Raw genomic sequence first — 110735 nt, 5'->3', positions numbered from 1 at the left:
TTGCAGGTGGAACTGGCGGCGCTGGCCTATCAGCGCACCCGGCTGGTCCGGGCCTGGACCCACCTGGAACGCCAGCGCGGCGGGTTGGGCTTCGTCGGCGGCCCCGGCGAGACTCAGATCGAGGCCGACCGCCGCGCCATCGACGAGCAGGTGATCCGCCTGCGCCGGCAGCTCGAGCGGGTGGTCAAGACCCGCGAGCTGCATCGCAAGGCCCGCGCCAAGGTGCCCTATCCGATCGTGGCGCTGGTCGGCTATACCAATGCCGGAAAATCCACGCTGTTCAACAGGCTGACCGGGGCCGAGGTCCTGGCCCAGGACCAGCTTTTCGCCACGCTGGACCCGACCATGCGGCAGAGGGTGCTGCCGGGCGGGCGCCGGGTGATCCTGTCCGACACCGTGGGCTTCATCAGCGACCTGCCGCATGAGCTGGTCGCCGCCTTCCGCGCCACGCTGGAGGAGGTGCTGGCCGCCGACCTGATCCTGCATGTCCGCGACATCAGCCATCCCGAGACCGAGGAGCAGGCGGGCGACGTGGGCGAGATCCTCGATTCGCTGGGGGTCGAGGAGGACGTGCCGCTGATCGAGGTCTGGAACAAGATCGATGCGCTTTCGCCCGAAACCCGCGCGGCGCTGCGGCGCACCGATGCGCGGACCGCGGGGGTTCAGGCGATCTCGGCGCTGTCTGGCGAGGGGCTGGAGGCATTGCTGGCCGCCATCGAGGCGCGGCTGGCCGAGGCGTTGGACGAGCCGCGCCTGGAGGCCGAGCTGGTGCTGCCGCATTCGGACGGCCGGCGCCGGGCCTGGCTGCATGAGCGCGGCGTGGTGGCGGCCGAGGAACTGGCCGAGGACGGCGTGCATCTGCGCCTGCGCTGGACGGAGCGGCAGAAGGCGGCCTTCGAGGCGCTTTGACCGGCACCGTCGCGCGGGGCGGCTTTTGGAAGACGGCAGCGGTCGCAAGAGCCGGGCGCGGCCGGTGCCGATTGAGCGGCTGCGATTTGGGTATTTGGGAAACAGAGAAGCCAAGGCCGGGCCGCAGGGCGCGGCCTCTTCGCTTTCACGGTTTCCCCAATGTCCGAATTCCGTCCTGCCGGTCGGTTTGGGGCAAAGGCGGCTTCTCTGTTTTCTAAATACCCATGACGCGACGGAGCGGCCAGGGCCGAGGCTTCCCGTCTGGGGTCAGGCCGGCAGGGCGGAAAGCTCGTGCGCCCAGGGCGGATTGGCGCCGGGGCGCGAGACGGTGATCGCCGCCGCCCGGGTGCCGAGCGCCAGCGCCTGGGCGACGGCCTCCGGCGTCAGCCGCTCCAGCCCCTCGCGCGTCAGCACGCCCGCGCGGTCGAGCGCGGCCAGCACCCCGGCGTTGAAGGTGTCGCCGGCGCCGATAGTGTCGGCGACCTCGACCCGCAGGGCCTGGGCGGCCAGCGGCTCGCCCGACCAATGCGCCCGCGCTCCCGCCGAGCCGCCGGTCTGGAAGACCACCCGCGGCCCGCGTGCGAGGATCGCGGCGGCGGCCTCCTCGAAGCTTGCGCCCGGCATCAGCCAGTCGAGGTCGTCGCCCGAGAGCTTGACCAGGTCGGCCATGCCGATCAGCCGGTCGAGTCGGGCGCGATAGGCCGTCTCGTCGGCGATGAAGAAGGGGCGGATGTTGGGGTCCAGCATCACCGGGATGCGTTGGCGGACGCGTTCCACCAGCGCCTCGACGGCGGCGCCGCAGGGATCGGGGACCAGGCTGATGCCGCCGATGAACAGTGCCGAGACCGCGTCGGGGATCTCGGGCAGGTCCTCGGGCGCCAGCATCCGGCCGGCCGAGCCCTCGTCGTAGAAGGCATAGCGCGCCTCGCCCCCGGTCAGGGTCACGAAGGCCAGCGTGGTCAGCCGGTCGCTGCGCGGGCAAAGGCCGGTATCCACCCCCGCCTCGGCCAGCGGGCGCAGCAGCATCTCGCCGAAGGTATCGCGCGAGATCGGCCAGAGATAGCCCGTGTCGATGCCCATGCGGCCAAGCGCGATGGCGGTGTTGTAGACCGCGCCCCCGGGCAGGGGCCGGTAATGGGCGCCCTCGGGCACCATGTCGATCAGCGATTCCCCGGCGCAAAGGATCATCGGCTTCCCCTCCCGTTTCTTAGCCGCTTCGGACGGCGGGACCGTCCGCTCCTGTCTCCTGATAGCGGTAACTGCCGCTGATGGAAATATCCGGCGTCAGGTCGGCGGCGCCGAAGCGGATGAAACCGCCGCGCTCGTTCAGCCAAAGCGCCGCCAGAAGCAGCGCCAGCGCCAGCAGCACGGCAAGGGCGATCTTCCAGGCAGACCAGGGCCGCTCGCCCTGCACGCGGCCGGACTGGCCGTTGACCACGAAACGATAGCTCTTGCCGTTGTAGCGATAGGCGGCGGTCCAGACCGGCAGCAGGATATGCTTGAAGGTCTCGTTCGCGAAGCGGGTCTCGATGCCGGTGACGCGCTGTTCGTTGCCGCCGATGGCGCGGCGCACATCCATGGCGATCACCCCGGCCATTTCCTGCCGGGCGATGTCATGACCCGAGCCGAGCGGGATCGTGTAGCCCTCGGCCAGGAAGCCGGCCAGGTATTCGGGCCGGTAGGGCACCAGATGCGACAGGTCCCAGGGCGTCAGCGCATCGGTGATGCGGCGCGGCAGCGCGCTGGAGGCCAGCACCAGCACATCGTCGAAATTCCGTGCCACCTGGCCCGAAACCGGGGTCCAGCGCGTCTTGCGCACCTGCTGCGCCACCCGCTGCTGGCGGCCGTTCACCATCTGCGTGACGTAGACGGTTTCGTAATACCAGTCGCCGCGGGCGCCGCTGTAGCGCGAGGCGGTGTCGGCGTCGAAGGTCCAGAAGGGCGAATAGACCCCGCTCATCTTCTTGCCGCGCCGGGCATAGGCGGTCAGGCCCGAGGGGGCGAACCACAGCCCGCGCAGCCAGTCTTCGAGCGCGGCTTTCGCCTGCGCCTCGGTGATGACGAAGGGCAGCACGCCCTGCGGCTTGATGTGGCGCGTCGTGCCGGTGTCGGTGACGACGGCGGTGGCGCAGAACGGGCAGGCCGAGGCGTGGCGGTAGCTGGTGATCTCGACCTTGGCGCCGCAATTCGGGCAGGAGAGGGTGCGCACCGTCTCGGTCAGGTCGCTGTGCCGGTCCAGCGAAAGCCCGTGCTCCAGCGGCAGTTCCTGCAGCTGCGGCGACTTGTGCCCGCCGTCCCATTGCAGCGCCCGCCCGGTCGCCGGGTCGAGCAGGATGGCGCTTTCGCCCCATGGCCCCTGCTGGCTCTGGCGGGAGGGCGCGCGGGCGGGGCCGGGGCCGATATGGCTTTCATGCCCGCAATAGGGGCAGACCAGGCTTTGCTGGCCGGGCGAGAACTCCAGGCTGGCGCCGCAATTCTCGCAAGGATAGCGGTATTCCGAGGGCGGCGTCGGCATTCCGGCGGCTTACTCCGCCTTCGGGATCGGCGGCGGGGGCGGCGGCGCGACGGTGAAGAGCTGGGCGAGTTCGGCGACCTCCTCGGCCGGTTTCCAGCCGTCCTGGCCGGGCGTCCAGACCAGCGTTTCGCGGGTGAAGCCGCCCTCGCGCACCAGGCGGCCGAGATGGGCGCGGCCATAGGGGCCGTCGGCCTGGCCGTTCACGGCGATATGCCAGACGGTTTCGGGATGCAGCGGCGGCGGGGTCTGCGGCGCCTGCTGCTGGGGCACGGCGCCCCAGGGGCCGCGCTGCGCCATGGCGGCGCCCATGCCCGCGCCAAGCCCGGCGCCGATGCCCGCGCCCATTCCCGCACCCATGCCGCCGGGCTGGTTCGAGGCGTTCAGCATCGCCTCGGATGCGGCATATTGGCCAAAGCGGTTCAGGTCGCCGACGATGCCCATCGATGTGCGCTTGTCGAGCATCCTTTCCACCTCGTCGGGCAGGCTGATGTTCTCGATGTAGAATTCCGGGATGGTCAGGCCATAGGCGGCGACGGTGGGGCCGATCGCCTTGGCGACCATCTGGCCCAGGTCGCCGGTATTCGCCGCCATGTCCAGCACCGGGATGCCCGAGCCGGCGATCATGCGCGAGAATTCCTGCACGATGATGTTGCGCAGCTGGAAGCTGATCTCGTCGCGGGTGAATTCGCCGTCGGTGCCGACGATCTCGGTCATGAAGCGGCCGGGGTCGGTCACGCGCATGGAATAGGTGCCGAAGGCGCGGATGCGCACCGGGCCGAATTCCGGATCCCGCGCGATGACCGGGTTCTTGGTGCCCCATTTCAGGTCGTTGAAGCGGGTGGTGTTGACGAAATAGATCTCGGACTTGAAGGGCGAACGGAAGCCGTGGTCCCAGTGCTGCAACCGGGTCAGGATCGGCAGGTTGTTGGTTTCCAGCATGTAGAGGCCGGGCTGGAACACGTCGGCCAGCTGCCCCTCGTGGATGAAGACGGCGGCCTGGCCCTCGCGCACGGTCAGCTTGGCGCCGTATTTGATCGCCTTGCCGACGGTCGGGTAGCGATAGACCATCGTGTCGCGGGTGTCGTCGGTCCATTCGATGATCTCGATGAACTCGCCGCCGAGGATGTTGAACAGGGACATGGGTCTGCCTTTTTCGTTGCGAGGCCGCGGGCTGCCCTTGAGGATAGTGCCGAGGCAGCCCCGCTCGTCAAGCGAGGAGAGGGTGGCGATGGCGGCGCGGATTCATCTTTTCTTGAGGGAAGGGTGATAGCCAGGCGGAAATGCCGCCCCGCCCCCGATCCCGGAGATGTGCCATGCCGAAGCAGCCGGACCGCCCGCCCGACCGAGTTCTGCGCCTGTTGGCGGGGATTGCGGCCTGGCTGGGCCTGGCGTTCCGGTCGCTGCGGGGCGGGGCCCTGTCACACCTCGGTTCCCAGCAGCTCGCGGGCGATCTGCAGCACGATGGGGCGGGCCTCGGCCTCGGTCATGCCGGGGCGCAGGCGGGGGTCGTAGAGGATCTTCAGCAGCAATTCGTCATGCTGCGTCAGATAGGCGAATTCCTCGTCGTCGTTGAAGATCGAGGGGCGCACGCGCGGGCTGTCATTGGCCAGGCCCATGCCCTGCGCCAGTTCCTCGTGGATGCAGGAGCGGCGCAGGCGCGGCGGCAGCTCGGACCGGATCAGCGCCACGGCCTGGGCATAGGCCGGGGAGTTGCCGTTGGAATAGGCGAAGACTGTGCAATAGTTCTGCGGCGCCAGGTCGCGCAGCGCGGCGATGTCGCCGGCCGGGATGCCGGGCACCAGCGAGGACAGGCGCGGGCCGATGGCGCGGCGCTCGTCCTCGTTCAGGATCAGCACGTTGAAATTGCCCGAGGCGCCGGTCAGCGCGACCGGATGGCCGGTGATGCGCTGGAGCCGCGCGGCATAGCCGGCGATCTCGGCCCGGTCGCGGGCCCGCTGGGCGGGGGCGACCGAGTCGCCGAATTCCAGCCGCACCCGCACCGGCTGCTGCCAGCGCCGCAAAGGGGCGGGCGTCGGGCGCGAGACCAGCTTGCCGCCCTCGCGCACATATTCGTCGTGCAGCGCCACCTCGATGAAATCCTCTGCCAGCTTTTCCGGGGTCAGCGCGATCTCGGTGCCGGGATCGGTGCGCAGCCGGCCGCGGGCGATCAGCGCCTCCTCGACGCCGGCGAGATAGTCGCGCATGTTGCGGCTGGCGGGCGAGGCGGCGGCGGCCTCGGCGCGCGCGGTGGCGGCGCGGGCACTTTCGGCGCGTTCGCGGCGCAGCGCGGCCTGATCGACCGGCGGCGGTTCGGGGCGCTCGGGCGGGGGCGGGGCCTCGACCGGGGGCGGCGGGGCCTCGGCCGGGGGCTCGGGCGCGCAGGCGGCCAGCAGCGCCAGCAGGGCCAGCGCAAGGGTCAGGTGCAGGGAGGGACGGGCAGGCAGGGTCACGATGGCGTCGATGCTGGGTTGGGGGATCGGGCGCTGGCCGAGGCGAGGGTCTTGCGCAGCTCGGCCTCCATCGCCTTGAGGTCCTCTTCGGCGGCGGCGCGGCGGGTGCGGCCCTCGTCGGCGATGCGCAGGCTGTCCTCGATGGTCGAGATCAGCTCGGCATTGGCGGTGCGCACCGCCTCGATGTCGAAGACGCCGCGCTCGACCTGGGTGCGGATCTGGGCATTGGCCTCGCGCAGGTTCTTCGCGTTGGCGGTCAGAAGGTCGTTGGTCAGGTCGTTCGCCTCCTTGACCGCGCGGGCGGCCTCGGCGCTGCGCTGGATGGTCACGGCCTGCGCCAGCTGCGTTTCCCACAGCGGCACGGTGTTGACCAGCGTGGAATTGATCTTTGTGACCAGGGACTTGTCGTTTTCCTGCACCAGCCGGATCGAGGGGAGGGACTGCATGGTCACCTGCCGCGTCAGCTTGAGGTCGTGCACCCGGCGCTCCAGGTCGTCGCGGGCCGAGCGCAGGTCGCGCAGTTCCTGCGCGGCCATGACCTTGTCGTTCTCGGCCGCGGCCTCGACAGCCGCTTCCCTGGCGGGGATCTCGTCGCGGTCGATCTGGGCCAGCTTCTCCTCGCCCGCCGCGATGTAGAGCGCGAGCTCGTCATAGAAGTTCAGCGTGCGGTCATAGAGCAGGTCGAGCGACTTGATGTCCTTCAAGAGCCGGTGCTGGTGCTGATCGAGATCGGCGGTGATGCGGTCGATCTGGCCCTGCACCTGTTCGTAATTGGCGACGAACTTGGCGAAGGGCGCGGCGCGGCCCAGAAGCTTCTCCCACCAGCTGCGCTGGCGGCGCACGTCCAGCTCGCTGACCGAGAAGCCGCGGATGGTGGTCACGATCTCGCGCAGGGATTCGCCGGCCCGGCCCACATCCTTGTTCTTGACGTCGGCCAGCATGGCCTGGCTGATTTCCTGCAGCTCGTTCTGGGCCCGGGCGCCGAAATGCACGATCGAGCCGGAGTCGCGGATGTCCACCTCGGCCATGCGCTTGCGGATCTCTTCGGCGACGGCGGGCTCGGCCTCGGCCAGTTTCGGGGCGGCTGCGGGGGGCTCGGGCAGGACGACCGCGGTCACGGTCTGGATCTCGTCCAGGGCGGCCTGGGCGCTGGCCTGTGTCTGCGTGGTCATCCGGCGTCGTCCTTTCCTATGGGAGCGTCTGCAAGAGAGGGGCTCGGCCGCAGAATAGGCCGATTCCCGATGAGTTCAACGAGCGCCCGCAGGTGCGGTTCCCATTGCTTTCAGGGGTGTTGCCATCCTGCCCGAATGGCGCCGGACCGGTGGGGCGGCGGCTTGCCGGCCCAGGGCCGCTTTGCGTTGCGCGGCGGGCGGCGCGCGTGTAGAACCTGCCCGATTGAGCGTTGCGAAGGGAGCCCGTGCATGCGCAGAGTTGTCGTCACCGGTCTGGGGATGGTCACGCCGCTGGCCTCGGGGGTCGAGGAGACCTGGTCGAGGCTTCTGGCCGGAGAATCCGGCGCCGGACCGATCACCCGGTTCGACACCGCGAATGTGGCGACGAAATATGCCTGCGAGATCCCGTTCGGCGACGGCACGGGCGGCAGCTTCAACCCCGACGACTGGATGGAGCCCAAGGACCGGCGCAAGGTCGACGACTTCATCCTTTACGGCATGGCCGCCGCTGCGCAGGCGGTGAAGGATTCCGGCTGGGAGCCCGCGAACGAGGACGAGCGCGAGCGCACCGGGGTGATGATCGGCTCGGGGATCGGCGGGCTGTCCTCGATCGCCGACACGGCGGTGCTGATCAAGGAGCGCGGGCCGAAGCGGGTCAGCCCCTTCTTCATTCCCGGCGCGCTGATCAACCTGGTCTCGGGCCAGGTCTCGATCCGGTTCGGCTTCAAGGGGCCGAACCATGCCGTGGTCACGGCCTGCTCGACCGGCGCCCATGCCATCGGCGACGCGGCGCGGCTGATCATGCTGGGCGATGCCGACGTGATGGTCGCGGGCGGCACCGAAAGCCCGATCTGCGAGATCGGCATCGCCGGCTTCAACGCCTGCAAGGCGCTGTCGACCAAGCGCGAGGACGATCCCAAGGCTGCCAGCCGCCCCTGGGACGAGGACCGCGACGGCTTTGTCATGGGCGAGGGCGCCGGCGTCGTCGTGCTGGAGGAATACGAGCACGCCAAGGCGCGCGGCGCGAAGATCTATGCCGAGATCCTGGGCTATGGCCTGTCGGGCGACGCCTATCACATCACCGCCCCCAGCGAGGACGGCGACGGCGGATTCCGCAGCATGACCAATGCCTTGAAGCGCGCCAACCTGTCGCCGGGCGACCTGGACTATATCAACGCGCATGGCACCTCGACCATGGCCGACGTGATCGAGCTGGGCGCGGTCGAGCGGCTTCTGGGCGAGGCCGCGGGCGATGTGGTCATGTCCTCGACCAAGTCGAGCATCGGGCACCTCTTGGGCGCGGCGGGGGCGGTCGAGGCGATCTTCTGTATCCTGGCGCTGCGCGACCAGATCTGCCCGCCGACGATCAACCTGGACAATCCGGCGCGCGAGACCCCGGTCGACCTGGCCGCCAATGCCGCCGTGCGGCGCAAGGTGGATTACGTGCTGTCCAACAGCTTCGGCTTCGGCGGCACCAATGCCAGCCTGGTGATGGGGCGGGTCGAGGAATGATCTGGCGCCATATCGCGTCGAACTTCCTGACGCTGCTGATCGTGATCCTGATCGCGGTCGCGGCGGCCATCGCCTGGGGCAAGCACGAATACACCAAGCCCGGTCCCAGCGCCGTGGCCGCCTGCGTCCGGGTCGCCCCCGGCGCCAGCCTGAACGCGGTCAGCCAGCAGCTGGCCGAGCAGGGGGTGGTGTCCAATGCCTATGTGTTCCGGGCGGGCGCCGATTATGCGGGGAAATCGCGCGATCTGAAATACGGCTCCTATCTGATGCCGCCGGGGGCCAGCATGGAGGAGATCGTCCGGGTCATCACCGCCGGCGGTCCCAGCACCTGCGGCACCGAGGTGGTGTTCCGCATCGGCGTGCGGGAAAATTCGGTGATCCTGCGCGACATGGATGCCGAGACCGGGGTCTTTGCCGAGCAGGCGAAATACAATCCCGCCAGCGAGCCGGCGCCCGAGGTCATCGTTGCGGCGGAAGCGAAGCCGGACGCGCGGCTGCGCATCTCGGTCGCCGAGGGCGTCACCAGCTGGCAGGTGGTCGAGGGGCTGAAGCAGGCCGGGTTCCTGGGCGGCGAGGTCGCGAAACTGCCCGACGAGGGCATCCTGGCGCCCGACACCTATGACGTCGAGAAGGGCGCCGACCGCGCCGCGCTGCTGGCCGAGATGGAGCGGCGGCAGGCGGCGTTCCTGGCCGCGGCCTGGGAGAATCGCGAGCCGGATCTGCCCTACGAGACGCCGGAAGAGGCGCTGATCATGGCCTCGATCATCGAGAAGGAGACCGGGGTGCCGGACGAGCGCCGGGTGGTGGCCAGCGTCTTCGTCAACCGGTTGCGGCAGGGCATGCGGCTGGAGACCGACCCGACGGTGATCTATGGCGTCACCGGCGGCAAGGGGGTGCTGGACCGCGGCATCCGGGGGTCCGAGCTGCGGCGGCGGACGCCCTACAACACCTATCAGATCGACGGGTTGCCGCCGACGCCGATCGCCAATCCCGGCCGGGCGGCCATCGCGGCGGCGCTGGACCCCGAGGATACGGATTACGTGTTCTTCGTCGCCGATGGGTCCGGCGGGCACGCCTTTGCCCGCACGCTCGAGGAGCACAACCAGAACGTCGCGCGCTGGCGCGAGATCGAGCGGCAACGCGGGCAGCCGCTTTCCCCGGTGCAGGGGGATTGACCGGCGCCGGCCCTTGGCGCGGGCCGGCCGGTTTTTTGAGTATTTGGGAAACGGTGAAGGCACGGCAGTGCCCCGGCGGCGGGTGTTGCGCCGGGCGTGCGCTGCGGTGTTGCGTGAGGCAATCGATTGTTATTGCGGGGGAAAACGGCGCTGGGCGATGCAACCTTTGGTTTTGAGTTGACTCAGAGAACGCCCTGAAGTAGAAATTACCCATGCTGGGAGAGATGGGCAAGCGGCCGGGTCGATGACCTTGGGCCGCTTTTTTCATGTCTCGCTCGTGCGGACAGGCACACGAGGGCAGGGCGATCAAGAATGACCATGAGTTTCGATCCGGGGCCGGAGGCGCCGGAAGGGCCTTTCGTGCCCGGCGCCGCCACGGCGCCCGACATGAGCGTGCTGGACATCGCGGACGGGCTGTTTCGGTCCTATGCGGCGGATCTGACCCGGCTGCGGGAAAAGATCCAGGCAGGCGAGACGGGGGAGTTGAAGGAATCCGGCAAGCTGGTGCGTGACCTTCGGGCCGCGACCCAGATGGTGCTGGAGGAAAGGAGCAGGGTTGACAAGCTTCGCAAGGATGCTGCCGGACAGGTCGGTGCAGGCGCACTCGACCTTGTCGCGGCACGAGACGAGATCGGGCGCCGCCTGGCTTGCCTGCGCCGCGCCGCAGGAGGTTGACGATTTCCTGGGCGGGCTCAGCGACAATGCGCTGGCCGCGCTGCCCTGGCTTTTCGAGTTCTGGGCACTGCCGCATCAGCTGCCGCCCGAGGGCGACTGGAAGACCTGGGTGATCATGGGCGGGCGCGGCGCGGGCAAGACCCGCGCCGGCTCGGAATGGGTGCGCGCGCAGGTCGAGGGGGCGACGCCCGAGGCGCCCGGGCGGGCGCAGCGCGTGGCGCTTGTGTCCGAGACCTTCGATCAGGCGCGGGACGTGATGGTGTTCGGCGAGTCGGGGATTCTGGCCTGTTCTCCGCCGGATCGCCGCCCGGTCTGGGAGGCGGGTCGGCGGCGGCTGGTCTGGCCCAATGGTGCGACCGCGCAGCTCTATTCGGCGCATGAGCCCGAGGCGCTCCGCGGGCCGCAATTCGACGCGGCCTGGGTCGACGAGCTGGCGAAGTGGAAGAAGGCCGAGGAGACCTGGGACATGCTGCAATTCGCGCTGCGGCTGGGGCAGCATCCGCAGCAGGTGGTGACCACCACGCCGAAGAACGTCGCGGTGCTGAAGCGGATCCTGGGCAATGCCTCGACCGTGACCACCCATGCGCCGACCGAGGCGAACCGCGCCTATCTGGCCGAGAGCTTCCTGGCCGAGGTCGAGGCGCGCTATGCCGGCACCCGGCTGGGACGGCAGGAACTGGAGGGCTTGCTGCTCGAGGATGTCGAGGGGGCGCTGTGGACGACCTCGATGCTGGAGCGTTGCCGGGTGGAGGCGGCGCCGCGGCTGTCGCGCATCGTGGTGGCGGTCGATCCGGCGGTGAGCTCGGGCGCGGCCTCGGACGAATGCGGCATCGTGGTCGCCGGCGTGGTCAGCGAGGGGCCGGTCACGGAGTGGCGGGCCTATGTGCTGGAGGATGCCTCGGTCCGGGGCGGGCCGCTGGACTGGGCGCGGGCCGCCGTCGCCGCGATGCAGCGGCACGGCGCCGAGCGGCTGGTGGCCGAGGTCAACCAGGGCGGCGACCTGGTCGAGAGCGTGATCCGGCAGGTCGATCCGCTGGTGCCGTTCCGGGCCTTGCGGGCCGGGCGCGGCAAGGGGCTGCGGGCCGAGCCGGTGGCGGCGCTTTACGAGCAGGGGCGGGTGCATCACCTGCGCGGCCTGGGCGCGCTGGAGGATCAGATGTGCCGCATGTCCGTGGCGGGCTATGACGGGCGCGGCTCGCCCGACCGGCTGGATGCGCTGGTCTGGGCGATCCACGAGCTGGTGATCGAGCCGGCGGCGTCCTGGAGGCGGCCGGCGGTGCGGGGGCTGTAGCGCCGGACCGGGGCTCTGCCCCGGACCCCGGGATATTTACGCAAGAAAGAAGGGCCGTTGGGGGTCCGTGGAGGGTCGCGCGAGCGGCCCTTTTTCATTGGAGATTCAGGAGGGACCGATGGCATTTCCCTGGTTCGGGCGGGGGGCTGCGCCCGCGGAGGTCGAGAAGAAGGCAAGCGCCGCGGGCAAGGTGGTGGCGCTGGCGGCGGGTTCGGGGCGGGTGGTCTGGTCGCCGCGCGACACCGCTTCGCTGACGCGGACGGGCTTCGTCGGCAATCCGGTCGGGTTTCGCGCCGTGCGGCTGATCGCCGAGGCGGCCGCCGCCGTGCCGCTGGTCTGCCAGGATCGCGAGCGGCGCTATGACCTGCATCCGGTGCTGGACCTGCTGCGCCGGCCCAATCCGGGCCAGGGCCGGGCCGAGCTGTTCGAGGCGCTGTTCGGGCAGATCCTGCTGAGCGGCAACGGCTATCTGGAGGCGGTGGGCGAGGGCGCCGGGGGACTGCCGGGCGAGTTGCATGTGCTGCGCTCGGACCGGATGGCGGTGGTGCCGGGGCCGGATGGCTGGCCCGTCGCCTATGAATATGGCGTGGGCGGGCGCAAGATGCGCTTCGACATGGCGGGCAGTCCCGATCCGATCTGCCACATCCGCAGCTTCCATCCGCTGGACGACCATTACGGGCTGTCGCCGATGCAGGCGGCGGCGGTGGCGGTGGATGTGCACAACAGTGCATCCGGCTGGTCGAAGGCGCTGCTGGACAATGCGGCGAGGCCGAGCGGCGCCATCGTCTACAAGGGCGCGGACGGGCAGGGCAGCCTGTCGCCGGACCAGTACGACCGGCTGGTGACCGAGATGGAGATGCACCACCAGGGCGCGAGGAATGCCGGGCGGCCGATGCTGCTGGAGGGCGGGCTCGACTGGAAGCCGATGGGGTTCTCGCCCGCCGACATGGAGTTTCACGAGACGAAGCTGGCGGCGGCGCGGGAGATTGCGCAGGCCTTCGGGGTGCCGCCGATGCTGATCGGCATTCCGGGCGAGGCGACCTATGCCAATTACGCCGAGGCGCACCGGGCCTTCTACCGGCTGACGGTGCTGCCGCTGGTCTCGCGCGTGGCCAGCGCCGTGGCCTGGTGGCTTTCCGAGCATCTGGGGGCCGAGATCGACCTGCGCGCCGATCCCGACCAGGCGCCGGCGCTGGCCGAGGAGCGCGACAGCCATTGGCGGCGCATCGGCGATGCCGCTTTCCTGACCGAGGCCGAGAAGCGCGCCGCGCTGGGGCTGCCGCCGCTGGCGGAGGAATGAGATGGAGGGCTCGCGTTTCGTGAAGGAGCCCTTCGACTGGCACGACCAGCGTTTCGACACGCAGGAGCGGATCATGGCGCTGCAATTCGGCCAGGTGGAGCGGCGGCTGGAGCGGATCGAGGCGCTGATCGAGGGGCTGGAGCGGCGCCTGTGGATGACGGTCTATGGCGTCGTCGCGGTGATCCTGACCCAGGCGGTGCAGTCGATCCTGGAATATGCGCCGAAAGGAGGTTGACGTGAATTCAAAGGATTACGGGCTGGAGTTGAAATATGCGCAAGGCGGCTCTCTGGTCGCCGATGGCACGCGGATCGAGGGCTATGCCAGCCTGTTCGGCCTGGCCGACCAGGGCGGCGATATCGTGGTGCGGGGCGCCTATGCGGCCAGCCTGAAGCGGCTGGCGGCGCGGGGGGACAAGGTGCGGATGCTGTGGCAGCACGATCCCGCCAAGCCCATCGGCGTCTGGGACGAGATCCGCGAGGACGAGAAGGGGCTTTGGGTCAAGGGGCGGCTTCTGCCCGAGATCGCCCAGGCGAGGGAGGCGGCGGCGCTGGTCGAGGCCGGGGCCATCGACGGGCTGTCGATCGGCTATCGCACCGTGAGCGCCGAGCGTGACGGCAAGGGCCGGCGGCTTCTGTCCGAGGTCGAGCTGTGGGAGGTGTCTCTGGTCACCTTCCCGATGCTGGCCGAGGCCAAGGTGGGCCGCAAGTCCGATGGCGCATTGGAACTGGCGGCGGCCTTCCGGGCCGCGACGCGGGCGCTGCGCGCCGAGTGAATTTCACCAGATGGAGGGGACCATGACCGAGGTGAAAGCCGCGGCCGGGGCGGACATGCCCGGCGAGCTGGGGGTCGAGATGCTGGGGTTCGTTAATGAGCTCAAGGCATTCCGCGCCGATATTCAGAAACGACTGGAAGCACAGGAAGAACGCATGACCATGCTGGACCGCAAGACCATTTCCCGCGCCCGCGCCCCTCTGTCGGCCGAGGCCGATCAGGGCGCACCGCATCAGAAGGCCTTCGACGCCTATATCCGCCACGGCGACGACGGCGCGCTGCGCGGGCTGCCGCTGGAGGGCAAGGCGATGACCACCACCAGCGACGGCGGCTTCCTGGCGGCGCCGACCGTGGCCTTGCAGGTGCAGGAGGCGCTGAACGTCACCGCCTCGCTGCGCCGGGTCGCCAATGTGGTGACGGTGGAATCGGCGACCTACGAGGTGCTGGTCGATATGGGCGATATCGCCCATGGCTGGTCCACCGAGGCCGGCACCCAGGCCGAGACAGGAACCTCGACCGTGCAGCGGGTGGTGATCCCGGTGCACGAGCTTTCGGCCATGCCCAAGGCCAGCCAGCGGCTGCTGGACGACAGCGCCTTCGACGTCGAGACCTGGCTGGCCGGCCGTATCGCCGAGAAATTCGCCCGCGCCGAGGCCACGGCCTTCGTCAATGGCGACGGGGTCAACAAGCCCAAGGGCTTCCTGACCCATGCCAAGGCGCCGAACGGCACGGCGACCAATGTGCAGATCGGCACCATTCCTTCGGGCGGGGACGGCGATTTTGCCGCCAACAACCCGGCCAATGCGCTGATCGACCTGGTCTATGCGCTGGGTGCGCAATACCGGGCCAATGCCAGCTTCCTGATGAACTCGAAGACCGCCGCGGCGGTGCGCAAGATGCGCGACGCGGACGGCCGCTTCCTGTGGGCGGACAGCCTGGCCATGGGGCAGCCGGCGCAGCTGCTGGGCTATCCGGTTCTGGTCTGCGAGGACATGCCGGACATCGCTCGCGGCTCGTTCTCGATCGCCTTCGGCGATTTCCGCTCGGCCTATACCATCGTCGAGCGCCCGGACCTGCGCGTGTTGCGCGATCCCTTCTCGGCCAAGCCGCATGTGCTGTTCTATGCCACCAAGCGCGTCGGGGGCGGCGTCACCGATGCCCGCGCCGTCAAGCTGATGGTCTTCGGCTGATCCAGGGCCGAAGCGGGGGCCGCGCGGGCAATGTCCGCCGGACCGGCAAGCCACTGTCCGCGCGCGCGAGGGCGGATATGCGCGGCCCCCTTTTCGTCCAGAGGATGCGGCACCCCTGCGAGTGGGAGAGACGAAGATGATGCTTGTGGAAGTGACAGCGCCCGCAACCGAGGCGCTGCCCGTCGCGGGGTTGCGGGACCATCTGCGGCTGGGAACGGGTTTCGGCATGACCGAGGACGCGGCCGAGACCGCGGCGCTGGCGGGTTTCCTGCGCGCGGCCATCGCCACCATCGAGGCGCGCACCGGCAAGGTGCTGCTGGCCCGGCAGTTCCGGCTGCGGCTGGAGGAATGGCGCGACCCCATGGGCCAGCCGCTGCCGCTGGCCCCGGTCGAGGCCGTCGAGCGGGTCGAGATCGCCGACGCGGCGGGTGCGGTGACGCTGGTCGATCCGGCGCGTTACCGGCTGGTGCCGGATGTGCAGCGGCCGATGCTGAGGCCGGTGGGGGCCTTCCTGCCCTCGGTGCCTTCGGGCGGTTCTGTTTCCATCACCTTCCTGGCCGGCTTCGGGACCGCATGGTCGCGGGTGCCTGCGGATCTGGCGCAGGCGGTGCTGCTGCTTGCCGCGCGCTATCACGAGGACCGAAGCTTCGAGGGCACGCAGGGCGCGATGCCCTTCGGGGTCAGCGCGCTGATCGAACGCTGGCGCCTGGTCCGGGTGTTGGGGGGGCGCGGCACTCCGCGCGGCCGGGCATGAGCGCGCCGCGGCTGACGGTGCCGCTGGTCCTCGAATCTCCGGTCCGCGAGCCGGACGGGATGGGCGGCTTTGCCCTCTCCTGGCAGGAGGTCGGGCGGATCTGGGCCGAGATGCGGTCGGGCGCGGGGGCTGAGCGTTTCGCCGAGGTGGGGGCGCAGAGCGTCGTGACCTGGCGGATCACCGTCCGGGCGGCGCCTGGCGGCGATGCGCGCCGCCCGCGCCCCGAGCAGCGGCTGCGGCTGGGCGAGGGGGCGGATGCCCGGCGCTTCCGCATCGAGGCTGTGGCCGAAAGCGACCCGCAAGGGCGCTGGCTGGTCTGCGTCGCGAAAGAGGAGGCGCTGGCATGAGCTATCTGGGAACGGCCGCGCTGCAGGCGGCGGTCTATCGGGTGCTGCGCGAGGATGCGGCGCTGCACGAACTGGTGGGCGACGCGATCTATGATGCGATGCCGGTGGCGGCGCCGGCGGGCCCCTATGTCTCGCTGGGCCCCGAGGAGGTGCGGGACGCGGGCGACATGACGGCGGCGGGGGCGGTGCATGATTTCGTCGTCTCGGTGCTGTCGGGGGCCGAGGCGGCGGGCGGCTTCGGCGCGGTCAAGGCGGCGGCGGTCGCGGTCAGCGAGGCGCTGGAGACGGCCGAGCTGGCGCTGATGCTGGGCGTCGAGCCGGGGCGCGGGGGCGCGATGACCCGCGACCGGCTGGCCGAGCTGGTCGCGCGCTATCCCGACCGGCCCGCGACATGAACATCTGAAAGAGGAGGCGCCGTCGTGGCGAACAAGGACGGATTCGACCGGCTGGACGAGGACGGGCCCGCCCTGGGCAAGGGCCTGGACCAGAGCGCGCGGATGGCGGCGGCGTTCGACGCCGAGCTGGCGCGGCTGCGCGAGTCGATGATCTATACCAATCGCGAGGTCGGCACGCTGACATCGGGCATCGGCAGCGGGCTGCGCCGGGCCTTCTCGGGGCTGGTCTTCGACGGCATGAAGCTGTCGGACGCCCTGAAGGGCATCGCGCGCAGCATGGCGGATACCGCCTTCGCCGTGGCGATGAAGCCGGTCGAGCAGGCGCTGGCCGGGGCCATCGCGCAGGGGGTGAACGGCATGGTCTCGGCGGCGTTGCCCTTTGGCCAGGGGGCGGCGTTCTCGCAGGGGCGGGTGCTGCCCTTTGCCAAGGGCGGCGTGGTCAGCCAGCCGACCTATTTCCCGATGCGCGGCGCGACCGGGCTGATGGGCGAGGCCGGGGCCGAGGCGATCATGCCCCTGCGCCGCGGCGCCGACGGGCGGCTGGGGGTGGCGGCGGCAGGCGGGGGGCGGCCGGTCAATGTGACCTTCAACGTCTCGACCCCCGATGTGGCGGGGTTCCAGCGCAGCCAGAGCCAGATCGCCGCGCAGATGGGCCGGCTTCTGGCGCGCGGGGAAAGGAACGGCTGAGATGGCATTTCACGAGATCAGGTTCCCGGCGAACCTGTCCTTCGGCTCGGTCGGCGGGCCCGAGCGGCGGACCGAGATCGTCGCGCTGACCAACGGCCACGAGGAGCGGCGCACGCCTTGGGCGCATTCGCGGCGGCGCTATGACGCCGGGCTGGGGCTGCGCTCGCTGGACGATGTGGCGGCGCTAATCGCCTTTTTCGAGGCGCGGGCCGGGCAGATGCACGGCTTTCGCTGGAAGGACTGGGCGGATTGCAAGTCCTGCGCCCCAAGCGCGGCGGTGAGTTTCCTGGATCAGGAGATCGGCATGGGCGACGGGGTGCGGCGGGAATTTGCGCTGCGCAAGGCCTATGCCTCGGGGCCGGCGCGCTATTGGCGGCCGGTGGCGAAGCCGGTCGAGGACACGGTGCTGGCCGGGGTCGGCAATGTCGAACTGCGCGCCGGGGTGGATTTCGCGGTGAATATCGCCACGGGAGTGGTCAGTTTCGCCGCGCCGCCCGAGGCCGGGGCCATGGTCACGGCGGGGTTCGAGTTCGACGTGCCGGTGCGCTTCGACACCGACCGCATCGCGGTCTCGGTCGCGTCGTTCCAGGCCGGCGACCTGCCGCAGGTGCCGGTGGTGGAGGTGCGGCTATGAGCGAGACGATTGCGCGGGCCTGGGCGGTCCGGCGGCGGGACGGGGTGGTTCTGGGATTCACCGATCACGACCGGCCGCTGTCCTTCGAGGGCATCGCCTTCCGCCCCGACAGCGGGCTGAGCGCGCGGGCGGTGGTGCAGGGGCTGGGCCTGTCGGTCGACAACAGCGAGGCGGTGGGTGCGCTGTCGGATGCGGCGATCACCGAGCGCGACCTGATGGCGGGCCGCTGGGACGCGGCCGATGTGCGGCTGTGGGAGGTGGACTGGGCCGATACCGCCAACCGGCGGCTGCTCTTTCGCGGTCATCTGGGCGAGGTGGTGCGCAGCGGCGCGGCCTTCCGGGCCGAGCTGCGCGGGCTGTCCGAGCCCCTGAACAAGGCGCAGGGGCGGGTCTATCATCCCCGCTGCTCGGCGGCGCTGGGCGATGGACAGTGCCGCTTCGACCTGACGCGGCCGGGCTATTCGGCCGAGGGGGCGGTGGCCTCGGAGGAGGGCGGACGGCTTACGCTGTCGGGCGTGGCCGGGCATGATGCGCGCTGGTTCGAGCATGGCCAGCTGGTGGTGCTGACGGGCGCGGCGGCGGGGCTGTCGGGTCTGGTCAAGGCGGATGCCGTCCTGCCGGGCGCCCGGCGCGAGGTCGAACTTTGGACGGCGCTGGGCATCCGGCCGGCGGCGGGGGACCGGGTGCGGCTGGTCGCGGGCTGCGACAAGCGGGGCGAGACCTGCCGGATGAAGTTCCTGAACTACCTGAACTTCCGCGGCTTTCCGCATCTGCCGCCCGAGGACTGGCTGATCGCGCCCAAGGTGAACCGATGAGTGCGGCGGCAGAAGCGGCGGTGGTGGCGGCGGCGCGGGCCTGGATCGGCACGCCCTATGTGCATCAGGGCTCGGTTCGGGGGGCGGGGACGGATTGCCTGGGGCTGGTGCGCGGCATCTGGCGCGAGTTCTTCGGCGCCGAGCCCGAGGCCATGCCGGCCTATACGCCGGACTGGGGCGAGGTCGGCGGGGTCGAGCTGCTGCTGGGCGGCGCGGCGCGGTTCCTGCTGCCTGCGCCCGCCGAGCGACCGGGCGACGTGCTGGTCTTTCGCATGCGGGCCGGGGCGGTCGCCAAGCATATGGGAATAGTGGCGGAAACCGGCGAACGGGCGAGCTTTGTCCATGCCTATGACCGGCATGGCGTGGTCGAAAGCCCGCTCTCGGCGCCCTGGCGGGCGCGGATTGCGGGACGGTTCCGGTTTCCGCCGGTTTGAGGGAAAGGTGAGGGCGCAATGGCGACGATTCTGCTGGCGGCGGTGGGCGCATCGCTGGGTGCGGGCTTTGGCGGCACGGTTCTGGGGCTTTCAGGCGCCGTCATCGGCCGGGCCGTGGGCGCGACACTGGGGCGGGTCATCGACCAGCGCCTGCTGGGCGGCGGCTCGAAGGCGGTCGAGACGGGGCGGGTGGACCGGCTGCGCATCCAGACCGCGGGCGAGGGCACGCCGATTCCGCGGCTTTGGGGACAGATGCGGGTGCCGGGCCATGCGATCTGGGCGGGCCCTCTGGTCGAGACGCGGCGCAGGCATGGCGGCGGCAAGGGCGCGGGGCCCAGCGTGACCGAGATCGGCTATCGGCTGAGCTTTGCGCTGGCGCTGTGCGAGGGGCCGATCCTGGGCGTGGGCCGCATCTGGGCGGATGGCGAGGAGATCCCGGCCGACGAGCTGAACATGCGCGTCTATCCGGGCGACGAGGACCAGCTGCCCGACCCGGCCATCGCCGCGCAGGAGGGCGAGGCGGCTCCGGCCTATCGCGGCATCGCCTATGTCGTCTTCGAGAACCTGGCGCTGGAGCGTTGGGGCAACCGGGTGCCGCAGCTGTCCTTCGAGGTGACGCGGGCGGCGAAGCAGGGACGGGGTCTGTCGCGCGAGGTGCGGGCCGTCGCCATGATTCCCGGCACGGGGGAATATTCGCTGGCGACCACGGCGGTCAGCTATGACCTGGGTCTGGGCGAGACGCAGGTGGTCAATCACAACACAGCCGTGGCGCCGACCGATTTCCTGGCCTCGATGCGGATCTTGGGCCGGGAATTGCCGAATGTCGGCTCGGTCTCGCTGGTGGTGTCCTGGTTTGGCGACGACCTGCGGGTCGGTGAGTGCTCGGTACGGCCCAAGGTCGAGGACCTGTCGCGCGACGGGCGCGAGATGGCCTGGCGCGCGGGCGGCATCGGTCGCGAGGGCGCGTCCGAGGTGGCGCGGGTGGAGGGCAGGCCGATCTATGGCGGCACCCCGGCCGACGGCTCGGTGATCGAGGCGCTGCGGGCGATCGCCGAGAGCGGACGCAGGGCGGTGTTCTATCCCTTCATCCTGATGGAGCAGCTGGCGGGCAACGGCCGGCCCGATCCGTGGAGCGGCGCGGCGCATCAGCCGGTCATGCCCTGGCGCGGGCGGATCACCACCAGCATCGCGCCCGGTCGCCCGGGCAGTCCCGCCGGCACGGCAGCGGCCGAGGCAGAGGTGGCGCGGTTCTTCGGCGCGGCCGAGGCGGGGGATTTTTCGCGCGATGGCCGGACGATCACCTATAGCGGACCGGAGGAATGGTCCTATCGCCGCTTCATCCTGCATTATGCGCATCTCTGCGCGGCGGCAGGCGGCATCGACGCCTTCCTGATCGGCTCCGAGATGATCGGGCTGACGACGATCATGGGGGCCGGCCATTCCTTTCCGGCCGTCGCACAGCTCAAGCGGCTGGCGGCGGATGTGCGCGGCATTCTGGGCGAAGGGGTCAGGATCGGCTATGCCGCCGACTGGTCGGAATATTTCGGCCATCAGCCCGGCAATGGCGACGTGCATTTCCACCTCGATCCGCTCTGGGCGGATGAAAATATCGACTTCATCGGCATCGACAATTACATGCCGCTGTCGGACTGGCGCGAGGGCGAGGAGCATCTGGATGCCCATTGGGGGCGCATAGACGATCCGGCCTATCTGCGCGCCAATGTCGCGGGGGGCGAGGGCTACGACTGGTATTACGCCAGCGAGGCCGACCGGCAGGCGCAGCGGCGCACCGAGATTCGCGACGGCGCGCATCACGAGCATTGGGTCTGGCGCTACAAGGATATCCGCGGCTGGTGGCAGAACCGGCACCACGACCGCATCGGCGGGGTGCGGCTGGCGCAGCCGACGGCATGGGTGCCGCGCTCGAAACCGGTCTGGTTCACCGAGATGGGCTGCGCGGCGCTGGACAAGGGCACGAACCAGCCCAACAAGTTCCTGGACGCGATGAGCTCGGAATCGATGCTGCCCTATTTTTCGGACGGGCGGCGCGACGACGTGATCCAGGCGGCCTATGTGCGGGCGATGACCGAGTTCTGGTCGGACCCGGCGAACAACCCGGCCCGCGGGGCCTTCGGCCGGACTGGGGCGGGGCGGATGATCGACATGGGCCGCGCGCATGTCTGGTGCTGGGATGCGCGGCCCTATCCGGCCTTCCCGGCGCGCATCGACCTGTGGTCGGACGGCCCCGCATGGGAGCGCGGGCATTGGCTGAACGGCCGCGCGGGCGCCGTGCCGCTGGCCGATGTCGTGGCGGAAATCTGCCGAGAGGCGGGCGTGCGCGCCTTTGACGCCGAGGGGTTGCGGGGGTTGGTGCGCGGCTATGCGCTGTCGGGGGCCGAGAGCGGCCGCGCGGCCTTGCAACCGCTGATGCTGGCGCATGGTTTCGATGCGGTCGAGCGCGACGGTGTTCTGCGCTTCGTCATGCGCGGCGCGCAGATCGACGCCGAGCTGGGCCCCGACGACATGGCGCTGGCCGAGGAGGTCGATGCGGTCGAGGTCTCGCGCGCCGCCGATGCCGAGATGGTGGGCCGCATCCGGCTGACCCATGTCGAGGCGGGCGGCGACTATGCCGCGCGCACGGCCGAGACGATGATGCCGGGGGCGGAGTTCCTGGCGGTCTCGGACAGCGAATTGGCGATGGCGCTGACGCGCGGCGAGGGGCGGGCGCTGGCGGAACGCTGGCTGTCGGAAACGGCGGTGGCACGGGACGGGGTGCGCTTTGCCCTGCCGCCCTCGCTGGGGCATCTGGGGCCGGGCGATGTGGTGCGGCTGGCGGAGCCGGGTGCCGGGGCGCGGCGCTGGCGCATCGACCGGGTCGAGCGGGCAGGCGCGATCACTGTGGACGCGGTGCGGGTCGAGCCGGGGGTCTATCGGCCGGCCCGCGTGGTCGAGGGCGAGGCCGCGCTGCGGCCCTTCGTGCCGCCGATCCCGGTCTGGCCGGTGTTTCTGGACCTGCCGCTCTTGCGCGGAGACGAGGCGCCGCATGCCCCGCATCTGGCGGTGACGGCGACGCCCTGGCCGGGGGCGGCGGCGGTCTGGGTCTCGACCGAGCAGGCGGGAGGATACGGGCTGAACATGACGCTGGCCGAACCGGCGATCATGGGGCGGACCGAAGGTCCGCTTTCGGCGGCGCGGCCCGGGGTCTGGGATCGCGGGCCGGCGCTGCGGGTCCGGATGAAGGGCGGCACCTTGGAATCCGCCTCGCCCGAGGCGCTGATGGCGGGCGCCAACCTGCTGGCGATCGGCGACGGTTCGGCCGAGGGCTGGGAGCTTTTGCAGTTCGCAGAGGCGCGGCTGGTCTCGGCCGGGCTGTGGGAGATATCGACCCGGCTGCGCGGGCAGGCGGGGACGGATGCCTTCATGCCGGCGGTCTGGCCCTCGGGCAGCGTGGTGGTGCTGCTGGACGGCGCGGCGCGTCAGGTGGAGCTGGCGCCCTCGGCCCGCAACCAGCTGCGGCATTGGCGCATCGGGCCGGCCACGCGCGCGCCGGACGACCCGAGCTATCGCCATGTCGCCGCGGCGTTCCGGGGTGCCGGGCTGCGGCCGCTGTCGCCCTGTCACCTGGAAGTCCGCGGCCGGGTCGTGACCTGGATCCGCCGCACGCGGGTGCAGGGCGACGGCTGGGACGGGCCGGACGTACCGCTGGGCGAAGCGGAGGAGCGTTACTCGGCCCGGCTGGTCCGCGACGGGCTGGTGCTTGCCGAGGCTGTGGTGGCGGAGCCGCGCTGGGTGGTGCCGGCGAACAGCTGGTCCCAGGCCATCGCCGGGGGCGGCTTTGCCATCGAGGTCGCCCAGCTTTCAGACACGTTCGGGGCCGGGCCCCATGCAAGGAGGATGATCGATGCCTGAGAACACGACCGCCAATTGCGCCCTGCCGCTGCTGATGCCGGCGCAGGCGCAGAAACATGTCACGGTGAACGAGGCGCTGCTGCGGCTGGACGGGCAGGTCGATCTGGTGCTGCAGAGCCTGACCCGCATCGCCCCGCCCGAGACGGTGGTGGACGGCATGTGCTGGGCCGTGCCGCCGGGTGCGGTCAATGCCTGGGAGGGGCAGGGCGGCAAGGTGGCCATCGGCGCGAATGGCGGCTGGATCTTTGTCCAGCCTGCCTATGGCCGGCGCGCGGTTATCGCCGATCAGGGGGTGGTGGCGATCCATGACGGCACGGTCTGGGTGCCGGGTGCGGTCACGCTGGGCCAGCACGGCTCGGGCCTGCTGGCGCGGCAATTGTCCGAGGACGTGACGCTGGGCAGCGGTGCCTGGTTCGAGACCGCGATGGTCATTCCGCCGGGCGGGCTGGTCATCGGGGCGACGGCGCGGGTGCTGCAGGCGATCACCGGCAGCGCAGCCTCGTGGTCGCTGGGCACGGCGGGCGATGCCCAGAGTCTTGGCCGGTTCGGGCAGGGGCTGGGCAAGGCGCAGGGTTCCTGGGCGCGGGGGGTGCTGTCGCCTCCGACCGCCTTCTGGGAGCCGGTGCCGCTGCGGCTGACCGCCACGGGCGGGCAGTTCACCGGCGGCAGGGTGCGCGTCGTGCTGCATTGGTGGGAGTTGCGGCTGCCGGACTGACGGTCTTTTCGCGCCCGTCGGTTTCCGCTAGACTCGAGGGATGAAACTGACGGGCGCGCCTGAATGAACCTGCAGAAAGACATGATCGAGCCGCTTTCCGATGCTCGGGACGCCCCCCGCGATTCGGTCTGGGGGCGCATCCAGCGCGAGGCGCGGATCGCCGTGCGCGACGAGCCGCTGCTGGGCGCGCTGATCCATGCCGGGCTGCTGCACCATGCGACCTTCGAGGCGGCGCTGGCCTATCGCTTTTCGCTGAAGCTCGCCTCGCGCGAGATGAGCGAGCAGATCCTGCGCGAGATCGCCGACGATGCCTTTGCCCGTGCGCCGGAACTGTCGGCGGCGGCGCAGGCCGACCTGCTGGCCGTCTATGACCGTGACCCGGCCACGCATCGGCTGATGCAGCCGATCCTGTTCTTCAAGGGCTACCAGGCGCTGCAGGCCTATCGCATAGGTCATTGGCTGTGGCAGCAGGGCCGCCGCGACATGGCCTATTTCGTGCAGATGCGCTGTTCGGAAGTGTTCGGGGTGGATATCCATCCGGCCGCCCGCATCGGGACCGGGGTGATGATCGACCATGCCCATTCCATCGTCATCGGCGAGACGGCAGTGGTGGGCAACGACGTGTCCATGCTGCATTCGGTGACGCTGGGCGGCACCGGCAAGGAAGACGGCGACCGCCATCCCAAGATCGGCAACGGCGTGATGATCGGCGCCGGTGCCAAGGTGCTGGGCAATATCCGCGTCGGGCATCACTCGCGCATCGCCGCCGGTTCGGTGGTGTTGGCCGAGGTGCCGCCCTGCAAGACCGTGGCCGGGGTGCCGGCGCGGATCGTGGGCGATGCCGGCTGCTCGGAGCCGTCGAACACCATGAACCAGCTTCTGGGTCACGAGGACCTGTTCTAGGGCCAGTCCGCGTTGCCGCTGCCGGTGAGTTCGGCCAGCGTGACATTCTCGCGCGCGAGCCGTTCGTCGAGGTCGTGGGCGATCCGCGCGGCGAGCGAGAATCCCTGATAGATCAGCGCGGAATAGATCTGGACGGCCGAGGCGCCGGCACGCAGCTTCTGCCAGGCCTGCTCGGCCGAGCCGATGCCGCCGACGCCGATCAGAGGCAGGCGGCCCTGCGTCTCGCGGTAGAGCCGGGCGAGGATGCGGGTGGCGCGGTCGAAGAGCGGCGCGCCGGAAAGGCCGCCGGCTTCCCCGGCATGGGGCGAATCGAGCCCGTCGCGCGAAAGCGTGGTGTTGGTGGCGATGATCGCATCGACCGGGGCGGAGAGGGCCACGGCGGCGATGTCCGCCAGGGCGGCGTCATCGAGATCGGGAGCGATCTTGATGAACACGGGCGGGCGGTTCGGCAGCGCGTCGCGCGCGGCCAGAACCCCTTGCAGAAGTGCTGACAGGGCCTCGGGTCCCTGAAGATCGCGCAGCTTCTCGGTATTCGGCGAGGAGACGTTGACGGTCAGGAAATCGGCATGGGCACCGGCAAGGCGCACGACCTGCGCGAAATCGGCGCTGCGGTCGGCGCTGTCCTTGTTCGCGCCGATGTTCAGCCCGACCGGGATGCCCGCCGGGCGCCGGGCAAGCCGGTCTGCGATGGCCGGCGCGCCTTCGTTGTTGAAGCCGAAGCGGTTGATGATGGCGCGGTCCTCGGTCAGGCGGAACAGGCGCGGCCTGGGGTTGCCGGGTTGCGGGCGCGGGGTGGCGGCGCCCACCTCGACGAAGCCGAAGCCGGCACGCATCAGCGCGGGCAGGGCGCGGGCGTTCTTGTCGTAGCCGGCGGCAAGGCCGACCGGGTTCGGCAGGTCGAGCCCGGCCAGGCGGCTGCGCAGCCGGTCCGAGGTGACGGGCTTGCCGGGCAGCGGCACGAGCCCGCGTTGCAGCGCGAGGATCGAGAGATCATGCGCGCGTTCCGGGTTGAGGCGATGCAGCGCGGCGAGGCCCAGCCGCTCGATGGGGCTCATGCAAGGTCTCCGGTGTCGTGGCCGTCGGGTCCGAGGGGCAGGGGGCGGCTCCAGAGCACATCTCCGGCGCGCAACTCCCGATAGAGATGCGGGAAGAGGTCGCCGCCGCGCGAGGGTTCCCAGCGCAGCTCGGCCAGCGTTTCGGCGTCGAGCGCCAGCAGGTGCAGCCCGTCCTGTCCGGCGAAATGGCGCGCGAGCGTGCCGGGCAGCTGTGCGGCGGTGGAGAGATGGATATAGCCGTCCTGCAGGTCCACCGGCGCACCGGCGCTGCGGCCCTGCCGTTGGAAGGCCTGGAACTCGGCCGCGCGAAAGATCTTGTAAACCAGCATGGCCGGTTCATGCGCCGCGCTGTGCGGGCCGTCAAGCCACGGCTTCGTCAATTGACGGCGTCACTGCCATCCCGCAATCTGCCCCTCGTTCAGACATTCGGGGTGAGAGGGATGGAGATGAAGGGCTGGCTTCTGGTTTCGGCGGCTGCCGTCGCGCTGTCTGCGGGCGCGGCGCAGGCGGATTACACGCTGCATGTGCTGCATATCAACGATTTCCACAGCCGGATCGAGCCGATCAACGCCTATGACAGCACCTGCGATGCCGAGGCCGAGGCGAAGGACGAATGTTTTGGCGGCGTGGCGCGTCTGGCCACCAAGATCCGCGAGTTGCGCGACGGGCTGAAGGCCGAGGGGCAGAACGTGATCGTGCTGGACGCCGGGGACCAGTATCAGGGCAGCCTGTTCTATACCACCTACAAGGGCAAGGAGACGGTCGAGTTCATGAACGCCATCGGCTTCGACGCCATGGCGGTGGGCAATCACGAATTCGACGACGGGCCGCAGGGGCTGCAAATCCTGGCCGAGGGGGCGAAGTTCCCCATCGTCTCGGGCAATCTGGACCTGTCGCAATCGCCCGAGCTGAAGGACAAGATCGACGACGTGCTGGTGCTGGAGGTCGGCGGCGAGAAGATCGGCATCGTCTCGGCCCTGGCGATGGACACGCCCGATACCGCCTCGCCGGGCGAGAAGGTGATCTTCCTGGACGACATGGACAGCCTGAAGGCCGATGTTCAGGAGCTGACCGAGGAAGGCGTGAACAAGATCATTGCCCTGACCCATTCCGGCTACAAGCGCGACCAGGAATTCGCCGCCGAGGTGGCCGGTCTGGACGCGGTCATCGGCGGGCACAGCCATACGCTGCTGGGACAGTTCGAGGGGGCCGCCGGGCCTTATCCGACCATGGTCAAGGGCGCCGACGGCGCCGAGGTGCCGGTGGCGACCGCCTATGCCTATGGCAAGTATCTGGGCCATCTGGTGCTGACCTGGGACGACGACGGCAAGCTGATCAAGGCCGAGGGCCAGCCGATCCTGCTGGACGGCTCGGTCGTGCCGGACGAGAAGCTGGCGGCGCGGGTCAAGGAGATGGGCGCGCCCATCGAGCAGCTCAAGCAGAAGCGCGTGGCCGAGATCGCGGCGCCGATCGACGGCAGCCGGGAATCGTGCCGCGCCCGGGAATGCGAGATGGGAAGCCTGGTCGCCGACGCCATGCTGGCGCGCGTCAAGGACCAGGGCATCACCATCGCGATCCAGAACGGCGGCGGCTTGCGCGCCTCGATTCCGGCAGGGGAGGTCACGATGGGCGACGTGCTCTCGGTCCTGCCTTTCCAGAACACCCTGTCCACCTTCCAGCTGAAGGGCGAGGACGTGGTGGCGGCGCTGGAGAACGGCGCGAGCCAGATCGAGGAGGGCGCAGGGCGCTTCGCCCAGGTGGCGGGGCTGAAATACACGCTGGACGCCTCGGCCCCGGCCGGCAGCCGGATTAGCGACGTGCAGGTGCGCGACGGGTCGGACTGGGTGCCGATCGACCCCGCAGCGGTCTATGGCGTCGTGTCGCAGAATTACATGCGCGCGGGAGGGGACGGCTACCGGGTCTTTGCCGAGAAGGCGATGAACGCCTATGATTTCGGGCCCGATCTGGCGGATGTGCTGGCGGAATACCTGGCCAGGCAGGGGCCGGGCTTCACGCCGAAGCTGGACGGTCGCATCACCGTGAAATGAAGACGGCGCCGGGCCTTGTGCCCGGCGCTTCTTGCGTTTTCCGGGATCAGGCCGGCAGGAAGGCGCGGCTGTTCTTCAGGTGGCGCTGGATCTGCCTGCGGCCCTCGCGCCCGGTCGCCAGGACGCGCGCGGGCGTGGGCGCGCCGTCGGGAAGCCCGGGGAACAGCGCGAAGATCTCTCGGCGCGCGGCGGATGAGAGGCCGATCAGCGCCTGCGGGCCGGTCAGCAGCGACTCGGTCCAGCAGCCGTTCGACAGCACCAGCTCGTGCCGGTCGAAGAGCAGGTGCAGGTAGGTCACGCCCCCGGCGGGATGGAGCGGGCGGATGCCGGGCAGGGCGGTCAGCTGCCGGGCGGCGACCAGAATTTCCTCGGTGCCGAACATGCGCCGGGCGATGGCCGAGCGCAGCAGGATGCGATGCTGGGGCGAGACGACCAGGTCGCGCGCCGGCAGGCCCGGCCCCAGCGCGCCGCCTGCGATCAGGATCGGGCGGAGGTTCGGCTGCAGGTCCAGCCGTGCGGGGTCGAGCTGCGGGCCGCCGATCCAGCGCAGCGGCCGGAGCCCGTGGTCGCGGGTCAGCACCAGATCGCCCGCCGCCAGCGTCTCGACCGGGCGGGGGCCCAGGCCGGTCTCGATCAGCGTGCCCGGGGTGAAGCAGGGCGGTGCCTTGACGGTCTGGTCGTAGGGGAGGGAGGTCTGGCCGATGCCGATCTTGTAGCTGCCGACGAACTGGTAAAGCGCGTCCTGTCGGAATTGCGGCCAATGGCTCTGCCCGTCGGCATCCTGGCGCTGCCTGGGGATGATCAGGACGGTATGGCGGTCGCCGATCTCGATCGGATAGCCGGTGATGTCGTAATCGACATAGGTGGGGAAGGTGACGTAGAATTCGTTGCCCTCGGCATCGCGCAGGATGGCGGCGTCCTGGAGCGAGATGCGCTGGCCGGCGGCCAGCATCTGCGCGCCCGCGCCATGGCCGAAACTGGCGCTTTCGGCCAGGGACTGCCCGCCCTCGCTGCCCGGATCGTCATAGAAGCTGCCCGAGCCGCCGCGCGAGAGATAGCCGAAGGCCGGGTCGTCGTCCTCGATCCGGATCTCGGCCATGTCGGCCTGCGAGAAGTCGATGTCGCGCCGGTTCAGGAAGGGCAGGTATTTGTCCGACCCGGTGGCCCCGGGATCGTTGGGGACCTGGGTTCCAAAGGTCGCCGTGATGATCCGGTATTCCATGGATCCCCCTTTGGCAATTCAAGGTTGTGCATATTGGTTTAAATGCAACCTTGCATTTATCAACAAAAGCACGATTTGTCTTTGAACATGCGGGCGATATGTGGCGATTGCGCAACTTTTGTCGCTATTGTGCGGGCAATCGGGGTCAGGCCTTGGCTTCTTCGCCATCCGTCAGCGCCAGGGATTGGCGCAGGAACCGCTCGAAATCGTCCAGATCCACGGGTTCGAACTGGCCGAAACCCTGCATCCACACCGACGCGCTGCGCAGCCCGTCGGGTTCCAGCTTGCACCAGATGATCCGTCCGCGCCGCTCTTGCCGGATCAGCCCGGCGGCCGCCAGCACGGCGAGATGCTTGGAGATCGCCGCCAGGCTGACCTCGAACGGCGCCGCCACGTCGGTCACCGCCATGTCGTCCTCGAGCAGCATGCCGAGGATCGCCCGCCGCGTGGGGTCGGCGAGGGCGGAGAAAATGGCGTCGAGGCTGGGTTGCTGAGCGGACATCGGCTTTGCTTAACTTGCCGGTTGAATATGCGGCGGATGCGCCCCGGACCGCAAGACCGGGTTTTCCGTCGCGCCGGGCTTTTCACGTATTCAATCTTTTCAATAGCTTGACTGATCCGGTCGCTTGCTTGACTCGGGGGGCGCGAGTCCCTATCACCGCGCCAACCGATAACGGGGGTGTGAGCCGTGGCCGAGGACGACCATGACGCCGCGCGGACCCGGGACGCGGAGCGGCTGCGCGCGCTGGAGGCCCGGCTGGGCAAGAAGGCGGCGGACAAGGCCCCGTCGCGCGGGGAAGAGCATTTCAGCCAGGCCAATATGGCCTGGCGCATGGTGACCGAGCTGGTGGCGGGACTGGCCATCGGCTTCGGGATCGGGTTCGGGCTGGACTATCTGACCGGCCTGCGGCCGGTCTTCATGGTGGTTTTCGTGCTGCTGGGCCTGGTGGCCGGCATCAAGACCATGATGCGGACCGCGAACGAGATAGGCAAGACACCGGGGCGTCCCGGCGACGACAAGGGTGAATGACGATGGCAGAAGAAGAAGCAGGTGGTCTGGTTTTCCATCCGATGGACCAGTTCGTCGTCAAACCGCTGTTTGGCGAAGGGCCGGTGAACTGGTATACGCCGACCAACGCGACGCTGTGGATGGCGCTGGCTGCGCTGGCGATCACCGCGCTGCTGGTCTTTGGCACCCGCGGCCGGGCCATCGTGCCGAACCGGGTCCAGTCCATCGCCGAGCTGCTCTACGGCATGGTCCGCAAGATGGTCGAGGACGTGACCGGCAAGGACGGGCTGAAATACTTCCCCTATGTGATGACGCTGTTCTGCTTCATCCTGTTCGCCAACTTCCTGGCGCTGCTGCCGAAAAGCTTCTCGCCGACCTCGCATATCGCGGTCACGGCGGTTCTGGCGGTTCTGGTCTTCCTTGGCGTCACCGTGCTGGGCTTCGTCAAGAACGGCGCGCATTTCCTGGGCCTGTTCTGGGTCAGCTCGGCGCCGCTGGCGCTGCGCCCGATCCTGGCGGTGATCGAGCTGATCTCGTATTTCGTGCGGCCGGTCAGCCATTCGATCCGTCTTGCCGGCAACATCATGGCGGGCCATGCGGTGATCAAGGTCTTTGCCGCCTTCGCCGCCATCACCGCCATCGCGCCGGTTTCGGTCGTCGCCATCACCGCCATGTATGGGCTCGAGGTGCTGGTCGCGCTGATCCAGGCCTATGTCTTCACCATCCTGACCTGCGTCTATCTGAAGGACGCGCTGCATCCGGCGCACTGAGCCGGGCTCGCAAGGTCTGAAAACGAAAACCCTTTCCAAAGCCTCAAGGAGCATGAACATGGAAAATCTGGGTCAACTGGGACAGTATCTCGGCGCCGGTCTGGCTTGCGTCGGCATGGCCGGTGCGGCCATGGGGGTGGGCAATGTTGCCGGCAACTACCTGGCGGGCGCCCTGCGCAACCCGTCGGCTGCCGCTTCGCAGACCGCCACGCTGTTCATCGGCATGGCCTTCGCGGAAGCCCTGGGCATCTTCTCGTTCCTGGTCGCGCTGCTGCTGCTGTTCGCAGTCTGATCCTTTTGCCATCCTTGCGGTTGGGTGGGGGCGTCACGCGCCCACCCGATTGTGAAACGACCGGCATGGGGTAGGATATGTTCAGCCTGTTGCAACAGACCGCGCCCGTCGTGGTCGAAGAATCTGAAACGGTGGTCATCACCGAATCCGCCGAAGCGGCGGGCCATGGCGCCGATGCGGCCCATGCCGCGGCCGGTGCAGCGGATGCAGCCCATGGCGCGGCTGGCCATGCCGCCAGCGCCCCCGGCATGCCGCAACTGGATTTCACGACCTTCGGCAACCAGATCTTCTGGCTGCTGGTCATCCTGGCCGTGATCTACTGGGTGCTGTCGCGGATCGCGCTGCCGCGCATCGGCGGCGTCATCTCGGACCGCCAGGGCGCCATCACCGGCGACCTGATGGCCGCCGAGGAGTTCAAGCAGAAGGCCAAAGAGGCCGAGGCCGCCTATGACAAGGCGCTGGCCGATGCCCGGGGCGAGGCCCAGAAGATCATCGCCGCCAACAAGGCCGAGATCCAGAAGGAGCTCGACGCCGCAATCGCCCATGCCGATGCGGAGATCGCCGCCCGCGCGGCGGAATCCGAAAAGCGCATCGGCGAGATCCGCGCCTCGGCCGTCGAGGATGCGCGCATGGTCGCCCGCGAGGTGACCGCGGCGCTGGTGGAGAATTTCGGCGGCAAGGTCGATCAGGGTCTGGTCGATACGGCGGTCGATCAGCGGCTGAAGGGGGCGCTGCAATGAAACGTCTGAGCGTTCTCTTCGCCCTGATGGCGAGCCCGGCCCTGGCGGCCTCGGGTCCGTTCTTCTCGCTGCGCAATACCGACTTCATCGTCACGCTGGCCTTCCTGCTGTTCGTCGGCATTCTGGTCTATTTCCGCGTGCCGCAGATCGTCGGCGGCCTTCTGGACAAGCGCGCCGAAGGCATCCGCAACGATCTGGCCGAAGCCCGCCGCCTGCGCGAGGAAGCGCAGGAGATCTATGCGAGCTACGAGCGCCGCCAGCGCGAGGTGAAGTCGCAGGCCGACGACATCGTCGCCAATGCCCGGCGCGAGGCGGTTTCGGAAGCCGAGAAGGCCAAGAAGGCGCTGCAGCTTTCGATCGAGCGGCGCCTGAAGGCGGCCGAGGAACAGATCGCCAGCGCCGAGGCCGAGGCGGTGCGCGCCGTGCGCGACCGGGCCATCCAGACCGCGGTCACCGCCGCGGCCGAGATCCTGGGCAAGCAGGCGACCGCCGAGCAGCGTGCCGCAGGCATCGACAAGGCCATCGACGAAGTGGCCCGCCGGCTGAACTGAGGCCGCGAGGGTTGAACGAAGAAGGGTGCGGTCGAGCATCCTCACGGGACAGTGATCGGACCCCCGGGGCGGAGACGCTTCGGGGGTCCTTGCTTTTTCACCCGAAGCTTTTTCCGTTCGCCGCCTTTTCCGTCCGTCGCGGGCGCAAAGCAAAAGGCCGACAGCCTTGCGGCTGCCGGCCCGCGCCTCGTCTTCCCGGCCGCGATCAGTTGGTCGGGACGATCAGGATTTCCACGCGGCGGTTCTGCGCCCGCCCGGCCGCGGTGTCGTTCGAGGCCACCGGCTGGGTGGCGCCGCGCCCGGCGGTGGTCACGCGGTTCTGCGAGACGCCGCCAGCGGTCAGGATGCCGGCGACCGAACGCGCACGGCGTTCGGACAGGTCCTGGTTATAGGCGGCCGAGCCGGTGCTGTCGGTATGGCCGATCACCTGGATGCGGCTGTTCGGATATTGGTTCAGGTTGCGGGCGATGGTGTAGAGGTCGTTCTGCCCCTGCGCGCCCACGGCCGCCGAATCGGTGGCGAAAAGCGTCGTCTCGGGCATGATGACCGACAGGTGCGTGCCGTGGTTCACCACCCGGATGTTGGGATTGTTCAGCGACTGCTGCAGCGCGCGCTGCTGCTGGTCGAGGATCGAGCCGCCGACGGCCCCCGCCGTGGCGCCGATGATCGCGCCCTTGACGGCGTTCGAGCGGCTTTCGCCCGCGCCGATCAGGCCGCCCACCACCGCGCCCGCGACGGCGCCCTGCTGGGTGCGGCTCATCTGCTGGGGCTGGCCGGAAGGATCGGTCGGCGCGCAGGCGCTGATGGCAATCACGCCGGCAGAGGCGAGAAGCAGCGAAATACGGGTCTTCATTCTTTCACCTTTCTTTTGAGGGCGATCCACCGCCGCCTGTCCTTGCGACGCGGCCGGCCCTGCCGTTTCCGGAAGGCCGGCGACTGATGCCCAAACGCGGCCACATTGGCATGGGTTCCGGGCCAACTCCACCGGAATAGACGGAAAATTCCCCGCCTCGGCTCACAAAGCGGCGATGGCGAGCGGCGCGATGCTCGCGCCTTCGCGCGCCAGCAGCGCGCGCTTGACCGCCTCGCCCCAGTGATAGCCGCCGATGGCGCCGCCGGTGCGGGTGACGCGGTGGCAGGGGATCGCCCAGGAGACCGGGTTCTGCCCGACCGCCGTGCCGACGGCGCGCAGGGCCCTCGGCCGGCCGATGCGCTCGGCCAGCATGGCATAGCTGATCACCTGCCCGGCCGGCACCTGGGCCAGCGCCCGCCAGACCTGCAGCTGGAACGCGGTGCCGGTCAGCCGCACCGCGATCTCGCCCCGCCCGCTCAGCAGCGCCTGGATGGCCGGGGCCAGCGCCTCGGGCGCCTCGACCGTCCGGGCGCGGGGAAAGCGGGCGGTCAGGTCGGCCTCGACCTGATCCTCGGTCATCGGTCCGGCGAAGCCCAGGGCCCAGAGCGCGCCGCCCGCGCCATAGGCGACGACCGTGCCGAGCGGCGTCGGGAAGCGACCGCGGCACAGCACCGTGCCAAGATCGTCGGCCGGCTGGCTGCTGATCGCGACCCGCAGCCCGTGCTCGGCCGGGGCGAAGGAGAAGAGCGTCCGTGTCATCTTTGCCTCGCAACTGCTTTCCGTGGCAGAGTAGCGCGGTCTCGCGGCAAATCCACGCGGGAATGCTTGCGCAGGACCGCCGGGCAGGGCATCTGGGCGCCATGGCACGCAGCATCTCCCTTCGTCTTCCGCCGGCCTTGCCCTATGCGGCGCAGGTCGAGATCTTTTCCCGGTTCCGCGAGGTGAATCCGCAGCCGGTGACCGAGCTGGAATACACCAACGCCTTCACCCTGCTGGTGGCGGTGGCGCTGTCGGCGCAGGCGACCGATGTCGGGGTGAACAAGGCGACGAAATCGCTGTTCCGGCGCGTCGGCACCCCGCAGCAGATGCTGGATCTGGGCCTTGAGGCGCTGACCGAGGAGATCCGGACCATCGGGCTTTACCGGCAGAAGGCGAAGAATGTCATCGCGCTGTCGCGCCGGCTGGTCGAGGAATATGGCGGCGAGGTGCCGCAGTCGCGCGCCGCGCTGATGACCCTGCCCGGCGTCGGGCGCAAGACCGCGAATGTGGTGCTGAACAGCGTGTTCCATTTCCCGGCGCAGGCGGTCGACACGCATATCTTCCGGGTCGGCAACCGCACCCGCATCGCGCCGGGCCGCGACGTCGCCGAGGTCGAGCGCGCCATCGAGGACAACGTCCCCGTCCCTTTCCAGCAGAACGCGCATCACTGGCTGATCCTGCACGGCCGCTATATCTGCCAGGCGCGGCGCCCGCGCTGCCGGATCTGCCCCATCGAAGACCTGTGCCCCTATGAGGAGAAGACCGAATGACCACCCCCTATGTGATCGGCATCGGCAATGCCGTCATGGACGTGATCGCCCCGACCTCGGATGCGACGCTGGCGCGGCTGGAGGTGGAAAAGGGCATCATGCAGCTGATCGACCGCGAGCGGTCCGAATTCCTGATGGCGGCGCAATCGGCCGATCCGCAGGCGGGCAAGGCGCGGCTGGTGCCCGGCGGCTCGGTCGCCAATACGCTGGCGGGGCTGGGGATGCTGGGGCTGCGCACCGCCTTCATCGGCAAGGTGGCCGGCGATCCCCTGGGGCTGAGCTATGCCGAGCAGACCGAGGCGCAGGGCACGGTCTTCGTCAATCCGCCGGTGGCGGGGGAGGTGGCGCCGACCTCGCGCTCGATCATCTTCGTGACGCCGGACGGCGAGCGGTCGATGAACACCTATCTGGGCATCTCGGCCGAGCTGGGGGCCGATGACGTGAACCCCGCGACCTTCAGCGGCGCCGGCTGGCTGTTCCTGGAAGGCTATCTGTTCGACAAGGATGCCGGCAAGGCGGCCTTCCTCAAGGCGGCCGAGGCTTGCCACAAGGCGGGCGGACAGGCGGGGATCGCGCTGTCCGACCCGTTCTGCGTCGACCGCCACCGCGCCGATTTCCGCCGGCTGGTGGCCGGGCCGATGGATTACGTCATCGGCAATGTCCACGAATGGCAATCGCTCTATCAGGTCGAGGATCTGGAGGAGGCGCTGCGGCTGGCCGCGGCGGATTGCGGCACGGTGATCTGCACCCGCTCGGGCGAGGATGCGATCCTGATCCGCGGGGGCGAGCGGGTGACGGCGCCGGTGCATCGCGTAGTGCCGGTGGATGCGACCGGGGCGGGCGACCAGTTCGCCGCCGGGCTGATCTACGGGCTGGCCGTGGGCGCCGATCTGGCGGCGGCGGGGCGCATGGGCTGCATCGCGGCAGCCGAGGTGATCAGCCATGTCGGCGCCCGGCCGGAAAGCGATCTGTTGGCGGCCTTTCGGAACGAAGGGCTGATCTAGCCGCCAGTGGTGCGGGCAGCATGGGTATTTGGGAAACAGAGAAAGCCCGAGCGGTCGAGGTGATCGGCGTCTCTCGGCATGCGCCTTCTCTGTTTTCCAAATACCCATGCGACGTTTCGGACAAGGCCGGGGGTGGCGGCCTTGTCCGGTGGTTCCGGGCTAGGCCGCCTTGCGGGCGGTCTTGCCGTAGAAGCTTTCGCCTTTTGCCGCCATATCCGCCAGAAGCTGCGGCGGGGCGAAGCGCGGGCCGAATTTCTGGGTGAGATCTTCGGCGATCTCGACCGCGCGCGGGGCGCCCAGCATGTCGAGCCAGCCGAAGGGGCCGCCCGACCAGGGCGCGAAGCCCCAGCCGAGGATGGCGCCGACATCGCCTTCGCGGATGTCCTCGAGCACGCCTTCCTCGAGCGCCCGGACCGCTTCCAGAGATTGCGCGAACATCAGCCGGTGCTGGATCTCGGTCAGTTCCGGCTGGCTGTCCGCTTCCGGCCATTCGGTCGCGAGGCCGGACCAGAAGCCCTGGCGCTTGGTCCCCTCGTCATAGTCGTAGAAGCCGGCCCTGGTCTTGCGGCCCAGCCGGCCCTGGTCGGCGAGCTTGAAGATCACCGCATCCACCGCTTCGTCCGGATAGGCGTCGCCCATGGCGGCCTTCGTCGCCTTGGCGATCTTGACGCCGAGGTCGATCGAGGTCTCGTCCACCAGCTGCAGCGGACCCAGCGGCATGCCCATCATCTTGGCGGCGTTCTCGATCAGCACCGGGCTGACCCCTTCGGCCACCATGCGGATGCCCTCGTTGATATAGGGGATGATGCAGCGGTTGGCGTAGAAGAAGCGCGCGTCGTTGACCACGATGGGGGTCTTGCGGATCTGGCGCACGAAATCCAGCGCCTTGGCCACGGCGCGCGGGCCGGTCTGTTTGCCCTTGATGATCTCGACCAGCAGCATCTTGTCCACGGGGCTGAAGAAGTGGATGCCGATGAACTGGTCGGGGCGGGCGCTGGCGCGGGCCAACTCGCTGATCGGCAGGGTCGAGGTGTTGGTGGCGAAGATCGCCTCCGGCGGAAGCACCGCCTCGGCCTTCTTGGTCACCTCGGCCTTGACGGCGGGATCCTCGAACACCGCCTCGACCACCAGGTCGCAGCCTTGCAAGGCGGCGTAATCGGTGGTGGGCGTGATGCGGGAAAGCACCTCGGCCTTCTTCTCCTCGGTGGATTTCCTGCGGCTGATCGCCTTGTCCAGCAGGCCGGTGGAATAGGACTTGCCGCGCTCGGCCGCCTCTGGCGTCGAATCGATCAGCACCACCTCGATCCCGGCCATGGCCGAGACATAGGCGATGCCGGCGCCCATCATGCCGGCGCCGAGGATGCCGATCTTCCTCACGCTTTGATCGGGGGCTTCGGGGCGGTTCGCGCCCTTTTCCAGCGCCTCCTTGTTGATGAAGAGGCTGCGGATCATCGCGGTCGAGCTGGGGTTCATCAGCACCTTGGTGAACCAGCGCGCCTCGATCTTCAGTGCCGTGTCGAAAGGCACCATGGCGCCCTCGTAGACGGCGCTCAGCAGGGCCTTCGCCGCCGGATAGACGCCCAGCGTCTTGCCGTGCACCATGGCGCTGGCGCCGACGAAGGTCATGAAGCCGGCCGGGTGATAGGGCTCGCCGCCCGGCATCTTGTAGCCCTTGGCGTCCCAGGGCTTGACCAGGTCGGCGTCGCTGGCCTTCAGCACCCAGTCGCGGGCCGCGGCGAGCGGATCGGCCACCACCTCGTCGATCAGCCCGGCGCTCTTGGCCCTGGCCGGGTCGCTGAGCTTGCCTTCCAGGAGGAAGGGCGCCGCGCCCATCGCGCCCAGCTTGCGCACCAGACGGGTGGTGCCGCCGGCGCCGGGAAAGATGCCGACCATGATCTCGGGCAGGCCGATCTTGGCCTTTGGGTTCTCGGCGGCAAAGATGCGATGCGTGGCCAGCGGCAGTTCCAGCCCGATCCCCAGCGCGGTGCCGGGCAGGGCGGCCGCGATGGGCTTGCCGCCCTTTTTCGTCTTGGGGTCCATCCCGGCCAGTTCGATCTTGCGCAGCAGATGATGCAGCGTCATCACGCCGTCGAAGACCGCCTGCGCGCCGCCCTGCTTCATGCCGGCGATGACGTTCAGGTCCATGCCGGCGGCGAAATCCTTCTTGCCGCTGGTGATGATGATGCCCTTCACGGCCGCGTCGGCCAGGGCGTCGTCGATCAACCCGTTCAGCTCGGCGGCGCCGTCCAGCGACAGCACGTTCATCGACTTGCCCGGCACGTCCCAGGTGATGATGGCGACGCCGTCGGCGCCCTTATCCATGGTGAAATCGGTCATCTTCCCCTCCCTCAGACGCGCTCGATGATGGTGGCCGCGCCCATGCCGGACGCGATGCAGAGCGTGGCAAGGCCCACGGTCTTGTCCTGCCGCTCCAGCTCGTCGAGCAGCGTGCCGATGATGATGGCGCCGGTTGCGCCCAGCGGGTGACCCAGCGCGATGGCGCCGCCGTTGACGTTGACCACGCCGGGATCGACCTGGAAGGCCTGCATGAAGCGCAGCACGACCGAGGCGAAGGCCTCGTTCACCTCGAAGAGGTCGATGTCGGAAATCGCCATTCCCGAATCGCGCAGGATCTTTTCCGTCACCGGCACCGGGCCGGTCAGCATGATCGTCGGATCGGTGCCGATCTTGGCGGTGGCGCGGATGCGGGCGCGGGGTTTCAGCCCGTGGGCCTTGCCGAATTCCGCATTGCCGATCAGCACGGCGGCGGCGCCGTCCACGATGCCCGAGCTGTTGCCGGCATGGTGGATATGCTCGATGCGGTCCAGATGCGGGTATTTCAGCATCGCCACCTTGTCGAAGCCGGGCATGGTCTCGCCCATCTCCTTGAAGCTGGCCTTCAGCTTGGCCAGATCCTCCAGCGTGGTGCCGGGCCGCATGTATTCGTCGCGGTCGAGGATGGTCAGGCCGTTCTGGTCCCTGACCGGCACGATGGACCTGGCGAAGCGACCTTCCTCCCAGGCGATGGCGGCGCGGCGCTGGCTCTCGACGGCCAGGGCATCGGCCTCTTCGCGCGAAAAGCCGTATTCGGTGGCGATGATGTCGGCGCTGATGCCCTGCGGCACGAAATAGGTCTTGAAGGTCAGGCTGGGATCGACCGCGATGGCGGCGCCGTCGCTGCCCATGGCGACGCGGCCCATCATCTCGACGCCCCCGGCGATATAGGCCTGGCCGGCGCCGCCCCGGACCTGGTTCGCGGCCAGGTTCACCGCCTCCATGCCCGAGGCGCAGAAGCGGTTGATGGCGAGGCCGGGGATCGACTCGTCCAGATCGGATTCCAGCACCGCCGAGCGGGCGAGGCAGCCGCCCTGTTCCTTGACCTGAGTGACATTGCCCCAGATCACGTCCTCGACCGCATGGCCGGTCAGCCCGTTGCGTTCCTTGACGGCGTTCAGCAGCCGGGCGGAAAGCGCGACAGAGGTGACTTCGTGCAGGCTGCCGTCGGGGCGGCCCTTGCCGCGCGGGGTGCGGGCGGCGTCATAGATATAGGCTTCGGTCATGCGTCCTCCTTCGCGGCCCGGTCCGCGGGGTTGCCGGGCATCAGGTCATAGGGGTGTTTCCAGCCGGGCAGCGCCTGAATGCGGCCCAGCCAGGCGTCGATATGGGGCCATTCGGCGCGGTCGAAGCCGAAGGGCTCCGGGTAATAGAGATAGCTGCAGCAGGACAGGTCGGCGATGCTCGGTCCCTCGCCCGCCAGCCAGGCGCGGCCGGCCAGGTGCCCGTCCAGCGTCTTCAGCGCCGCCCTGCAGCGCCCCTGCAGCCAGGCGATGACCTCGGCCGGGCGCTTCTCGGGCGGCAGGAAGTTCATCAGGAAGCGCAGCGCGCCGAATTGCGCCGAGCCCTTGTGATTGTCCCAGAACAGCCAGCGCAGGATCTCGTCGCGATCGCCATCCAGGAAGCGCCCGGTCCTCTCGGCCAGATGCAGCAGGATGACGCCCGACTGGGTCAGTCTGCGGCCGTCCTCGACGAAGACCGGCGCCTCGCCCATCTCGTTGAGCGCCCGGTATTCGGCGCCGCGGGTGGCGCCGCCGAAGAAATCCACGAAGACCGGGTGCCAGGGATAGCCCGTCAGCTGCATCATCAGGGCCACCTTGTAGGAATGGCCGGATTCTCCGAAACAATGAAGCTGGGCGGTCATCTGGGCTTCCTTTTCTGCTCGGGACGGGCTGTTGAACACTTGGGAATGGGTATTTGTGAAACAAAGAAGGCTTTAGGGCTTTCTTAACGCTTCCGTCCTAGTATCGGTCTCGCGGTACAGGCTGGGGAGCCGATGACCGCAAACAGAGAAGGCGCTTCGAGTTCCCCGCTTCTCTCCTGTCTCTCAGGCGGAGCCGGGTCCTCGAAGCCCACCTTCGGCTTTCTCTGTTTTTCAAATACCCATGCGGCCTTGCCTCCTGGCGTTCCCGCCGTTGATTTCAGAACTGCGTTGCATCCAGCGCCATCACCGGCTCGGCCCCCGAACGGATGCGGGCGAGATGCATCCCGGTCGCCGACAGTTGCCGGGCCATGTAATAGCGGCCCGTCGCCAGCTTGGTCTCGTGGAAGGCGGCGTCCTGCGTGCCTTCGCTCAGCGCCTTGCGCGATGCGGCGGCCATGCGGGTCCACATCAGACCCAGCGCCACATGGCCGAAGAGATGCATGAAGTCGTAGGAACCGGCCAGCGCCGCGTTCGGGCTTTTCATGCCCTGCTCCATGAAGAACATCGCTGCCGCCTGCAGGTCCTTCGAGGCGGCCTTCAGCGGTTCGCAGAAACCCGCTTTCAGCGTCTCGTCGGCTTCATGCGCCTTGATCTCGGCCTTGACCAGCTCGAAGAAGGCCATGATCGGCTTGCCGCCCTCGGCCGCCAGCTTGCGGCCCACGAGGTCCAGCGCCTGCACGCCGTTCGCGCCCTCGTAGATCATGGCGATGCGCGCGTCGCGGACGAATTGCGACATGCCCTGTTCCTCGATATAGCCGTGGCCGCCGAAGACCTGCTGGGCCTGCACCGCCGATTCGAAACCCTTGTCGGTCAGGAAGCCCTTGATCACCGGCGTCAGCAGCGAGACGAGGTCGTGCGCCTCCTTGTCCTCGGCCAGCACCGCGCGGTCGATCAGATGCGCGCCCCAGAAGGCCAGCGCGCGCGCGCCTTCCAGGAAGCTTTTCTGGTCCATCAGGTTGCGGCGGATGTCGGGATGCACGATCAGCGGGTCGGCCGGTCCCGCGGGGTTCTTGTCCCCGGTCACGGCGCGGCCCTGCAGCCGGTCGCGGGCATAGGCGGCGGCGTTCTGATAGGCGGCCTCGGCCACCGAATAGCCCTGCAGGCCGACGCCGATCCGGGCTTCGTTCATCATGGTGAACATGGCGCGCATGCCCTTGTGCAGCTCTCCCAGCAGCCAGCCTTTCGCGCCGTCATAGTTCATCACGCAGGTGGCATTGCCGTGAATGCCCATCTTTTCCTCGAGATTGCCGACCGAGACGGCGTTGCGCTCGCCCAGGGAGCCGTCCTCGTTCACCAGGAATTTCGGCACGATGAAGAGCGAGATGCCCTTGGTGCCCTCGCCGCCGCCCGGCGCCTTGGCCAGCACCAGGTGGATCACGTTCTGCGCCATGTCGTGGTCGCCGGCCGAGATGAAGATCTTCTGTCCGGTGATCCGGTAGCTGCCGTCCTCCTGCGGCTCGGCCCTGGTGCGCAGCAGGCCCAGGTCGGTGCCGGCATGGGGTTCGGTCAGGTTCATGGTGCCGGTCCATTCGCAGCTGACCATCCGGGGCAGGTAGGTGGCCTTCTGCTGGTCCGTGCCATGGGCGTGGATGGCGGAATAGGCGCCATGGGTCAGGCCCTGATACATGGTGAAGGCCATGTTCGAGGCCGAGAACATCTCGCCCGCGGCCAGGCCGATCACATAGGGCATGCCCTGGCCGCCATAGTCCGGGTCGCAGTCGAGCGCGGTCCAGCCGCCCTCGCGCATCTGCCCGAAGGCTTCGAGAAAGCCCCTGGGCGTGTGCACCACCCCGTTTTCCAGCCTGCAGCCCTCGCGGTCGCCGACGGCGTTCAGCGGCGCCAGCACCTCGGAGGCCAGCTTGCCGGCCGCCTCCAGCACGGCCTGGGTGAAGTCGCGGTCGAGCTCGCCATAGCCCGGAAGATCCTGCTTCGAGATCTCGAGCACGTCATGCAGCACGAACTGCATGTCGCGGACAGGGGCGGAGTAGGTGGTCATCGGTCCCTCCCAGGGGATATGCCGTCAGGCATCGGATTTCAGTTTCTGCAGCGAGACCTCGCCCTCGGCAATCTGCTGGCGCAGTTCGGCGATGGCCTCGCCCAGTTCGAGATGCTGCCGCTCCATGTCGGCAAGCCGCTCGCGGGCGGTGGCCAGGACGGCCTCGGTCTGGGTGATGTTGCGTTCGGCCGGATCGTAAAGCTCCAGCAACTGGCGGATCTGTTCGAGCGAGAAGCCGAAGCGCTTGCCGCGCAGGATCAGCGTCAGGCGGGCGCGGTCCGAGCGGCCGTAAAGCCGGTGCTGGCCGCGCCGCTGCGGAAACAGCAATTCGCGGGACTCGTAAAAGCGCAGCGTGCGCGGCGTGACGTCGAAGGCGTCGCACATCTGGCGAATGGTCATCAACGCGTCGCTCATGGCCAATCCCTCCTGTTCGACACCGTCGCGTGACGGGGAATATAGGACAGGTTGACGTTCGCGTAAGGGGCGACGTGGCGTCAGTCCGCGGCTCGGTCGCCTTTCGCCGCCGCGGCGTTTTCGCCGGGTCCCATGCCGTCGAGAAGCGAGACCGTTTCGTTGCGCAGCGTCAGCAGCTCGGACATCGAGGCTTCGAGCTCGTCGCGCTGCTGGCGCAGCACCTGGAGCTGGCGGTCGGCCAGTTCGATCCAGACCCGGTATTGTTCGCGCGTGCCCTTCTCGCCATAGATCAGCAGCCATTGCCGGATGTCCTCGAGCGAGAAGCCGAAGCGGCGGCCGCGCAGGATCAGCTTCATCCGGGCGATCTCGCGCGGGCCGTAGAAGCGCGAGCGGCCTTCCTTGCGGGGGCTGAGCAGCTCGATATATTCGTAATAGCGCAGGGTCCGCGGCGTCACGTCGAAACGTGCGCACATTTCCTTGAAGCCAATGTATTCGTTATCGGACATCGGATGAACTCTATCCTCGGACGCGCTGCAGCCTAACCCGGCGCCGGTCCAAACTCAACCATCGGCGGCTTGCCTGCGTGCCGCGGGCTGCTACCATCCCGCAGCAAGCCAACGAGGGAGCCCGCGCCATGAGCAGAGCATCGGACGAGGACGAGCAGGAGCAGCGCCGGCGGATCGCCCGCCAGTTCATCGAGGTGATCCCACATGCCCGGGCGCTTGGCATGCATCTCGACCAGCTGACGGGCGAGGGGGCCGAGATCTCGCTGCCCTGGCGCGAGGACCTGGTCGGCGATCCGCGCAACGGGGTGATCCATGGCGGGGTGATCTCGGCGTTGATGGACACCTGCAGCGGCGCGGCGGTGATGGCGCATCCGACCGGGGCGCGCTCGACCGCGACCATCGACCTGCGCATCGACTACATGCGCGCCGCCACGCCCGGCCAGACCATCCGCGCCAAGGCGAGCTGCTATCACATCACCCGCTCGGTCGCCTTCGTGCGCGCCTGGGCGATGGATGACGACGAATCCCGTCCCGTGGCCTCGGCCACCGGGGCCTTCACCATCGAGCGTTGACATGGCCGGACGCAACGAACCCCTCGACGCCATCAAGACGCGGCGCAACAACACGCTGAACGCGCTGGTGACCAGCGTGCCCTATATCCGCTGGCTGGGCATCACCTTCGACCGGCGCGGCGACGAGCTGACCGCGGTGCTGCCCTTCGACCAGAAGCTGATCGGCAATCCGATGCTGCCCGCGATCCATGGCGGCGTGACCGCGGCCTTCCTGGAGGTCACCGCCATCGTCGAGCTGACCTGGACCGCGATCTGGGAGGACATGGAGCAGGGCCGCATCGCCCCCGACGCCGCGGTGCCCGAAAGCCTGCCGCGCCTGCCCAAGACCATCGATTTCACCGTGGACTATCTGCGGTCCGGCCTGCCGCGCGACGCCTATGCGCGGGCGCGGGTGGTGCGGTCCGGCCGGCGCTATGCCAGCGTGCATGTCGAGGCCTGGCAGGACCAGCGCCAGAAGCTTTTCGCGCAGGCGACCGGCCATTTCCTGATGCCGCAGGATGGTTGAGGCGCTGCCCGGCCAGCCCGGGGCGCGCGCGGCCGCCGAGATCTCGAACCGCCGCGTGCTGGCCATCGCCCTGCCGGTGGTGCTGTCGAACGCGACGATCCCGATCCTGGGCGCGGTGGATACCGGCGTCATCGGCCAGCTGGGCGAGGCGGCGCCCATCGGCGCGGTCGGCCTTGGCGCGGTGATCCTGGCCTCGCTCTACTGGATCTTCGGCTTCCTGCGCATGGGCACTTCGGGGCTGGTGGCGCAGGCGCATGGCGCCGGGGACGATGGCGAAGCCGGTGCGCATCTGCTGCGGGCGCTGGCCATCGGGCTTGCGGCCGGGCTGGTCTTCATCCTGCTGCAGGGGCTGCTTTTCGCGGGGGCCTTCCGGCTGGCCCCGGCCTCGGCCGAGGTCGAGGCGCTGGCCCGGCAATATCTGGGGCTGCGCATCTGGGGGGCGCCCGCCGCCATCTCGCTTTACGCCGTGACCGGCTGGCTGATCGCCATCGAGCGCACCCGCGCGGTGCTGGTGCTGCAGCTGGTGATGAACGGGCTGAACATCCTTCTGGACCTGTGGTTCGTGCTGGGGCTGGGCTGGGGGGTGCCCGGCGTCGCCGTGGCGACGCTGATCGCGGAATGGACCGGGCTGGCGCTGGGGCTGTGGTTCGCCCGCCATGCCCTGCGCGCCGCCGTGCAGCGTGCCGGGCTGCTGGCCCGCAACCGGATCGAGGAGCTGGCGCGGGTCAATGGCGACATCATGATCCGCTCGGTCCTGCTGCAGGGCTCGTTCACCACCTTCATGTTCCTGGCCGCGGGGCAGGGCGACGTGACCCTGGCCGCGAACCAGGTGCTGCTGCAATTCCTGGAGATCGTCGCCTACGGGCTGGACGGTTTCGCCTTTGCCGCCGAATCGCTGGTCGGCCAGGCGGTGGGGGCGCGGCGGCGCGACCGCCTGCGCCGGGCGGCACGGCTGGCCTCGGCCTGGGGCGTGGCGGGGGCGGGGCTGCTTTCGGCCGCGTTCCTGCTGGGCGGGCCGGCGATCATCGACCTGCTGACCACCTCGGCCGAGGTGCGGGCCGAGGCGCGGCGCTTCCTGCCCTGGCTGGTCGCGGCGCCGCTGATCGGCATCGCCTCGTGGATGCTGGACGGCATCTTCATCGGCGCCACCCGCACGCGCGAGATGCGCAATGCCATGCTGGTCTCGGTCGGGATCTATGCCGTTCTGGTGCTGCTGCTGCCGCCGGCCTTCGGCAATCACGGGCTCTGGGCGGCGCTGATGGCGCTCAACGCGCTGCGCGGCCTGACCATGTGGCGGCTTTATCCCCGGGTCGAGGCGGCCGCGGCCTGAAAGGGCGCCGCCCTCGGGGGCGGCGCGGCGGTCCCGGGCTTAAAGCTCGTCGACGATCTGCTGGCGGGCGGTGGCGCGCAGCTCGACCATCTTGGCGCGGATGGCTTCCTCGTCGGCCTTGCCTTCCAGGTCGGCCGCCAGCTTGCGGAACACGTCCTCGTCGCCGGGTTCGGTGAAATCCGAGGTGACCACGGTCAGCGCATAGGCGCGGGCCTCGTCGCCCGTCTTGCCCAGCAGGCCGGCGGCCCATTCGCCCAGCAGCCGATTGCGGCGCGCCTCGGCCTTGAAGTTCAGTTCCGCATCATGGGCGAATTTCGCCTCATGCGCGCGCTCGCGGTCGTCAAATGTGGTCATGGCGGCCTCCGGCTTGGGATTATCCCGTGGATATTGCGCAGGATATGCCCCTGCGCGCGCCCCATCGCAAGCCCGTATTGCCCCTGACCCCGTTTCTGGCCTATAGCCGCATAAAGATTGTCACCTTGCGGACGGGAGACGCGCAGCATGGCACCAAGGCGCAAGAAAATCTACGAAGGCAAGGCCAAGATCCTTTACGAAGGCACCGAGCCCGGCACGCTCATCCAGTATTTCAAGGATGACGCCACCGCCTTCAACGCCCAGAAGAAGGCCACCATCGAGGGCAAGGGCGTGCTGAACAACCGCCTGTCCGAGTTCTTCATGACCGGGCTGACCAATATCGGCGTGCCGAACCACTTCATCCGCCGCATCAACATGCGCGAGCAGCTGGTGCGCCAGGTCGAGATCATCCCGCTGGAAGTGATCGTGCGCAATTTCGCCGCCGGTTCCATCGCCAAGCGGCTGGGCATGGAGGAGGGCACGCCGCTGCCCCGCCCCATCGTCGAATACAGCTTCAAGAACGACGAGCTGGGCGATCCCTTCGTGTCCGAGGAATACATCATCGCCTTCGGCTGGGCCAGCCAGCAGGACCTGGACGACATCGTCAGCCTGGCGCTGCGGGTGAACGACTTCCTGTCGGGCGTGTTCTTCGGCGTCGGCATCAAGCTGATCGACTTCAAGATCGAGGTCGGCCGCATCTGGGACGGCGATTTCATGCGCCTGGTGGTCGCCGACGAGATCAGCCCCGACAGCTGCCGGCTCTGGGACGTCAAGACCGGGCAGAAGCTGGACAAGGACGTGTTCCGCCGCGACCTGGGCAGCCTGACCGATGCCTATACCGAGGTGGCGCGCCGGCTGGGCCTGATGCCCGCCAACACCACCTCGCTGACCAAACCCACCCTGATCAACTGAGAGGCCCGCAGATGAAAGCCCGTGTCACCATCATGCTGAAGGATGGCGTTCTGGACCCCCAGGGCGAGGCGATCCGGCACGCGCTTGGCGGGCTGGGCTTTGCCGGGGTCTCGGGCGTGCGCCAGGGCAAGGTGATCGAGCTGGACCTGGCGGCATCGGATGCCGAGGCGGCCAAGGCCGAGGTGGCGCGCATGTGCGAGGGCCTGCTGGCCAATACCGTGATCGAGAAATACGCGGTCGAAATCGTCTGATCCGCCGGATGATCCGCCGGGCCGGGGGCTTCGCGCCCCCGGACCCCCGCGGGGTATTTGGAAAACGGAGAAGGCCGGCCGGGCGGGGAGGGCGGGTCCGTGATCGACAAGCTTTCCATGTTCATGGCCCTGGCGCGCGAGAAGCATTTCGGCCGCGCCGCCGAATCGCTGGGCATCACCCAGCCGACGCTGTCATCCGCCATCCGGGCGCTGGAGGAGCAGCTGGGCGTGCAGCTGGTGCGGCGCGGCTCGCGCTTCCAGGGGCTGACGCCCGAGGGCGAGCGCGTGCTGGGCTGGGCGCGGCGCATCGTCGCCGATGCCCGCGCCATGCAGGCCGAGATGCAGGCCAGCCGCAAGGGCGTGTCGGGGCGGCTGCGCATCGGCGTGATCCCCACCGCCATGCCGCGCATCGCCGAGCTGACCGGGCCCTTCCTGCGCCGCCATCCCAATGCCGGGGTCTCGATCCTGTCGCGCAGCTCGGACGAGATCCGCGACCAGATCGAGGCGCTGGAGCTGGATGCCGGCGTGACCTATCTGGACAGCGAGCCCCTGGGCCGGGTGCAGAGCCTGCCGCTGTATCGCGAGACCTATTGCCTGATCGACCGCAGCGAGCTGGGCGATCCGGTGGACTGGGCCGAGACCGCCACCCGGCCGCTCTGCCTGCTGACCCCGGACATGCAGAACCGCCGCATCGTCACCCGCCACCTGGTCGAGGCCGGGGCGGATGCGCTGCCGCGGGTCGAGTCGACCTCGATGCTGGCGATCCTGTCGCATGTGGCGACCGGCGACTGGGCGGCGATCCTGCCGCGGGCGCTGGCGCGCGGCCTGCCGCTGCCCGAAGGGGTTCGCGCGCGCGACCTGACCGGCGAGGGGCATATGGTGGGGCTGGTCGTCGCCCGGCGCGAACCGCATCCGCCCCTGGTCGAGGCGCTGATCCGCATCGTCTCTTCGATTGATAGTTTCAATCGATAAACGATATATCACGATTGTTTCGTCTATCATCGGTCTCTAGTCTGGACAAAACAGCAGAGCCCGGACCACCTAGCCATGACCTCACCAGCGACCGACGCTGATTTCCTTCTGCGTCTCGACGAAATCATCGCCGCCCACAAGGGTCGCGAAGGGCCGCTTCTGCCCATCCTGCACGACATCCAGGCGGAATGGGGCCATGTTCCCGAGGAGGCGCAGCCGGTGCTGGCGGCCGCCCTGGGGATGACCCGCGCCGAGGTGCATGGCGTCGTCAGCTTCTATCACGATTTCCGCGACCATCCGCAGGGCCGGCATGTGCTGCGGCTGTGCCGGGCCGAGGCCTGCCAGTCGATGGGAGCCGATGCGCTGGCCGAGGAAGTGCGCGCCGCGCTGGGGATCGACTGGCACGAGACCACGCCGGACGGGCGGCTGACGCTGGAGCCGGTGTTCTGCCTGGGGCTTTGCGCCTGCGCGCCCTCGGCGCAGGTCGGCGACAGGCTGCTGGGCCGGGCGAATCTGGCCAAGGTGCGGCAACTGGTGGCGGAGGCGGGCGCATGAGGGTCTGGGTTCCCCTGGATGCCGCCGCAAGGGCGCTGGGTGCCGATGCGGTGGCCGAGACGCTGGGGCGCGAATTCGCCGTCACCCGCAACGGCACCCGTGGCATGATCTGGCTTGAGCCTCTGGTCGAGGTCGAGCGCGACGGCGTGCGCCACGGCTACGGGCCGGTCGGGCCCGAGGATGCGGCCTCGGTCGCCGAGGCGATCCGCACGGGCGGCGAGCATCCTCTGGCCCTGGGGCCGGTCGAGGAACTGCCCTGGATGAAAGCGCAGAGCCGGCTGACCTTCGCCCGCGTCGGCGTGATCGACCCGCTGTCGGTCGAGGAATACGAGGCGCATGGCGGGCTGGCCGGCCTGCGCCGCGCCATCGGCCTCGGGCCGGAGAAGATCGTCGAGGAGGTCACCGAATCCGGGCTGCGCGGCCGGGGCGGCGCCGGTTTCCCGACCGGGATCAAGTGGAAGACCGTGGCCGGCGCCAAGGCCCCGCGGAAATACATCGTCTGCAATGCCGACGAGGGCGATTCGGGCAGCTTTGCCGACCGCATGCTGATGGAAGGCGATCCGCTGGTCCTGATCGAGGGCATGGCGATCGCCGGCATCGCCGTGGGCGCGGTGCAGGGCTATGTCTATATCCGCAGCGAATATCCCGACGCGATCCGGCTGATGGAGGCCGCCATCGGCAAGGCGCGGCAGGCCGGTATCCTGGGCCAGTCGGTGCTGGGATCAGACCATGCCTATGACATGGAGGTGCGGGTCGGCGCCGGCGCCTATGTCTGCGGCGAGGAGACCAGCCTGCTCAACAGCCTGGAGGGCAAGCGCGGCGTGGTCCGCGCCAAGCCGCCGATCCCGGCGCTGGAGGGTTTCCTGGGCCGGCCGACGGTGGTGAACAACGTGATCTCGCTGGCCTCGGTGCCCTGGATCCTGACCCATGGCGGGGCGGAGTATGCCAAGCTGGGCATCGGGCGGTCCAAGGGCACGATCCCGATCCAGATCGCCGGCAACGTGAAATATGGCGGGTTGTTCGAGGCCGCCTTCGGCATGAGCCTGCGCCAGATCATCGAGGAGATCGGCGGCGGCACCGCCTCGGGCCGGCCGGTCAAGGCGGCGCAGGTGGGCGGGCCGCTTGGTTCCTACATCCCGCATTGGAATTTCGACGTGCCCTTCGGCTACGAGGAGCTGGCGACGAAAGAGGGCCTCTTGGGCCATGCCGGCATCACCGTCTTCGACGACACGGCCGACATGCTGAAGCTGGCGCGCTTCGCGATGGAGTTCTGCGCCGTGGAAAGCTGCGGCAAATGCACGCCCTGCCGCATCGGCTCGGTCCGGGGCGTCGAGACCATCGACCGGATCGCCCAGGGCGACGAGACGGGAATCCCGATCCTCACCGATCTGTGCAACACGATGAAATGGGGCTCGCTTTGTGCGCTGGGGGGCTTTGCGCCCTTCCCGGTCATGTCGGCGCTGACCCATTTCCCCGAAGATTTCAGCGGGCGGCGAGAGCCGCGCAAGGAGGCCGCAGAATGAAGGATTTCATCATTCCCGACCGCGACATGGGCACCCCGGCGGTCAAGTCCGACGTCACCGTGAACCTGCTGGTGGACGGGATTCCGGTTTCGGTCCCCGCCGGGACATCGGTGATGCGCGCCGCTGCCGTGGCCGGGATCTCGGTGCCCAAGCTCTGCGCTACCGATCATCTGGAAGCCTTCGGCTCCTGCCGGCTTTGCGTGGTGCAGATCGAGGGCATGCGCGGCCTGCCGGCATCCTGCACCACGCCGGTGGCCGAGGGCATGGTGGTCCATACCCAGACCGACGAGGTCGCGCAGATCCGCAAGGGGGTGATGGAGCTTTACATCAGCGACCACCCGCTGGACTGCCTGACCTGCGCCGCCAACGGCGATTGCGAGCTTCAGGACATGGCCGGCGCCGTGGGCCTGCGCGAGGTGCGCTATGAGCCGGGCGCGAACCATTTCGCCCGCCGCGACGCCGAGGGGCCGAATCCGGAATACCGGCCCAAGGACCAGTCGAACCCCTATTTCACCTTCGACCCGGCGAAATGCATCGTCTGCTCGCGCTGCGTCAGGGCCTGCGAGGAGGTGCAGGGCACCTTCGCGCTGACCATCGAGGGGCGGGGCTTCGACAGCCGCGTCTCGGCCGGGATGGAATCGGACAGCTTCCTCAGCTCGGATTGCGTCAGCTGCGGCGCCTGCGTGCAGGTCTGCCCGACCGCGACGCTGATCGAGAACAAGGTGATCGAGATCGGCACGCCCGAGCATATCGTCAAGACGACCTGCGCCTATTGCGGTGTCGGCTGTTCCTTCGACGCGCATATGCGCGGCGAGGAGGTGGTGCGCATGGTGCCCAGCAAGGACGGCAAGGCGAACCACGGCCACAGCTGCGTCAAGGGCCGCTTCGCCTGGGGCTATGCCACGCATCGCGAACGCCAGACCCAGCCCATGCTGCGCGAGCGGATCACCGATCCCTGGCGCGTGGTCAGCTGGGACGAGGCGCTGGATTTCGCCGCCACCCGGCTGCGCCAGGCGCAGGCGGATTTCGGACGCGATGCCATCGGCGTCATCACCTCGTCGCGCTGCACCAACGAGGAAACCTATCTGGTGCAGAAGCTGGCGCGCGCCGTCTTCCACAACAACAACACCGACACCTGCGCCCGGGTCTGCCATTCGCCGACCGGCTACGGGCTGAAGACCACCTTCGGCACCTCGGCGGGCACGCATGACTTCGATTCGGTCGACGATACCGATCTGGCGCTGATCATCGGCGCCAACCCGACCGACGGCCATCCGGTCTTTGCCAGCCGGCTGCGCAAGCGGCTGCGCGAGGGGGCCGGGCTGATCGTCCTCGATCCGCGCCAGATCGACCTGCTCAAGACCCCGCATATGGCCGAGGGGCTGCACCTGCCCCTGCGGCCCGGCACCAACGTCGCCGTGCTGACCGCCATGGCGCAGGTGATCGTGGCCGAGAAGCTCTATGACGAGGCCTTCATTCGCGAACGCTGCGACTGGGACGAGTTCCTGGCCTATGCCGAGTTCCTGATGGACCCGCGCCATGCGCCGGAAGAGGTCGAGAAACTGTCCAAGGTCCCGGCCGAGCTGATCCGCAAGGCCGCCCGCGCCTATGCGGCCGCGCCGCGCGCCAGCATCTATTACGGCTTGGGCGTGACCGAGCATTCGCAGGGCTCGACCACGGTGATGGCCATCGCCAACCTGGCGATGATGACCGGCAATATCGGCCGGACTGGCACCGGCGTGAACCCGCTGCGCGGCCAGAACAACGTGCAGGGCTCCTGCGACATGGGCAGCTTCCCGCATGAATATCCGGGCTATCGCCATGTCTCGGACCCCGAGGCGCGGGCGATCTACGAACGCGCCTGGGGCGTCGAGCTGTCGCCCGAGCCGGGCCTGCGCATCCCCAACATGTTCGACGAGGCGCTGGCCGGCCGCTTCAAGGGGCTTTACTGCCAGGGCGAGGACATCGTGCAATCCGACCCCGACACCCGGCATGTCACTTCGGCGCTGTCGGCGATGGACATCGTCATCGTGCAGGACCTGTTCCTGAACGAGACCGCGAACTATGCGCATGTCTTCCTGCCCGGCTCCAGCTTCCTGGAAAAGAACGGCACCTTCACCAATGCCGAGCGGCGCATCAACATGGTCCGCCGCGCCATGACGCCGAAGAACGGCTACGAGGACTGGGAGGTCACGCAGCTGCTGGCCAACCGCATGGGCGCGGCCTGGTCCTATACCCACCCGCGCGAGATCATGGCCGAGATCGCGCTGACCACGCCCAGCTTCGCCGGGGTCAGCTACGACCTGCTGGACCGCGAGGGTTCGGTGCAATGGCCCTGCAACGACAAGGCGCCGCTGGGCACGCCGGTCATGCATATCGACGGCTTCGTGCGCGGCAAGGGCAAGTTCGTCCATACCGAATATGTCGCGACCGAGGAACGCACCGGGGCGCGCTTCCCGCTCTTGCTGACCACGGGGCGGATCCTGTCGCAATACAATGTCGGCGCGCAGACCCGGCGGACCGACAACAGCGTCTGGCACCCCGAGGACATCCTGGAGATCCATCCCTCGGACGCCGAGAACCGCGGCATCCGCGAGGGCGACTGGGTGCGTGTGGCCTCGCGTTCGGGCGACACCTCGCTTCGGGCGCATATCACCGAGCGGGTGGCGCCGGGGGTGGTCTATACGACCTTCCATCACCCGACGACTCAGGCCAATGTGGTGACCACGGACAATTCCGACTGGGCCACCAACTGCCCCGAGTTCAAGGTGACGGCCGTGCAGGTCAGCCCCTCGAACGGCCCCTCGGAATGGCAAGAGGAGTATCGCCATCATTCCGACCTCGCCCGCCGCATCCTGCCCACCGCTGCCGAGTGACGGCATGCGGGACGTGACGGCCGGCGTGCTGCGCTGGGACGGCGAAGGCCGGGGCGGCGGGGGCTGGCATCCGGTCGAGCCGCCGCCCGCGCCGCAGGAATGCCCGGTGGCCATCGTCATCGACGGCATGAGCCAGGCGGTGCTGATGGCGACGCCGCATGACCTGCGCGACTTCGCGCTGGGATTCGCGCTGACCGAGGGGCTGATCGCCGCGCCCGGCGATGTCGAGGGCTTCGAGGAGGCCGAGGTCGAGGCCGGCGGCTTCCCGGCGCGCGAGGCGCGGCTATGGCTGCGCCCCGGCCTTGCCGCCCGGCTGGCCGAGCGGCGGCGCAGCATGGTCGGCCCGGTGGGCTGCGGGCTTTGCGGCGTGGACAGCATCGAGGCGGCGCTGCCCCGGATCGTGCCGGTCGCCTCGGACTGGTCGATGCCGCCCGAGGACGTGGCCCGCGCCATGGCCGCGCTGTCCGAGGGCCAGGTCCTGCGCCGCCGGACCCCGGCCATCCACGGCGCCGCCTTCTGGGACGGCGCCCGCGCCGTGACGCGCGAGGATGTCGGCCGCCACAATGCGCTGGACAAGCTGGCCGGGGCTCTGGCCCAGGCCGGGCTGGCGGCGGGGCAGGGCGCCGTGATCATGTCCTCGCGCCTGTCGGTCGATCTGGTCCAGAAGGCCGCCCGCATCGGCGCGCCGATCCTGATCGGTGCCAGCGCGCCGACGGCGCTGGCGCTCGGCTGGGCCGAGCGCGCCGGCATCACCCTGATCGCCCGCGCCCGGCAGGCGAGCTTCGATCTTTACACCCACCCCCGGCGCATTGCCGGAAGCTGAGGCGACATGTCCCACGACCATTCCAAGCTGATCCGCATGGCCACGCAGATGGCGCAGTTCTTCACCAGCCAGCCCGACCGGCCGGCGCCCGAGGCGGTGGCCGCGCATATCAACGATTCCTGGTCGCCGCGGATGCGGCAGGATTTCGTGGACCAGATCCGCGCCGGGGCCGAGGCCGACCCGGTGGTGCGCGAGGCCGCGGCCTTCGTCCGCCTGCCCGCCGCCTGATTTTGCCCCTGCCGCCCCGTCCGGCAGCATGCTAGCGTGACGGCATGGCACAGCTACCTTCCCGTCAAGAGATTCTCGACTGGGTGTCCGCCCATCCGGACGCCACCGCCAAGCGCGACATCGCGAAAGCCTTCGGCATCAAGGGCGCCGAGCGCATCGAGCTGAAGCGGCTTCTGAAAGAGCTGGAGGCCGAGGGCCTGCTGGAACGCCGCCGCCGCCATTACCACGATGCCGAGCGGCTGCCGCCGGTGACGGTGCTGCAATTGTTGCCGCCCGACCGCGACGGCGACATCTTCGCCAGGCCCTTGGAATGGCAGGGCGAGGGGCCGATGCCGCGCATCCTTTACGCGGCGCTGAAATCCGATCCCGCCGTGGCGCCGGGCGAGCGCATCCTGGCCCGGCTGATCGAGACCCGGGGCGAGGATCACGACTATCAGGCCCGGCTGATCCGCCGCATCGGCACGGTGCAGCACCGCATCGTCGGCATCTTCCGCGCGGCCACCGGCGGGCCCGAGGCGGGCGGCCGCATCCTGCCCATCGACAAGGGCCAGGACAAGGAATGGCAGGTGCGCCCCGGCGATGCCCATGGCGCGAAAAGCGGCGAGCTGGTCGAGGCCGAGCAGGTCGGCCCGCGCGGCCGCCTGGGCCTGCCGCTGGCGCGGATCGTCGAGCGGCTGGGCGACCCCTCGGCGCCCAGGGCCGTCAGCCTGATCGCCATCCACCAGCACGGCATTCCCGACGATTTCCCCGATGAGGCGATCGCCGAGGCCGATGCCGCCCGTCCCGCGACGATGAAGAACCGCGAGGACCTGCGCCACCTGCCCTTCATCACCATCGACCCCTCGGATGCCCGCGACCGCGACGATGCCGTCGCCGCCGAGACGCATGAGGATGGCGGCGCCACGGTCTGGGTCGCCATCGCCGATGTGGCGCATTACGTCCGCCCCGGCTCGGCCCTGGACCGCGAGGCGCGCAATCGCGGCAATTCCACCTATTTCCCCGACCGGGTGGTGCCGATGCTGCCCGACATCCTGTCGAGCGACCTGTGCTCGCTGCATCAGGGCGTGGACCGGCCGGTGATCGCGGTCAGGATGCGGCTGGACGCGCAGGGCAACAAGACCGGCCACAGCTTCCATCGCGGCATGATCCGCTCGGCCGCGAGCCTGGCCTATGAACAGGCGCAGGCGGCGGCGGACGGCAATCCCGACGAGCAGACCGCGCCGCTGGTCGAGCCGGCGATCCGGCCGCTCTGGCATGCCTACGGGCTGCTGAGGGCCGCGCGAGCGCGCCGCCAGCCGCTAGAGCTGGACCTGCCCGAGCGCAGGATCGTACTGACCGCCGACGGAAGGGTGAAATCGGTCAACTTCCGCGAACGCTACGATGCGCACCGGCTGATCGAGGAATTCATGGTGCTGGCCAATGTCGCCGCCGCCGAGGAACTGGAACGGCTGCGCCGGCCGCTGCTCTATCGCGTACACGAGGAGCCGACGGTGGAAAAGCTCGACGCGCTGCGCGAAGTGGCCGAGGCTTCGGGATTCACGCTCGCCAAGGGCCAGGTCTTGCAGACGCGCCACCTGAACCGGCTGCTGGAACAGGCCGAGGGCTCGGAGTTCGACGAGCTGATCAACATGACGGCGCTGCGCTCGATGCAGCAGGCCTATTACAACCCCGAGAATTTCGGCCATTTCGGGCTGGCCCTGCGCTCCTATGCGCATTTCACCTCGCCGATCCGGCGCTATTCCGACCTGATCGTGCATCGCGCGCTGGTCATGGGCCATAAATGGGGCGATGACGGGCTGTCGGCGCAGGATATCGAGATGCTCTCGGATACCGCGCAGCATATATCCGAGACCGAGCGGCGCTCGATGGCGGCGGAACGCGACACCACCGACCGCTATCTCGCCGCCTATCTGGCCGACCGGGTGGGGGCCGAGTTCACCGGCCGCATCAGCGGCGTGCAGAAATTCGGCGCCTTCGTGCGGCTGGACGAGACCGGGGCGGACGGGCTGTTGCCGATCCGAGAGATCGGCCGGGAATATTTCCATTACGACCCGGATGCGCAGGTGCTGATGGGCTCCGAGACCGGCCTGGAAATCGGCATCGGCCAGCGCGTGACCGTGCGGCTGACCGAGGCGGTGCCGCTGACCGGCGGGCTGATGCTGGAGCTGCTGGAAGTCGAGGGCCGGCCGCTGCCGCAAGGGTCGGGCGGCGGGCGCGGCAAGGGACCGATGCGCAAGCGCGCCACCCAGGCGCGGCTGGCCGAGATCAAGCGCGCGCAGAAGCGCCGGCGGGTACGACGGCAACATTGATAAGAGGGGGCTTTGCCCCCGCGCGTTCCGCGCTCCCCCAGGGTATTTGGAGAACAGAGAAAGCCGCGAGGGATGCAGGGCTTCTTTCTTGCCCAAATATCCTGCGGGGGAGTCGGCCGCAGGCCGGCGGGGGCGCAAAGCCCCCTCGGGCGGTGCCGAAAGCGAAAGGGGCGGCCCCGTGGACCGCCCCTCGCATCATCTCTCCGTCAGGCTTCAGCCGATGGCGGCGGCGCGGACGTCGTCGTCGATCTTGTCGGCATATTGCGCGAAATTGTCGCTGAACATGCCGACCAGCTTGCGGGCCTGGGCGTCATAGGCGGCACCATCCGCCCAGGTCTGGCGCGGGTCGAGCAGCCGGTCCTCGACGCGGGGCACCGAGACCGGGACCTCGAAGCCGAAATTCGGGTCCTTGCGGAACTGGGCGTTGTTCAGCGAGCCGTCCAGCGCCGCGGTCAGCAGGGCGCGGGTGGCCTTGATCGGCATGCGCTTGCCGGTGCCGAAGGCGCCGCCGGTCCAGCCGGTATTGACCAGCCAGCAGGCCGCGCCGGTCTTGGCGATCTTTTCCTGCAGCAGCTTGCCATAGACTTCCGGGCGGCGCGGCATGAAGGGGGCGCCGAAGCAGGTCGAGAAGGTCGGCGTCGGCTCGGTCACGCCGACCTCGGTGCCGGGCGTCTTCGAGGTGAAGCCCGACAGGAAGTGATACATCGCCTGCGCCGGGGTCAGCCGCGCGATCGGCGGCAGAACGCCATAGGCGTCGCAGGTCAGCATGATGACGTTCTTCGGCTGGCCGCCCAGCGAGGTCGGCGAGGCGTTCGAGATCTGCTCCAGCGGATAGGCGCAGCGCATGTTGTCGGTCAGCGAGTTGTCCTCGAAGTCCAGCTCCAGCGTGTCGGGGTCGTAAACCATGTTCTCGATCACCGTGCCGAACTTGTAGCAGGTGGCGTAGATCTCCGGCTCGGCCTCGGCCGAGAGGTTGATGGTCTTGGCGTAGCAGCCGCCCTCGAAGTTGAAGATGCCGGTGTCGGACCAGCCATGCTCGTCATCGCCGACCAGCGTGCGCGAGGGATCGGCCGAGAGCGTGGTCTTGCCGGTGCCGGAGAGGCCGAAGAAGATGGCGCTGTCGTCCGGGTTGCCGAGCGCGTGGTTGGCCGAGCAATGCATCGGCATCACGCCCTTTTCCGGCAGGATGTAGTTCAAGAGCGTGAAGACCGATTTCTTGTTCTCGCCGGCATAGGCGGTATTGCCGATCAGGATCAGCTTCTTGTCGAAATTCAGCGCGATCACGGTTTCCGAGCGGCAGCCGTGGCGGGCCGGATCGGCCTTGAACGAGGGGCAGTTGATGATGGTGAATTCCGGCGCGAAGCTGGCCAGCTCGGCCGCTTCGGGACGGCGCAGCAGGTTGCGGATGAACAGCCCGTGCCAGGCCAGTTCGGTCACGACCCGGACGTCGAGGCGCAGGGCAGGATCCGCGCCGCCGTAGAGGTCCTGAACGAAATAGTCCTTGCCCTTCATGTGTTCCAGCATGTCGGCATGCAGCCGGTCGAAGGCCTCCGGCTCCATCGGGCGGTTGTTTTCCCACCAGATGCTGTCCTCGACCGCGGGGGTGCGCACGACATGTTTGTCCTTGGGCGAGCGGCCGGTATGGGCGCCGGTCGAGACCAGGAAGGTGCCGCCAAGGCCCAGCTTGCCTTCGCCGCGCTGGATGGCCGCCTCGATCAGCGCCGGTTCGAGCAGGTTGTAGTGGACATTGCCGAGCCCCGTGATCCCCTGGTCTTCGAGACGGCAATTCGGATTGACGCGCGGTTCGCTCATGGCACCTGTGCTCCTGCTTGAATTCCGGGCCGGCAACCGGCCGTTGCGCGTCCTATAGCACGGCATTTCCCGGGCGAAAGCGCACTTATGGACAGGGTTAGCGCAATCAGACACGGTTAGCGCTATCATTTGCCGAAGCGTGGCCTTGCCCGCAAGAATCCGCCACAAGGACAGCCGGCCCGGCATCGCGGATCGGGGCGATTCGGCCGGGGGTGAAACGGAGGCGCGCGCGATGATCCTGCATGCATCCTGCATTGCCCATCGGGGCAGGGGACTGCTGATCCTGGGGCCCTCGGGATCGGGGAAATCCGGCCTGGCGCTTGAAATGATGGCCCTGGGCGCGGCGCTGGTGGCGGACGACCGCACCGTGCTGCGCCGCGAGGGCGCCGCCGTCATTGCCGATGCGCCCGATTCGATTCGCGGCCGCATCGAGGCGCGCGGCGTCGGCATCCTGCATGCCGTGCCGCACGGGCCGGTCGAACTGGCGCTGGCGGTCGATCTGGAGCGCACCGAGCCGGACCGCCTGCCGCCCGACCGCCGCCTTGACCTTATGGGCAGGTCCTTGCCCCTTGTCCTTGGCGCGGGCCGTGTTCATCTTGCGTCAACATTGTTGCAATATCTTGTGGCCGGACGGGCGGACACGGATTTGCGCGAGAGGTAGGCCGAACCATGCCGGAGGCGAGAACCCCCTTGGGCAGTCAGGACGAGCAGGCCCAGCGGCTGGTGCTGATCACCGGGCCGTCCGGGGCCGGGCGCTCGACGGCCATCAACGTGCTCGAGGATCTGGGCTACGAGGCCATCGACAACCTGCCGCTGTCGCTGGTGCCGCGGCTGCTGGACGGGCCCGCCCGGCCGGTGCCGCTGGCGCTGGGTCTGGATGTCCGCAACCGCGACTTTTCCGTCGCCAACCTGACCGAGCTGATCGACAAGCTGACCCGGCTGCCCGAATACGCGCCCGAGGTGCTGTTCCTGGACTGCACGACCGAACAGCTTCTGCGACGGTTCAATGAAACCCGCCGTCGCCATCCGCTGCGGGCCGAGGGCTCGCCGCTGGACGCCATCCGGGCCGAGCGCGACATGCTCGCCCCCATCCGGGCCCGGGCCGACGTGCTGGTCGACACCTCGGACCTGTCGCCGCATGACCTGAAGGCGGAACTGGCCCGCTGGTTCGAGACCGAGCCGGGGCGGCGGCTGACCGTCTCGGTGCAGTCCTATTCCTACAAGCGCGGGGTGCCGCGCGGCGTGGACATGATGTTCGACTGCCGATTCCTCGCCAACCCGCATTGGCGGGCGGAGCTGCGGCCGCTGGACGGCCGCGACCCGCCGGTTCAGCAATATGTGATGGCCGATTCGCGGTTCGACGAGTTCTTCCGCAAGGTGCTGGATCTTGTGCTTTTCGCCCTGCCTGCCCATCTGGAAGAGGGAAAGGCCCACCTGGCGATCGGCTTCGGCTGCACCGGGGGGCGACACCGTTCTGTCACAATGGCGGAAAAAATGGCAGATGCGCTTGCGAAAGCAGGCTGGCAAGTGTCAATTAGACATCGGGAACTTGAACGCCGTGAAAAGGCGCCGGCACCTGGGGATGAGGGTCCTGTTCGGGCCTCTCGCACAGCTTTGGCGCAAGGGTGAACGGCTGGTGCGTGGTGAGGCGAATTGATCGGAATTGTCATCGTGGCGCATGGTGGGCTGGCCAGGGAATATCTCTCGGCGGTCGAGCATGTCGTGGGGCCGCAGACCGGGATCAAGGCCGTGACGATCGAGGAAAACCATGATCGCGGCGAGAAGCAGGCCGAAATCTGCGCCGCCGCCGATGCGGTGGATGCGGGCGACGGCGTGGTGGTGGTGACGGATCTGTTCGGCGGCTCGCCCTCGAACCTGTCGCTGATGGCCTGCGCGATGCGGAATCGCTCGATTCTCTACGGGGCGAACCTGCCGATGCTGGTCAAGCTGGCCAAATCGCGCAAACTGCCGGTTGCGGATGCGGTATCGCTGGCCAAGGATGCGGGACGCAAGTACATCAACAGCTATGACGTTCTGCCTGCCGATGTGCTTCCCATCCCGAACCGTGCCGCTTCATGAATGACATGACCAACGGGGCCGTCACCCGCGAATTGGCGATCATCAACGAAAAGGGCCTGCACGCGCGGGCCAGCGCGAAATTCGTCGAGACGGTCGAGCGTTTCGACGCCCAGGCCACCGTCGAGAAGGACGGGATGAGCGTCTCGGGCGATTCGATCATGGGCCTGCTGATGCTGACCGCGCCGCGCGGCAGCACCATCCGCGTCACCACGCGCGGCGCGCAGGCGGCCGAGCTGGCCGATGCGCTGAGCGCGCTGGTCGGGGACTATTTCGGCGAAGGCATGTAAGGGCCGGACATGGCCCGATCCTCCTATCACCATGGCAACCTGCGCCAGGCCCTTGTCGAGGCCACGGTGCGGCTGATCGAGGAGAACGGCCCGCAGGCCTTCACCCTGGCCGAGGCCGCGCGGCTGGCCGGGGTCAGCGCCGCCGCGCCCTATCGCCATTTCACCGGCCGCGAGGACCTGCTGGAAGAGGTCGCCCGGCAAGGGTTCGAGGAATTCGCCGAGAGGCTGGAGACCGCCTTCGACGAGGGGCGCCCGCGGCCGCTGACCGCCTTCCTGCGCATGGGACAGGAATACCTGAGCTTCGCGGCCGAGCGGCGCGGCTTCTACATCGCCATGTTCGAATCCGGCATCTCGATCGCCGGCAATGCCGGGCTGTCGCAGGCCTCGGAACGGGCGCGCGGCATCCTGGTGCGCGGCGCCGAGGCGCTGTTCGCGCAGCTGCCCGCGGGGCGCCGCCCGCCGCCCGGCATGGTCGCGGACCACATCTGGGCGCTGAGCCACGGCGTGGTCGAGCTGTTCGGCCGCGGCAAGCCCGGATCGCGCTCGCCCATCTCGCCGGCCGACATGCTGGAAAGCGGCGCGCTGATCTATCTGCGCGGCCTGGGCGTGATCCCCGACTGAACGCGGCCCGACCGGCGAACCCGCCACCCGAAAACGGCGAACCCGCCACCTGAAAATCCGGCAGAAAATTTTCGCCGCTTCCCTTGAACCCGGCGGGCTCGGCTCCATCTATGTAAATGTGATTAACATTCACATCGGAAAGGGACCGCAATGAACACTGACATCGCCCCGCGCCCCTCCGCCTTCGACCGGATCGGCGCAGCACTGGCCGGCATCCGGGACTGGCTGGACGAACGCGGGAAGGGCGCCTGGATCGCCGCCATGATCCTGGCCTTCATCGCCTGCTGGCCCTTGGGCCTTGCCATCCTGGGTTACATGATCTGGAGCAAACGCATGTTTTCCTGTCGCCACCGCCATCATCACCACGGCCGCCATTATCGCCACGGTTTCGGCGCGCCGACCGGCAACAGCGCCTTTGACGCCTATCGCGAGGAAACGCTGAAGCGGCTGGAGGACGAGCATCGCGAATTCCTCGACTTCCTGCAGAAGCTGCGCGAAGCCAAGGACAAGGCCGAGTTCGACCAGTTCATGCAGGGCCGCAGCCAGCCGCAGCCCCCCGCGCCGCAGGCGTGAACCGGCGCAGGCGTGATGCGAACGTGATGCGAAAAGGGCCGGGGATCACCCGGCCCTTGGTCAATAGGAATACTCGGCGTAGATGCGGCTGAGATCGCCCGCCCATTCGCCGTGATATTTCTCCAGCAACTCGTCGGCGGGCACCTTGCCCGTCTCGACGCTTTCCTTGAGCGCGTTCAGGAAATGCGTCTCGTCCGGCACCAGCCCGCCCGAGCCGGTGCGGGCCCGCGCCTTCAGCCCGGCTTCCGAGATCGCCAGCACCTCGCGCGCCAGGTCGCGCATCTTCACGCCGTTCACCTCGGCATCCAGCGCCTTGAGCCCGGCGCCGCGCCGCCAGGCCTCGCGCGTCTCGGCATCCCAGCCCTTGACCAGGTCCCAGGCCGCGTCCAGCGCCGACTGGTCATAGACCAGCCCCACCCAGAGCGCCGGCAGGGCGCAAAGCCGCCGCCAGGGACCGCCGTCGGCGCCGCGCATCTCGATGAATTTCTTGACCCGCGCCTCGGGGAAGACCGTGGTCAGGTGGTCGGCCCAGTCCGACAGCGTCGGGATCTCGCCCGGCAGCGCCGGCAGCTTGCCCTGCAGGAAATCGCGGAAGCTCTGCCCCAGCGCGTCGATGTATTTGCCGTCGCGATAGACGAAATACATCGGCACATCGAGCACGTAATCGACCCAGGCCTCATAGCCGAACCCGTCTTCGAAGGCGAAGGGCAGCATGCCGGTGCGCGCCGCGTCGAGATTTTGCCAGATATGCGCGCGCCAGCTTTTCCAGCCGTTCGGCTGGCCGTCGAGGAAGGGCGAATTGGCGAACAGCGCATTCGCCACCGGCTGCAGGGCCAGCGCCACGCGCAGCTTCTGCACCATGTCGGCTTCGCTGGCGAAGTCGAGGTTCACCTGCACGGTGCAGGTGCGATACATCATCTGCGTGCCCAGCGTGCCGACCCGGCCCATGTAATCGGTCATCAGCCGGTAGCGCCCCTTGGGCATCATCGGCATCTGCTCCTGCGTCCAGATCGGCGCGGCGCCCAGGCCGATGAAGCCGGCGCCCAGTTCGTCGGCGACGGTCTTGACCTCGGCCAGGTGGCTGTTCACCTCGTCGCAAGTCTGGTGGATGGTCTCCAGCGGCGCGCCCGAGAGTTCCAGCTGCCCGCCCGGCTCCAGGCTGACATTGGCGCCGTCGCGCTCCAGCCCGATGATGTTGCCGGCCTCCAGAACCGGGGTCCAGCCGAAGCGGCTCTGCAACCCCTCCAGCATGGCCTTGACCGAGGGCTGGCCGGGCGCGGCCTCATAGGGCAGGGGCATCAGGTCGGCATGGCGATAGCCGAATTTCTCGTGCTCGGTGCCGATGCGCCAGGCGTCGCGCGGTTTTTCGCCCGCGGCGAGATACTCGGCCAGTTGTTCGGGACGCTCGATCGGGCCGCCGCCCTGTTGGGGAATGGACATCGGTGGCCTTTCGTTTGCCTTGCGTGCCACAGGTGGCAAGCAAGGCGCGTCAAGTCAAGCGGGCGCGAACCGGCCTCGTCCAAACGGTCTGGATCGCGGGCGCATCCGGCGCCAGCGCCGAGGCGAGGCGCCCCATCTCGATCCCCGGCAGCGTGGCGAAGGCGCCGGCCAGATGCTCGGCCCCCGCCGCATCGACGGGGATCAGCAGCGCCTGGCCGTCGCCGCTTTTCAGCCGCCAGTGCCGGCGGCCGTTCAGCCGCATCAGCCGGATCTCGGCCAGCTCGCGCAGCGCGATCTCGCCGCCCAGCAGCCGGTTGGGCGACAGGTAGCGGATCGCGCCCTCGTCCAGCTCGACCATGCCGGGGCCGAGCGTGTCGTGGCGGAAGCGCATCCGCCGCCGTGCGTCCAGCGCCCAAAGCGCCGAGGCCGCGGCAATGACCGCGCCGATGGGCCACAGGATCCAGCCGCCCAGCGAAAACACCCACAGCCCGAACCCGGTCGCGGCCAGCGCGGCGCCGGTTTCGGCCCAGGGGCGCAGCTTCTCGGCCAGTTCCGGGCGGATCATCAAAGCTCCAGCGCCATGTCGCGATGCGGGATGCCGGCGTCGTCGTATTCGGGGCCGTAGGCGGCGAAGCCCAGCTTCTCGTAAAAGCCGATGGCATGGGTCTGGGCGCCCAGCTTGGCGCGGGTGACGCCGGGCAGGGCGCGCAGCTCGTCCAGCGCCGCGCGGATCAGCGCCGCGCCGGTCCCGGTGCCGCGCGCCGGTTTCAGCACCGCGACGCGGCCGATCTTGCCGGTCGCGCCCTCGACCAGGATGCGGGCGGTGCCCAGGGCCCGGCCGCTGTCATCCCGCGCCAGCAGGTGGATCGCCGCGCCGTCGCGGCCGTCCCATTCCTCGGCCTCGGGGACGTTCTGCTCGACGATGAAGACCTCGCGGCGGATGGCGCGGCAGGTGTCGAGGTCGGTGGTCTTCTCGATCATGCGAAATAACGCTCCAGGATGCGGCGATAGATGCGGGCAAGCTGGCGGACCTGATCGGCCGGCACGCGCTCGTCCACCTGATGCATGAAATGCCCGACCAGCCCGAATTCAAGCACCGGGCAATGATCCTTGACGAAACGCGCATCCGAGGTGCCGCCCGAGGTCGAGAGCACGGGGATCAGCCCGGTCTCCTCCTGCACCACCTCGGCGACCAGATCGACGAAGGGGCCGGGCCGGGTCAGGAAGCTTTCGCCCGACACATCGGTCGAGATGGCGAAATCCACCCTGGTCTCGGCCGAGATCGCCGCCGCGCGGGCGCGGATCATCCGGTCGAGGCTCTCCGAGCTATGGGCGTCGTTGAAGCGGATGTTGATCACCGCCCGCGCCCGTTCCGGGATCACGTTCGAGGCCGGGTTGCCGCAATCCACCGTCGTCACCTGCAGGCCCGAAGGGTCGAAATGCTCGGTCCCTTCGTCCAGCGGCGTCTCGGTCAGCTCGTTCAGCAGCCGCACCAGCGCATGCAGCGGGTTGCGGGCGCGATGCGGATAGGCGGCGTGGCCCTGGATGCCATGCGCCTCGATCTGCAGGGTCATCGAGCCGCGCCGGCCGATCTTGATCATCTCGCCCATGCGGTCGGGATTCGAGGGCTCGCCGACGATGCAGACATCCATCCGCTCGCCCCGCGCCGCCATCCAGTCGAGCAGCGCGCGGGTGCCGTGCTTGCCGGGGCCCTCCTCGTCGCCGGTGATGGCCAGGATCACCGCGCCGTCCGGCGGCGGCGTCTCGGTCACGAAACCGATGGCGGCGGCGGCGAAGGCGGCGACGCCGGATTTCATGTCGGTGGCGCCCCGGCCCCAGATCCAGCCGTCCTGCTCGTGCCCGGAAAAGGGCGGATGCGTCCAGCTGGCCGGATCGCCGGGCGGCACCACGTCGGTATGGCCGTTGAAGCCGAAGCTGCGCGCGCCCCTTGCCCCCCAGCGCGCGAACAGGTTCGGCACCCCCTCGCGGTCGACGCGGTGGCATTCGAAACCCGCCGCGCCCAGCACGGTCATCAGCAGGCTCAATGCGCCGCCCTCGTCGGGCGTGACCGAGGCGCAGCGGATCAGCCTTGCGGTCAGTTGGGCGGGGTCGGGGATCAGGGTCATGGCGGGCCTTTCGCTTTTGGCCTGTGGTTACACCGCCGGACCCGCAAGCTCCAGCGCGCGGCGCAGCAGGTTGGCGCCGGTCAGCGCCAGTAGGATCAGCGTCCAGCGCCGGAACCGCGCCGCGTCCAGCCGGTCATGCGCCAGATAGCCCAGCCCCATGCCGACCAGCGCCGGGACGACGAGGATCGCCGAAAACGGCAGGGTCTGGGCGTTTAGCAGCCCCGATTGCAGATGCGAGACGGTCAGCACCGCCGCGCCCAGGAAGAACACCACCCCCTGCACCCGCATCTGTTCCTGCTTGGGCGCGTGCAGCGACAGCAGCAGCGCCAGCAGCGGCGGCCCCCAGATGCCCGAGATGCCGCCGATCAGCCCGCCGACGACCCCGGTCGCGATCTCCATGCGCCGGCGGTGATGCACCGGCAGGACCAGGCTGCGGCCCAGGATCTGCCACAGCGCGAAACCCGAGATCGGCAGGCCGATGATGGCATACATCAGCCATTGCGGCACCCGCGGGGCGAAGAAGGCGCTGACCGGGATGAACAGCACCACCATGCCGATATGCCAGCGATAGGCCCAGCTTGCCTGCCAGGCCGGCCGCCAGCCGCCGCGCAGCGCCTGGCGGATATTGGTGACCAGCACCGGCAGGATTACCGCCGCCACCGCCTGCTGCGCGGTCAGGAAGGACCCCAGCGCCGCCAGCATGATCATCGGCATGGCAAAGCCGATGGCGCCCTTCACGAAGCCGGAAAACAGCGTGATCGCGATGGCGGTCCAGAAATGGAAGGGATCGAGGCCGAACATGGCCGCAGGTTGCTGCGCCGCGCTGCCCGCCGCAAGGGCCGTTCTTGCGCAATCTGCGGGACATTTTAGTTCGCGTTTCGTCTAGATTGCGCATGATAGTTGCGCTGCGGTTGCGAAACGGCTAGTCATGCTGCAACGCCGCACAAGGAGTCTGCCATGAAGGACATGCCCCCGATGCCCCCGATGCCAGCCGATACGCCCTCCGCCCTGCTGGCGCTTGCCGCCGCGGCCCTGCCGGAGCTTGAAACCCTGCAATCGCGCGCCACCGAGGCGCTGCGCGCGCTGGTCGCCCCCTCGGGCAAGCCACAGCCGGCCTTGCTGGAACAGCATCAGCATGCCGCCCATGCGCTGTCCTGGCTTGCCACCTATGTCGAATCGATTCGCCAGCTGACCGGCTGGGCGGCGCGGCTGGCCGAGGCGGGCAGCCTGGGCCGGACCGAGGCGCTGATCCTGCAGATCGGCCTGGGCGAATACCTGACCCAGATCGCCGGCGGCATCCCGATGAGCCAGACGGAATTCGCCCGGCTTGCGGACCTTGGGATCGACTGGCAGCCGGGCGAGGCGGCGGCGGGGCTGATGCGCGGCAACACCGCGCCGGCACGGGCCGAGCTGGCGCGGCTGATGCAGGACAACCAAGGCCGCGCCACCTTCGGGGCCACCGGGCTGGACGAGGATCTGGAGATGATCCGCGACCAGTTCCGCCGCTATGCCGAGGAGCGGGTGATCCCCAACGCCCATGAATGGCACCTGAAGGACCAGCTGATCCCGATGGAGATCATCGAGGAACTGGCCGAGCTCGGCGTCTTCGGCCTGACCATCCCCGAGGAATTCGGGGGCTTGGGCCTCTCGAAAGCCTCGATGGTGGTGGTGACCGAAGAGCTGTCGCGCGGCTATATCGGCGTGGGCAGCCTTGGAACCCGCAGCGAGATCGCGGCCGAGCTGATCCTCTGCGGCGGCACCGAGGAGCAGAAGGCGAAATGGCTGCCGGGCCTCGCCTCGGGTCAGATCCTGTCGACGGCGGTCTTCACCGAGCCGAATACCGGCAGCGACCTCGGGTCCCTGCGCACGCGGGCGGTCAGGGACGGCGACGACTGGGTGATCACCGGCAACAAGACCTGGATCACCCATGCGCAGCGCACGCATGTCATGACGCTCCTGGCCCGCACCGACCCCGAGACCACCGACTGGCGCGGGTTGTCGATGTTCCTGGCCGAAAAGACCCCGGGCACCGACGACGATCCCTTCCCGACCCCCGGCATGACCGGCGGCGAGATCGAGGTCCTGGGCTATCGCGGCATGAAGGAATACGAGCTCGGCTTCGACGGCTTCCGCGTCAAGGGCGAAAACCTGTTGGGCGGCGAGCCGGGGCGCGGCTTCAAGCAGCTGATGGAGACCTTCGAATCGGCGCGCATCCAGACCGCCGCCCGCGCCGTGGGCGTGGCGCAATCGGCGGCCGAGATCGGCATGCGCTATGCCATCGACCGCAAGCAGTTCGGCAAGTCGCTGATCGAATTCCCGCGCGTTGCCGACAAGCTCGCCATGATGGCGGTCGAGATCATGGTCGCCCGGCAGCTGACCTATTTCAGCGCCTGGGAAAAGGACCACGGCCGGCGCTGCGACCTGGAGGCCGGGATGGCCAAGCTTCTGGGCGCCCGCGTCGCATGGGCGGCGGCGGACAATGCCTTGCAGATCCACGGCGGCAACGGTTTCGCGCTGGAATACGCCATCAGCCGCGTGCTGTGCGATGCGCGCATCCTCAACATCTTCGAGGGCGCGGCCGAGATCCAGGCCCAGGTGATCGCGCGCAGGCTGCTGGACTGACCGCAGGCGCGCTGCCGGCGCGCGGGTTCAGGACCGGCCGCTGCCGCGGTCGTCCCGCCGTCCCCGGCGCCAGGCCCAGAAAAGCCAGCCGGCCCATAGCGCCGCCAGCGAGAACCAGGTCAGCGCATAGCCCAGATGGCTGTTGCGGAAACGGATCACGGTCAGCCCGCCGATCGGCTGCGCGCCGTCGCCCTGGGCATCGGCGTCGAGGAACCAGGGTGCCACCGGGCCCAGCCCCTGCGCCGCGGCGATGGCGGCCGTGTCGCGGGAATACCAGCGCCCGGCCCCGGGGTCGTTGCCGCGCAGGAAGGCGCCGCCGGGCTGGCTCATGCGCAGAAGGCCCGTCACCGTCACCTCGCCGCCCGGCAGGGGGCGGTCGTCGCGGGCGGCATCCGCGACGAAGCCGCGATTGACCAGCACGGTCCAGCCCTGCGCGGTCTGCATCGGTGTCATCACCCAGAAACCCGGGCCGCGTTCCGTCACCGCCTTGACCAGCGTGTCGCTGTCCGCGCGATAGGTTCCCGTCACCGCGATGCGGCGATATTCCGCATCGCGCGCGTCCATTCCCGCCCATTCGGCAGGGGCGGGGGCGGGCGGCTCGGCCAGACGCGCCTCGACCCGGGCGATCAGGTCGGTCTTCCAGGCCAGCCGCTGCACCTGCCAGACCCCCAGCGCCATCAGCGCCAGGAACACCGCCAGCGCCCCGGCCGGCGCCGCCAGCCGGCGCAGGGTCACGAACCGAAGCCCTGCATCAGCTCATGGTCCATCTGCGGCATCATGTTGGTGTTCATGTGATACATGACCCAGAGCGAGCCGGCCAGCAGGATGACCACCACCACCACGGTGAAGATGGTGGAGAGCATGGTCCAGCCCTCTTCCTGCCTGCCGTTCATGTGCAGGAAATAGACCATGTGGACCAGGATCTGCACCACGGCGAAGCCGATCACCGTGACAGCGGTCAGCGCCCGGCTTTCGAAGCCGCCGGCCATGACCAGGCCGAAGGGGATCGCGGTCAGGATCACCGAGAGCAGGAACCCCTTGAGGTAAGAGGCATGGCTGCCATGGTCGTGGCCGTGATCGTCGTGATGCGCATGAGCGTGTTCGGCGGACATCAGATCATCCCCAGCAGATAGACGAAGGTGAAGACGCCGATCCAGATGACGTCGAGGAAGTGCCAGAACATCGACAGGCAGACCATGCGGCGCTGGTTCGCCGGGATCAGCCCGGTCCGGGCGATCTGCACCATCAGCGTCACCAGCCAGATCGAGCCGAAGGTGACGTGCAGCCCATGCGTGCCGACCAGCGTGAAGAAGGCCGACAGGAACCCGGACCGCTGCGGCCCGGCGCCGATATGGATCAGGTGGTGGAACTCGTAAAGCTCGATGCCCAGGAAGCACAGGCCGAAGAACAGCGTCACCGCCAGCCAGCGCAGCGTGCCGCGCTGGTCGCCCTTGCCCATGGCCAGCATGGCGAAGCCGAAGGTGATCGAGGACAGCAGCAGCATGGCGGTGTTGACCGCCACCAGCTCCAGGTCGAACAGGTCTTTCGGTCCCGGCCCGGCGGCGAAGCTGGTGCCCAGCACGCCATAGACCGCGAAGAGCACCGCGAACATCAGGCAGTCGCTCATCAGGTAGACCCAGAAGCCCAGGCTGGTCGAGGCGCCCTCGGGGTGGTGATGGGGCTCAAGCTCCCAGTATTGGCGCATGGTGTCGGTTGTCGCGTGGCTCATCTCTCAAACCCCCTGCGCAAGCTGGCGCGTTCGGGCATCCTCGGTCGCCTCGATCTCCGAGGCGGGGATGTAATAGTCGCGGTCGTAGTTGAAGGTATGGGCGATCCCGACGGCGATGATGCCCAGGAAGCTTGCCGCCGCCAGCCACCAGACATACCAGACCAGCGCCATGCCGCAGATGGTCGCCAGCGCGGCCAGGATCACGCCGGTGCCGGTGTTCTTCGGCATGTGGATCGGCATGAAGGCGGCGGTCGGGCGGGCGGCGCCCTGCTGCTTCATCTCCCACCAGGTATCCAGCCCGTGCGAGATCGGGCTGAAGGCGAAGTTATAGGCCGGGGGCGGCGAGGAGGTCGCCCATTCCAGCGTCCGCCCGTCCCAGGGATCGCCGCTGACGTCGCGATAGTCCGGCCGGTTGCGGCGCAGGATCGAGACGCCGAACTGCACGAACATGGCCGCGATGCCCGCCGCGATCAGCACCGCGCCGAAAGCGGCGATGGCGAACCAGATCCGCAGGTCCGGGTCGTCGAAGACGCGCAGCCGCCGGGTCACGCCCATCAGGCCCAGGATATAGAGCGGCATGAAGGCCACCCAGAAGCCCACGACCCAGAACCAGAACGAGACCTTGCCCCAGAACACGTCCAGCTTGAAGCCGAAGGCCTTCGGCCACCAGAAGTTGATCGCCGCGAACAGGCCGAACAGCACGCCGCCGATGATGACATTGTGGAAATGCGCGATCAGGAACAGCGAGTTGTGCAGCACGAAGTCGGCAGGCGGCACCGCCAGCAGCACGCCGGTCATGCCGCCCACGACGAAGGTCAGCATGAAGGCCACCGTCCACATCATCGGCAGCTCGTAGCGGATGCGGCCGCGATACATGGTGAAGAGCCAGTTGAAGAGCTTGGCCCCGGTCGGGATCGAGATGATCATCGTGGTGATCCCGAAGAACGAGTTCACCGAGGCGCCCGAGCCCATGGTGAAGAAATGGTGCAGCCAGACCAGATAGCTCAGCACCGTAATGCAGACGGTGGCATAGACCATCGAGGAATAGCCGAACAGCCGCTTGCCCGAGAAGGTCGAGGTGACTTCCGAGAAGACGCCGAACAGCGGCAGGATCAGGATATAGACCTCGGGGTGGCCCCAGATCCAGATGAGGTTGATATACATCATCGGATTGCCGCCAAGGTCGTTGGTGAAGAAGTTGGTGCCGACATAGCGGTCCAGCGTCAGCAGGATCAGCGTCATGGTCAGCACCGGGAACGAGGCGACGATCAGGATATTGGCGCAGAACGAGGTCCAGGTGAAGATCGGCATCCGCATCATGGTCATGCCCGGCGCCCGCATCTTCAGGATCGTCACCAGCAGGTTGATGCCCGACAGCGTGGTGCCGACGCCGGCGACCTGAAGCCCCCAGATGTAATAGTCCACCCCGACCCAGGGGCTGTAGCCGATGCCCGACAGCGGCGGAAAGGCCAGCCAGCCGGTCTGCGCGAACTCGCCCAGAAACAGCGAGGCCATGGTGATGACCGCGCCCCCCACCGTCATCCAGAACGAGAAATTGTTGAGGAAGGGGAAGGATACGTCGCGCGCGCCGATCTGCAAGGGCACGACATAGTTCATCAGCCCGGTGATGAAGGGCATCGCCACGAAGAAGATCATGATGACGCCATGCGCCGTGAAGATCTGGTCGTAGTGATGCGCGTTCAGGTAGCCCTCGGAGCCGCCGAAGGCCCAGACCTGCTGCAGCCGCATCATGACCGCATCGGCAAAGCCGCGCAGGAACATGATCAGCGCCAGGATGATATACATGATGCCGATCTTCTTGTGGTCGACCGAGGTGAACCACTCGCGCCAGAGCCAGCCCCAGAGCCGGTATCGCGTCAGCGCCGCAAGCAGCGCGATGCCGCCCAGGGCGACGACGACGAAGGTGGCCCAGACGATCGGCTCCTTCGGGATCGCGTCCCAGTTCAGCCGGCCGAGAAGAAAGGTGGTCTCGTTGGAAAAGGTAGCCATGCTTTGCGTCCGATCAGAAGTTCCGCGCCCGGCCCTCGGTCGGGTCCAGCAGCGTGACGGCATTGTCTTGCGAGGGGGCGAAGGGCCCTTTCGGCGGCACCAGCGCATGGCCGCGCAGCGGGGCCGTGTCCAGCGGCGCGCGGGCCAGCTCGGGCGATTGGCCGAACATCCGCGCCGAATCCTCGGACGTGCAGAACGAGGCGACCTGGAACGGCTCCCATCCCAGCACCGGCGCGCGGGTGCCGCGGCGCTGATGCTTGTCATAGGTCAGCCGGGTCACGTTCATCGTGCCGGCCAGCCCGGTGCCGCCCTGCGCGTCCAGCGCCATCATCTCGGCCATGCAGATCTTGCCCGGCTCGACGCACATGTTGACGATGCGCTGGAACAGCTGCGGATCGACTTCGGCGAAGGACATCGGCGGCACGTTCTCGCTGGGCGCCTCCAGTTCCAGGTAGCGCGGGCGGTCCAGCGAGCCGCCCGAGGCCCGCGCCTTCTCGACCCAGGCGTCGAATCCCGCCTCGTCGGTGGCCAGCGCCTTGAAATGCATGCCCGAAAAGCCGTGCCCCGAGTAATGCGAGGCGATGCCCTTGTATTCGCCGGGATGGTTGAAGACGCCGTTCAGCTTGGTCTCCATCCCCGGCATGGCATAGATCATCCCGGCCATCGCCGGAATGTAGAAGGCGTTCATCACCGAGGTCGAGGTCAGGGTGAACGCGACCGGGCGATCCACCGGCACCGCCATCTCGTTGACCGAGGCGATGCCCTGCTCGGGATAGATGAACAGCCATTTCCAGTCCATCGCCACCACCTGCACCGGCAGGGGCCTGTGCTCTTCGGTCACCGGCCGGTCAGAGGCGATGCGGTCCAGCGGCCGGTAGGGGTCCAGAAGATGCGTGCCGACCCAGGTCAGCGCGCCCAGGGTGATGATGATCAGCAGCGGCGCCGCCCAGATGACGAATTCCAGCTTGGTCGAATGGTCCCAGTCCGGGCGGTAGACCGCGTCCCTGTTCCTTTCGCGGTAGCGGCGGGCGAAGACCACGGTCAGCACCATCACCGGCACGATGATCAGCAGCATCAGCAGGGTCGAGATCACCAGAAGGTCGCGCTGGCGCGCGGCGATGTCGCCGGCCGGGGCCAGGACCTCGGCCTTGCAGGCGGCAAGGGGAAGCAGAAGGGCAAGCCATGGCAGGCGGGCGAATGTTCGTTTATGGGTCATGGAACGATCCGAGGTCCGTGAAGCGTCGAGGCAGACGGCGGGAAAGGGGGCCGAGTCGCGGATGCGCGGCACGATATCAGGTTAGTTACCTTGACCTGGATCAAATCGGTATGCGACGATTTGCCGTATGCTTTTTGCCCCCCGCTTGCGGCAGCAATAGGGACGGAAACGCCGCGGCGGGCTTGGTCCATGCGCGGTGCGGATCTGGATCGGATCGGATTCTTCGGGAACATGAGCACAACCTCCTCCATGCCCGCCGGGCAAGCCGCGCAATCGCCCGCCTCGCCGGGGCGTCACAAGGTCTCGCCTTCGGATATCGCCGTGGGCGTCATCATCGGGCGCACCTCGGAATTCTTCGATTTCTTCGTCTTCGCCATCGCCTCGGTGATCGTCTTTCCGCAGCGGATCTTTCCCTTCACCGATCCGCTGACCGGGACGCTCTTGTCCTTCGCGCTGCTGGCGCTGGCCTTCGTCGCCCGGCCGCTGGGCAGCGCGCTGTTCATGAGCATCGACCGCCGCCACGGCCGCGTCACCAAGCTGACCGCGGCGCTGTTCCTGATGGGGACCGCCACCGTGGCCATGGGCCTGATCCCCAGCTACGAGAATGTCGGCGGCTGGGCCGTGATCATCCTGGCCGTGCTGCGCATCGCGCAGGGCCTGGCACTGGGAGGGGCCTGGGACGGCATGCCCGCGCTTCTGGCGCTGACCGCGCCGCGCAGCCGCCGCGGCTTTTACGCCATGGTGCCGCAGCTGGGCGCGCCGATCGGGCTGATCGTCGCCACGCTGCTTTTCGCCTATCTGGCGGCCAACCTGACGGCGCAGGACTTCCTGGACTGGGGCTGGCGCTATCCGTTCTTCGTCGCCTTCTCGGTCAATGTCGTGGCGCTGTTCGCGCGGCTGCGCATCGTCGCCACCGAGGAATTCGCCGAGCTCTTCGAATCGCGCGAGCTGCAGCCGACCCGCATCGGCAGGACCCTGCGCGAGGATGGCGGCGCCATCCTGCTCGGCATCTTCGTGCCGCTGGCCAGCTTTGCCATGTTCCACATGGTCACGGTCTATCCGCTGTCCTGGATCTTTCTTTACACCAACGAGACGCTGCTGAGCTTCCTGATCATCGAGGCCGTGGCCGCGACCGGCGGCATCGCCGCCATCCTGCTGTCGGGCTGGCTGGCCGACCGCATCGGCCGGCGGCGCCTGCTGCTGATCGGGGCGCTGCTGATCGGCGGCTTCGCCGTGCTGGCGCCGCTGCTGCTGTCGGCGGGCAAGACCGGCGAGGTGGTCTACATGATCGTCGGCTTCTTCATCCTGGGCCTCAGCTTCGGGCAAAGCTCGGGCGCGGTCGCCTCGCTGTTCGAGGCGCGCAACCGCTATACCGGCTCGGCCATCGTCTCGGACCTGGCCTGGATGTTCGGCGCCGGCTTCGCGCCGCTGACGGCGCTGCTGCTCTCGACCTGGCTGGGCCTGCCGGCGGCGGGGCTGTATCTGCTGTCGGGCGCGGTCTGCTCGACCATCGCCATCCTGCTGTCGGGCCGGCTGGATTTCCGCGACGCCGGAACCTGAGATCCGGCGGGCGGAGCCGGCGCCCCCCTATCCCGCCATCTCGCGCAGCGCATCGCCGATGCGGCGGATGCCCTCGGGGATGCGCTCGGCCGAGATCGAGGAATAGGCGAGGCGATAGAAGCCGCTGCCGCGACCGGGAGAGGCGAAGAACGGCGCCCCCGGCTCGATCAGCACCTCGCGCGTCTTGAGCCGGGCCGCAAGCGCGGCCGAATCCACCCCCTCGGGCGTCGCCAGCCAGAAACTCGACCCGCCGGTCGCCCCGGGCGAGGCAAGCCGCAGCCCTTCGCGCGCGATGGCGGCCAGCATCACCTCGCGCCGCCGGGCATAGGCGCGGCGCATGCGGTTGGCCTGCGCGTCGTAATGGCCCAGCGACAGGAAATGCGCCAGCGTGCGCTGCATGTGGCCGGGCGGGTGGCGCAGCACCATGCCGCGCAGCGCCCGCGCCTCGGCGATGAAACGGGGATCGGCCACGACATAGCCCAGCCGCACGCCTGGAAAGACCGATTTCGAGAAGGAGCCGATATAGATCACCGCCCCGGCCCGGTCGATGGCCTTGAGCGCGGGCGAAGGCGCGCCGGCGAAAGACATCTCGAATTCGTAATCGTCCTCGACCACCGCGAAGCCCTGCGCCTGGGCGCGGGCCAGCAGTTCCTTGCGCCGGGCCAGCGGCATGGTGGAATTGGTCGGGCATTGGTGGCTGGCGGTGGTGAAGACCGCGGCGATGCCGGGCGGGATGGCGTCGGGCGGCAGGCCGCGCGCATCGACCGGGACCGGCAGGATGCGGGCGCGGCTGGCCAGCAGGATCTCGCGCTGGCCGGGATAGGAAGGGTCCTCGACCGCGCAGGAGGTGCCGGGGCGCAAGAGCAGCTGCGCCACCAGCCACAGCGCGTTCTGCGCCCCCATGGTCAGCAGGATCTCGTCGCGCCCGGCGCTGATGCCGCGCCGGGGCAGGATCTGGCGGGCGATGTGATCGACCAGCTCCGGGTCGTCGGCATCGTAGAGATCGCCGGTGACGGAATCGAATTCGCGCCGGCCCAAGGTGCGCATGGCGCAGTCGCGCCAGGCGGCATGGTCGACCAGCGCCGGATCGGCCTGGCCATAGACGAAGGGATAGGCGAAGCGGCGCCAGTCGCGCTCGCGATCCGTGCGGGCCGCGCGGGCGAAACGGCCTTCCAGCTGGCTGTCCCAGTCGAAGCGCGGCGTGTCCGGGGCGGGGGGCTCGGCCTCCAGCCGCCGCTCGATGCCGTCCGAGATGTAATGGCCCGAACGGTCGCGGCTGGCCAGGTAATCGGTCGAGACGAGTTCCGCGAAGGCCTGCGCCACCGTCACCCGCGCCACGCCCAGATGCCGGGCCAGCGCCCGGGTCGAGGGCAGTTTCTCGCCCGCGCGGAAGCGGCCGGCGGTTACCGCGGCGATGATCTGGCGGCGCAGCTGCACCTGCAGGGGCAGGCCGGCGGCATGGTCCAGGAAGAAGGCGTCGGGGGGAATCGGCATGGGGTGATCCGCGGCGGCTGACGGGGTCCATCAGTTCCCCGAATGCCGCCGCGGATCAAGGGTCAGGCAAAGACCTTGGTCAGGGCGTTGTCGATGGCATCGGTGATGCGGTCGATGTCGTCGGCCGTGGCGATCAGCGCCGGCGACAGGCAAAGCGTGTTGTTGAAGCCGGGCAGCGAGCGGTTGGTCGCGCCGATGATGACGCCCTGCGCAAGGCAGTCAGCCACGACGGCCTGCACCTTCTTCTCGTCCATCGGCTCTTTCGTGGCGCGGTCCGCGACCAGCTCGGCGCCGCAGAACAGGCCCTTGCCGCGCACGTCGCCGATGACCTTGTGCTTTTCCATCAGCGCGTTGAGGTTCGCCAGCGTGCGCTCGCCCATGGCGACGGTGTTGGCCAGCAGGCCCTCGTCCTCGATGATGCGCATGTTCTCGATCGCCGCCACCGGCCCCGAGGTGCAGCCGCCGAAGGTCGAGATGTCGCGGAAGAAGCTCATGCCGTCCTCGGGCGCGTCCTTGAACATCTCGAAGACGCGTTCGGTGGTGACGGTGCAGGAGATCGCCGCATAGCCCGAGGCGACGCCCTTGGCCATGGTGACGAAATCCGGCTCGATCCCGTATTGCTGATAGCCGAACCAGGTGCCGGTGCGGCCAAGCCCGCAGACCACCTCGTCGATATGCAGCAGGATGTCGTATTTGCGGCAGATCTCCTGCACGCGCTGCCAATAGCCCTCGGGCGGGGTGATGACGCCGCCGCCCGCCGTCACCGGCTCCAGCACGAGGCAACCCACGGTATCGGGGCCTTCGCGCAGGATCACCTCCTCGATGGCGTCGGCGGCGCGCTCGCCATAGTTTTCCACGTCCCATTGCTTGCGGTATTCAAGGCAATGCGGCACGCGCACGAAGCCGTCGGGGAAGGGGCCGTAGGCGATGGCGCGCTGGTCCTGGCCGCTGGTCGCCAGCGTGCCGATGGTGGTGCCGTGATAGTCGCGGTCGCGGTAGAGGATCTTCCATTTCTTGCCGCCATGGTGGCGCGCCGCGATCTGGCGCACCATCTTGTAGACCTTCTCGTTCGCCTCGGAGCCCGAGTTCGAGTAATAGACCCGGGTCATGCCCGGCATCTTCTCGATCAGCTTTCGGGCGAAGACGGCGCCCGGCACGGTGCCCGCCGCGCCTGCGTAATAGTTCAGCTTGACCAGCTGGTCGCGGATCGCATCGGCGATGCTTTCGCGGCCATAGCCCACGTTCACGGTCCAGACGCCGCCCGAGACGGCATCGAGGAACTCGCGCCCGGTGGCGTCCCACAGCCGCATGCCCTTGCCCTCGACAAAGACGCGCGGGTCGATGGTCTCATACTGCTTGTGCTGGCTCAGGTGGTGCCAGACATGGGCGCGGTCGGCGGCGACCACATGCGACATGTCGTTGGGGTTCAGATCGAGCGTCATGGCCGGACTCCTGCGCAAAGGGGTTTTCTCCTGACTGCGCCCGAACGCGGCAAAGCGATAGAGCCAGATTGTGCCAATATATGGGGCCAGTTTGGCGAGCCTGGGCCGAATCGGATCCGGTGGCATGCCCTTGTCGCGCATTTCCACGCGGCCGCTTTTGCGGATGCGAAAGTATTGCTGCGTCGCAGAAACAGTTAACAGATTGATTTAAAACTGAAATATTTGGAGCGCAAGGCGAGACCGCTTATAGACAGATAATCATATCTATACGTATAGTTTTGAAAGTTGCCTCCCAAGAACCAATGCAACGCCAACAACAGGGTTTGCTCATGCTCAATCGTCGCCGTTTCCTGACCACATCCACGCTGGCCGCGGCCTCGCTCGCCGCGCCGGGGCTTGTCACCCGCGCCCTTGCCCAGGGCGAGGCGCTGAAGATCGGCGTGCCGGTGCCGATCTCGGGCGCCTTCGCCGCCAACGGCAAATTCGCCACCATCGGCGCGGTGATGGCCGCCGAAGAGGTCGCGGCCGCGCATGGCGTGCAGGTCTCGACCCTCGACCTCGATACCGAGGGCAAGCCCGCGACCGCAGTGCGCAAGGTGCAGGATGCGCTGGCACAGGACGGGGTGAAGCTGTTCGCGGGCGGCATCCTCTCGTCGGAATCGCTGGCCATGGGCAAGGAGGTCGAGCGCGGCGGCGGCGCCTTCATGACCACCGCCGGCGCCGACGAGATCACCGGCGTCGATTGCAACAAGGCCACTTTCCGCTGGTCGGTGCCGACCTATGGCGCCATCAACGAAACCGTGCGCCCGATCATCGACGCGCTGCCCGATGCCAAGAAATGGTATACGATCACCCCGCAATATGTCTTTGGCGACGGGCTGCTGAACGCCGCCAAGGATGTGTTCGCGGAAAAGGGCATCGAGCATGTCGGCAACAGCTACCATTCGCTGACCGACAAGGAATTTTCCGGCTACCTGACCAATGCCATCGCCGCGCAGCCCGACGTGCTCTTGCTGCTGAACTTCGGCGCGCAAAGCTCGGACACGCTGCGGCAGGCGGTCAGCTTTGGCCTCAAGCAACGCATGACCATCGTCGTCGCCTGGGCCTCGGGGCTGGAGCAGTTCGAGGCGCTGGGGCCGGATATCTGCGAAGGCGTCTATTTCGGCGCGCAATACTGGCACGGCGCCGATTCGGCGCTGAACCGCGAGCTGGTCGCCAAGGTGCAGGAAAAGCACGGCTTCAACCCGAACTATTCCTTTGCCGGTTCCTATATCTGCGCGAAACTGCTGCTGGAGGCGGCGGTCAAGGCCGGCTCGCCGGATGGGGCGGGCGTCGCCGCGGCGCTGAACGGGCTGAAATATCAGGGCCTGACCGGCGAGGAAGAGATCCGCGCCGCCGACCATCAGGTCATCAAGGACTACTACCTGCTCAAGGGCAAGGCCAAGGCCGACATGGCCGACAAGGACGATTACGCCGAGATCATCAGCGCCGGCAAATCCTTCCTTGCGCCCGAGGATGCCGGCTGCGCCATGCCCGCGTGATCCCCCGCCTCCCCGCGCGATTGCGGTCGCGCGGGGCCTTTTCGCCCGGTTTCAGGGAGAAGCCCGTGATCTACCTTTTCCAGGTTCTGAACGGCATCGGTCTGGGGATGCTGTATTTCCTCCTCGCCGTCGGCCTCAGCGTCATCTTCGGCCTGTTGCAGTTCGTGAACTTCGCCCATGGCGCCTTCTACCTGCTGGGCGCCTATCTGACCTATGACCTGACCATGCGCGGCTTCAGCTTCTGGGCCGCCATGCCGCTGGCCACGCTGATCGTCGCCGGCCTTGCCGCGCTGATCGAGGCGGTGCTGCTGCATCGCATCTACAAGCTGCCGCATACCTTCCACATCCTGGTGACGGTCGGCCTGGCGCTGGTCGTGCAGGAACTGGTCATCATCGCCTGGGGGCCGCTGGGCGGCTCGGTGCCGGCGCCCGAGGGGCTGCAGGGCGTCGTGATCCTGGGCGATTTCATCTATCCGCAATACCGGCTGTTCACCATCGGCCTCACCGTCGTGCTGGCCGGGCTGCTGTGGTGGCTGCTGGAGGGCACGCGGCTGGGCGCCATCGTGCGCGGCGGGTCCGAGTCGCCGGCGAACATGGCGCTGCTGGGCTACAACACGCTGCGCATCAACACCGCCGTCTTCGGTTTCGGCGCCGGGCTGGCGGGGCTTGCGGGCGCGCTGGCCGCGCCGATCCGCGGCGTCGAGCCCTTCATGGGGATCGAGGCGCTGTCGGTGGCCTTCGTCGTCGTCGTGATCGGCGGCATGGGCAGCTATACCGGCGCGCTGGTCGCGGGCCTGCTGGTCGGGGTGGTGCAAAGCGTCATGACCACGCTCTGGCCCGAGGGCGCGCGGCTGATGATCTATGTCGGCATGGCGCTGGTCATCGCGCTGATGCCCCGCGGCCTCTTGGGGAGGGCATGAGCATGAACCCGCTGGACAAACCCTATGCGCAGCTGGCGCTGGCGCTGCTGACCGTGCTGGTCCTGCCGCTGTTCCTGAAATCCGGCATCCTCGCGACCGAGATCCTGATCTTCGCCATGGTCGTCGCTGCCTGCAACCTGCTGCTGGGCTATACGGGCTTGCTGTCCTTCGGGCAGGGCATCTTCTTCGGCATCGGCACCTATGTCGCGGGCATCTGCCTGACGCGCTGGCAGGTCCCGGTGCCCCTGGTGCTGGCCGGCGCGGCGGTGCTGGGCGCGGCCACGGCCACGCTGGTCGGCTGGCTGTCGATCCGCCGGCAGGGGGTCTATTTCGTCATGCTGACGCTGGCCTTTTCGCAGCTGTTCTATTTCGTCGCCTATACGTTCAGCGGCGTGACCGGCGGCGACAACGGGCTGCTGGGCGTGCCGCGCCCCTCGGTCGGCGGCACGGCGCTGAACGCGCCCTGGTCCTATTACACCTTCGTCGCCATCTGCTTCGTGGCGGTCTTTGCGATCCTGGTCATGGTCACGCAATCGACCTTCGGCCGCACCCTGCTGGCGATCCGCGAGAACGAGGGGCGGGCGGCCGCCATCGGCTTCCCGACCAAGCTGTTCAAGCTTGAGGCTTTCGCCATCTCGGGCGCGGTCACGGCCTTCGGGGGCGCGCTGCACGCGATGCTGATCGGCGTCGCGCCCTTGTCGAACATCGAATACCACACCAGCGAGCTGATCCTGATCATGACCATCATCGGCGGCAGTTCCAGCCTGTTCGGCTCGGTGCTGGGGGCGGGGTTCTACCTGCTGCTGGCCGATGCGCTGTCCACCGTCTGGCCGCGCTGGCTGCTGCTTCTGGGCCTGGTGCTGGTCACGGTGGCGCTGTTCCTGCAACGCGGGCTCTGGGGGCTGGTCGAGCGGGGCTACGACCTGGCCTTCCGCCGCGAGCGCGCGCCCGAAACCCCGGCCGAGGAGCATTGAGATGACCGACATCGCCTTGCAGACCCGCGGCCTTGGGGTCAAATACGGCACCTTCCACGCGCTGGCCGAGGTGGACCTGCAGATCCGCCGCAACTCGGTCCATTCCATCATCGGGCCGAACGGGGCGGGAAAGACCACGCTGTTCCACGCGCTGACCGGGCGGGTGCGGGCATCCTCGGGCCGGATCGAGCTGGACGGGCGCGACATCACCGACACCTCGGACGACGACCGGGTGCGGCTTGGCATCGCGCGCTCGTTCCAGGTGACCAGCCTGTTTCCGAACCTGGCCCTGCGCGAGAACCTGCGCCTTGCCGCCCAGGGCCGCACGCCCTGGCAGGCGCTGGCGCCCTGGCGGCGGGCGGAAGCCAATGCCGAGGCGCTGGCCATCGCCGACGAGGTGATCGAGCGTCTGGCGCTTGCCCCCGTGGCAGGCCGGCTGGCGGGCGAGCTGTCGCATGGCCAGCAGCGCCGGCTGGAGGTGGGCATGGCCATGGCCGCGCGGCCGCGCGTCATCCTGCTGGACGAACCGACCTCCGGCATGGGCATCGACGATATCGAGGCGATGAAACAGCTGATCCGCGACCTCGGCCGCGACCATACCGTGCTGTTCATCGAGCATAACATGGGCATCGTGATGAACATCTCGGACATGGTCACGGTGATGCGGCTGGGCCGCAAGCTGGTCGAGGGTCCGCCCGCGCAGGTCCGCGACGACCCCGAGGTGCAGCGCGCCTATCTGGGCAACATGATCACGGGGGACATCGCATGACCGCCGCGCTGAAACTGACCGACCTGCACGCCTATTATGGCAAGAGCCACATCCTGCAGGGCGTCACGCTGGAGGTCGGGCCGGGCGAGATCGTCACCCTGCTGGGCCGCAACGGCGCCGGCAAAAGCACGACGCTGAAGACCGCCGTCGGCCTGATCGCGCCGCGTCAGGGCCGGGTCGAACTGGCCGGCCGCGACGTCACCGGCCAGCCGGCGCATCGCATCGCCGCGGCGGGGCTGTCGCTGGTGCCCGAGGATCGCGGCATCTTCCAGCTGCTGACCGTCGAGGAGAACCTGCGCATCGCCGCGCGCCGCGGCTCGCCTTGGGCTCTGGCCGACATCTATCGCATCTTCCCGCGGCTGGAGGAGCGCAGGAAGAACGGTGGCGGCCAGCTTTCGGGCGGCGAGCAGCAGATGCTCTCGATCGCCCGGGCGCTGCTCAATGGCCCCAAGGTGCTGATGCTGGACGAGCCGGTCGAGGGCCTCGCCCCGATCATCGTCGAGGAGATCGTCGCCCAGATCCGCCTGATCCGCGAGGCCGGCGTGCCGATCCTGCTGGTCGAGCAGAACCTTGCCGTCTGCAGCCAGCTTGCCGACCGGCATTACATCCTGGAACTGGGTCGCATCGTGCATTGCGCCACGGCCGGGCAGTTCCGCAGCGACCCCGAGACCATCGACCGCTATCTGGGCGTCAAGGCGTAAGGAAAACCCATGTCCAACCTGAATATAGACGCTGCCCGGCTGTGGGACAGCCTGATGGAGACAGCGCAGATCGGGGCCACGCCCGACGGCGGCATCGCCCGGCTGACGCTTTCGGACGAGGATCGCCGCGTGCGCGACTGGCTGCGCGCCCAATGCGACGCGCTGGGGCTGGAGATGGTGGTGGACGAGGCCGGCAACATGTTTGCCACCCGTCCCGGCGCCCGCGCGGACCTGCCCGCCATCGCCATGGGCAGCCATCTGGATACCCAGCCCACGGGCGGCAAGTTCGACGGCGTGCTGGGGGTGTTGGCCGGGCTTGAGGTGCTGCGCACGCTCGACGCCGCCGGCTACCAGACCGAGGCGCCGCTGATGCTGGTCAACTGGACCAATGAGGAGGGCTCGCGCTTTTCGCCGGCCATGCTCGGTTCGGGCATCTGGGCCGGGGTCTACAGCCGCGACTATGGCGACGGGCGGGTGGACGCCCGCGGCGACAGCTTCGGCGCCAGCCTCGACCGCATCGGCTATCGCGGCGAGGCCAAGGCAGGGTCGATCCGCTTCGGCGCCATGTTCGAGCTGCATATCGAGCAGGGTCCGATCCTCGAGGCCGAGGGCGCGCAGATCGGCGTGGTGCAGGGCATCCAGGGGATGCGCTGGTTCGAACTCACGCTGACCGGCACGGCGGCGCATACCGGCTCGACCCCCATGGCGATGCGCCGCAACGCGCTGCTGGGCATGGCGCGGGTGATCGAGGGCATCGACCGCATCGCCAAGGCGCATGAGAACGCGGTGGGCAGCATCGGCTTTCTGGAAATCGCCCCGAATTCGCATAACGTGATCCCCGGCCAGGTGCGCGCCACCATCGACCTGCGCCATCCTTCGGACGCGGTGCTGGATCGGATGCAGGCCGAGGTCGAGGAACTGGTGGGGGATGCCGCCCAAGCGGTCGGGCTGGAAAGCCGGCTGGAGCAGATCTCGCGCACCGCGCCGGTGGTCTTCGACGCCGAATGCATCGCCTCGGTCAGGGCGGGGGCGCAGGCGGCGGGCTATGCGACGCGCGACATCATCTCGGGCGCCGGCCATGACGCCGCCCATGCCGCGGCGGTGGCGCCGACGACGATGATCTTCGTGCCCTGCAAGGACGGGCTGAGCCACAATCCCGCGGAATCGACCCAGCCCGAGGAATGCGCCGCCGGCGCGCAGGTGCTGCTGGAGGCGGTTCTGGACTATGACCGCCGCATGGCCGAGGCCCGCAAGGAGGCCGCCGCATGACCCGCCTTGTCCTGGCCCGGCTGAACCACGAGACCAACAGCTTCTCGCCCGTCAAGACGCCGCTGGCCGCCTTCGCCCCGAAATGGGGCGAGGAGGCGCTGGCGGCGGCCGGGAACTATCCGGCCGCCATCGGCGCCTTCCACGCCTTCGCCCGCCGCATCGGCGCCGCGGTGGAGGTGCCGTTGATCGCCCATGCCATGCCCTCGGGGCCCGTCGAGGACGAGGCCTTCGAGGCCATGGCGCAGGCGATCCTCGCGGCGGTCGAGAAGGGCTGCGACGGCATCCTGCTGGACCTGCACGGCGCCATGGTCACCCGCAGCCATGACGATGGCGAGGGCGAGCTTCTGCGCCGGGTCCGCGCCGCCGCGCCGGGCGTGCCCATCGGCGTGGCGCTGGACCTGCATGGCAACATTACCCAAGCGATGCTGGAGCATTGCGACGTGATCGTCGGCTTCAAGACCTACCCGCATGTGGACATGGTCGAGACGGGCGAGCACGTGCTGCGCCTGTTCCAGCCGCTCCTCTCCGGCGCAGCGCGCCCGGCCATGGCGCTGTGCCATCCGCCGATGCTGGCGGCGACGCTGTGCATGAACACCACCACCGATTGCGCCATGACCGACCTGATCGCGCTGGCGCGGCAGGCCGAGGCGCGGCCGGGCGTGCAGGCGGTGACGGTCTTCGGCGGCTTTCCCATCGCCGACCTGGCCGAGACCGGCCTGTCCATCGTCACCGTCGCGGACACGCCCGAGCTTGCCCGCGAGGTCGCGCGGGAACTGGGCCGCGAGGCATGGCGGCGGCGCGCCGAATATGTCTATGCCGAGGAGCCCCTTGCGCAATCCATTGCCCGCGCCGCCGCACTGGCGGACGGTTCGGCGCCGGTGCTGCTGCTGGATCATGGCGACAATTGCATGTCGGGCGGCAGCTGCGACGTGATGGACGTGCTGGAGGCGCTGCTGGCCGCCGATCATGACGGGATCATGGTCGGCCCGATTGCCGATCCCGAGACCGTAGCCCGGCTTTTCGCGGCGGGCGAGGGGGCCGAGGCCGAGATCCGACTGGGCAACAAGACCCCGGCCGAGGGCCTGCCCGCGCCGCGCCCGCCGCTGCGGCTGACGGGCCGGGTCGCGGCGCTGTCGGACGGGCGCTATCGCGTCTCCGGGCCGATCTATCACGGGCAGGAGCTGTCGATGGGCCGCGCCGCCGCCTTCGATACCGGCGCCGCGCGCATCGTCATCTGCGAGCAGCCGCACGAGCCGCTGGACCTGGGCTGTTTTTCCTGTGTCGGCCTTGACGCCGCGCAGGCGCGCTTCCTGCACCTGAAATCGCGCATGTATTGCCGCCCGGTCTTCGAGCCGCTTGCGCAAGCCGTGGTGGAATGCGCAAGCTCGGGCGTAACCGCTTCGGATTACGATCTGTTCGCTTTCAAAAAACTCGCCCGGCCCATATATCCGCTGGACCCCGGGACAATCTGGCAAGGCTGAAGGACCGCATGGATCAGGACGCGCCGGCAGGCAAGGAACGCAGGCTTACCCGCATCAAGCTGTCGGACCAGGTGGCCGAGGACATCCGCCGCCGCATCGCCCGCGACGGGTTGCTGCCCGGCGACCGCCTGCCGCACGAGCGCGCGCTGATGGAGCATTACGGCTGCTCGAAAGGCACCATCCGCGAGGCGCTGAAGGCGCTGGAGGTCGAGGGGCTGGTGCGCATGCTCTCGGGTCCGAACGGCGGGCCCGAGATCCAGCCCGCCTCGATCGACATCGTCACCCAGCAGCTGCGGCAATACCTGCATTTCCAGAAGATCGACTTCGCCCAGGTCTACGAGCTGCGCCAGTCGCTGGAGGTCAGCCTGGCCCGCAACGTCATCGGCAAGCTGACCGAGGCGCATTTCCGCCGCCTGGAAGAGAACATCCGCATCTGCGAAGCGGCGAACGCGGCGCAGGACCGCGCCGTGGTGCGCCGGGCCGAGACCGAGTTCCACGACATTCTCTGCGAGGCCTCGGACAACGTGATCCTGGTCTTCATGTGCCGCTTCCTGAACAGCATGCTGCGCGATCTGGTCAGCTATCGCAGCGAAAGCATGCGCGAGCACGAGATCTTCGGCGAGGCGAATATCGAAAGCCACCGGCAGCTGCTGGCCGCCTTCCGCGCCGAGGACGGCGATGCCGCCGGCCGGATCATGCACGATCACATGTGCTGCGCCGAAAGCTACATGCGCCGGCTGGATGCCTCGTTCCGCTCGGACCTGCTGAGCCGGTTCTGAAACGGAAAATCCCGGCCGCGAGGGGCCGGGATTCTTGGGGCCGGATTTGGCATCCGCGATCAGAACGGGATGTCGTCGTCGAATTCGGGACGGTTCTGCGACTGCCCGCCGCCGGACGCGCTGCCGCCCGAGGAGGCGCCGCCGCCATAGCCGCCGCCCCCGTAGCTGCCGCCGCCATAGCCCTCGTCGCGGCCACCGCCGCCGGCGCCGCGGCCGTCAAGCATGTGCAGCTCGCTGCGGAAGGGGCGCAGGGCGACCTCGGTCGAATAGCGGTCGTTGCCGCTCTGGTCCTGCCATTTGCGGGTTTCCAGCTGGCCCTCGACATAAACCTTGGAGCCCTTTTTCAGATATTGCTCGGCCACGCGGACCAGCGGCTCGGAATAGATCGCCACCGTATGCCATTCGGTGCGCTCGCGCCGCTCGCCGGTATTGCGGTCCTTCCAGGTTTCGGACGTCGCGATGCGCAGGTTGGCAACCTTGCCGCCGCTGGGGAAGGTGCGGACTTCCGGGTCCTGACCCAGATTGCCGACCAGGATCACCTTGTTCACGCTGCCTGCCATGCTGCGGGTCCTTTTTGTTGGGGTTGTCTTGCGCGGAGGTGTAGCGCGGAGGCCCTGCTTAAGGTAGCGCGCCGGCGAGCGGAAGAGGATATCGGCGGAAATCCGCCGAAGATTCCGGCGTCGGCCGCGTCAAGGAATCCTCTTGCGGCGCCCGCCCGGCTTTGCGCTATAGTGCCGCACAAAAAAAGACGACGGCATGCATGAGGGACCAGAGATGCTTTCACGCAATCGGGCGATGCTGCGCCAGTTTGGCCGGGCCGCGATGGCCCTGACGATTTCGGCCGGGCTGGCCGTTCCCGCCGCGGCCGATGGGCTGCGGCTGCAGGCGAAAAGCGGCAAGTCGCGGCTGGCGCAGTTCGAGCGCCAGACCCGGCTGATGGATTCGCGCCTGGCCGGGCAATACCAGCAATCGGCGCGGCTGCGCCCCGGCGGCACCTCGACCAAGAGCGTGGTCGAGCTGGACTTGCCGACCGCAGTTCCCGCCTATAACGGCAACCGGCGCAGCCAGTATCTGCCCCATGCCCGCGCCATGGCCCGCAAGCACGGCATCCCCGAGGACCTGTTCCTGCGGCTGGTGCAGCAGGAATCGGGCTGGAACCCCTCGGCGCGCTCGCACAAGGGCGCGCGGGGGCTGGCGCAGCTGATGCCGGGCACCGCCGCCAAGCTGGGCGTCGATCCGAACGACCCGATCCAGAACCTGGAAGGCGGCGCGCGCTATCTGCGCATGATGTACAACACCTTCGGCAACTGGCGGCTGGCCCTGGCGGCCTATAACGCCGGGCCGGCGGCGGTGGCGAAATACGGCGGCGTGCCGCCCTATCGCGAGACGCGCAACTACGTGCGCATCATCCACGGCAGCTGAAGCACAAAAGGCCGGGCAGGGCGCCCGGCCTTTCCGGTTCCGGTCGCGGGGCCGCGGCCTCAGAAGGTCGAGGGGATGATGCGGGTGTATTTCGTCCCGGCGATCGAGGCGCCGGCCATCAGCCCGGACTGGCCGAAGACCATCGCCACCACCGGCTGCTGCGAGGTGATGGTGTCGGTGCCCATCGAGACGCCGCCGGCGGGCAGGGCGTAATAGGCCCCGGCCTCGGCCACCCAGCCGGGCGCCTTGCGGAAATCGGCCAGCGCCGCATCGGTCTGGAAGATCAGCACATGCGCATATTGCTGGGCGCCGATCTGCAGGCCGACGCTGGCCTGGGTCGCCGAATAATAGTCCACCGTCACGTTGTTGATGCGCAGCGCGCCCTGGCCGTAGGCGCCGCCGACGCCGAATCCCGCCTCGGTCATCAGCGGCATGTAAAGCACGCCCTTGGCGTTCTGCACCATGGGCGCGACATTGGGATAGCTGCGCAGCAGGAAGTCCCGCGTCGCATCCACCCGCGCGTCCAGCCGCGAGGGCGCGTCCTGCCCGACCGCGTTCGAGCAGCCCGCAAGCCCCAGCGCCGCGCCGCCCAGCAGCAGGCCGCCCCGCAGCACAAGGCGCCGGCTCATCCCTCTGGAATTCATCATCTTTCGCCCTCGTTCCTGTTCGGCGGCTGGCCCGCCTGTCAAGGCGGCGATGATAAAGGACCGCCCGCCCTCATGCCAGCCTTTCGGCGACCTGCGGCGCGTAATAGGTCAGGATGCCGTCGCAGCCGGCGCGGCGGAAGGCGAGCAGGCTTTCGGCCACCACATCGCGCGACAGCCAGCCGTTGCGGATCGCGCCCTCGATCATCGCGTATTCGCCGCTGACCTGATAGGCGAAGGTCGGCGCCGCGAACTGGTCCCTGACCATGCGGCAGATGTCCAGATAGGGCATGCCGGGCTTGACCATGACCATGTCGGCGCCCTCGGAGAGGTCGCGGGCGACGCAGCGCATCGCCTCCTCGCGGTTCGCCGGGTTCACCTGATAGGTCTTCTTGTCGCCCACCAGCCGCCCCGAGGCGCCCACCGCGTCGCGGAACGGGCCATAGAAGCCGCTGGCGAATTTCGCCGCATAGGACAGGATCGCCACGTCCTTGTGGCCGTTCGCCTCCAGCAGGCCGCGCAAGGCGCCGATGCGCCCGTCCATCATGTCCGAGGGACCCAGGATATCCGCCCCCGCCTCGGCCTGGACCAGCGCCATGCGGCCGAGCGCCTCGACCGTCTCGTCGTTCAGGATCACGCCGTCGCGCACCAGCCCGTCATGGCCGTTGGCGTTATAGGGGTCCAGCGCGATATCGGTCATCACCGCCAGCTCGGGCGCGACCTCCTTGATGGCGCGGATGGCGCGGTTGCCGATGTTCTCGGGGTCCCAGGCGCGCTCGCAGCTCTCGGTCTTCAGGTCCGGATCGGAATGCGGAAAGATGCAGATCGCCGGGATGCCCAGCCGCATCGCGGTTTCCGCGGCGCGTTTCGCGCCCTCCAGCGTCAGCCGCTCGACCCCGGGCATCGAGGGGATCTCGCCCTCGCCGCCGGCGATCTCGGTCACGAAGATCGGCCAGATCAGGTTGGCGGGGGTCAGGTTCACCTCGGTCACCATGGCGCGCAGCGCCGGCGTGCGGCGCAGCCGGCGCAGGCGGGCGGCGGGGAAGGGGGCGGCGATCGGGGTCGGGGACATGGCGGGGCCTGTGGCTGCGGGGATCTGGACCCGAAACTGCACCCTGGGCCGGCAGCGTGCAACCCCCGTGGCGCCGCCTTCTGCCGGCGGCGGAAAATCGTGGTTTTCCTTTGCGTCACGCCCGGTTAGTTTGCCTGTCGCAACCGATGCAAGGAGAAGACGTGCTCCGACCCGAGGGAATCCTCGCCCTGCTGGACAGCCGGTCCTTCGGCTCGATCTGGTTCTGGGTGATCCTGACTCTGGCCTGGACCATGGCGGGGCGACGCATTCTCGGCGTGCCCTCGGACGTGATCGCGGGGGCCATCGGGGCCGAGCCGGGCCCCGAGGACGACCCGGCGGCGCTGACGCTGCTCGACTGGCTGTCGCTGACCCTGCCGCGCTGGCGCGTCGACCGGCGCGAAGGCGCGATCCTGCTGGGGCTGGGCTCGTTCCTGCTGACGACGCTGGCCATCCTGGGCTTCGGCTACGGGCTTGAGATGGCGCAGGCGCTGGTGCTGCTGGTCCTGCCCTTCGCCCTGCTTTTCGCGCTGGAACTGCGGCTGGCGCGGCGGCTGCGCGCGGTGCTGGCCCGCGCCGAGGTCGGCCAGCCGGTGAACGAGGCCGGGGCCGAGGCCGCGCGGCTGATGCGCCGCCACAAGGCGGTGATCGTGGCGATGTCGATCCTGGCCGTGGCGCTGACCGCCTTCTACGGCGCGGTCTGGATGATCGCGCATCCCTTCGGGTTCTGAACCGGTCTTGACTTCGCCCGTGCCGGCTTTACCTCGGGGCGCATGGCACCGCATCCCGAACACCTGATCCTGTCCGGCGCGCCCGAAGGCATGGACGCCGCGCTGGTCGCGCGCGAACTGGCCCGCGGCAATCCCGTCATCCACATCGCCCGCGACGACCGGCGCATGGCCGCGATGCGGGCGGCGCTGGGATTCTTCGCGCCTACGGCCGCGGTGCTGGAGTTTCCGGCCTGGGACACCACGCCCTATGACCGGGTCTCGCCCGCCGCCGGGGTGATGGCGGCGCGCATGGCGGTGCTGACGGCGCTGGTGCATGGCGCGCTGAAGGGGCCCTTCGTGCTGCTGACCACGCTGTCGGCCGCGATGCAGCGCGTGCCCGCGCGCGAGGCGCTGCGCGACGCCGGCTTCTCGGCCGCCGTGGGCGACCGCATGGATGAGGCCGCGTTGCGCGCCTTCCTTGCCCGCATGGGATTTTCCCAGGCCCCGACCGTGACCGAGCCCGGCGATTTCGCGGTCCGGGGCGGCATCATCGACATCTTCCCGCCCGGCGAATCCGGGCCGATCCGGCTGGACATGTTCGGCGACGTGCTGGAGGGCGCGCGCAGATTCGACGCGGAAACACAGCGTTCCATCGAAAAGCTCGACCGGATCGAGCTTGCGCCCATGTCCGAGGTGATCCTGGACGAAGCCGCCATCACCCGTTTTCGCCAGAACTACCGCGTGGAATACGGCGCCGCCGCCAACGATCCGCTTTACGAAGGCATCAGCGCCGGCCGCAAGATGGCGGGCATGGAGCATTGGCTGCCCTGGTTCCATGCCCGGCTGGAAAGCCTGTTCGACTACCTTCCCGACGCCTCGGTGGTGGCCGACGACCATCTGGACCAGGTCCGCGACGCGCGCTGGCACACGATCTCGGAACAGTTCGAGGCCCGGCGCGAGGCGCTGGCCCGCAAGGGGGGCACCGACACGGTCTATCGCCCGGTCCCGCCCGCCGAGATGTTCCCGGACGAGGCCGAATGGTCGCGCTGGCTGGCCGCGCATCGGGTGCTGCGCCTGTCGGTGCTGCCGCAGCCCCCCGGCCCCGGGGTGCTGGATGCCGGCGGCCGGGTCGGCCGCAGCTTCGCGCCCGAGCGGCAGGCCGAGAAGGGAAACCTTTTCAAGGCGCTCGCCGATCATATTCGAAGCCTTCAAGCTTCGCGCCGGGTGGTGATCGCCAGTTTCTCGGAAGGCGCGCGCGAACGGCTTGCCGGGCTGATCGCGGACGAGGGCATCAAGGGCGCCAAGCCCATCGCCGACCTGCGCGACCTGCCCGGCCAGCCCGGCGCGCTGGGTCTGGCAGTCTGGCCGCTGGAGGAGGGCTTCACCTCGGACGGCGCGGCGACCGGCGCGCTTGCGGTGATCTCGGAACAGGACGTGCTGGGCGACCGGCTGATCCGGGGCGCGAAACGGCGCCGCAAGGCCGAGAATTTCCTGCGCGACACCACCACGCTGACCCCCGGCGACCTGGTCGTGCATGTCGAGCACGGCATCGGCCGCTATACCGGGCTGGAAACCGTCAAGGCGCTTGGCGTGCCGCATGATTGCGTGGCGCTGGAATATGCCGGCGGCGACCGGCTTTACCTGCCGGTCGAGAATATCGAGCTGCTCAGCCGCTACGGGCATGAGGAGGGGCTGCTCGACAAGCTGGGCGGCGGCGCCTGGCAGGCGCGCAAGGCGCGGCTGAAGGAACGGATCAAGCTGATCGCCGACCGGCTGATGCGCGTCGCGGCCGAGCGTCTGCTGCGGCCCGCCCCGGTGCTGGAACCCGAGCATCACGAGATCGAAAGCTTCGCCGCCCGCTTTCCCTATGCCGAGACCGAGGACCAGGCCAGCGCCATCGCCGACGTGGCCGAGGATCTGGCCGCCGGCCGGCCGATGGACCGGCTGGTGGTGGGCGACGTGGGCTTCGGCAAGACCGAGGTCGCCATGCGCGCCGCCTTCATCGCCGCCTCGCAGGGCCGGCAGGCCGCGGTGGTGGCGCCGACCACGCTGCTGGCGCGCCAGCATTTCCGCACCTTCGCCGAACGTTTCCGCGGCACCGCGATCAATGTCCGGCCGTTGTCGCGCTTCGTCTCGGCGAAAGACGCGGCCGAGACCCGCAAGGGCTTGGCCGAGGGCACGGTCGACATCGTCGTCGGCACCCATGCCGTGCTGTCGAAGCAGGTGCGGTTCAAGAATCTCGGGTTGCTGATCGTCGATGAGGAGCAGCATTTCGGCGTCGCCCACAAGGAGCGGCTGAAGGAGCTGCGCAGCGACATCCACGTCCTGACCCTGACCGCGACGCCGATCCCGCGCACCTTGCAACTGTCGCTGACCGGGGTGCGGGACCTGTCGATCATCGGCACGCCGCCGGTGGACCGGCTGTCGATCCGCACCTACGTATCGGAGTTCGACAGCGTGACCATCCGCGAGGCGCTGCTGCGCGAGAAATATCGCGGCGGGCAGAGCTTCTTCGTCGTCCCGCGCCTGGCTGACCTGCCCGAGGTCGAGGAGTGGCTGAAGGAACACGTCCCCGAGGTCAGCACCATCGTCGCCCATGGCCAGCTGGCGGCGGGCGACCTGGACCGGCGCATGAACGCCTTTTACGACCGGGGGGCGGATGTGCTGCTGGCGACGACCATCGTGGAATCGGGGCTGGATATTCCGACCGCGAACACCATGGTGGTCTGGCGCGCCGACATGTTCGGCCTGGCGCAGCTTTACCAGATCCGCGGCCGGGTGGGGCGTTCCAAGACCCGGGCCTATTGCTACCTGACCACCAAGCCGCGCGTGCCGCTGACGCCCCAGGCGATGCGGCGGCTGAAGTTCCTGGGTTCCATCGACAGCCTCGGCGCCGGCTTCAACCTCGCCTCGCAGGACCTGGACCTGCGCGGCGCCGGGAACCTGCTGGGCGAGGAACAGTCCGGCCATATCAAGGAGGTGGGCTTCGAGCTTTACCAGCAGATGCTGGAGGAGACCATCGCCAAGCTGAAATCCGGCGAGATCGAGGGCACGCCCGAGGACGAATGGGCGCCGCAGCTGAACCTGGGCGTGCCGGTGACGATTCCCGAAAGCTATGTGCCCGACCTGGACGTGCGGCTGGGCCTTTATCGCCGGCTGGCCGAACTGACCACAAAGGTGGAGCTGGAAGGCTTCGCCGCCGAACTGATCGACCGGTTCGGTCCCCTGCCGCGCGAGGTCAACACGCTTCTGCTGGTCATCCGCATCAAGGCCATGGCCAAGCGCGCGAACATCGCCAAGCTGGACGCGGGGCCGAAGGGCGCGACCATCCAGTTCCACGGCGACAAGTTCCCCAATCCGGCCGGGCTGGTCGAGTTCATCCACGACCAGCGCGGCCAGGCCAAGGTCACCGACAACCGGATCGTCGTCCTGCGCGACTGGCCGACGGATGCCGACCGCATCAAGGGCAGTTTCGCCATCGCCAAGGAACTGGCGGCGAAGATCAAGGAAGGCAAGGCGAAGGGCTGAGGCCGGCCTGGCTTTTGCGGACCGCGCGGGCTTTTTCCGCCGCACCGGGGGCGCCGCCCCCGGACCCCCGGGATATTTCGGCAAGAAAGAAGCAGGCGGTCGGCCGGGATGCGCAAGAAAAAGGCGGCGCGCGAGGCGCCGCCCCAAAGGCTTTGGGCGGTATCAGTCCGCCGTCAGCAGCGGCGGCTTGGAATTGCTGATCCTGGGCGTTTCGGGTCCGGTGATGTCGAAGACGGGCTTGTCGTCCTCGATCCTCACCCGGACCACGCCGCCCTTGGTCAGGCGGCCGAACAGCAGTTCCTCGGCCAGCGGTTTCTTGATCGATTCCTGGATCACCCGGCCCAGCGGGCGGGCGCCCATCTTCTCGTCATAGCCGCGTTCGGCCAGCCAGTCGGCGGCTTCCGGCGTCAGCTCGATATGCACGCCGCGGTCGATCAGCTGCGCCTCGAGCTGGAGGACGAACTTCTCGACCACCTGGACGATGATCTCGCGCGAGAGCGGCGCGAAGCTGATCACCGCATCCAGCCGGTTGCGGAATTCCGGCGTGAAGGTGCGCTCGATGGCGGCGGTATCCTCGCCCTCGCGGCGCTCGCGGCCGAAGCCGAAGGCGGCCTTGGCCTGGTCCGCCGCCCCCGCGTTCGAGGTCATGATCAGGATCACGTTGCGGAAATCCACTTGGCGGCCGTTATGGTCGGTGAGCTTGCCGTGGTCCATGACCTGCAGCAGGATGTTGTAGACATCCGGATGCGCCTTTTCGATCTCGTCCAGCAGCAGCACGCAATGCGGATGCTGGTCCACCCCGTCGGTCAGAAGCCCGCCCTGGTCGAAGCCCACATAGCCCGGAGGCGCGCCGATCAGCCGGCTGACCGCATGTTTCTCCATGTATTCGGACATGTCGAAACGCAGCAGCTCGACGCCGAGGGTCGCGGCCAGCTGCTTGGCGACCTCGGTCTTGCCGACGCCGGTGGGGCCGGCGAAGAGATAGTTGCCGATCGGCTTTTCCGGCTCGCGCAGTCCGGCCCGGGCCAGCTTGATCGCCGAGGACAACGCCTCGATCGCCGCATCCTGGCCGAAGACCAGGCGCTTGAGCGTCGCGTCGAGGTCCTTGAGCACCGCCGCATCGTCCTTGGAGACGCTTTTCGGCGGGATGCGGGCGATCTTGGCCACCACGGCCTCGATCTCCTTCGGGCCGATGGTCTTGCGGCGCTTGCTTTCGCTGACCAGATGCTGCGCCGCGCCGGCCTCGTCGATCACGTCGATGGCTTTGTCGGGCAGCTTGCGGTCGTGGATGTAGCGGGCCGAGAGCTCGACCGCCATCTTGATCGCGTCATTGGTATAGCGCAGATCGTGATGCTTTTCGAAGCTGGGCTTCAGCCCCATCAGGATCTTGATCGTGTCGGGCACGGTCGGCTCGTTCACGTCGATCTTCTGGAAGCGGCGCGACAGCGCGCGGTCCTTTTCGAAATGCTGGCGGAACTCCTTGTAGGTGGTCGAGCCCATGCAGCGCAGCTTGCCGCCGGCCAGCGCCGGCTTCAGCAGGTTCGAGGCGTCCATGGCGCCGCCCGAGGTGGCGCCGGCGCCGATCACGGTATGGATCTCGTCTATGAAGAGGATGGCGTCGGGATGCTCTTCCAGCTCCTTGACCACCGCTTTCAGCCGCTCCTCGAAATCGCCGCGATAGCGGGTGCCGGCCAGCAGCGCGCCCATGTCGAGCGAGAAGATGGTCGAGCCGGCCAGCACGTCCGGCGTCTCGCCGCGGGTGATCTTGAGCGCCAGGCCCTCGGCGATGGCGGTCTTGCCGACCCCCGGATCGCCGACCAGCAGCGGGTTGTTCTTGCGCCGGCGGCAGAGCACCTGGATGCAGCGCTCGACCTCGTCGGCGCGGCCGATCAGCGGATCGACATCGCCCTTGGAGGCCTTCTTGTTCAGGTTCACGCAATATTTCGCCAGCGCGGATTCGTCCTTGGCCTGCACCTGTTCGGCCTGGGCCTGTTCGCCCTGCTGCTCGGAGCCCTGCACCGGGCGGTTTTCCGAGAAGGACGGGTTCTTGGCGACGCCATGGGCGATGAAGTTCACCGCGTCGTAGCGGGTCATGTCCAGCTCTTGCAGGAAGAAGGCGGCGTTCGATTCCCGCTCGGCGAAGATGGCGACAAGGACATTGGCCCCCGTCACCTCGGTCCGGCCCGAGCTTTGGACATGGATCGCGGCGCGCTGGATCACGCGCTGGAATGCGGCGGTGGGGACGGCCTCGGAACCCTCGACATCGGTGATGAGGGTCGAAAGGTCGTCTTCGATGAACTCGACCAGCATCCGGCGCAACTCGTCCAGATCGACATTGCAGGCCCGCATTACCTTCACGGCATCGGGCTCCTCCGTCAGCGCGAGCAGCAGGTGCTCGAGCGTGGCAAGCTCATGGCGATGTTCGTTGGCCAGCGCAAGCGCGGCATGGATGGCCTGTTCCAACGAGGTCGAAAAGGACGGCACTTCAAGCTCCTGTCAGTCGGCTGGCGGTATGGGCCGCCAGATTTAGCGGTCCACCTGACCAGACTGTCACGATACAGTTAAGATTTGGTGGATTTGGCCGCAATTCAAGCGGTATTTGCTTTTACGCCTGCGGATTTTCCCGCGGTTGAGGCAGATGTGATATCCCCGTGGCCAGATTTCAAGCAGATGGTCCGGCGCAGGCGACCGGCCGCGCGCGGGGCCGGCCTGCCGCCGAATAATCTTGCCGCGTTGCAGAAATGGTTCAGAATCGGTCCTTCCTGGCGCGCAGCTCGGCAAAGACCCGGGCATCGGTTTCCCCGGACAATCCAAGGGAATCAGCAAGTTCCGCGACTCGCAGGAAGGGATTCGTCGCCCGTTCCTCGGCCAGGGTCGAGGGCGCGCAGGGCCGGGCGCCCGAGGCGGTTTCGGCCAGTCTTTTCTGCAGCGCGGCATTGTCGGGATCGACCGAAAGGGCGAAGGCGCCATTGCCGCGGCAATAATCGTGGCCCGAGCAGACCAGCGTCTCGGCCGGCAGCGCATTCAGCCGCGACAGCGAGGCCCACATCATTTCCGCATCGCCCTCGAACAGCCGGCCGCAGCCGAGCGCCATCAGGCTGTCGGCGGTGAAGACCATGGCCGAGCCCGGCAGGTGGAAGGCGACATGGCCGACGGTATGGCCGGAGACGTCGAGGACCTCGGCCGTCTCGCCGCACAGGGCGAAACGCTCGCCGGGGCGGACCGGGCGGTCCAGCGGCGGCAGGCGGGCGGCGTCATCGGCATTGCCGATCACCTGCGCGCCGGTTTTCCCGACCAGCTCGGGCACGGCCTGGATGTGGTCGGCATGGTGATGGGTCAGCGCGATCTGGTCCAGCGACCAGCCACGCGCCTGCAGCTCCTGCAGGATGGGCGCGGCCTCGGGCGCATCGACCAGCGCCGTCTGCCCGTTTCCGTGCAGCAGCCAGGCATAGTTGTCGGTCAGGCAGCGGACGGGAACCAGCTCCAGCGGCATTGGCAAACTCCTCTCTTTGCCGCAGTCTGGCCCCGGGAGGCCGGAGGCGCAATGCATCACGACGTGTTCGAGCTGCGGAAATTCTACTACACCCGCGCCCTGGGCCGGGTGGTGCAGCGCGTGCTGCGCGACCGGCTGACGGCGCTGTGGCCGCCGGAGCAGACGCAGGGCATGACGGTCGCCGGCTTCGGCTTCGCCGCGCCGCTGATGCGGCCCTATCTGGCGCGGGCGCGGCGGGTGGTTTCGCTGATGCCGGGGCCGCAGGGGGTGATGGCCTGGCCGGCCGGGATGTCGAACTGCTCGGTGCTGTGCGAGGAGACGGCCTGGCCGCTGGATACCGGCAGCGTCGACCGGCTGGTGCTGCTGCATGCGCTGGAGACGGCGGACCATCCGGCGGTGCTGCTGGACGAGGCCTGGCGTGTCTTGGGGCCGGGGGGGCGGATGCTGGCCATGGTGCCGAACCGGGCCGGGCTCTGGGCGCGGTCCGAGTCCACGCCCTTCGGCCTTGGCCGCAGCTATACGGCGGGCCAGCTCGAGGTGCAGGCCCGCGCCGCCGGCTTCGTCACCGAACGCACGGGCGCGGCGCTCTACATCCCGCCCTCGGACCGCCGCTTCTGGCTGAAAAGCGCGCAGATGTGGGAGCGGGCCGGCCTGCGCATCAGCCAGGTGCTGGTGGCGGGGGTGGTGCTGACCGAGTTTTCCAAGCAGGTGCAGGCGCCGGTCGGGCCCGGACGGCGTGTCAGCGTGCCGAGCCCGCTCGACGTTCTGGAGGGGATCGCCCGGCCGCGGCCGGCGGGGCAGGGCGCAGGACGCACGGCCCGGGATCCCGGCTGACGGGGCCGGCGCCGCTCGGGTTCCGGGCGAATCCCGGGGGTTGGGCAGGGGGCGGCGAATCCTGTTCGCGCGCCGGCCGGGCCGCGGGCTTGGTTCCGGCGGCTGCGGCGCGCCGAGGCGCAGCTGCGCGGGCCCGCCTCGGTGCCTTTCGGACACGACGGGATGGGAAAAAGGGAATCTGTTCGCGCGCGCGAAGGGCGGGGTGGGCCGCATGTTTGCGCAATCGGTCGCCGCGCCGCTCCGCCAAGGGTCGCAAAGCCTCATATTTCCGTGTTCAAGGCGGTTGCGGCAGGGAAAATCACCTGCTAGAGACGCCGCAGATTTCGGGAAGGCCTCAGCCCGATCCATGCCAGGGCCGACCCTTGACCCGCGCTCCGCGACAGACCGGCCCGCCAGCCGGCCCGCCAGCGGAGCTTGCGCTAACCGGAAGGATGACCGTGGCCAATTCCGCTTCGATTTCCGCTGATATCGCCGGGCGTTACGCGCAGGCCCTGTTCGATCTGGTTCGGGACTCGGGCGGCCTCGACGCCCTCTCCGCCCAGATCGACGATCTGGCCTCGGCCTTTGACGCCAGCGAGGATCTGCGCGCTCTGACCGTCTCGCCCCTTTACGACCGTCAGCAGCAGGAGGCCGCGATCGGCGCACTGGCCGGGCGCATGGGCCTGTCGGCCGAGCTGGCCAACACGCTGCGCCTGATGGCCCGGAACCGCCGGCTGTTCGCCCTGCCGCAGTTCGTGGCCAAGCTGCGCGGCCTGATCGCCGACGCCAAGGGCGAAGTCACCGCCGACGTGGTCAGCGCCCAGGCGCTGAGCGACGAACAGAAGACCCGCCTTGCGGACACGCTGGCCGCGAAATCGGGCAAGAAGGTCAAACTGAACGCGCGCGTCGATGAAAGCCTCATCGGCGGCATGATCGTCAAACTGGGCTCGCAGATGATCGACAGCTCGATCCGCTCGAAGCTCGCCTCCCTCCAGAATGCTATGAAAGAGGTCGGATAATGGGAATCCAGGCAGCCGAAATCTCGGCCATCCTCAAGGATCAGATCAAGAATTTCGGTCAGGACGCCGAGGTGGCCGAGGTCGGGCAGGTGCTGTCCGTCGGTGACGGCATCGCCCGCGTCTATGGCCTGGACAAGGTTCAGGCCGGCGAGATGGTCGAGTTCCCGGGCGGCATCCGCGGCATGGTGCTGAACCTTGAAACCGACAACGTCGGCGTCGTGATCTTCGGCGACGACCGCGACATCAAGGAAGGCGACACCGTCAAGCGGACCGGCGCCATCGTGGAGGTTCCCGCCGGCAAGGAGCTGCTGGGCCGCGTCGTGGACGCGCTCGGCAACCCGATCGACGGCAAGGGCCCGCTGAACGCCTCGGAGCGCCGCATCGCCGACGTCAAGGCCCCCGGCATCATGCCGCGCAAATCGGTGCACGAGCCGATGGCGACCGGCCTGAAATCGGTGGACGCCATGATCCCGGTCGGCCGCGGCCAGCGCGAGCTGATCATCGGCGACCGCCAGACCGGCAAGACCGCCATCGCGCTGGACACCATCCTGAACCAGGCGAACTACAACGGCCGCGAGGCCGATGGCATGAAGACCCTGCACTGCATCTATGTCGCCGTCGGCCAGAAGCGCTCGACCGTGGCCCAGCTGGTGAAGAAGCTGGAAGAGACCGGCGCCATGGCCTACACCACCGTCGTGGCCGCGACCGCCTCGGACCCGGCGCCGATGCAGTATCTGGCGCCCTATTCGGCCACCGCCATGGGCGAGTATTTCCGCGACAACGGCATGGATGCGCTGATCATCTATGACGACCTGTCGAAGCAGGCCGTGGCCTATCGCCAGATGTCGCTGCTGCTGCGCCGCCCGCCGGGGCGCGAGGCCTATCCGGGCGACGTGTTCTACCTGCATTCGCGCCTGCTGGAGCGTTCGGCCAAGCTGAACGAGGCCAATGGCGGCGGCTCGCTGACCGCGCTGCCGATCATCGAGACCCAGGCGGGCGACGTGTCGGCCTATATCCCGACCAACGTGATCTCGATCACCGACGGCCAGATCTTCCTGGAAACCGAGCTGTTCTTCCAGGGCATCCGCCCGGCCGTGAACACCGGCCTTTCGGTGTCGCGCGTCGGCTCGGCCGCCCAGACCAAGGCGATGAAATCCGTCGCCGGCCCGGTCAAGCTGGAACTGGCGCAGTATCGCGAGATGGCGGCCTTCGCGCAGTTCGGCTCGGACCTCGACGCCGCGACGCAGAAGCTCCTGAACCGCGGCGCCCGCCTGACCGAGCTGATGAAGCAGCCGCAATACTCGCCGCTGACCAATGCCGAGATCGTCATCGTCATCTATGCCGGCACCAAGGGCTATCTGGACGGCATCCCGGTCCGCGACGTGACCAAATGGGAGCAGGGGCTGATCCAGTATCTGCGCAACCAGAAGGCCGATCTGCTTGAGGACATGACCAGGAACGACCGCAAGGTGGCGGGCGAGCTTGAGGATGCGATCAAGGCAGCGCTGGACGGCTACGCCAAGACCTACGCCTGAGGGGAGGGATAGATGCCCAGCCTCAAGGATCTCAAGAACCGGATCGGCAGCGTCAAGAACACGCGCAAGATCACCAAGGCGATGCAGATGGTCGCCGCCGCGAAACTGCGCCGCGCGCAGGAAGCGGCGGAAGCCGCGCGCCCCTATGCCGACCGGATGGCCTCGGTGATGGCCGGGCTGACCGCTGCGGCGGTGGGCTCGGACCTGGCGCCGCGGCTGCTGGCGGGGACCGGCGAGGATCGCCGTCACCTGCTGGTGGTGATGACCTCGGAGCGCGGGCTTGCGGGCGGGTTCAACTCGTCCATCGTCAAGCTCGCCCGCCAGCGCCTGCAGGACCTGCAGGCGCAGGGCAAGCAGGTGTCGATCCTGACCGTCGGCAAGAAGGGCCGCGAGCAGCTCAAGCGCGAATATGGCGAGCTCTTCGTCCATCACGTCGACATGAGCGAGGTCAAGCGCATCGGCTATGACAATGCGCGCGCCATCGCCGACGAGATTCTCGACCGGTTCGACGCCGGCGGGTTCGACGTGGCGACGCTGTTCTACAACCGCTTCGAATCCGTCATCAGCCAGGTTCCGACCGCCCGGCAGATCATCCCCGCCGTGGTCGAGGAGGGCGAGGCCGAGGCTTCGGCGCTCTATGACTACGAACCGGACGAGCACGCGATCCTGAACGACCTGCTGCCGCGCTCGGTGGCGACGCAGGTCTTTGCGGCGCTGCTGGAGAACGCGGCCTCGGAACAGGGCGCGCGGATGACCGCCATGGACAACGCCACGCGCAATGCCGGCGACATGATCGACAGGCTGACGACGGAATACAACCGCTCGCGTCAGGCCGCGATCACCAAGGAACTGATTGAAATCATCTCGGGCGCAGAGGCGCTCTGACACGTAGAGGTAGAGACATGGCAGAGGCCAATGGAAAAATCACGCAGGTGATCGGCGCCGTCGTCGACGTGCAGTTCGACGGCCAGCTTCCCGCGATTCTGAACGCTCTGGAAACCGAGAACAACGGCAAGCGCCTGGTGCTGGAAGTGGCCCAGCACCTGGGCGAGAACACCGTCCGCACCATCGCCATGGACGCGACCGAAGGTCTGGTCCGCGGCCTGCCGGTGAAGGATACCGGCGGCCCGATCATGGTTCCGGTCGGCGATGCGACCCTGGGCCGCATCCTGAACGTCGTCGGCGAGCCGGTCGATGAAGGCGGCCCGGTCGAGGCGTCCGAGACCCGCGCCATCCACCAGCCGGCCCCGGATTTCGCCGCCCAGGCGACCGCGTCCGAGATCCTCGTCACCGGCATCAAGGTCATCGACCTGCTGGCCCCCTATTCCAAGGGCGGCAAGATCGGCCTGTTCGGCGGCGCCGGCGTGGGCAAGACGGTTCTGATCATGGAACTGATCAACAACATCGCCAAGGTGCATTCGGGCTATTCGGTGTTCGCGGGCGTGGGCGAGCGGACCCGCGAAGGCAACGACCTTTACCACGAGATGGTGGAATCGGGCGTCATCAAGCCCGACAACCTGTCGCAATCGCAGGTGGCGCTGGTCTATGGCCAGATGAACGAGCCTCCGGGGGCGCGGATGCGCGTGGCGCTGACCGGCCTGACCCTGGCCGAACAGTTCCGCGACCAGTCGGGCACCGATGTGCTGTTCTTCGTGGACAACATCTTCCGCTTCACCCAGGCGGGTTCCGAGGTGTCGGCGCTTCTGGGCCGCATCCCCTCGGCCGTGGGCTACCAGCCGACGCTGGCCACCGACATGGGCGCGCTGCAGGAACGCATCACCTCGACCAAGGCCGGCTCGATCACCTCGGTGCAGGCAATCTACGTTCCGGCCGACGACCTGACCGACCCGGCGCCGGCGACCTCCTTCGCGCATCTCGACGCCACGACCGTGCTGTCGCGCGCGATCTCGGAGCTTGGCATCTATCCGGCGGTTGACCCGCTCGACTCGACCTCGCGGATCCTCGATCCGGCCATCGTCGGCGAAGAGCATTACCAGGTCGCCCGCGACGTCCAGGGCATCCTGCAGAAATACAAGTCGCTGCAGGACATCATCGCCATTCTCGGCATGGACGAGCTGTCGGAAGAGGACAAGCTGACCGTGGCCCGCGCCCGCAAGATCCAGCGTTTCCTGTCGCAGCCCTTCGACGTGGCCAAGGTCTTCACCGGCTCTGATGGCGTGCAGGTGCCGCTGGAGGACACGATCCGCTCGTTCAAGGCGGTGGTGGCCGGCGAATACGACCACCTGCCGGAAGCGGCCTTCTACATGGTCGGCGGCATCGAGGAAGTGAAAGCCAAGGCTCAGCGTCTCGCCGCTGACGCGGCGTAAGGAGGCGACATGGCCGACACGATGCAGTTCGACCTCGTCTCGCCGGAACGGAACCTGGTTTCCGTCCCGGTGCGCGAGGTGCGCCTGCCCGGCGCCGAGGGCGACCTGACGGCGATGCCCGGCCATGCGCCGGCCATCGTCAACCTGCGCCCCGGTCTGGTGACCGTGGTGGCAGGCGACGGGTCCGAGACGGAATTCGCGGTGACCGGCGGCTTCGCCGAGATCAACAACGACTCCGTCACCCTGCTGGCCGAACGCGGGCATCCCCGGGCCGAGATGACCCAGGAGGTCTTCAACGAGATGATGGCCCAGGCCCATCGTCGCGTTCAGGCCGCCAAGGAACGCGAATCTGCCGGAGAGGAGCTGGTCGCCGCCGCGGTCAAGCTGCTGGCCGACATGGAGGCGCTTGGCACCCATATCGGGCTGGACCCGAACCAGGCCAATTTCCCGCATTAGCTGGATATTGACTAAAAGGATAATAAGCCCCGGTTTTCCCGGGGCTTTATTTATCCGCTGCCGTGGAATTTCATGGTGCGAAGGGAGGAGCGCGCCTTGAGACGTTTTGGACATTTCGCCGTGGGCGTCGCCCAGGGCTCGGCCGAGATGTTTTCGGCCTTCGAGAGCGGCGGGCCGATGTGGACCGGCCACGGCCCGCGGGTCGAAACCCAGGACGTGCGCTTTGACGAAAGCTTCGCCGAGCCGCCGGTGGTGCATGTCTCGCTGAGCATGTGGGACATCGACCGCAACGCCAACCAGCGCGCCGACATCCAGGCGGTGAACATCACCCGGCAGGGTTTCGCGCTGCAGTTCCGCACCTGGGGCGACACCCGCGTGGCGCGGGTGCGGGCCAGCTGGTTGGCCGTCGGCCCGGTCCGGCATGAGGAGGACTGGGATCTGGAATGATCCGCCGCTCAGGCGCGGTCCAGATTCAGCCCGATCAGCTCGGCGACCTGCCGGGGATGGGTGATCGGCAGCATGTGGCCGGCCCCCGGAACGCGGGCGCGCCCGACATCCGGCAGGCGGGCCGCCAGCGCGTCGGCGATTGCCGGGATCACCGGCGGGGATTCCTCGCCCATGACGATCAGCACCGGCGCGTCGATGGCCTCCAGCCCGCCCTCGCGCAGGATATTGGCGGTATCCTGGCGCAGCGCCTCGTTGCTGGCCTGGACCAGATGGATCTGCCGCGCCAGGCGCGCCTTGCCCGCGGGGGTCTGCGATTGCCAGTCGAGCCCGCCCCAGATGGCCAGGAAAGCCTCGGCCGCCTCGGCATCCGCGCCGGCGGCAAGCCGCGCCGCGATATCGTCCAGCAGCGCGTCGTTCATGGCCTCGGGCGCGGCGGCGAACAGCACCGGCTCGATCAGGGTCAGGCTGCGCACTGCCTCGGGCGCCGCCACGGCGATGCGCAGCGCGACGGTGGCGCCCATGCTGTGCCCGATCAGGTCCAGCGGCCGGTCGATCAGCGACGCCGCCTCGCGGGTCACGAAGGTATGGTAATCGGGCGGCCCGCCGGCCCAGTCGGGGCTCTGGCCATGGCCGGGCAGGTCGGGCGCGGCGATCTGCACGCGGTCGTGCAGATCCGCGGCGATGGGCCGCCAATAGCGGGCATTGCCCATCATGCAATGCAGCGCCAGGGCCGGGCGGTCCTCGTGCCCCGGCCAGCGCCTCAGATGCAGCGCGCTCACAGGCTTTCCAGGTGCCGGTCGAGAAAATCCAGCCGGTCCTGGCCCCAGAAACGCTCGCCGCTTTCGCGCACCACATAGAAGGGCGAGCCGAAGACGCCGGCCTCGACCGCCTCTTCGAGGTTGCGGCCGAAGGTCTCGGCCCCGACAAACAGGCCCTTGTTGGCAAGCTCGGGATCGAAGCCGGCGGCGGCGAGCCTGTCGCGGATCACCGCGTCGTCGGCGATGTCGGCATCCTCGGCCCAGACCGCGCGCAGGAAGCCCTGCACCAGCCCCGGCAGGTCGCCGCCGCCGGCCTCTTGCGCGGCGATGATGGCATAGGAGGAGGGCGCCGGGTTCACCGGCCAGAAGGCGGGCTTCAGCTTCAGGGGCATGCCCAGATGCTCGGACCAGCGCCGCAACTCCTGCGCGCGGTATTCCATCCGCGAGGGGTGGCGGTTCGCCGGCCGCACGCCGCCGGTGCGGTCGAAAAGCTGCAGCAGATCCACCGGCTTGTAGGTGATCGTCGCGCCGTGGCCCGCGGCGATCCGTTCGAGCCGGTCGCCGGCCAGATAGGCCCAGGGGCTGGGTGTGCCGAAGTAATAGTCGATATGCGCCATGGGTGAGCCTCCGGGGTTTGCGGGCAGGCTAGCCCGGTGCTAAGCGGGGTGCAATCGCACGAATCCAGACAGGGAAAGCCCATGCCGGCCATGACCGAACCGAAGCTCATCGCGGGGAATGCGAACCGGCCTCTGGCCAATGCCATCGCCCGCCGCATGTCGATGCATCGCGGGATGAATGTCGCCCCCGTCGAGGCGCGGGTCGAGCGTTTCAACGATCAGGAGATCTTCGTCGAGGTCTATGAGAACGTCCGCGGCGAGGACATGTTCATCATCCAGCCGACCTCGAACCCGGCCAATGACAACCTGATGGAGCTGCTGATCATGACCGACGCGCTGAAGCGTTCGTCGGCGGCGCGCATCACCGCGGTGATCCCCTATTTCGGCTATGCCCGCCAGGACCGCCGCGCCAAGGCCCGCACGCCGATCAGCGCCAAGCTGGTCGCCAACCTGCTGACCGAGGCGGGGGTGGACCGGGTGCTGACGCTGGACCTGCACGCGGCGCAGATCCAGGGCTTTTTCGATATTCCGGTGGACAACCTCTATGCCGCGCCGGTCTTTGCCCTGGACATCAAGCATCATTTCCGCGAGCGGCTGTCCGATCTGATGGTGATCTCGCCCGATGTGGGCGGCGTGGCGCGGGCGCGGGAACTGGCGCAGCGCATCGGCGCGCCCTTGGCCATCGTCGACAAGCGCCGCGAGAAGCCGGGCGAGGTGGCCGAGATGACGGTGATCGGCGACGTGACCGGCAAGACCTGCATCATCGTCGACGACATCTGCGATACCGCCGGCACGCTGTGCAAGGCGGCGCAGGTGCTGACCGAGCACGGCGCGACCGAGGTGCATGCCTATATCACCCACGGCGTCCTTTCCGGCCCGGCGGTCGAGCGGGTGCAGGGCTCGGTGATGAAATCGCTGGTGATCACCGATTCCATCGAGCCGACCGAGAAGGTGAGATCCGCCTCGAACATCCGCATCGTGCCGACCGCGCCGATGTTCGCCCAGGCGATCCTGAACATCTGGAACGGCACCTCGGTCAGCTCGCTTTTCGAGGTCGATACGCTGGGGCCGATCTACGAAGGGCTCTATTCCGGCGTCTGACCGCAACCCGGACAAGGCAAGGCCCCGGATCCCAAAGGTCCCGGGGCCTTTTTCATGCGCTTCGGGCCGCGCTAGAGAAAGCGCGGGAACTCGATCTTGGGGCAACGGTCCTCGATCACCGTCAGGCCGCGGGCGCGGGCGCGGCTGGCGGCAATCGGGTGGCGGATGCCAAGCTGCATCCAGATCGTGCCCAGCCGGGGCAGGTGGCCCATGGCTTGCTCGACGATGGCCGGCACCGCCTCGGGGCGGCGGAAGATGTCCACCATGTCCACCCCGGTTTCGGGCGGAATCGCCCGCAGGTCGGGATAGACCCTTTCGTCCAGGATGGTGCTGCCGGCATGGCCCGGATTGACCGGGATGATGCGGTAGCCCTGCGATTTCAGGTAACGGGCGACGCCCCAGGATGGTCGGGCCTCGTTCGGCGACAGGCCGACGATGGCGATGCAGCGCGCCGTGCGGGCGATGCGCGCAATGTCGTCATCGACCGGCGAGGTGCCGATATCGCGAAGTATTGCCAGGCTCATATGATCCTCCCCCAGATCTCAACCGAAAGTGGCATGGAAAAAGCGCCCGGTCCAGTAGTCTGGCCGGGCGCAAGTCGCGGAACGAGGGACAGTGATCTGAACATGACCGTTCCGTGGTCATGTCCGGTAAATAAATGGGAACCGTGGCCAAAAAGTTCCACCCCCATCGCAAAAAAGTGAGTTTCAGGGGTTCATGCGCGACCAGACGGCCTTGGCGCGCATCAGGATTTGCTGCGGATCGGCAAGAAGTCGCTCACGTGCCTGTTCCGAACGCAGCAGATAGGTGCGCTGGCCGATCACCACGAAATGGCGCGGATTGCCCGGCTCTGACCGGCCCTCGGACAGGGCGACCACGCAAAGGCCGCCCAAGCCTGGGGCGTAAGCCTTTGGATTGGCTTCGAAAAGATTGCGGTTATGCTCGCTGGCGAAGTGCCAGGCCTGGCCGCGCCAGACCGTGACCAGATCGGTGCGCCCCGGCACCGCGGCGTTCTCGGTCCCGTAGGAGACCGGATCCATGCCGTCGAGCGCCCAATTCTGTGCCATTGCCCCGGAAACGGGCAAGGCGAGCAGCAGGCTGGCGAGAAACGGTCGAATCATGGCGGCGCTGGGGTGAGGGGCGATGCCTTCGATCTGGCAAAGCCATGGCCGATTCTCAACCCGGCCGGGCGATTTCTAGCGCCGATGTGATGGCCGCGCTCAGCTCTGTGAAGCGGCATAGAGCGCCACCGCCGCCGCGTTCGAGACGTTGAGCGAGCCGAAATCCGCGGCGAAGGGAATCCGCAGGATGCGATCGCAGGTTTCTCGGGTGCGCTCGCGCAGGCCGGGGCCCTCGGCCCCCAGCACCAGGCAGAGCGGCCGGCCCGCCAGTTCGCGCAGCGCCCCGGGCAGGGCCTCGGTGCCGGTGCCGTCCAGCCCCAGCACCACATAGCCCATGGCCTGCAGTTCGATCAGCGCCTCGGCCAGATTGGTAACCCGCAGATAGGGCTGCCGCTCCAGCGCGCCCGAGGCGGTCTTGGCCAGCGCCCCGGTCTCGGGCGCCGAGTGGCGCGCCGGGGCGATGACCGCGCGCGCGCCGAAGACCTCGGCCGAGCGCAGGATGGCGCCGACATTATGCGGGTCGGTCACCCGGTCCAGCGCCACCAGCAGCGGCCGCCCCGGGCCCGACAGCGCCAGATCGGCCAGGCTGTCCCATTTCAGCGGCTTCACCTCCAGCGCCGCGCCCTGATGCACGCTTTCCGGCGGCAGCGGCACGGTTCGGTCGAAGCTGCGGGCATCCGCGATCTCGGCTTCAAGCCCCTCGGGCAGGGGGCCGAGGCGGTCCAGCGCGTTGCGGGTCACGACCAGCCGCAGCTTCTCGCGCCGCGGATTGGCCAGCGCGTCGCGCACGGCGTGCAGGCCGAACAGCCAGACGGTTTCGGCCGCGGCGGCGCGGCGGGCGCGTTCCTTGTCGATGACCCAGGCGGGCTTCTTGGTCTTCTGCGGTTTTTCGGCCATGTCGGATTCCCGGTTATGGTTCCGACTGCGCAGAAATCGCGGCCGAATGCAAGTTTTCCGGCCGCCGCGCCGCCCGGCCGAGAAAGCGCAAGATTCTGGCCGCATCCCGCTTGACGCCCCCGAGCGGGCGGGATAATCACCCCTCCACGCCGAGAGCGTTCGGCGGGCGACGTGCTGCAAGGTGCGGCAGCGGACTGTAACTCCGCCGGGGAGACCCATGCCTGGTTCGATTCCAGGGTCGCCCACCACTTCTTCTGAAAACTGAACGAAATCAACGAAGTGGTGTCCCGCATTCGTGCAATGCGGCAGTATACAAATCAATAGGTTATGACGCAGGTGTCCCGCAGTTCCGGGCCTTGTCTGTGCAAAAGAAAGCCGCCGGAGGAGCTGGCACTCCATCCGACGGCACTGTCAAAGGTCTTCTGACAAAAGAATATGTCACAGTTTCCCGCCGCGCAACCCCGTGGGGAGGTGCAGCATGAGCTGGAAGGTCGCGAATCTTTGCGCCGGGCGGCGCTTCGGTAGTCCGGTGCGAAAACAGATCATCATGTTTCTGGCCGACAAGGCCAGCGATGACGGGTCGGGCATCTGGTGTTCCAAGGGAACGATCCAGCGCTACACCGAGCTTGGCGAAACCACCGTCAAGCGCACGATCAACGAATTCCTGAACGAAGGCATCCTGATCGAGACCGGCCGCCGTGCCTGCAAGAACGGTTTTACCGTCGTCTATCGCATTTCCCTTGCCGCCGTCCGCACCCTGGAGGGCATTGCCGAACCCGATGATGAGACGGGGTCCACAGAGGACGGGGTCTACCGTGAACCCGGAACGGGGTCCGCTGCGGACCCGGTACCCCGTCCACAGCGGACCCCAAACCATCCTGAAACCATCCATAAACCACCTTCGCGCGCAGGCGCGCGCGAGGCGGCGGCTGAATATCTTGAGATATTGAAGGCCTATCCAACCGACCGATGTCGCAACGAAGCGGCCTGCCTGCACCACGTTGAGGCTGCCATGCAGGAGGTCGGGTATGAAAAGCTTCTCTCGGCTGTAAAGCGCTATGCGCTGGAGACCGCAGGCTATACGCGCTCAAAGGTCTGCTTCTCGGATAACTGGTTCAGGGTGGGCCGCTGGCGCGATTACATCGCGGACGAGCCGGAATCGCCTCAGGTGCCCACCCCGGCGCATGCGGCAAAAACTGCCGACTGGATCAAATCCCGTCACCCTTTGTGTCGAACGCTCAGCGTCGGGCAGGTCCGTATGGCGCTGGACCTGGAGCTGGTTTCCCGCAGCGAAGTGCGCGCCGCAGGCTTCAGCGAGGGCTTGCGTTATGTCTGAGCGTAGCGGCAAATCGATCTTCGCGCACAAGCAGACCTATTCGCGCAAGGGCAACAGCAAGAGCCGGTCGGTCAGCGAGGTCGCGGATGAGGCCGAGCGGCTGGACGGGGCCTGCCCGCATGTCGAAGATCCGCAGCCGCCCACCATCCTCGAAGGCATGCGGCCTTCGGAGGTGGTCGCGCTGATCGAGCAGCGCGTCGCCGAACAAAACAAGCTGCTGCGCCGATTGCGCAAGGAGCAGCCGGAGCGGAAGGAGGCGCTGCGGAGCATCCGCAGCGACACGCATGTGATGATCGGCAGCGTCTTTAGTTTTCCCGACCCGGTCGAGGATATGGATGAGGCCGATTATCTGCGCTGGCGCAAGGACGTGATCGCCTTCGCCAGGGTCGATGCCGCGCGCAACGCGGCCGAGGTGGTGAGCATCGTCGAGCATCGCGACGAAGCCCACCCGCATGTGCATGTGCTGGCCGTGCCCATATGTGCAGAGGGCAATATGCGCATGGACGCCAAGCGCTGCCATGAGGGCCATCGCGAGCAGGACCGGCACAAGGATCACGGCTGGTCCGGTTCGCCGTCGCGCAGCTACAAGCAGGCGATGCGCGGCTGGCAGGACCGCTATCACGCCGAGGTCGGCGCGAAGCATGGGCAGGCCCGGACGGGACCACGCCGCCGCCGTCTGGACCGGCCTGCGTGGAAGGCCGAGCAGGAGCGGCTGAAGGCGCAGAAGGAGGCAGAGATTGCCATCTTGCGCGCCGAAGAGGCTCGTCGCCTTGCCGACGAGGAAGAGCGCCGCCGCGACCTGGTCATGCAGGACACGGTCGCCAGACGGCTTCGGGAGGCCGAGACGGTCCATGCCATCGCTGCCGGTGGGCTGATCGCCGCCATCCGGCAGATCGATCCCGACCCGGTGCTGCGGGAGCTGCTGGAGACGCCGGGGGAGATGGGCGCTTGGACGCATCACGATGCAGATCGCAACCGCGAAATGCACAACGCGCTGGCGCCGGTTCTCAGCGACGGGCTGGAAGCCCTGCGCCAGCCGCTGACAGGTCGGGGGCTGCTCGGCGGTCTGTCCGGCTTCCTGCGCGGGGTCGCGGGTTGGGTCCATCGCCTCGCCGATACCAGCCCGCGCTGGCTGAAATGGCCGGAGACCGTGGCCTATGTGGCGCAAGGGGCGAAGCAGGCGTTCGGCACGACTTACACGGCCTCGACCCTGGTCGGGGTCATTGAGGCCTCGCCGGCATGGCAATCCTTCAGCGGCGAGGCGAGAGCGCGGCTGGATCAGGTGCGGGCGATGCAAGCGCTGACGAATCCGCGCGACTCTCGACCAGACGCTTCATCGCAAAGGGGCATATGACAACATGCGCCTATGCCAATATGCCCATCCGGCAACCCAGAGCCGGCAATTGCGGATGATACGATTTTTTGGTAATATCTGGTATCGACGCGCAGGAGGCCCGCATGTCCCGCAACACATCGGTTTCGCTCGGCGATCACTTCGTCAGCTTCATCGACGCGCAGGTGAAGGGCGGCCGCTATGGCTCGGCCAGCGACGTGGTGCGGGCAGGGCTGCGGCTCCTGGAGGAGCACGAGGCCAAGGTAAAGGCCCTTCAGGACGCCCTGATCGCCGGAGAGGACTCCGGCCGGGCGGAAGGCTTCGACCTCTGACCTGCCGCTGCTTGCGCGGCATCGAACGGTCCGCCTCCAGCCAGCCCTCGATGATCGGGATGAAAGGATCAAGCTTTGGCCGCCTGACCTCGGCCGTCCGTCGGTAGCCCGGTGGCACCGAGAAGGTCATCATCTTCGCAACCGTGTCACGCGAGATGTTGAACACCCGCGCCGCTTCCCGCTGGCTCATGCCTTCCGCGCAAGCCTGGCGAACTCTCAGATATAGGTCCACGCTGTAAATCCTCACGCCCTCCCTGCCGCCGCAGAAAGGGAATAGGTGGACGACTTTTACGCCGCCCGCAGCAGCACCAAGCCACCGCT

General features: G+C 68.3%; 110 protein-coding genes, 1 tRNA gene and 1 pseudogene (1 of these 112 running past the window's edge). 70 read left to right on the top strand and 42 right to left on the bottom strand.

Features of this window, described 5'->3' with window-relative positions; genetic code table 11:
- On the top strand, window positions 1-909 hold the 3' portion of the coding sequence (hflX, locus tag L632_RS0108955) for a GTPase HflX (RefSeq protein ID WP_028716643.1). It extends 399 nt beyond the left edge of the window; only the last 909 of its 1308 coding nucleotides appear in the window; the start codon falls outside the window, past its left edge; its stop codon occupies window positions 907-909.
- Window positions 910-1176: 267 nt separating this feature from the next.
- Here hflX and L632_RS0108950 read toward each other — a convergent pair whose 3' ends face one another.
- The 5 genes from L632_RS0108950 to L632_RS0108930 form a co-directional block, all read right to left on the bottom strand.
- Window positions 1177-2097 (bottom strand): carbohydrate kinase, encoded by a 921-nt coding sequence (locus tag L632_RS0108950; RefSeq protein ID WP_028716642.1) that lies wholly within the window; start codon window positions 2095-2097, stop codon window positions 1177-1179.
- 19 nt (window positions 2098-2116) lie between these two features.
- On the bottom strand, window positions 2117-3424 hold the full coding sequence (locus tag L632_RS0108945; protein WP_028716641.1) for a hypothetical protein: 1308 nt from the start codon (window positions 3422-3424) through the stop codon (window positions 2117-2119).
- 9 nt (window positions 3425-3433) lie between these two features.
- Window positions 3434-4564: an SPFH domain-containing protein gene (locus tag L632_RS0108940; protein ID WP_028712246.1), complete on the bottom strand. Its 1131-nt coding sequence runs from the start codon at window positions 4562-4564 to the stop codon at window positions 3434-3436.
- Window positions 4565-4842: 278 nt separating this feature from the next.
- Complete coding sequence (locus L632_RS0108935; protein ID WP_028712245.1) at window positions 4843-5874, bottom strand: DUF2927 domain-containing protein; 1032 nt, start codon at window positions 5872-5874, stop codon at window positions 4843-4845.
- The gene (locus L632_RS0108930) at window positions 5871-7046 is read right to left on the bottom strand and encodes a toxic anion resistance protein (protein ID WP_028716640.1); all 1176 of its coding nucleotides are present in this window, start codon (window positions 7044-7046) and stop codon (window positions 5871-5873) included. The genes L632_RS0108935 and L632_RS0108930 overlap by 4 nt, the downstream gene beginning before the upstream one ends.
- Window positions 7047-7295: 249 nt before the next feature.
- Between L632_RS0108930 and fabF the strand changes: the two genes are divergently transcribed.
- The 18 genes from fabF (at window position 7296) to cysE (ending at window position 24554) form a co-directional block, all read left to right on the top strand.
- Window positions 7296-8558 (top strand): beta-ketoacyl-ACP synthase II, encoded by a 1263-nt coding sequence (gene fabF / locus L632_RS0108925; protein ID WP_028712243.1) that lies wholly within the window; start codon window positions 7296-7298, stop codon window positions 8556-8558.
- The gene (gene mltG, locus L632_RS0108920) at window positions 8555-9733 is read left to right on the top strand and encodes an endolytic transglycosylase MltG (protein ID WP_036697720.1); all 1179 of its coding nucleotides are present in this window, start codon (window positions 8555-8557) and stop codon (window positions 9731-9733) included. Before fabF ends, mltG begins: the two co-directional genes overlap by 4 nt.
- Before the next feature lie 387 nt (window positions 9734-10120).
- Complete coding sequence (locus tag L632_RS22285; RefSeq protein WP_036697761.1) at window positions 10121-10408, top strand: hypothetical protein; 288 nt, start codon at window positions 10121-10123, stop codon at window positions 10406-10408.
- Window positions 10308-11699: a DNA-packaging protein gene (locus tag L632_RS0108910; protein WP_198019318.1), complete on the top strand. Its 1392-nt coding sequence runs from the start codon at window positions 10308-10310 to the stop codon at window positions 11697-11699. Before L632_RS22285 ends, L632_RS0108910 begins: the two co-directional genes overlap by 101 nt.
- A gap of 118 nt (window positions 11700-11817) precedes the next feature.
- Complete coding sequence (locus L632_RS0108905) at window positions 11818-12999, top strand: phage portal protein (RefSeq protein ID WP_028712239.1); 1182 nt, start codon at window positions 11818-11820, stop codon at window positions 12997-12999.
- Between the two features lies 1 nt (window position 13000).
- The gene (locus L632_RS0108900) at window positions 13001-13234 is read left to right on the top strand and encodes a hypothetical protein (protein WP_019352420.1); all 234 of its coding nucleotides are present in this window, start codon (window positions 13001-13003) and stop codon (window positions 13232-13234) included.
- Entirely contained in the window at window positions 13215-13772 is a 558-nt protein-coding gene (locus L632_RS0108895; RefSeq protein ID WP_036697718.1) for an HK97 family phage prohead protease, read from the top strand. The genes L632_RS0108900 and L632_RS0108895 overlap by 20 nt, the downstream gene beginning before the upstream one ends.
- 22 nt (window positions 13773-13794) lie before the next feature.
- Entirely contained in the window at window positions 13795-14961 is a 1167-nt protein-coding gene (locus L632_RS0108890) for a phage major capsid protein (RefSeq protein WP_028712237.1), read from the top strand.
- Between the two features lie 136 nt (window positions 14962-15097).
- The gene (locus L632_RS0108885; RefSeq protein WP_028712236.1) at window positions 15098-15715 is read left to right on the top strand and encodes a hypothetical protein; all 618 of its coding nucleotides are present in this window, start codon (window positions 15098-15100) and stop codon (window positions 15713-15715) included.
- Window positions 15712-16062, top strand: a complete 351-nt coding sequence (locus tag L632_RS0108880) for a head-tail adaptor protein (RefSeq protein ID WP_028712235.1) — start codon at window positions 15712-15714, stop codon at window positions 16060-16062. The genes L632_RS0108885 and L632_RS0108880 overlap by 4 nt, the downstream gene beginning before the upstream one ends.
- A complete protein-coding gene (locus L632_RS24860; protein WP_084648072.1) occupies window positions 16059-16457 on the top strand; it encodes a phage tail assembly chaperone in 399 nt (132 codons plus the stop codon). Before L632_RS0108880 ends, L632_RS24860 begins: the two co-directional genes overlap by 4 nt.
- A gap of 24 nt (window positions 16458-16481) precedes the next feature.
- Window positions 16482-17144 carry a phage tail tape measure protein gene (locus tag L632_RS0108870; RefSeq protein ID WP_028712230.1) on the top strand — a complete coding sequence of 221 codons (663 nt, stop codon included), beginning with the start codon at window positions 16482-16484 and terminating at the stop codon, window positions 17142-17144.
- 1 nt (window position 17145) lies between these two features.
- Window positions 17146-17778: a DUF2460 domain-containing protein gene (locus L632_RS0108865; RefSeq protein WP_028712229.1), complete on the top strand. Its 633-nt coding sequence runs from the start codon at window positions 17146-17148 to the stop codon at window positions 17776-17778.
- The gene (locus tag L632_RS0108860) at window positions 17775-18593 is read left to right on the top strand and encodes a DUF2163 domain-containing protein (protein WP_028716639.1); all 819 of its coding nucleotides are present in this window, start codon (window positions 17775-17777) and stop codon (window positions 18591-18593) included. The genes L632_RS0108865 and L632_RS0108860 overlap by 4 nt, the downstream gene beginning before the upstream one ends.
- Window positions 18590-19027 carry an NlpC/P60 family protein gene (locus L632_RS0108855; protein WP_028712227.1) on the top strand — a complete coding sequence of 146 codons (438 nt, stop codon included), beginning with the start codon at window positions 18590-18592 and terminating at the stop codon, window positions 19025-19027. The genes L632_RS0108860 and L632_RS0108855 overlap by 4 nt, the downstream gene beginning before the upstream one ends.
- Window positions 19028-19045: 18 nt before the next feature.
- Window positions 19046-22936 (top strand): glycoside hydrolase/phage tail family protein, encoded by a 3891-nt coding sequence (locus L632_RS0108850; RefSeq protein WP_028716638.1) that lies wholly within the window; start codon window positions 19046-19048, stop codon window positions 22934-22936.
- Entirely contained in the window at window positions 22929-23651 is a 723-nt protein-coding gene (locus tag L632_RS0108845) for a DUF2793 domain-containing protein (RefSeq protein ID WP_028712226.1), read from the top strand. Before L632_RS0108850 ends, L632_RS0108845 begins: the two co-directional genes overlap by 8 nt.
- Before the next feature lie 63 nt (window positions 23652-23714).
- On the top strand, window positions 23715-24554 hold the full coding sequence (gene cysE, locus L632_RS0108840) for a serine O-acetyltransferase (RefSeq protein WP_028712225.1): 840 nt from the start codon (window positions 23715-23717) through the stop codon (window positions 24552-24554).
- Here the strand turns inward: cysE and L632_RS0108835 are convergent.
- Window positions 24551-25609 carry a quinone-dependent dihydroorotate dehydrogenase gene (locus L632_RS0108835; protein WP_028712224.1) on the bottom strand — a complete coding sequence of 353 codons (1059 nt, stop codon included), beginning with the start codon at window positions 25607-25609 and terminating at the stop codon, window positions 24551-24553. The genes cysE and L632_RS0108835 overlap by 4 nt on opposite strands.
- Window positions 25606-25938 (bottom strand): DUF952 domain-containing protein, encoded by a 333-nt coding sequence (locus L632_RS0108830; RefSeq protein WP_028712223.1) that lies wholly within the window; start codon window positions 25936-25938, stop codon window positions 25606-25608. Before L632_RS0108830 ends, L632_RS0108835 begins: the two co-directional genes overlap by 4 nt.
- Window positions 25939-26055: 117 nt before the next feature.
- Here L632_RS0108830 and L632_RS0108825 point away from each other — a divergent pair, with 117 nt between their 5' ends.
- Window positions 26056-27657: a bifunctional UDP-sugar hydrolase/5'-nucleotidase gene (locus L632_RS0108825; RefSeq protein WP_028712222.1), complete on the top strand. Its 1602-nt coding sequence runs from the start codon at window positions 26056-26058 to the stop codon at window positions 27655-27657.
- A gap of 46 nt (window positions 27658-27703) precedes the next feature.
- On the opposite strand, the gene L632_RS0108820 is transcribed toward L632_RS0108825, so the two are convergent.
- Together L632_RS0108820 and L632_RS0108815 are read right to left on the bottom strand one after the other, a co-directional pair.
- Window positions 27704-28879, bottom strand: a complete 1176-nt coding sequence (locus tag L632_RS0108820; RefSeq protein WP_028716637.1) for a Hint domain-containing protein — start codon at window positions 28877-28879, stop codon at window positions 27704-27706.
- 145 nt (window positions 28880-29024) lie between these two features.
- Window positions 29025-29381: a helix-turn-helix transcriptional regulator gene (locus L632_RS0108815; protein ID WP_028712220.1), complete on the bottom strand. Its 357-nt coding sequence runs from the start codon at window positions 29379-29381 to the stop codon at window positions 29025-29027.
- A 186-nt stretch (window positions 29382-29567) separates the two neighbouring features.
- On the opposite strand from L632_RS0108815, the gene L632_RS0108810 reads away from it, so the two are divergent.
- From L632_RS0108810 to L632_RS0108790, 5 genes are all read left to right on the top strand, one after another.
- Window positions 29568-29909: an AtpZ/AtpI family protein gene (locus tag L632_RS0108810; RefSeq protein WP_028712219.1), complete on the top strand. Its 342-nt coding sequence runs from the start codon at window positions 29568-29570 to the stop codon at window positions 29907-29909.
- Window positions 29910-29911: 2 nt separating this feature from the next.
- Complete coding sequence (locus L632_RS0108805; protein ID WP_028712218.1) at window positions 29912-30658, top strand: F0F1 ATP synthase subunit A; 747 nt, start codon at window positions 29912-29914, stop codon at window positions 30656-30658.
- 58 nt (window positions 30659-30716) lie between these two features.
- Window positions 30717-30950: a F0F1 ATP synthase subunit C gene (locus tag L632_RS0108800; protein WP_010394077.1), complete on the top strand. Its 234-nt coding sequence runs from the start codon at window positions 30717-30719 to the stop codon at window positions 30948-30950.
- Window positions 30951-31027: 77 nt separating this feature from the next.
- Window positions 31028-31690, top strand: coding sequence for a F0F1 ATP synthase subunit B' (locus L632_RS0108795; RefSeq protein WP_028712217.1), 663 nt, complete (start codon window positions 31028-31030; stop codon window positions 31688-31690).
- A complete protein-coding gene (locus L632_RS0108790; protein ID WP_028712216.1) occupies window positions 31687-32241 on the top strand; it encodes a F0F1 ATP synthase subunit B in 555 nt (184 codons plus the stop codon). The genes L632_RS0108795 and L632_RS0108790 overlap by 4 nt, the downstream gene beginning before the upstream one ends.
- A gap of 205 nt (window positions 32242-32446) precedes the next feature.
- Here L632_RS0108790 and L632_RS0108785 read toward each other — a convergent pair whose 3' ends face one another.
- Complete coding sequence (locus L632_RS0108785; protein ID WP_028712215.1) at window positions 32447-33094, bottom strand: OmpA family protein; 648 nt, start codon at window positions 33092-33094, stop codon at window positions 32447-32449.
- A 162-nt stretch (window positions 33095-33256) separates the two neighbouring features.
- A complete protein-coding gene (locus L632_RS0108780; protein WP_028716636.1) occupies window positions 33257-33853 on the bottom strand; it encodes a methylated-DNA--[protein]-cysteine S-methyltransferase in 597 nt (198 codons plus the stop codon).
- A 101-nt stretch (window positions 33854-33954) separates the two neighbouring features.
- Between L632_RS0108780 and nth the strand changes: the two genes are divergently transcribed.
- Window positions 33955-34623, top strand: coding sequence for an endonuclease III (nth, locus tag L632_RS0108775; protein WP_051416171.1), 669 nt, complete (start codon window positions 33955-33957; stop codon window positions 34621-34623).
- Window positions 34620-35627, top strand: a complete 1008-nt coding sequence (locus L632_RS0108770) for an adenosine kinase (RefSeq protein WP_028712212.1) — start codon at window positions 34620-34622, stop codon at window positions 35625-35627. Before nth ends, L632_RS0108770 begins: the two co-directional genes overlap by 4 nt.
- 159 nt (window positions 35628-35786) lie before the next feature.
- Here the strand turns inward: L632_RS0108770 and L632_RS0108765 are convergent, their stop codons facing one another.
- The 6 genes from L632_RS0108765 to L632_RS22275 form a co-directional block, all read right to left on the bottom strand.
- The gene (locus tag L632_RS0108765) at window positions 35787-37964 is read right to left on the bottom strand and encodes a 3-hydroxyacyl-CoA dehydrogenase NAD-binding domain-containing protein (RefSeq protein WP_028712211.1); all 2178 of its coding nucleotides are present in this window, start codon (window positions 37962-37964) and stop codon (window positions 35787-35789) included.
- Between the two features lie 11 nt (window positions 37965-37975).
- Window positions 37976-39187: an acetyl-CoA C-acetyltransferase gene (locus L632_RS0108760; RefSeq protein WP_028712210.1), complete on the bottom strand. Its 1212-nt coding sequence runs from the start codon at window positions 39185-39187 to the stop codon at window positions 37976-37978.
- The gene (locus tag L632_RS0108755) at window positions 39184-39825 is read right to left on the bottom strand and encodes a glutathione S-transferase family protein (protein WP_028712209.1); all 642 of its coding nucleotides are present in this window, start codon (window positions 39823-39825) and stop codon (window positions 39184-39186) included. The genes L632_RS0108760 and L632_RS0108755 overlap by 4 nt, the downstream gene beginning before the upstream one ends.
- A 277-nt stretch (window positions 39826-40102) precedes the next feature.
- A complete protein-coding gene (locus tag L632_RS0108750; RefSeq protein ID WP_028712208.1) occupies window positions 40103-41881 on the bottom strand; it encodes an acyl-CoA dehydrogenase C-terminal domain-containing protein in 1779 nt (592 codons plus the stop codon).
- A 24-nt stretch (window positions 41882-41905) separates the two neighbouring features.
- Window positions 41906-42295 carry a MerR family DNA-binding transcriptional regulator gene (locus tag L632_RS0108745; protein ID WP_028712207.1) on the bottom strand — a complete coding sequence of 130 codons (390 nt, stop codon included), beginning with the start codon at window positions 42293-42295 and terminating at the stop codon, window positions 41906-41908.
- Between the two features lie 80 nt (window positions 42296-42375).
- The gene (locus tag L632_RS22275; RefSeq protein ID WP_036697707.1) at window positions 42376-42801 is read right to left on the bottom strand and encodes a MerR family DNA-binding transcriptional regulator; all 426 of its coding nucleotides are present in this window, start codon (window positions 42799-42801) and stop codon (window positions 42376-42378) included.
- Window positions 42802-42929: 128 nt separating this feature from the next.
- Between L632_RS22275 and L632_RS0108735 the strand changes: the two genes are divergently transcribed.
- From L632_RS0108735 to L632_RS0108725, 3 genes are read left to right on the top strand one after another with little or no spacing between them, the layout of a single operon-like run.
- Window positions 42930-43373: a PaaI family thioesterase gene (locus L632_RS0108735; RefSeq protein WP_028712206.1), complete on the top strand. Its 444-nt coding sequence runs from the start codon at window positions 42930-42932 to the stop codon at window positions 43371-43373.
- A gap of 1 nt (window position 43374) precedes the next feature.
- On the top strand, window positions 43375-43878 hold the full coding sequence (locus tag L632_RS0108730; protein ID WP_028712205.1) for a PaaI family thioesterase: 504 nt from the start codon (window positions 43375-43377) through the stop codon (window positions 43876-43878).
- Window positions 43871-45208: an MATE family efflux transporter gene (locus tag L632_RS0108725; protein ID WP_036697704.1), complete on the top strand. Its 1338-nt coding sequence runs from the start codon at window positions 43871-43873 to the stop codon at window positions 45206-45208. Before L632_RS0108730 ends, L632_RS0108725 begins: the two co-directional genes overlap by 8 nt.
- A gap of 39 nt (window positions 45209-45247) precedes the next feature.
- Here L632_RS0108725 and L632_RS0108720 read toward each other — a convergent pair whose 3' ends face one another.
- Window positions 45248-45562: a DUF1476 domain-containing protein gene (locus L632_RS0108720; protein WP_028712203.1), complete on the bottom strand. Its 315-nt coding sequence runs from the start codon at window positions 45560-45562 to the stop codon at window positions 45248-45250.
- Between the two features lie 147 nt (window positions 45563-45709).
- Between L632_RS0108720 and purC the strand changes: the two genes are divergently transcribed.
- The 9 genes from purC (at window position 45710) to rnr (ending at window position 56011) form a co-directional block, all read left to right on the top strand.
- Window positions 45710-46474 carry a phosphoribosylaminoimidazolesuccinocarboxamide synthase gene (gene purC / locus L632_RS0108715; protein WP_028716635.1) on the top strand — a complete coding sequence of 255 codons (765 nt, stop codon included), beginning with the start codon at window positions 45710-45712 and terminating at the stop codon, window positions 46472-46474.
- A gap of 11 nt (window positions 46475-46485) precedes the next feature.
- Window positions 46486-46725 (top strand): phosphoribosylformylglycinamidine synthase subunit PurS, encoded by a 240-nt coding sequence (purS, locus tag L632_RS0108710; RefSeq protein ID WP_024843653.1) that lies wholly within the window; start codon window positions 46486-46488, stop codon window positions 46723-46725.
- A 99-nt stretch (window positions 46726-46824) separates the two neighbouring features.
- A complete protein-coding gene (locus L632_RS22270) occupies window positions 46825-47697 on the top strand; it encodes a LysR family transcriptional regulator (RefSeq protein WP_036697750.1) in 873 nt (290 codons plus the stop codon).
- Window positions 47698-47772: 75 nt separating this feature from the next.
- Window positions 47773-48252, top strand: coding sequence for a formate dehydrogenase subunit gamma (locus L632_RS0108700; protein ID WP_028716634.1), 480 nt, complete (start codon window positions 47773-47775; stop codon window positions 48250-48252).
- Window positions 48249-49775 (top strand): NADH-ubiquinone oxidoreductase-F iron-sulfur binding region domain-containing protein, encoded by a 1527-nt coding sequence (locus L632_RS0108695; protein WP_028716633.1) that lies wholly within the window; start codon window positions 48249-48251, stop codon window positions 49773-49775. Before L632_RS0108700 ends, L632_RS0108695 begins: the two co-directional genes overlap by 4 nt.
- Window positions 49772-52651 carry a formate dehydrogenase subunit alpha gene (fdhF, locus tag L632_RS0108690; RefSeq protein WP_028716632.1) on the top strand — a complete coding sequence of 960 codons (2880 nt, stop codon included), beginning with the start codon at window positions 49772-49774 and terminating at the stop codon, window positions 52649-52651. Before L632_RS0108695 ends, fdhF begins: the two co-directional genes overlap by 4 nt.
- A gap of 4 nt (window positions 52652-52655) precedes the next feature.
- Window positions 52656-53474 (top strand): formate dehydrogenase accessory sulfurtransferase FdhD, encoded by an 819-nt coding sequence (gene fdhD / locus L632_RS0108685; RefSeq protein ID WP_028716631.1) that lies wholly within the window; start codon window positions 52656-52658, stop codon window positions 53472-53474.
- A gap of 6 nt (window positions 53475-53480) precedes the next feature.
- Window positions 53481-53702, top strand: coding sequence for a formate dehydrogenase subunit delta (locus tag L632_RS22265; protein ID WP_036697700.1), 222 nt, complete (start codon window positions 53481-53483; stop codon window positions 53700-53702).
- Window positions 53703-53746: 44 nt separating this feature from the next.
- Entirely contained in the window at window positions 53747-56011 is a 2265-nt protein-coding gene (gene rnr / locus L632_RS0108675) for a ribonuclease R (RefSeq protein WP_028712197.1), read from the top strand.
- A 213-nt stretch (window positions 56012-56224) separates the two neighbouring features.
- Here rnr and L632_RS0108670 read toward each other — a convergent pair whose 3' ends face one another.
- Window positions 56225-57823 carry a phosphoenolpyruvate carboxykinase gene (locus tag L632_RS0108670; RefSeq protein ID WP_028716630.1) on the bottom strand — a complete coding sequence of 533 codons (1599 nt, stop codon included), beginning with the start codon at window positions 57821-57823 and terminating at the stop codon, window positions 56225-56227.
- Window positions 57824-58055: 232 nt separating this feature from the next.
- Between L632_RS0108670 and L632_RS0108665 the strand changes: the two genes are divergently transcribed.
- The 6 genes from L632_RS0108665 to L632_RS0108640 all read left to right on the top strand — a co-directional run bounded on the left by L632_RS0108665 (window position 58056) and on the right by L632_RS0108640 (window position 61383).
- Window positions 58056-58484 (top strand): HPr kinase/phosphorylase, encoded by a 429-nt coding sequence (locus L632_RS0108665; RefSeq protein WP_028712195.1) that lies wholly within the window; start codon window positions 58056-58058, stop codon window positions 58482-58484.
- 8 nt (window positions 58485-58492) lie between these two features.
- Window positions 58493-59452 carry an RNase adapter RapZ gene (rapZ, locus tag L632_RS0108660; RefSeq protein WP_028716629.1) on the top strand — a complete coding sequence of 320 codons (960 nt, stop codon included), beginning with the start codon at window positions 58493-58495 and terminating at the stop codon, window positions 59450-59452.
- A gap of 24 nt (window positions 59453-59476) precedes the next feature.
- A complete protein-coding gene (locus L632_RS0108655) occupies window positions 59477-59902 on the top strand; it encodes a PTS sugar transporter subunit IIA (protein WP_028712193.1) in 426 nt (141 codons plus the stop codon).
- The gene (locus L632_RS0108650; RefSeq protein ID WP_028712192.1) at window positions 59899-60189 is read left to right on the top strand and encodes an HPr family phosphocarrier protein; all 291 of its coding nucleotides are present in this window, start codon (window positions 59899-59901) and stop codon (window positions 60187-60189) included. The genes L632_RS0108655 and L632_RS0108650 overlap by 4 nt, the downstream gene beginning before the upstream one ends.
- Before the next feature lie 9 nt (window positions 60190-60198).
- Window positions 60199-60810, top strand: a complete 612-nt coding sequence (locus L632_RS0108645; protein WP_028712191.1) for a TetR/AcrR family transcriptional regulator — start codon at window positions 60199-60201, stop codon at window positions 60808-60810.
- Between the two features lie 150 nt (window positions 60811-60960).
- Entirely contained in the window at window positions 60961-61383 is a 423-nt protein-coding gene (locus tag L632_RS0108640) for a DUF2852 domain-containing protein (RefSeq protein WP_028712190.1), read from the top strand.
- A 60-nt stretch (window positions 61384-61443) separates the two neighbouring features.
- Here the strand turns inward: L632_RS0108640 and L632_RS0108635 are convergent, their stop codons facing one another.
- From L632_RS0108635 to L632_RS0108615, 5 genes are read right to left on the bottom strand one after another with little or no spacing between them, the layout of a single operon-like run.
- Window positions 61444-62823 carry a glutamate--cysteine ligase gene (locus L632_RS0108635; protein ID WP_028712189.1) on the bottom strand — a complete coding sequence of 460 codons (1380 nt, stop codon included), beginning with the start codon at window positions 62821-62823 and terminating at the stop codon, window positions 61444-61446.
- A gap of 49 nt (window positions 62824-62872) precedes the next feature.
- Window positions 62873-63388 (bottom strand): hypothetical protein, encoded by a 516-nt coding sequence (locus L632_RS22260; RefSeq protein WP_036697696.1) that lies wholly within the window; start codon window positions 63386-63388, stop codon window positions 62873-62875.
- Window positions 63388-63804 carry a GNAT family N-acetyltransferase gene (locus L632_RS0108625; protein WP_028712188.1) on the bottom strand — a complete coding sequence of 139 codons (417 nt, stop codon included), beginning with the start codon at window positions 63802-63804 and terminating at the stop codon, window positions 63388-63390. The genes L632_RS22260 and L632_RS0108625 overlap by 1 nt, the downstream gene beginning before the upstream one ends.
- On the bottom strand, window positions 63801-64949 hold the full coding sequence (dapE, locus tag L632_RS0108620) for a succinyl-diaminopimelate desuccinylase (protein WP_156929433.1): 1149 nt from the start codon (window positions 64947-64949) through the stop codon (window positions 63801-63803). Before dapE ends, L632_RS0108625 begins: the two co-directional genes overlap by 4 nt.
- Before the next feature lie 27 nt (window positions 64950-64976).
- A complete protein-coding gene (locus tag L632_RS0108615) occupies window positions 64977-65750 on the bottom strand; it encodes a sulfite exporter TauE/SafE family protein (RefSeq protein WP_028716628.1) in 774 nt (257 codons plus the stop codon).
- Window positions 65751-65915: 165 nt separating this feature from the next.
- Here L632_RS0108615 and L632_RS0108610 point away from each other — a divergent pair, with 165 nt between their 5' ends.
- A complete protein-coding gene (locus tag L632_RS0108610) occupies window positions 65916-67571 on the top strand; it encodes an acyl-CoA dehydrogenase family protein (RefSeq protein ID WP_036697745.1) in 1656 nt (551 codons plus the stop codon).
- Between the two features lie 27 nt (window positions 67572-67598).
- Here L632_RS0108610 and L632_RS0108605 read toward each other — a convergent pair whose 3' ends face one another.
- From L632_RS0108605 to cyoA, 5 genes are read right to left on the bottom strand one after another with little or no spacing between them, the layout of a single operon-like run.
- Window positions 67599-68306 (bottom strand): SURF1 family protein, encoded by a 708-nt coding sequence (locus L632_RS0108605; RefSeq protein ID WP_028712184.1) that lies wholly within the window; start codon window positions 68304-68306, stop codon window positions 67599-67601.
- Complete coding sequence (gene cyoD / locus L632_RS0108600; RefSeq protein WP_028712183.1) at window positions 68303-68683, bottom strand: cytochrome o ubiquinol oxidase subunit IV; 381 nt, start codon at window positions 68681-68683, stop codon at window positions 68303-68305. The genes L632_RS0108605 and cyoD overlap by 4 nt, the downstream gene beginning before the upstream one ends.
- The gene (gene cyoC, locus L632_RS0108595; protein WP_028712182.1) at window positions 68683-69300 is read right to left on the bottom strand and encodes a cytochrome o ubiquinol oxidase subunit III; all 618 of its coding nucleotides are present in this window, start codon (window positions 69298-69300) and stop codon (window positions 68683-68685) included. The genes cyoD and cyoC overlap by 1 nt, the downstream gene beginning before the upstream one ends.
- Before the next feature lie 3 nt (window positions 69301-69303).
- The gene (gene cyoB, locus L632_RS0108590) at window positions 69304-71310 is read right to left on the bottom strand and encodes a cytochrome o ubiquinol oxidase subunit I (RefSeq protein ID WP_028716627.1); all 2007 of its coding nucleotides are present in this window, start codon (window positions 71308-71310) and stop codon (window positions 69304-69306) included.
- Window positions 71311-71323: 13 nt separating this feature from the next.
- Complete coding sequence (cyoA, locus tag L632_RS0108585) at window positions 71324-72526, bottom strand: ubiquinol oxidase subunit II (RefSeq protein ID WP_028712180.1); 1203 nt, start codon at window positions 72524-72526, stop codon at window positions 71324-71326.
- A gap of 231 nt (window positions 72527-72757) precedes the next feature.
- Here cyoA and L632_RS0108580 point away from each other — a divergent pair, with 231 nt between their 5' ends.
- The gene (locus tag L632_RS0108580; protein WP_028712179.1) at window positions 72758-74086 is read left to right on the top strand and encodes an MFS transporter; all 1329 of its coding nucleotides are present in this window, start codon (window positions 72758-72760) and stop codon (window positions 74084-74086) included.
- A 27-nt stretch (window positions 74087-74113) separates the two neighbouring features.
- Here L632_RS0108580 and L632_RS0108575 read toward each other — a convergent pair whose 3' ends face one another.
- Both L632_RS0108575 and tpa read right to left on the bottom strand, forming a co-directional pair.
- Window positions 74114-75580, bottom strand: coding sequence for a PLP-dependent aminotransferase family protein (locus tag L632_RS0108575; RefSeq protein WP_028716626.1), 1467 nt, complete (start codon window positions 75578-75580; stop codon window positions 74114-74116).
- A gap of 62 nt (window positions 75581-75642) precedes the next feature.
- The gene (tpa, locus tag L632_RS0108570) at window positions 75643-77022 is read right to left on the bottom strand and encodes a hypotaurine--pyruvate aminotransferase Tpa (RefSeq protein ID WP_028716625.1); all 1380 of its coding nucleotides are present in this window, start codon (window positions 77020-77022) and stop codon (window positions 75643-75645) included.
- 329 nt (window positions 77023-77351) lie between these two features.
- Between tpa and L632_RS0108565 the strand changes: the two genes are divergently transcribed.
- The 8 genes from L632_RS0108565 to L632_RS0108530 all read left to right on the top strand — a co-directional run bounded on the left by L632_RS0108565 (window position 77352) and on the right by L632_RS0108530 (window position 85456).
- Window positions 77352-78563: an ABC transporter substrate-binding protein gene (locus tag L632_RS0108565; protein WP_028712176.1), complete on the top strand. Its 1212-nt coding sequence runs from the start codon at window positions 77352-77354 to the stop codon at window positions 78561-78563.
- A gap of 65 nt (window positions 78564-78628) precedes the next feature.
- Complete coding sequence (locus L632_RS0108560) at window positions 78629-79483, top strand: branched-chain amino acid ABC transporter permease (protein ID WP_028712175.1); 855 nt, start codon at window positions 78629-78631, stop codon at window positions 79481-79483.
- 2 nt (window positions 79484-79485) lie between these two features.
- Complete coding sequence (locus L632_RS0108555; RefSeq protein ID WP_232215669.1) at window positions 79486-80457, top strand: branched-chain amino acid ABC transporter permease; 972 nt, start codon at window positions 79486-79488, stop codon at window positions 80455-80457.
- A gap of 1 nt (window position 80458) precedes the next feature.
- Window positions 80459-81226 carry an ABC transporter ATP-binding protein gene (locus tag L632_RS0108550; RefSeq protein WP_028712173.1) on the top strand — a complete coding sequence of 256 codons (768 nt, stop codon included), beginning with the start codon at window positions 80459-80461 and terminating at the stop codon, window positions 81224-81226.
- A complete protein-coding gene (locus L632_RS0108545; protein WP_028712172.1) occupies window positions 81223-81927 on the top strand; it encodes an ABC transporter ATP-binding protein in 705 nt (234 codons plus the stop codon). Before L632_RS0108550 ends, L632_RS0108545 begins: the two co-directional genes overlap by 4 nt.
- A 9-nt stretch (window positions 81928-81936) precedes the next feature.
- On the top strand, window positions 81937-83196 hold the full coding sequence (locus L632_RS0108540; RefSeq protein ID WP_028712171.1) for a Zn-dependent hydrolase: 1260 nt from the start codon (window positions 81937-81939) through the stop codon (window positions 83194-83196).
- On the top strand, window positions 83193-84677 hold the full coding sequence (locus L632_RS0108535) for a M81 family metallopeptidase (RefSeq protein WP_028712170.1): 1485 nt from the start codon (window positions 83193-83195) through the stop codon (window positions 84675-84677). Before L632_RS0108540 ends, L632_RS0108535 begins: the two co-directional genes overlap by 4 nt.
- Window positions 84678-84685: 8 nt before the next feature.
- Complete coding sequence (locus L632_RS0108530; protein WP_028712169.1) at window positions 84686-85456, top strand: FadR/GntR family transcriptional regulator; 771 nt, start codon at window positions 84686-84688, stop codon at window positions 85454-85456.
- A 59-nt stretch (window positions 85457-85515) separates the two neighbouring features.
- On the opposite strand, the gene ssb is transcribed toward L632_RS0108530, so the two are convergent.
- Window positions 85516-86016, bottom strand: a complete 501-nt coding sequence (ssb, locus tag L632_RS0108525) for a single-stranded DNA-binding protein (protein WP_028712168.1) — start codon at window positions 86014-86016, stop codon at window positions 85516-85518.
- Window positions 86017-86230: 214 nt separating this feature from the next.
- Here ssb and L632_RS0108520 point away from each other — a divergent pair, with 214 nt between their 5' ends.
- The gene (locus tag L632_RS0108520; protein WP_028712167.1) at window positions 86231-86878 is read left to right on the top strand and encodes a lytic transglycosylase domain-containing protein; all 648 of its coding nucleotides are present in this window, start codon (window positions 86231-86233) and stop codon (window positions 86876-86878) included.
- Between the two features lie 59 nt (window positions 86879-86937).
- Here the strand turns inward: L632_RS0108520 and L632_RS0108515 are convergent, their stop codons facing one another.
- Window positions 86938-87507 carry a YSC84-related protein gene (locus tag L632_RS0108515; RefSeq protein ID WP_198019317.1) on the bottom strand — a complete coding sequence of 190 codons (570 nt, stop codon included), beginning with the start codon at window positions 87505-87507 and terminating at the stop codon, window positions 86938-86940.
- 88 nt (window positions 87508-87595) lie between these two features.
- Window positions 87596-88594 (bottom strand): porphobilinogen synthase, encoded by a 999-nt coding sequence (gene hemB / locus L632_RS0108510; RefSeq protein WP_028712165.1) that lies wholly within the window; start codon window positions 88592-88594, stop codon window positions 87596-87598.
- 161 nt (window positions 88595-88755) lie between these two features.
- Between hemB and L632_RS0108505 the strand changes: the two genes are divergently transcribed.
- Both L632_RS0108505 and mfd read left to right on the top strand, forming a co-directional pair.
- Complete coding sequence (locus L632_RS0108505; RefSeq protein WP_028712164.1) at window positions 88756-89322, top strand: hypothetical protein; 567 nt, start codon at window positions 88756-88758, stop codon at window positions 89320-89322.
- Between the two features lie 42 nt (window positions 89323-89364).
- On the top strand, window positions 89365-92829 hold the full coding sequence (gene mfd / locus L632_RS0108500) for a transcription-repair coupling factor (protein ID WP_028712163.1): 3465 nt from the start codon (window positions 89365-89367) through the stop codon (window positions 92827-92829).
- A 162-nt stretch (window positions 92830-92991) separates the two neighbouring features.
- Here the strand turns inward: mfd and clpA are convergent, their stop codons facing one another.
- Together clpA and gloB are read right to left on the bottom strand one after the other, a co-directional pair.
- Window positions 92992-95313, bottom strand: a complete 2322-nt coding sequence (gene clpA, locus L632_RS0108495) for an ATP-dependent Clp protease ATP-binding subunit ClpA (RefSeq protein ID WP_028712162.1) — start codon at window positions 95311-95313, stop codon at window positions 92992-92994.
- Window positions 95314-95575: 262 nt separating this feature from the next.
- The gene (gene gloB, locus L632_RS0108490; protein ID WP_028712161.1) at window positions 95576-96322 is read right to left on the bottom strand and encodes a hydroxyacylglutathione hydrolase; all 747 of its coding nucleotides are present in this window, start codon (window positions 96320-96322) and stop codon (window positions 95576-95578) included.
- A 51-nt stretch (window positions 96323-96373) separates the two neighbouring features.
- On the opposite strand from gloB, the gene L632_RS0108485 reads away from it, so the two are divergent.
- The 7 genes from L632_RS0108485 (at window position 96374) to L632_RS0108455 (ending at window position 102919) form a co-directional block, all read left to right on the top strand.
- Window positions 96374-97156 (top strand): methyltransferase domain-containing protein, encoded by a 783-nt coding sequence (locus tag L632_RS0108485; RefSeq protein ID WP_028712160.1) that lies wholly within the window; start codon window positions 96374-96376, stop codon window positions 97154-97156.
- A gap of 437 nt (window positions 97157-97593) precedes the next feature.
- Window positions 97594-98154 (top strand): F0F1 ATP synthase subunit delta, encoded by a 561-nt coding sequence (locus L632_RS0108480; protein ID WP_198021811.1) that lies wholly within the window; start codon window positions 97594-97596, stop codon window positions 98152-98154.
- Window positions 98154-99689: a F0F1 ATP synthase subunit alpha gene (atpA, locus tag L632_RS0108475; protein WP_028712158.1), complete on the top strand. Its 1536-nt coding sequence runs from the start codon at window positions 98154-98156 to the stop codon at window positions 99687-99689. Before L632_RS0108480 ends, atpA begins: the two co-directional genes overlap by 1 nt.
- A gap of 12 nt (window positions 99690-99701) precedes the next feature.
- Window positions 99702-100574, top strand: coding sequence for a F0F1 ATP synthase subunit gamma (locus L632_RS0108470; RefSeq protein WP_028716623.1), 873 nt, complete (start codon window positions 99702-99704; stop codon window positions 100572-100574).
- A 17-nt stretch (window positions 100575-100591) separates the two neighbouring features.
- Entirely contained in the window at window positions 100592-102016 is a 1425-nt protein-coding gene (atpD, locus tag L632_RS0108465) for a F0F1 ATP synthase subunit beta (protein ID WP_028716622.1), read from the top strand.
- 9 nt (window positions 102017-102025) lie between these two features.
- Window positions 102026-102472 (top strand): F0F1 ATP synthase subunit epsilon, encoded by a 447-nt coding sequence (locus L632_RS0108460; protein WP_028712155.1) that lies wholly within the window; start codon window positions 102026-102028, stop codon window positions 102470-102472.
- Between the two features lie 96 nt (window positions 102473-102568).
- Entirely contained in the window at window positions 102569-102919 is a 351-nt protein-coding gene (locus L632_RS0108455; protein WP_028712154.1) for an H-type lectin domain-containing protein, read from the top strand.
- An 8-nt stretch (window positions 102920-102927) separates the two neighbouring features.
- Here L632_RS0108455 and L632_RS0108450 read toward each other — a convergent pair whose 3' ends face one another.
- Both L632_RS0108450 and L632_RS0108445 read right to left on the bottom strand, forming a co-directional pair.
- Complete coding sequence (locus L632_RS0108450; protein WP_028716621.1) at window positions 102928-103698, bottom strand: alpha/beta fold hydrolase; 771 nt, start codon at window positions 103696-103698, stop codon at window positions 102928-102930.
- A complete protein-coding gene (locus L632_RS0108445; RefSeq protein WP_028712152.1) occupies window positions 103695-104294 on the bottom strand; it encodes a 2-hydroxychromene-2-carboxylate isomerase in 600 nt (199 codons plus the stop codon). Before L632_RS0108445 ends, L632_RS0108450 begins: the two co-directional genes overlap by 4 nt.
- Before the next feature lie 81 nt (window positions 104295-104375).
- On the opposite strand from L632_RS0108445, the gene L632_RS0108440 reads away from it, so the two are divergent.
- Entirely contained in the window at window positions 104376-105395 is a 1020-nt protein-coding gene (locus L632_RS0108440) for a ribose-phosphate pyrophosphokinase (protein ID WP_028712151.1), read from the top strand.
- A 71-nt stretch (window positions 105396-105466) separates the two neighbouring features.
- Here L632_RS0108440 and L632_RS0108435 read toward each other — a convergent pair whose 3' ends face one another.
- From L632_RS0108435 to rlmB, 3 genes are all read right to left on the bottom strand, one after another.
- Window positions 105467-105919 carry a CoA-binding protein gene (locus L632_RS0108435; protein WP_028712150.1) on the bottom strand — a complete coding sequence of 151 codons (453 nt, stop codon included), beginning with the start codon at window positions 105917-105919 and terminating at the stop codon, window positions 105467-105469.
- A gap of 183 nt (window positions 105920-106102) precedes the next feature.
- Window positions 106103-106516, bottom strand: coding sequence for a YHS domain-containing (seleno)protein (locus L632_RS0108430; protein WP_028712149.1), 414 nt, complete (start codon window positions 106514-106516; stop codon window positions 106103-106105).
- A gap of 99 nt (window positions 106517-106615) precedes the next feature.
- The gene (gene rlmB / locus L632_RS0108425) at window positions 106616-107413 is read right to left on the bottom strand and encodes a 23S rRNA (guanosine(2251)-2'-O)-methyltransferase RlmB (RefSeq protein ID WP_028712148.1); all 798 of its coding nucleotides are present in this window, start codon (window positions 107411-107413) and stop codon (window positions 106616-106618) included.
- Window positions 107414-107577: 164 nt separating this feature from the next.
- On the opposite strand from rlmB, the gene L632_RS0108420 reads away from it, so the two are divergent.
- The 4 genes from L632_RS0108420 (at window position 107578) to L632_RS22255 (ending at window position 110414) form a co-directional block, all read left to right on the top strand.
- A tRNA-Tyr gene (locus L632_RS0108420) sits at window positions 107578-107661 on the top strand.
- Window positions 107662-107891: 230 nt separating this feature from the next.
- Window positions 107892-108749, top strand: coding sequence for a hypothetical protein (locus L632_RS0108415; protein WP_028716620.1), 858 nt, complete (start codon window positions 107892-107894; stop codon window positions 108747-108749).
- The gene (locus L632_RS0108410) at window positions 108742-110103 is read left to right on the top strand and encodes a plasmid recombination protein (RefSeq protein ID WP_028716619.1); all 1362 of its coding nucleotides are present in this window, start codon (window positions 108742-108744) and stop codon (window positions 110101-110103) included. Before L632_RS0108415 ends, L632_RS0108410 begins: the two co-directional genes overlap by 8 nt.
- A gap of 104 nt (window positions 110104-110207) precedes the next feature.
- Window positions 110208-110414 (top strand): type II toxin-antitoxin system ParD family antitoxin, encoded by a 207-nt coding sequence (locus L632_RS22255; RefSeq protein WP_051476400.1) that lies wholly within the window; start codon window positions 110208-110210, stop codon window positions 110412-110414.
- Here the strand turns inward: L632_RS22255 and L632_RS23790 are convergent.
- Window positions 110404-110604: pseudogene (locus L632_RS23790) on the bottom strand (IS21 family transposase); the annotation flags it as partial. The gene L632_RS22255 and the pseudogene L632_RS23790 sit on opposite strands and share 11 nt — an antisense overlap.
- Window positions 110605-110735 lie beyond the last annotated feature (131 nt).

The sequence above is a fragment of the Paracoccus sp. J39 genome (assembly GCF_000518925.1).
In the GTDB taxonomy this organism is placed as follows: domain Bacteria; phylum Pseudomonadota; class Alphaproteobacteria; order Rhodobacterales; family Rhodobacteraceae; genus Paracoccus.
This window is presented reverse-complemented; position numbering and strand designations above follow the sequence as displayed.

Excerpts from the sequence above, each read along its gene's own strand:
- tpa (WP_028716625.1), bottom strand. The coding sequence starts at position 77,022 with ATGACGCTCGATCTGAACCCCAACGACATGTCGCATGTGGTCGCCGCC.
- L632_RS0108760 (WP_028712210.1), bottom strand. The coding sequence starts at position 39,187 with ATGACCGAAGCCTATATCTATGACGCCGCCCGCACCCCGCGCGGCAAG.
- rlmB (WP_028712148.1), bottom strand. The coding sequence starts at position 107,413 with ATGGCCGAAAAACCGCAGAAGACCAAGAAGCCCGCCTGGGTCATCGAC.
- L632_RS0108790 (WP_028712216.1), top strand. The coding sequence starts at position 31,687 with ATGAAACGTCTGAGCGTTCTCTTCGCCCTGATGGCGAGCCCGGCCCTG.
- L632_RS0108905 (WP_028712239.1), top strand. The coding sequence starts at position 11,818 with ATGGCATTTCCCTGGTTCGGGCGGGGGGCTGCGCCCGCGGAGGTCGAG.
- L632_RS0108575 (WP_028716626.1), bottom strand. The coding sequence starts at position 75,580 with ATGCCGATTCCCCCCGACGCCTTCTTCCTGGACCATGCCGCCGGCCTG.
- L632_RS0108695 (WP_028716633.1), top strand. The coding sequence starts at position 48,249 with ATGAGGGTCTGGGTTCCCCTGGATGCCGCCGCAAGGGCGCTGGGTGCC.
- L632_RS0108855 (WP_028712227.1), top strand. The coding sequence starts at position 18,590 with ATGAGTGCGGCGGCAGAAGCGGCGGTGGTGGCGGCGGCGCGGGCCTGG.
- L632_RS0108610 (WP_036697745.1), top strand. The coding sequence starts at position 65,916 with ATGCCCCCGATGCCCCCGATGCCAGCCGATACGCCCTCCGCCCTGCTG.
- L632_RS0108700 (WP_028716634.1), top strand. The coding sequence starts at position 47,773 with ATGACCTCACCAGCGACCGACGCTGATTTCCTTCTGCGTCTCGACGAA.
- L632_RS0108825 (WP_028712222.1), top strand. The coding sequence starts at position 26,056 with ATGAAGGGCTGGCTTCTGGTTTCGGCGGCTGCCGTCGCGCTGTCTGCG.
- nth (WP_051416171.1), top strand. The coding sequence starts at position 33,955 with ATGGCACGCAGCATCTCCCTTCGTCTTCCGCCGGCCTTGCCCTATGCG.
- cyoD (WP_028712183.1), bottom strand. The coding sequence starts at position 68,683 with ATGTCCGCCGAACACGCTCATGCGCATCACGACGATCACGGCCACGAC.
- L632_RS0108615 (WP_028716628.1), bottom strand. The coding sequence starts at position 65,750 with ATGTTCGGCCTCGATCCCTTCCATTTCTGGACCGCCATCGCGATCACG.
- L632_RS0108910 (WP_198019318.1), top strand. The coding sequence starts at position 10,308 with ATGCTGCCGGACAGGTCGGTGCAGGCGCACTCGACCTTGTCGCGGCAC.
- L632_RS0108945 (WP_028716641.1), bottom strand. The coding sequence starts at position 3,424 with ATGCCGACGCCGCCCTCGGAATACCGCTATCCTTGCGAGAATTGCGGC.
- L632_RS0108535 (WP_028712170.1), top strand. The coding sequence starts at position 83,193 with ATGACCCGCCTTGTCCTGGCCCGGCTGAACCACGAGACCAACAGCTTC.
- L632_RS0108940 (WP_028712246.1), bottom strand. The coding sequence starts at position 4,564 with ATGTCCCTGTTCAACATCCTCGGCGGCGAGTTCATCGAGATCATCGAA.
- L632_RS24860 (WP_084648072.1), top strand. The coding sequence starts at position 16,059 with ATGAGCTATCTGGGAACGGCCGCGCTGCAGGCGGCGGTCTATCGGGTG.
- purS (WP_024843653.1), top strand. The coding sequence starts at position 46,486 with ATGAAAGCCCGTGTCACCATCATGCTGAAGGATGGCGTTCTGGACCCC.
- L632_RS0108650 (WP_028712192.1), top strand. The coding sequence starts at position 59,899 with ATGAATGACATGACCAACGGGGCCGTCACCCGCGAATTGGCGATCATC.
- mfd (WP_028712163.1), top strand. The coding sequence starts at position 89,365 with ATGGCACCGCATCCCGAACACCTGATCCTGTCCGGCGCGCCCGAAGGC.
- L632_RS0108415 (WP_028716620.1), top strand. The coding sequence starts at position 107,892 with ATGAGCTGGAAGGTCGCGAATCTTTGCGCCGGGCGGCGCTTCGGTAGT.
- L632_RS0108885 (WP_028712236.1), top strand. The coding sequence starts at position 15,098 with ATGATGCTTGTGGAAGTGACAGCGCCCGCAACCGAGGCGCTGCCCGTC.
- L632_RS0108880 (WP_028712235.1), top strand. The coding sequence starts at position 15,712 with ATGAGCGCGCCGCGGCTGACGGTGCCGCTGGTCCTCGAATCTCCGGTC.
- atpA (WP_028712158.1), top strand. The coding sequence starts at position 98,154 with ATGGGAATCCAGGCAGCCGAAATCTCGGCCATCCTCAAGGATCAGATC.
- L632_RS0108625 (WP_028712188.1), bottom strand. The coding sequence starts at position 63,804 with ATGATCGAGAAGACCACCGACCTCGACACCTGCCGCGCCATCCGCCGC.
- L632_RS0108800 (WP_010394077.1), top strand. The coding sequence starts at position 30,717 with ATGGAAAATCTGGGTCAACTGGGACAGTATCTCGGCGCCGGTCTGGCT.
- mltG (WP_036697720.1), top strand. The coding sequence starts at position 8,555 with ATGATCTGGCGCCATATCGCGTCGAACTTCCTGACGCTGCTGATCGTG.
- L632_RS0108645 (WP_028712191.1), top strand. The coding sequence starts at position 60,199 with ATGGCCCGATCCTCCTATCACCATGGCAACCTGCGCCAGGCCCTTGTC.
- L632_RS22275 (WP_036697707.1), bottom strand. The coding sequence starts at position 42,801 with ATGTCCGATAACGAATACATTGGCTTCAAGGAAATGTGCGCACGTTTC.
- L632_RS0108930 (WP_028716640.1), bottom strand. The coding sequence starts at position 7,046 with ATGACCACGCAGACACAGGCCAGCGCCCAGGCCGCCCTGGACGAGATC.
- L632_RS0108735 (WP_028712206.1), top strand. The coding sequence starts at position 42,930 with ATGAGCAGAGCATCGGACGAGGACGAGCAGGAGCAGCGCCGGCGGATC.
- L632_RS0108770 (WP_028712212.1), top strand. The coding sequence starts at position 34,620 with ATGACCACCCCCTATGTGATCGGCATCGGCAATGCCGTCATGGACGTG.
- rapZ (WP_028716629.1), top strand. The coding sequence starts at position 58,493 with ATGCCGGAGGCGAGAACCCCCTTGGGCAGTCAGGACGAGCAGGCCCAG.
- L632_RS22255 (WP_051476400.1), top strand. The coding sequence starts at position 110,208 with ATGTCCCGCAACACATCGGTTTCGCTCGGCGATCACTTCGTCAGCTTC.
- fdhF (WP_028716632.1), top strand. The coding sequence starts at position 49,772 with ATGAAGGATTTCATCATTCCCGACCGCGACATGGGCACCCCGGCGGTC.
- L632_RS0108565 (WP_028712176.1), top strand. The coding sequence starts at position 77,352 with ATGCTCAATCGTCGCCGTTTCCTGACCACATCCACGCTGGCCGCGGCC.
- L632_RS0108950 (WP_028716642.1), bottom strand. The coding sequence starts at position 2,097 with ATGATCCTTTGCGCCGGGGAATCGCTGATCGACATGGTGCCCGAGGGC.
- L632_RS0108460 (WP_028712155.1), top strand. The coding sequence starts at position 102,026 with ATGGCCGACACGATGCAGTTCGACCTCGTCTCGCCGGAACGGAACCTG.
- L632_RS0108805 (WP_028712218.1), top strand. The coding sequence starts at position 29,912 with ATGGCAGAAGAAGAAGCAGGTGGTCTGGTTTTCCATCCGATGGACCAG.
- atpD (WP_028716622.1), top strand. The coding sequence starts at position 100,592 with ATGGCAGAGGCCAATGGAAAAATCACGCAGGTGATCGGCGCCGTCGTC.
- L632_RS0108730 (WP_028712205.1), top strand. The coding sequence starts at position 43,375 with ATGGCCGGACGCAACGAACCCCTCGACGCCATCAAGACGCGGCGCAAC.
- L632_RS0108640 (WP_028712190.1), top strand. The coding sequence starts at position 60,961 with ATGAACACTGACATCGCCCCGCGCCCCTCCGCCTTCGACCGGATCGGC.
- L632_RS0108440 (WP_028712151.1), top strand. The coding sequence starts at position 104,376 with ATGCCGGCCATGACCGAACCGAAGCTCATCGCGGGGAATGCGAACCGG.
- L632_RS0108755 (WP_028712209.1), bottom strand. The coding sequence starts at position 39,825 with ATGACCGCCCAGCTTCATTGTTTCGGAGAATCCGGCCATTCCTACAAG.
- L632_RS22285 (WP_036697761.1), top strand. The coding sequence starts at position 10,121 with ATGAGCGTGCTGGACATCGCGGACGGGCTGTTTCGGTCCTATGCGGCG.
- L632_RS0108520 (WP_028712167.1), top strand. The coding sequence starts at position 86,231 with ATGCTTTCACGCAATCGGGCGATGCTGCGCCAGTTTGGCCGGGCCGCG.
- L632_RS0108765 (WP_028712211.1), bottom strand. The coding sequence starts at position 37,964 with ATGACCGATTTCACCATGGATAAGGGCGCCGACGGCGTCGCCATCATC.
- cyoC (WP_028712182.1), bottom strand. The coding sequence starts at position 69,300 with ATGAGCCACGCGACAACCGACACCATGCGCCAATACTGGGAGCTTGAG.
- L632_RS0108540 (WP_028712171.1), top strand. The coding sequence starts at position 81,937 with ATGTCCAACCTGAATATAGACGCTGCCCGGCTGTGGGACAGCCTGATG.
- L632_RS0108470 (WP_028716623.1), top strand. The coding sequence starts at position 99,702 with ATGCCCAGCCTCAAGGATCTCAAGAACCGGATCGGCAGCGTCAAGAAC.
- L632_RS0108795 (WP_028712217.1), top strand. The coding sequence starts at position 31,028 with ATGTTCAGCCTGTTGCAACAGACCGCGCCCGTCGTGGTCGAAGAATCT.
- L632_RS0108900 (WP_019352420.1), top strand. The coding sequence starts at position 13,001 with ATGGAGGGCTCGCGTTTCGTGAAGGAGCCCTTCGACTGGCACGACCAG.
- L632_RS0108550 (WP_028712173.1), top strand. The coding sequence starts at position 80,459 with ATGACCGACATCGCCTTGCAGACCCGCGGCCTTGGGGTCAAATACGGC.
- hemB (WP_028712165.1), bottom strand. The coding sequence starts at position 88,594 with ATGTCCCCGACCCCGATCGCCGCCCCCTTCCCCGCCGCCCGCCTGCGC.
- L632_RS0108670 (WP_028716630.1), bottom strand. The coding sequence starts at position 57,823 with ATGAGCGAACCGCGCGTCAATCCGAATTGCCGTCTCGAAGACCAGGGG.
- L632_RS0108555 (WP_232215669.1), top strand. The coding sequence starts at position 79,486 with ATGAACCCGCTGGACAAACCCTATGCGCAGCTGGCGCTGGCGCTGCTG.
- L632_RS0108515 (WP_198019317.1), bottom strand. The coding sequence starts at position 87,507 with ATGAGCCGGCGCCTTGTGCTGCGGGGCGGCCTGCTGCTGGGCGGCGCG.
- L632_RS0108410 (WP_028716619.1), top strand. The coding sequence starts at position 108,742 with ATGTCTGAGCGTAGCGGCAAATCGATCTTCGCGCACAAGCAGACCTAT.
- L632_RS0108865 (WP_028712229.1), top strand. The coding sequence starts at position 17,146 with ATGGCATTTCACGAGATCAGGTTCCCGGCGAACCTGTCCTTCGGCTCG.
- dapE (WP_156929433.1), bottom strand. The coding sequence starts at position 64,949 with ATGACCCTGATCCCCGACCCCGCCCAACTGACCGCAAGGCTGATCCGC.
- L632_RS0108835 (WP_028712224.1), bottom strand. The coding sequence starts at position 25,609 with ATGAGCCCCATCGAGCGGCTGGGCCTCGCCGCGCTGCATCGCCTCAAC.
- L632_RS0108890 (WP_028712237.1), top strand. The coding sequence starts at position 13,795 with ATGACCGAGGTGAAAGCCGCGGCCGGGGCGGACATGCCCGGCGAGCTG.
- L632_RS0108720 (WP_028712203.1), bottom strand. The coding sequence starts at position 45,562 with ATGACCACATTTGACGACCGCGAGCGCGCGCATGAGGCGAAATTCGCC.
- L632_RS0108860 (WP_028716639.1), top strand. The coding sequence starts at position 17,775 with ATGAGCGAGACGATTGCGCGGGCCTGGGCGGTCCGGCGGCGGGACGGG.
- L632_RS0108430 (WP_028712149.1), bottom strand. The coding sequence starts at position 106,516 with ATGATTCGACCGTTTCTCGCCAGCCTGCTGCTCGCCTTGCCCGTTTCC.
- fabF (WP_028712243.1), top strand. The coding sequence starts at position 7,296 with ATGCGCAGAGTTGTCGTCACCGGTCTGGGGATGGTCACGCCGCTGGCC.
- L632_RS22260 (WP_036697696.1), bottom strand. The coding sequence starts at position 63,388 with ATGATCCGCCCGGAACTGGCCGAGAAGCTGCGCCCCTGGGCCGAAACC.
- L632_RS0108850 (WP_028716638.1), top strand. The coding sequence starts at position 19,046 with ATGGCGACGATTCTGCTGGCGGCGGTGGGCGCATCGCTGGGTGCGGGC.
- L632_RS0108815 (WP_028712220.1), bottom strand. The coding sequence starts at position 29,381 with ATGTCCGCTCAGCAACCCAGCCTCGACGCCATTTTCTCCGCCCTCGCC.
- cyoB (WP_028716627.1), bottom strand. The coding sequence starts at position 71,310 with ATGGCTACCTTTTCCAACGAGACCACCTTTCTTCTCGGCCGGCTGAAC.
- L632_RS0108545 (WP_028712172.1), top strand. The coding sequence starts at position 81,223 with ATGACCGCCGCGCTGAAACTGACCGACCTGCACGCCTATTATGGCAAG.
- purC (WP_028716635.1), top strand. The coding sequence starts at position 45,710 with ATGGCACCAAGGCGCAAGAAAATCTACGAAGGCAAGGCCAAGATCCTT.
- rnr (WP_028712197.1), top strand. The coding sequence starts at position 53,747 with ATGGCACAGCTACCTTCCCGTCAAGAGATTCTCGACTGGGTGTCCGCC.
- L632_RS0108580 (WP_028712179.1), top strand. The coding sequence starts at position 72,758 with ATGAGCACAACCTCCTCCATGCCCGCCGGGCAAGCCGCGCAATCGCCC.
- L632_RS0108435 (WP_028712150.1), bottom strand. The coding sequence starts at position 105,919 with ATGAGCCTGGCAATACTTCGCGATATCGGCACCTCGCCGGTCGATGAC.
- L632_RS0108820 (WP_028716637.1), bottom strand. The coding sequence starts at position 28,879 with ATGGAATACCGGATCATCACGGCGACCTTTGGAACCCAGGTCCCCAAC.
- L632_RS0108445 (WP_028712152.1), bottom strand. The coding sequence starts at position 104,294 with ATGGCGCATATCGACTATTACTTCGGCACACCCAGCCCCTGGGCCTAT.
- gloB (WP_028712161.1), bottom strand. The coding sequence starts at position 96,322 with ATGCCGCTGGAGCTGGTTCCCGTCCGCTGCCTGACCGACAACTATGCC.
- ssb (WP_028712168.1), bottom strand. The coding sequence starts at position 86,016 with ATGGCAGGCAGCGTGAACAAGGTGATCCTGGTCGGCAATCTGGGTCAG.
- L632_RS0108665 (WP_028712195.1), top strand. The coding sequence starts at position 58,056 with ATGATCCTGCATGCATCCTGCATTGCCCATCGGGGCAGGGGACTGCTG.
- L632_RS0108745 (WP_028712207.1), bottom strand. The coding sequence starts at position 42,295 with ATGAGCGACGCGTTGATGACCATTCGCCAGATGTGCGACGCCTTCGAC.
- L632_RS0108785 (WP_028712215.1), bottom strand. The coding sequence starts at position 33,094 with ATGAAGACCCGTATTTCGCTGCTTCTCGCCTCTGCCGGCGTGATTGCC.
- L632_RS0108530 (WP_028712169.1), top strand. The coding sequence starts at position 84,686 with ATGGATCAGGACGCGCCGGCAGGCAAGGAACGCAGGCTTACCCGCATC.
- L632_RS22265 (WP_036697700.1), top strand. The coding sequence starts at position 53,481 with ATGTCCCACGACCATTCCAAGCTGATCCGCATGGCCACGCAGATGGCG.
- L632_RS0108635 (WP_028712189.1), bottom strand. The coding sequence starts at position 62,823 with ATGTCCATTCCCCAACAGGGCGGCGGCCCGATCGAGCGTCCCGAACAA.
- cysE (WP_028712225.1), top strand. The coding sequence starts at position 23,715 with ATGAACCTGCAGAAAGACATGATCGAGCCGCTTTCCGATGCTCGGGAC.
- L632_RS0108485 (WP_028712160.1), top strand. The coding sequence starts at position 96,374 with ATGCATCACGACGTGTTCGAGCTGCGGAAATTCTACTACACCCGCGCC.
- L632_RS0108845 (WP_028712226.1), top strand. The coding sequence starts at position 22,929 with ATGCCTGAGAACACGACCGCCAATTGCGCCCTGCCGCTGCTGATGCCG.
- L632_RS0108780 (WP_028716636.1), bottom strand. The coding sequence starts at position 33,853 with ATGACACGGACGCTCTTCTCCTTCGCCCCGGCCGAGCACGGGCTGCGG.
- fdhD (WP_028716631.1), top strand. The coding sequence starts at position 52,656 with ATGCGGGACGTGACGGCCGGCGTGCTGCGCTGGGACGGCGAAGGCCGG.
- L632_RS0108895 (WP_036697718.1), top strand. The coding sequence starts at position 13,215 with ATGCGCCGAAAGGAGGTTGACGTGAATTCAAAGGATTACGGGCTGGAG.
- cyoA (WP_028712180.1), bottom strand. The coding sequence starts at position 72,526 with ATGACCCATAAACGAACATTCGCCCGCCTGCCATGGCTTGCCCTTCTG.
- L632_RS0108830 (WP_028712223.1), bottom strand. The coding sequence starts at position 25,938 with ATGCTGGTTTACAAGATCTTTCGCGCGGCCGAGTTCCAGGCCTTCCAA.
- L632_RS0108750 (WP_028712208.1), bottom strand. The coding sequence starts at position 41,881 with ATGACCACCTACTCCGCCCCTGTCCGCGACATGCAGTTCGTGCTGCAT.
- L632_RS0108725 (WP_036697704.1), top strand. The coding sequence starts at position 43,871 with ATGGTTGAGGCGCTGCCCGGCCAGCCCGGGGCGCGCGCGGCCGCCGAG.